General features: G+C 45.5%; 101 protein-coding genes, 1 tRNA gene and 1 pseudogene. 33 read left to right on the forward strand and 70 right to left on the reverse strand.

The annotated features are described in order from the left end of the window. Positions 1-24 precede the first annotated feature (24 nt). Complete coding sequence (locus DFR44_RS04910) at positions 25-330, reverse strand: transposase (protein WP_133619639.1); 306 nt, start codon at positions 328-330, stop codon at positions 25-27. A gap of 173 nt (positions 331-503) precedes the next feature. Beyond that, positions 504-1514, reverse strand: a complete 1011-nt coding sequence (locus DFR44_RS04915; protein ID WP_133619641.1) for a P63C domain-containing protein — start codon at positions 1512-1514, stop codon at positions 504-506. Positions 1515-1640: 126 nt separating this feature from the next. On the opposite strand from DFR44_RS04915, the pseudogene DFR44_RS04920 reads away from it, so the two are divergent. Next, a pseudogene (locus DFR44_RS04920) lies at positions 1641-2508 on the forward strand (IS1 family transposase). Between the two features lie 367 nt (positions 2509-2875). Then, the gene (locus tag DFR44_RS04925; RefSeq protein ID WP_133619643.1) at positions 2876-3292 is read left to right on the forward strand and encodes a DUF4345 domain-containing protein; all 417 of its coding nucleotides are present in this window, start codon (positions 2876-2878) and stop codon (positions 3290-3292) included. 132 nt (positions 3293-3424) lie between these two features. Here the strand turns inward: DFR44_RS04925 and DFR44_RS04930 are convergent, their stop codons facing one another. Then, positions 3425-4258: a lysozyme inhibitor LprI family protein gene (locus tag DFR44_RS04930; protein ID WP_133619645.1), complete on the reverse strand. Its 834-nt coding sequence runs from the start codon at positions 4256-4258 to the stop codon at positions 3425-3427. A gap of 151 nt (positions 4259-4409) precedes the next feature. Beyond that, the gene (gene miaB / locus DFR44_RS04935; RefSeq protein ID WP_133619647.1) at positions 4410-5837 is read right to left on the reverse strand and encodes a tRNA (N6-isopentenyl adenosine(37)-C2)-methylthiotransferase MiaB; all 1428 of its coding nucleotides are present in this window, start codon (positions 5835-5837) and stop codon (positions 4410-4412) included. Positions 5838-6040: 203 nt separating this feature from the next. On the opposite strand from miaB, the gene DFR44_RS04940 reads away from it, so the two are divergent. The 3 genes from DFR44_RS04940 to DFR44_RS04950 all read left to right on the forward strand — a co-directional run bounded on the left by DFR44_RS04940 (position 6041) and on the right by DFR44_RS04950 (position 7968). Next, positions 6041-6634: a TetR/AcrR family transcriptional regulator gene (locus DFR44_RS04940; RefSeq protein WP_162845167.1), complete on the forward strand. Its 594-nt coding sequence runs from the start codon at positions 6041-6043 to the stop codon at positions 6632-6634. 236 nt (positions 6635-6870) lie between these two features. After that, positions 6871-7491: an NADPH-dependent F420 reductase gene (locus DFR44_RS04945; RefSeq protein WP_133619651.1), complete on the forward strand. Its 621-nt coding sequence runs from the start codon at positions 6871-6873 to the stop codon at positions 7489-7491. Between the two features lie 57 nt (positions 7492-7548). Next, positions 7549-7968 (forward strand): cupin domain-containing protein, encoded by a 420-nt coding sequence (locus tag DFR44_RS04950; protein WP_133619653.1) that lies wholly within the window; start codon positions 7549-7551, stop codon positions 7966-7968. A gap of 111 nt (positions 7969-8079) precedes the next feature. On the opposite strand, the gene arsC is transcribed toward DFR44_RS04950, so the two are convergent. Next, a complete protein-coding gene (arsC, locus tag DFR44_RS04955; protein ID WP_133619656.1) occupies positions 8080-8508 on the reverse strand; it encodes an arsenate reductase (glutaredoxin) in 429 nt (142 codons plus the stop codon). 80 nt (positions 8509-8588) lie between these two features. Continuing rightward, entirely contained in the window at positions 8589-8951 is a 363-nt protein-coding gene (gene apaG, locus DFR44_RS04960) for a Co2+/Mg2+ efflux protein ApaG (protein WP_133619658.1), read from the reverse strand. Between the two features lie 212 nt (positions 8952-9163). Between apaG and rpe the strand changes: the two genes are divergently transcribed. Beyond that, positions 9164-9841 (forward strand): ribulose-phosphate 3-epimerase, encoded by a 678-nt coding sequence (gene rpe, locus DFR44_RS04965; RefSeq protein WP_133619660.1) that lies wholly within the window; start codon positions 9164-9166, stop codon positions 9839-9841. 118 nt (positions 9842-9959) lie between these two features. On the opposite strand, the gene putA is transcribed toward rpe, so the two are convergent. Then, the gene (gene putA, locus DFR44_RS04970; RefSeq protein ID WP_133619662.1) at positions 9960-13646 is read right to left on the reverse strand and encodes a trifunctional transcriptional regulator/proline dehydrogenase/L-glutamate gamma-semialdehyde dehydrogenase; all 3687 of its coding nucleotides are present in this window, start codon (positions 13644-13646) and stop codon (positions 9960-9962) included. Positions 13647-13864: 218 nt separating this feature from the next. Here putA and DFR44_RS04975 point away from each other — a divergent pair, with 218 nt between their 5' ends. The 3 genes from DFR44_RS04975 (at position 13865) to clpX (ending at position 16645) form a co-directional block, all read left to right on the forward strand. Next, entirely contained in the window at positions 13865-14326 is a 462-nt protein-coding gene (locus tag DFR44_RS04975) for an Lrp/AsnC ligand binding domain-containing protein (RefSeq protein WP_133619664.1), read from the forward strand. Positions 14327-14686: 360 nt separating this feature from the next. After that, on the forward strand, positions 14687-15304 hold the full coding sequence (gene clpP / locus DFR44_RS04980; RefSeq protein ID WP_133619666.1) for an ATP-dependent Clp endopeptidase proteolytic subunit ClpP: 618 nt from the start codon (positions 14687-14689) through the stop codon (positions 15302-15304). A gap of 27 nt (positions 15305-15331) precedes the next feature. Continuing rightward, complete coding sequence (gene clpX / locus DFR44_RS04985; protein WP_133619668.1) at positions 15332-16645, forward strand: ATP-dependent Clp protease ATP-binding subunit ClpX; 1314 nt, start codon at positions 15332-15334, stop codon at positions 16643-16645. A 113-nt stretch (positions 16646-16758) separates the two neighbouring features. Here clpX and efp read toward each other — a convergent pair whose 3' ends face one another. After that, positions 16759-17319 carry an elongation factor P gene (gene efp, locus DFR44_RS04990; protein ID WP_133619670.1) on the reverse strand — a complete coding sequence of 187 codons (561 nt, stop codon included), beginning with the start codon at positions 17317-17319 and terminating at the stop codon, positions 16759-16761. Positions 17320-17508: 189 nt separating this feature from the next. Then, the gene (gene earP / locus DFR44_RS04995) at positions 17509-18669 is read right to left on the reverse strand and encodes an elongation factor P maturation arginine rhamnosyltransferase EarP (RefSeq protein WP_133619672.1); all 1161 of its coding nucleotides are present in this window, start codon (positions 18667-18669) and stop codon (positions 17509-17511) included. 55 nt (positions 18670-18724) lie between these two features. Between earP and hslO the strand changes: the two genes are divergently transcribed. After that, positions 18725-19666, forward strand: a complete 942-nt coding sequence (gene hslO / locus DFR44_RS05000) for an Hsp33 family molecular chaperone HslO (RefSeq protein ID WP_133619674.1) — start codon at positions 18725-18727, stop codon at positions 19664-19666. Positions 19667-19768: 102 nt separating this feature from the next. Here hslO and dcd read toward each other — a convergent pair whose 3' ends face one another. Next, complete coding sequence (gene dcd / locus DFR44_RS05005; RefSeq protein WP_133619676.1) at positions 19769-20335, reverse strand: dCTP deaminase; 567 nt, start codon at positions 20333-20335, stop codon at positions 19769-19771. A 148-nt stretch (positions 20336-20483) separates the two neighbouring features. On the opposite strand from dcd, the gene DFR44_RS05010 reads away from it, so the two are divergent. Then, a complete protein-coding gene (locus DFR44_RS05010) occupies positions 20484-21485 on the forward strand; it encodes a quinone-dependent dihydroorotate dehydrogenase (RefSeq protein ID WP_133619678.1) in 1002 nt (333 codons plus the stop codon). 115 nt (positions 21486-21600) lie between these two features. Here the strand turns inward: DFR44_RS05010 and DFR44_RS05015 are convergent, their stop codons facing one another. The 9 genes from DFR44_RS05015 to uvrC all read right to left on the reverse strand — a co-directional run bounded on the left by DFR44_RS05015 (position 21601) and on the right by uvrC (position 31036). Further along, positions 21601-22287, reverse strand: coding sequence for a response regulator (locus DFR44_RS05015; protein WP_133619831.1), 687 nt, complete (start codon positions 22285-22287; stop codon positions 21601-21603). A gap of 123 nt (positions 22288-22410) precedes the next feature. After that, positions 22411-23091 (reverse strand): phosphate signaling complex protein PhoU, encoded by a 681-nt coding sequence (gene phoU / locus DFR44_RS05020; RefSeq protein ID WP_133619680.1) that lies wholly within the window; start codon positions 23089-23091, stop codon positions 22411-22413. Positions 23092-23171: 80 nt separating this feature from the next. Next, positions 23172-23954 (reverse strand): phosphate ABC transporter ATP-binding protein PstB, encoded by a 783-nt coding sequence (gene pstB, locus DFR44_RS05025; protein ID WP_133619683.1) that lies wholly within the window; start codon positions 23952-23954, stop codon positions 23172-23174. Between the two features lie 20 nt (positions 23955-23974). Then, positions 23975-24847, reverse strand: coding sequence for a phosphate ABC transporter permease PstA (gene pstA / locus DFR44_RS05030; protein WP_246012051.1), 873 nt, complete (start codon positions 24845-24847; stop codon positions 23975-23977). Positions 24848-24898: 51 nt separating this feature from the next. After that, positions 24899-25837: a phosphate ABC transporter permease subunit PstC gene (pstC, locus tag DFR44_RS05035; protein WP_133619685.1), complete on the reverse strand. Its 939-nt coding sequence runs from the start codon at positions 25835-25837 to the stop codon at positions 24899-24901. A gap of 133 nt (positions 25838-25970) precedes the next feature. Further along, positions 25971-27038, reverse strand: coding sequence for a phosphate ABC transporter substrate-binding protein PstS (gene pstS / locus DFR44_RS05040; protein ID WP_133619687.1), 1068 nt, complete (start codon positions 27036-27038; stop codon positions 25971-25973). Positions 27039-27200: 162 nt separating this feature from the next. Then, the gene (hemW, locus tag DFR44_RS05045; RefSeq protein WP_133619689.1) at positions 27201-28418 is read right to left on the reverse strand and encodes a radical SAM family heme chaperone HemW; all 1218 of its coding nucleotides are present in this window, start codon (positions 28416-28418) and stop codon (positions 27201-27203) included. A 59-nt stretch (positions 28419-28477) separates the two neighbouring features. Then, on the reverse strand, positions 28478-29047 hold the full coding sequence (pgsA, locus tag DFR44_RS05050; RefSeq protein ID WP_133619691.1) for a CDP-diacylglycerol--glycerol-3-phosphate 3-phosphatidyltransferase: 570 nt from the start codon (positions 29045-29047) through the stop codon (positions 28478-28480). A gap of 114 nt (positions 29048-29161) precedes the next feature. Beyond that, positions 29162-31036: an excinuclease ABC subunit UvrC gene (uvrC, locus tag DFR44_RS05055; protein WP_133619693.1), complete on the reverse strand. Its 1875-nt coding sequence runs from the start codon at positions 31034-31036 to the stop codon at positions 29162-29164. A 187-nt stretch (positions 31037-31223) separates the two neighbouring features. Here uvrC and DFR44_RS05060 point away from each other — a divergent pair. Further along, a tRNA-Pro gene (locus tag DFR44_RS05060) sits at positions 31224-31300 on the forward strand. Positions 31301-32008: 708 nt separating this feature from the next. On the opposite strand, the gene DFR44_RS05065 is transcribed toward DFR44_RS05060, so the two are convergent. Continuing rightward, positions 32009-33496 (reverse strand): hypothetical protein, encoded by a 1488-nt coding sequence (locus tag DFR44_RS05065; RefSeq protein ID WP_133619695.1) that lies wholly within the window; start codon positions 33494-33496, stop codon positions 32009-32011. A 287-nt stretch (positions 33497-33783) separates the two neighbouring features. On the opposite strand from DFR44_RS05065, the gene DFR44_RS05070 reads away from it, so the two are divergent. Then, positions 33784-34359 (forward strand): hypothetical protein, encoded by a 576-nt coding sequence (locus tag DFR44_RS05070; protein ID WP_133619697.1) that lies wholly within the window; start codon positions 33784-33786, stop codon positions 34357-34359. A gap of 59 nt (positions 34360-34418) precedes the next feature. Here DFR44_RS05070 and DFR44_RS05075 read toward each other — a convergent pair whose 3' ends face one another. Beyond that, positions 34419-35924: a D-alanyl-D-alanine carboxypeptidase/D-alanyl-D-alanine-endopeptidase gene (locus DFR44_RS05075; RefSeq protein ID WP_133619699.1), complete on the reverse strand. Its 1506-nt coding sequence runs from the start codon at positions 35922-35924 to the stop codon at positions 34419-34421. A 206-nt stretch (positions 35925-36130) separates the two neighbouring features. Between DFR44_RS05075 and folD the strand changes: the two genes are divergently transcribed. From folD to ushA, 5 genes are all read left to right on the forward strand, one after another. Next, positions 36131-36976 (forward strand): bifunctional methylenetetrahydrofolate dehydrogenase/methenyltetrahydrofolate cyclohydrolase FolD, encoded by an 846-nt coding sequence (folD, locus tag DFR44_RS05080; RefSeq protein ID WP_133619701.1) that lies wholly within the window; start codon positions 36131-36133, stop codon positions 36974-36976. A 328-nt stretch (positions 36977-37304) separates the two neighbouring features. After that, a complete protein-coding gene (locus tag DFR44_RS05085) occupies positions 37305-37637 on the forward strand; it encodes a DUF3579 domain-containing protein (protein ID WP_133619703.1) in 333 nt (110 codons plus the stop codon). A 123-nt stretch (positions 37638-37760) separates the two neighbouring features. Further along, positions 37761-38789, forward strand: coding sequence for a CDP-6-deoxy-delta-3,4-glucoseen reductase (locus DFR44_RS05090; RefSeq protein WP_133619705.1), 1029 nt, complete (start codon positions 37761-37763; stop codon positions 38787-38789). A 2-nt stretch (positions 38790-38791) separates the two neighbouring features. Continuing rightward, positions 38792-39385, forward strand: a complete 594-nt coding sequence (locus DFR44_RS05095; protein ID WP_342774561.1) for a LysE/ArgO family amino acid transporter — start codon at positions 38792-38794, stop codon at positions 39383-39385. A gap of 192 nt (positions 39386-39577) precedes the next feature. Continuing rightward, positions 39578-41299: a bifunctional UDP-sugar hydrolase/5'-nucleotidase UshA gene (ushA, locus tag DFR44_RS05100; protein WP_133619707.1), complete on the forward strand. Its 1722-nt coding sequence runs from the start codon at positions 39578-39580 to the stop codon at positions 41297-41299. 68 nt (positions 41300-41367) lie between these two features. On the opposite strand, the gene aceA is transcribed toward ushA, so the two are convergent. Next, positions 41368-42678, reverse strand: coding sequence for an isocitrate lyase (aceA, locus tag DFR44_RS05105; protein WP_133619709.1), 1311 nt, complete (start codon positions 42676-42678; stop codon positions 41368-41370). Between the two features lie 327 nt (positions 42679-43005). Continuing rightward, entirely contained in the window at positions 43006-44343 is a 1338-nt protein-coding gene (locus DFR44_RS05110; protein ID WP_133619711.1) for a solute carrier family 23 protein, read from the reverse strand. A gap of 184 nt (positions 44344-44527) precedes the next feature. Between DFR44_RS05110 and DFR44_RS05115 the strand changes: the two genes are divergently transcribed. The 6 genes from DFR44_RS05115 to msrA all read left to right on the forward strand — a co-directional run bounded on the left by DFR44_RS05115 (position 44528) and on the right by msrA (position 48394). Then, on the forward strand, positions 44528-45199 hold the full coding sequence (locus DFR44_RS05115; protein WP_133619713.1) for an energy-coupling factor ABC transporter permease: 672 nt from the start codon (positions 44528-44530) through the stop codon (positions 45197-45199). Positions 45200-45294: 95 nt separating this feature from the next. Further along, complete coding sequence (gene xth, locus DFR44_RS05120; RefSeq protein ID WP_133619715.1) at positions 45295-46071, forward strand: exodeoxyribonuclease III; 777 nt, start codon at positions 45295-45297, stop codon at positions 46069-46071. Between the two features lie 12 nt (positions 46072-46083). Then, a complete protein-coding gene (locus tag DFR44_RS05125) occupies positions 46084-46602 on the forward strand; it encodes a C40 family peptidase (protein WP_133619717.1) in 519 nt (172 codons plus the stop codon). 22 nt (positions 46603-46624) lie between these two features. Beyond that, positions 46625-47074 carry a hypothetical protein gene (locus DFR44_RS05130; RefSeq protein ID WP_133619719.1) on the forward strand — a complete coding sequence of 150 codons (450 nt, stop codon included), beginning with the start codon at positions 46625-46627 and terminating at the stop codon, positions 47072-47074. Between the two features lie 80 nt (positions 47075-47154). Beyond that, the gene (gene msrB, locus DFR44_RS05135; RefSeq protein ID WP_342774562.1) at positions 47155-47703 is read left to right on the forward strand and encodes a peptide-methionine (R)-S-oxide reductase MsrB; all 549 of its coding nucleotides are present in this window, start codon (positions 47155-47157) and stop codon (positions 47701-47703) included. 106 nt (positions 47704-47809) lie between these two features. Beyond that, entirely contained in the window at positions 47810-48394 is a 585-nt protein-coding gene (gene msrA, locus DFR44_RS05140) for a peptide-methionine (S)-S-oxide reductase MsrA (RefSeq protein WP_133619721.1), read from the forward strand. A gap of 5 nt (positions 48395-48399) precedes the next feature. Here the strand turns inward: msrA and DFR44_RS05145 are convergent, their stop codons facing one another. The 28 genes from DFR44_RS05145 to lepA all read right to left on the reverse strand — a co-directional run bounded on the left by DFR44_RS05145 (position 48400) and on the right by lepA (position 81440). Next, complete coding sequence (locus DFR44_RS05145; protein ID WP_133619723.1) at positions 48400-49836, reverse strand: efflux transporter outer membrane subunit; 1437 nt, start codon at positions 49834-49836, stop codon at positions 48400-48402. Further along, on the reverse strand, positions 49829-52975 hold the full coding sequence (locus DFR44_RS05150; protein WP_133619725.1) for an efflux RND transporter permease subunit: 3147 nt from the start codon (positions 52973-52975) through the stop codon (positions 49829-49831). The genes DFR44_RS05145 and DFR44_RS05150 overlap by 8 nt, the downstream gene beginning before the upstream one ends. A gap of 3 nt (positions 52976-52978) precedes the next feature. After that, positions 52979-54232, reverse strand: coding sequence for an efflux RND transporter periplasmic adaptor subunit (locus tag DFR44_RS05155; RefSeq protein ID WP_162845168.1), 1254 nt, complete (start codon positions 54230-54232; stop codon positions 52979-52981). Between the two features lie 371 nt (positions 54233-54603). Then, a complete protein-coding gene (locus tag DFR44_RS05160; protein WP_133619730.1) occupies positions 54604-55929 on the reverse strand; it encodes a DUF445 domain-containing protein in 1326 nt (441 codons plus the stop codon). 57 nt (positions 55930-55986) lie between these two features. Then, complete coding sequence (gene lnt / locus DFR44_RS05165; protein ID WP_133619733.1) at positions 55987-57528, reverse strand: apolipoprotein N-acyltransferase; 1542 nt, start codon at positions 57526-57528, stop codon at positions 55987-55989. Positions 57529-57674: 146 nt separating this feature from the next. Then, positions 57675-59060 (reverse strand): flavin monoamine oxidase family protein, encoded by a 1386-nt coding sequence (locus DFR44_RS05170; protein ID WP_133619736.1) that lies wholly within the window; start codon positions 59058-59060, stop codon positions 57675-57677. Positions 59061-59133: 73 nt separating this feature from the next. Further along, complete coding sequence (locus DFR44_RS05175) at positions 59134-60312, reverse strand: trypsin-like peptidase domain-containing protein (protein ID WP_162845169.1); 1179 nt, start codon at positions 60310-60312, stop codon at positions 59134-59136. 146 nt (positions 60313-60458) lie between these two features. Beyond that, positions 60459-61238 (reverse strand): TrmH family RNA methyltransferase, encoded by a 780-nt coding sequence (locus DFR44_RS05180; protein WP_133619742.1) that lies wholly within the window; start codon positions 61236-61238, stop codon positions 60459-60461. Beyond that, positions 61232-61849 (reverse strand): ribonuclease HII, encoded by a 618-nt coding sequence (gene rnhB / locus DFR44_RS05185; RefSeq protein ID WP_133619837.1) that lies wholly within the window; start codon positions 61847-61849, stop codon positions 61232-61234. The genes DFR44_RS05180 and rnhB overlap by 7 nt, the downstream gene beginning before the upstream one ends. Next, a complete protein-coding gene (gene lpxB / locus DFR44_RS05190) occupies positions 61849-63015 on the reverse strand; it encodes a lipid-A-disaccharide synthase (protein WP_133619745.1) in 1167 nt (388 codons plus the stop codon). Before lpxB ends, rnhB begins: the two co-directional genes overlap by 1 nt. Before the next feature lie 5 nt (positions 63016-63020). Then, positions 63021-63806 carry an acyl-ACP--UDP-N-acetylglucosamine O-acyltransferase gene (lpxA, locus tag DFR44_RS05195; protein WP_133619748.1) on the reverse strand — a complete coding sequence of 262 codons (786 nt, stop codon included), beginning with the start codon at positions 63804-63806 and terminating at the stop codon, positions 63021-63023. 62 nt (positions 63807-63868) lie between these two features. Further along, complete coding sequence (gene fabZ / locus DFR44_RS05200; RefSeq protein ID WP_211336901.1) at positions 63869-64306, reverse strand: 3-hydroxyacyl-ACP dehydratase FabZ; 438 nt, start codon at positions 64304-64306, stop codon at positions 63869-63871. 68 nt (positions 64307-64374) lie between these two features. After that, the gene (lpxD, locus tag DFR44_RS05205) at positions 64375-65457 is read right to left on the reverse strand and encodes a UDP-3-O-(3-hydroxymyristoyl)glucosamine N-acyltransferase (protein WP_133619753.1); all 1083 of its coding nucleotides are present in this window, start codon (positions 65455-65457) and stop codon (positions 64375-64377) included. Positions 65458-65551: 94 nt separating this feature from the next. Further along, positions 65552-66049, reverse strand: a complete 498-nt coding sequence (locus DFR44_RS05210) for an OmpH/Skp family outer membrane protein (RefSeq protein ID WP_133619755.1) — start codon at positions 66047-66049, stop codon at positions 65552-65554. Positions 66050-66074: 25 nt separating this feature from the next. Continuing rightward, positions 66075-68516, reverse strand: a complete 2442-nt coding sequence (gene bamA, locus DFR44_RS05215; protein WP_133619757.1) for an outer membrane protein assembly factor BamA — start codon at positions 68514-68516, stop codon at positions 66075-66077. Positions 68517-68655: 139 nt separating this feature from the next. Then, positions 68656-70008, reverse strand: coding sequence for an RIP metalloprotease RseP (gene rseP / locus DFR44_RS05220; protein ID WP_133619759.1), 1353 nt, complete (start codon positions 70006-70008; stop codon positions 68656-68658). Between the two features lie 18 nt (positions 70009-70026). Next, complete coding sequence (gene ispC / locus DFR44_RS05225; protein ID WP_133619839.1) at positions 70027-71211, reverse strand: 1-deoxy-D-xylulose-5-phosphate reductoisomerase; 1185 nt, start codon at positions 71209-71211, stop codon at positions 70027-70029. A gap of 11 nt (positions 71212-71222) precedes the next feature. Beyond that, entirely contained in the window at positions 71223-72035 is an 813-nt protein-coding gene (locus DFR44_RS05230; RefSeq protein WP_133619761.1) for a phosphatidate cytidylyltransferase, read from the reverse strand. Between the two features lie 70 nt (positions 72036-72105). Next, a complete protein-coding gene (uppS, locus tag DFR44_RS05235) occupies positions 72106-72873 on the reverse strand; it encodes a polyprenyl diphosphate synthase (protein WP_133619762.1) in 768 nt (255 codons plus the stop codon). Between the two features lie 85 nt (positions 72874-72958). Further along, positions 72959-73519: a ribosome recycling factor gene (frr, locus tag DFR44_RS05240; protein ID WP_133619764.1), complete on the reverse strand. Its 561-nt coding sequence runs from the start codon at positions 73517-73519 to the stop codon at positions 72959-72961. A 130-nt stretch (positions 73520-73649) separates the two neighbouring features. Next, the gene (nagZ, locus tag DFR44_RS05245; protein ID WP_133619766.1) at positions 73650-74753 is read right to left on the reverse strand and encodes a beta-N-acetylhexosaminidase; all 1104 of its coding nucleotides are present in this window, start codon (positions 74751-74753) and stop codon (positions 73650-73652) included. A 38-nt stretch (positions 74754-74791) separates the two neighbouring features. Next, entirely contained in the window at positions 74792-75202 is a 411-nt protein-coding gene (gene acpS, locus DFR44_RS05250) for a holo-ACP synthase (RefSeq protein ID WP_133619768.1), read from the reverse strand. Continuing rightward, positions 75199-75963: a pyridoxine 5'-phosphate synthase gene (gene pdxJ / locus DFR44_RS05255; protein WP_133619770.1), complete on the reverse strand. Its 765-nt coding sequence runs from the start codon at positions 75961-75963 to the stop codon at positions 75199-75201. The genes acpS and pdxJ overlap by 4 nt, the downstream gene beginning before the upstream one ends. Continuing rightward, complete coding sequence (gene recO, locus DFR44_RS05260; protein WP_133619772.1) at positions 75960-76778, reverse strand: DNA repair protein RecO; 819 nt, start codon at positions 76776-76778, stop codon at positions 75960-75962. The genes pdxJ and recO overlap by 4 nt, the downstream gene beginning before the upstream one ends. Before the next feature lie 45 nt (positions 76779-76823). Then, the gene (gene era / locus DFR44_RS05265; protein WP_133619774.1) at positions 76824-77741 is read right to left on the reverse strand and encodes a GTPase Era; all 918 of its coding nucleotides are present in this window, start codon (positions 77739-77741) and stop codon (positions 76824-76826) included. A gap of 210 nt (positions 77742-77951) precedes the next feature. Then, the gene (rnc, locus tag DFR44_RS05270) at positions 77952-78662 is read right to left on the reverse strand and encodes a ribonuclease III (RefSeq protein ID WP_133619776.1); all 711 of its coding nucleotides are present in this window, start codon (positions 78660-78662) and stop codon (positions 77952-77954) included. Positions 78663-78665: 3 nt separating this feature from the next. Continuing rightward, complete coding sequence (gene lepB / locus DFR44_RS05275; RefSeq protein WP_133619778.1) at positions 78666-79541, reverse strand: signal peptidase I; 876 nt, start codon at positions 79539-79541, stop codon at positions 78666-78668. 96 nt (positions 79542-79637) lie between these two features. Further along, on the reverse strand, positions 79638-81440 hold the full coding sequence (gene lepA / locus DFR44_RS05280) for a translation elongation factor 4 (RefSeq protein ID WP_133619841.1): 1803 nt from the start codon (positions 81438-81440) through the stop codon (positions 79638-79640). A 354-nt stretch (positions 81441-81794) separates the two neighbouring features. Here lepA and DFR44_RS05285 point away from each other — a divergent pair, with 354 nt between their 5' ends. The 5 genes from DFR44_RS05285 (at position 81795) to aspS (ending at position 86213) form a co-directional block, all read left to right on the forward strand. Further along, positions 81795-82667, forward strand: coding sequence for a M23 family metallopeptidase (locus DFR44_RS05285; RefSeq protein WP_162845170.1), 873 nt, complete (start codon positions 81795-81797; stop codon positions 82665-82667). Positions 82668-82742: 75 nt separating this feature from the next. Further along, positions 82743-83132: a bactofilin family protein gene (locus DFR44_RS05290; RefSeq protein ID WP_133619782.1), complete on the forward strand. Its 390-nt coding sequence runs from the start codon at positions 82743-82745 to the stop codon at positions 83130-83132. A 175-nt stretch (positions 83133-83307) separates the two neighbouring features. Beyond that, positions 83308-83631, forward strand: coding sequence for an FmdB family zinc ribbon protein (locus DFR44_RS05295; RefSeq protein ID WP_133619784.1), 324 nt, complete (start codon positions 83308-83310; stop codon positions 83629-83631). Positions 83632-83656: 25 nt separating this feature from the next. Continuing rightward, positions 83657-84352: a DUF502 domain-containing protein gene (locus DFR44_RS05300; protein WP_211336899.1), complete on the forward strand. Its 696-nt coding sequence runs from the start codon at positions 83657-83659 to the stop codon at positions 84350-84352. A 52-nt stretch (positions 84353-84404) separates the two neighbouring features. Next, positions 84405-86213 (forward strand): aspartate--tRNA ligase, encoded by a 1809-nt coding sequence (aspS, locus tag DFR44_RS05305; RefSeq protein WP_133619786.1) that lies wholly within the window; start codon positions 84405-84407, stop codon positions 86211-86213. A gap of 54 nt (positions 86214-86267) precedes the next feature. Here aspS and DFR44_RS05310 read toward each other — a convergent pair whose 3' ends face one another. The 7 genes from DFR44_RS05310 to lptF form a co-directional block, all read right to left on the reverse strand. Then, positions 86268-86894, reverse strand: coding sequence for a Maf family protein (locus DFR44_RS05310; protein ID WP_133619788.1), 627 nt, complete (start codon positions 86892-86894; stop codon positions 86268-86270). Between the two features lie 4 nt (positions 86895-86898). Beyond that, positions 86899-87369: a 23S rRNA (pseudouridine(1915)-N(3))-methyltransferase RlmH gene (gene rlmH / locus DFR44_RS05315; protein WP_133619846.1), complete on the reverse strand. Its 471-nt coding sequence runs from the start codon at positions 87367-87369 to the stop codon at positions 86899-86901. A 101-nt stretch (positions 87370-87470) separates the two neighbouring features. Beyond that, the gene (locus DFR44_RS05320) at positions 87471-87791 is read right to left on the reverse strand and encodes a hypothetical protein (protein WP_133619790.1); all 321 of its coding nucleotides are present in this window, start codon (positions 87789-87791) and stop codon (positions 87471-87473) included. Positions 87792-87973: 182 nt separating this feature from the next. Continuing rightward, positions 87974-89185, reverse strand: a complete 1212-nt coding sequence (locus DFR44_RS05325; RefSeq protein ID WP_133619792.1) for a ribosomal protein uL16 3-hydroxylase — start codon at positions 89183-89185, stop codon at positions 87974-87976. Then, the gene (locus tag DFR44_RS05330; RefSeq protein ID WP_133619794.1) at positions 89182-90096 is read right to left on the reverse strand and encodes a LysR substrate-binding domain-containing protein; all 915 of its coding nucleotides are present in this window, start codon (positions 90094-90096) and stop codon (positions 89182-89184) included. The genes DFR44_RS05325 and DFR44_RS05330 overlap by 4 nt, the downstream gene beginning before the upstream one ends. A 9-nt stretch (positions 90097-90105) precedes the next feature. Beyond that, a complete protein-coding gene (gene lptG / locus DFR44_RS05335; protein WP_133619796.1) occupies positions 90106-91221 on the reverse strand; it encodes an LPS export ABC transporter permease LptG in 1116 nt (371 codons plus the stop codon). A 44-nt stretch (positions 91222-91265) separates the two neighbouring features. Continuing rightward, the gene (gene lptF / locus DFR44_RS05340) at positions 91266-92378 is read right to left on the reverse strand and encodes an LPS export ABC transporter permease LptF (RefSeq protein ID WP_133619797.1); all 1113 of its coding nucleotides are present in this window, start codon (positions 92376-92378) and stop codon (positions 91266-91268) included. Between the two features lie 154 nt (positions 92379-92532). Between lptF and DFR44_RS05345 the strand changes: the two genes are divergently transcribed. Both DFR44_RS05345 and DFR44_RS05350 read left to right on the forward strand, forming a co-directional pair. Further along, positions 92533-94041: a leucyl aminopeptidase gene (locus DFR44_RS05345; protein ID WP_133619800.1), complete on the forward strand. Its 1509-nt coding sequence runs from the start codon at positions 92533-92535 to the stop codon at positions 94039-94041. Positions 94042-94182: 141 nt separating this feature from the next. Further along, positions 94183-94608 (forward strand): DNA polymerase III subunit chi, encoded by a 426-nt coding sequence (locus DFR44_RS05350; protein WP_133619802.1) that lies wholly within the window; start codon positions 94183-94185, stop codon positions 94606-94608. Positions 94609-94666: 58 nt separating this feature from the next. Here DFR44_RS05350 and DFR44_RS05355 read toward each other — a convergent pair whose 3' ends face one another. The 10 genes from DFR44_RS05355 to DFR44_RS05400 form a co-directional block, all read right to left on the reverse strand. Continuing rightward, positions 94667-95431 (reverse strand): ABC transporter ATP-binding protein, encoded by a 765-nt coding sequence (locus tag DFR44_RS05355; protein ID WP_133619804.1) that lies wholly within the window; start codon positions 95429-95431, stop codon positions 94667-94669. Between the two features lie 169 nt (positions 95432-95600). Further along, positions 95601-96737, reverse strand: a complete 1137-nt coding sequence (locus DFR44_RS05360; protein ID WP_133619806.1) for a M14 family metallopeptidase — start codon at positions 96735-96737, stop codon at positions 95601-95603. A 15-nt stretch (positions 96738-96752) separates the two neighbouring features. Then, complete coding sequence (locus DFR44_RS05365; RefSeq protein ID WP_133619808.1) at positions 96753-97466, reverse strand: ABC transporter permease; 714 nt, start codon at positions 97464-97466, stop codon at positions 96753-96755. Next, positions 97456-98163 carry an ABC transporter permease gene (locus DFR44_RS05370; protein WP_133619810.1) on the reverse strand — a complete coding sequence of 236 codons (708 nt, stop codon included), beginning with the start codon at positions 98161-98163 and terminating at the stop codon, positions 97456-97458. The genes DFR44_RS05365 and DFR44_RS05370 overlap by 11 nt, the downstream gene beginning before the upstream one ends. A gap of 124 nt (positions 98164-98287) precedes the next feature. Next, positions 98288-99085, reverse strand: a complete 798-nt coding sequence (locus DFR44_RS05375; RefSeq protein ID WP_342774563.1) for a lysine/arginine/ornithine ABC transporter substrate-binding protein — start codon at positions 99083-99085, stop codon at positions 98288-98290. 248 nt (positions 99086-99333) lie between these two features. Beyond that, the gene (gene sbcB, locus DFR44_RS05380; protein ID WP_133619815.1) at positions 99334-100770 is read right to left on the reverse strand and encodes an exodeoxyribonuclease I; all 1437 of its coding nucleotides are present in this window, start codon (positions 100768-100770) and stop codon (positions 99334-99336) included. Between the two features lie 43 nt (positions 100771-100813). After that, a complete protein-coding gene (locus DFR44_RS05385) occupies positions 100814-102457 on the reverse strand; it encodes an NAD+ synthase (protein WP_133619816.1) in 1644 nt (547 codons plus the stop codon). Between the two features lie 138 nt (positions 102458-102595). Then, positions 102596-103588 carry a beta-ketoacyl-ACP synthase III gene (locus DFR44_RS05390; RefSeq protein WP_133619818.1) on the reverse strand — a complete coding sequence of 331 codons (993 nt, stop codon included), beginning with the start codon at positions 103586-103588 and terminating at the stop codon, positions 102596-102598. Between the two features lie 88 nt (positions 103589-103676). Further along, entirely contained in the window at positions 103677-103988 is a 312-nt protein-coding gene (locus DFR44_RS05395; RefSeq protein ID WP_162845171.1) for an RnfH family protein, read from the reverse strand. A gap of 16 nt (positions 103989-104004) precedes the next feature. Further along, complete coding sequence (locus tag DFR44_RS05400) at positions 104005-104442, reverse strand: type II toxin-antitoxin system RatA family toxin (protein ID WP_133619822.1); 438 nt, start codon at positions 104440-104442, stop codon at positions 104005-104007. 264 nt (positions 104443-104706) lie between these two features. Here DFR44_RS05400 and smpB point away from each other — a divergent pair, with 264 nt between their 5' ends. Together smpB and DFR44_RS05410 are read left to right on the forward strand one after the other, a co-directional pair. Next, positions 104707-105162 carry an SsrA-binding protein SmpB gene (gene smpB / locus DFR44_RS05405; RefSeq protein WP_133619824.1) on the forward strand — a complete coding sequence of 152 codons (456 nt, stop codon included), beginning with the start codon at positions 104707-104709 and terminating at the stop codon, positions 105160-105162. Positions 105163-105182: 20 nt separating this feature from the next. Continuing rightward, complete coding sequence (locus tag DFR44_RS05410) at positions 105183-106802, forward strand: methyltransferase regulatory domain-containing protein (protein WP_133619825.1); 1620 nt, start codon at positions 105183-105185, stop codon at positions 106800-106802. A 94-nt stretch (positions 106803-106896) separates the two neighbouring features. Here the strand turns inward: DFR44_RS05410 and DFR44_RS05415 are convergent, their stop codons facing one another. Together DFR44_RS05415 and DFR44_RS05420 are read right to left on the reverse strand one after the other, a co-directional pair. After that, a complete protein-coding gene (locus tag DFR44_RS05415) occupies positions 106897-108669 on the reverse strand; it encodes an amidohydrolase (protein WP_162845172.1) in 1773 nt (590 codons plus the stop codon). Positions 108670-108975: 306 nt separating this feature from the next. Then, positions 108976-109281 (reverse strand): OmpA family protein (locus DFR44_RS05420; RefSeq protein ID WP_133619829.1); only part of this gene is annotated, 306 nt, incomplete at its 5' end.

A 109281-nucleotide genomic window follows, 5' to 3' on the forward strand; every position in this document is an offset into this window, starting at 1 on the left:
CGTCCTGACCAATCATTGCGTACTTTACGGTTTCAGGCTCGCAAAGTACGCGCTTGCCTTTTTTAGGAATTCAATCTCCCGCTTGCGCAAATCAAGCTCTTTATGAGCGGCTTTGAGTTGACGCTCTAATGTTTGATAGTCTTGGCGACTTGGGCTTTGGCCTTTGGTTGAGGCAGCTTTAGGATTCTTCATGGTTTCATAAATCCAGTTCGTTAATGTACCGTAGTTTATACCCAAATCTCGAGCCAATTCCGCGTAACTCAGCTCTCCTGATAATGCTAAACTCACTGCCTCAGCTTTGAATGAGTCATCGTAACGATTGCGTTGCATTTGACACCTCTCTTTTTACGTTAAAAGGTGTCCGTCAATTCGAGGGCAGATCAACTTGACCTAAACCAACTCGCTAAGTCTATCGTTGAACAGGCAACGGGTGATGTTACGCCTAAAAAAGATGATGAGAAAAAGAAAACCGCTCAAAAAGAGCGGTTGGATAAATCAAAAAATCAATCTTCCTCTAAGTCCAATGTATAGTTTTCATTAAATTTTGGATGAGCAACATCAACGTGATTATAAAATTCTTCTTTTGTTTTACTAATTTTAAGAAGCGATACAATAGAAGCAAGATGCTCTCTTAGTTTTGGATGTCCAATATCACTTGAAAGCCACTGATGTAACTTCCCTTTTTTCTCTGCTTTTGATGCGGCTTTTTTTAGCTCAGGTAAAATCTCTGGTGCAAGACGAGAATAAATTACATTGTTTGTAATCCTCCCAAAATAAGCTGGTCTCCACTGTGGGCGCTTATCTTTTGGAGGATATTCATATCCATATAGCCTAAACAATCCCTTGTAATACTCAGGAGGGAATGTTTTTAAATATGGCTGTAGTTCTGAAGCTACAAACATTTCCAATATCTTTGCTAAAGCGTCTTTTTCTCTTTCATCTTGATATCCTGTTGCTTCATCAACTAAAGCAGTAATACCTATGATGGCAAAGCCTTTGAATAGGATATAAGCCTTTTCAGCAGTTTCTTTTTGAGTATCTTTAAGAGCACCATCTTTAAGCGCCGTTATCCAAACATCACAAACCTCGGGCAATACATTTGCATTGATACCTTTATAGACCTCTCCATCAAGCCCAATATAAGAAATCGGCGCTAACAATTTTTCCTCTAATTCCCTTGATATATAAGGCTTTAAGTAATTTGCAGATACAAATTCAGGCAAAATCGGCGCCAATTCTTCCTTTTTCTTTTTCCAGTAAGCTCCACCGCCTTTCCTACCTAAAACCAATGCTACGCTACGTTCTACAAGTACCCTATCTCCATTGCTTAATACTGCACATGAAATAGAAGTATCACCTATTTTTAACTCCCCCTTATGTGTCGCTCTAGGCATTTCTCTTTTTGTACGTTTCGCTTCAACCATTTTCATAGCTTTTTCATGTTTTTGTTCATCTGTCATTTTTTCAGCAAGTGCTTTGCCGCCCTTGGCTTTACCTGTAATTTCATGATTCATATAAATTCCCCTAAAGTTAATTGCAATTATAATAATACACGCATTTAAAATAAATGCAAGTACTAACTTGAAAAATATGAAATTGCATGTATAATTCAAACTTAATCATTAATAAAGACATCTAACATGAATATCTTACCAATCGAAAAGCGCGTACAAATTATTCAATTGTTGGTTGAGGGTAACTCAATGCGTTCTGTTGAGCGCATTGTTGGTTGTTCAATTAATACAGTCACAAAGTTACTCGTTGAGGTTGGGCAGGCGTGTGCAGAATATCAAGACAAAGTAATGCGTAACTTAAACTGCAAGCGCGTTCAGTGCGATGAGATTTGGAGCTTCGTTTATGCTAAAGAGCGCAATGTGCCTGTTGAATTAAAGGGCGTGTTTGGCTATGGTGGCGTTTACACACGGACTGCGATAGATGCAGATACAAAACTAATCCTTAGCTGGTTTGTCGGTACTCGTGGCTCAGAAAGCGCACATGCTTTTATCAGTGATTTAGCAGACCGCATGGCTCTAACCGTGTGCAATTAACTACAGACGGGCACAAGGCATATTTAGAAGCAGTAGAACAAGCATTTCATGGCGATATTGACTATGCAATGCTTGTTAAGCTGTACGGCAACAACCAAAAAGAAGACCAACGTAAATACAGCCTTTCAAAATTTAAAGGCGCAGTTCAAGGCGTGGTATCGGGCAATCCTGAAAAAGAGCACGTAAGCACCAGCTTTGTTGAGCGTCAAAATTGACTATGCGTATGCACATGCGCCGATTCACTCGCTTAACAAATGGCTTTAGCAAGAAAGTTGATAATCACATGAACGCAGTAAGTCTGCACTTCATGTATTATAACTTCGCAAAAATACATAAAACCTTGCGTGTTACGCCTGCAATGGAGGCTGGTATTAGTGACCACGTTTGGAGTATTGAGGAAATTGTGCGGTTAGTTCCTGAGCCTGTCGCTAAAAAACGCGGTTCGTATAAGAAAAAATAAAATAGCTGATGGGCTTACCTACTCTTAACCTTGCTTATGAGCACAGAAAGGTGGTGAGGCTTATGGCATCAACAAAAGATGGTCGTAAATTTGTGCGCATTCCACCGCACACAAAAGAAGTCAACGGCAAAAAAGTAAAAGTCCGAGGACATGCGCGTTCAACACGCTCGAAGTGTAAATAACCCGTAACTAACCAATGATAAGCCCATCAGCTATTTTATTTCTTAATAAATTTCAAACTGAGACACTACCGACAAAACACAAAGATTGACTTGTATTTTTCTTCGTGGCACTATCGAGCGGTTTATTCACACAAACACTTTTAAACAAAATTAAAGTAAAAAAGCTATCAAAAAAGGAATTTAAAATGCTTAAAAAAGACAGACCTATTAATCATCTTGATAAATTAGAGCAATCATTTTTAATCAGCACACCCATTGTTTTGGCCCTTATTGGATGCGGGTATCTGATTAATCCTCTTTTTTACCCGCATATTTTTGAATTTAGCTTTAACAACATCAACGCAAACAACATATACAGAGCAGTTGGCGCGTTGTATTTGAGTTTTTGTGTATTTTGGTTGATGTCAACCAAAATACCATCTTGGCGCATGACTGCAATTTTGAGCATTGGCACCCTCATGTCAGGTTTAGCGGTCGGCCGACTGATTAGCTTGACCATAGATGGCGTCCCACACTGGTTGATTTTAATTTTTTTAGTGGGGGAAGTTTTGACTGCCGCGGTTGCATTTGTGATTTACAAATTAAAGTATTCAAGCATGTAATCTTATATGAGTTTTACTCGAACCACGGGTTGAAAAAGGTAGAAAAAATTAACGCCATCTTGCAAATACGAGATGGCGTTAATTTATTGGTGTAAAGGGGCTTATCCTGTACAACGATGAGTTAGATACAAATTAAGGTTCAATTTGTGAGTTCAAAGTTGAAATGGTACTTTTGTATGCATTCGCAATACAGTCAAGGTCTGTGCCGCAATTGTTTCTATTTTTCAACCATGATTTCATCATGGCGTTAAATCGGCTTGGGTCACTCGTAAAAAAGCGAGCCGAACGTGCTGCATTATCAAGCTTCATATCCAATTGAGCCAATTCTTTATTGTCTTTGGCATCACAAATCGCAGCCTCAGTCGGAATCACTGCCTTTGCGCAATCAAAAGAAGGCTTACCTGTATTGAGAGCCTCTGCCTCTTGACGGCAACTATTAATGCTGGCTTGAGCAGCTAAAGTGACATTTTGTTGCGAATGCGCTTTGGTTGGCATGTCTTCTTGCCACTCAACCCAAACATTATACCGCTTCAAATACAGCCCCATTTTGTCAGCGGCACAATCACGATATGTAGCCGAACTGCCCGCTGAAATAGCATCCAGGGCTTTTTTAACATCATCGTCAGACAAACGAGCAGCTGCAAGGCGCTTTTTGTACTCTTCCTCATCTTCTGCCTGCATTTTTGCCATTTGTTTTTCTTCTTCTTTATGGGCACGGTCATCTGTTTTTTTCAACCAAAACAAAAATCCAAAAACCGAAATCAACACCAAAACAATACTTAAGAAAATATAGAAGCCTGTTTTACTTTTGGTTGGCATTTGAATGATTTGCACAGGCTGAGTCGTTGTCGCATGTTGGGGTTTCTCTTGCACATCTGCCACCATTGCGACCAATGCACTGCCATCATCCGCGCAAAAGTTTTGATCATTGTTATATTGTTTATGGCACACTGGGCACTGCTTCATTTTTCCTCCGATATTTAAAAACAAAATTTAAAAAAATTATAAACATTGCGGCTAATTTATATGCTCAATTGAAGCCAAAATCAACCCAAGTTGGTCAAATGTATTTCAAACCAAAAATTCAGCAAAGCGAGCAATTCTCACGCATTTTGATTTATTTCACAAGCTCGCCGCCAGCCGTTTTGATGGGAATGGTAATAAAGCCACTGTATGGCATCGGTTTTAGCATCGCAATTTGTGCCTCAGTCATGGCAATGTCACCGCGTAATGTAATGCCCATCACGTCAGTAATCTTCACATCAATCATTTGACCAATCAAGCGTGAGCGCGCACCTGTTGGCACTTTAAAATTAACAATTCGATTATTTTCAACGCGACCAAACAACTCAGATGGGTCTCGTGTCGATAACCCCTCAACCAATACTTTCTCTGTTGTACCCACCATTTGATGACTGACTTGTTTGGCATAATCATTAATTTCAGCTTGTAATCGCTGCAAACGTGCATGCTTAACGTCATAGGGCGTATCATCAGCCAAGTCAGCAGCAGGCGTGCCAGGACGCGCACTGTAAATAAACGAAAAACTCATGTCAAACTTGACTGAATCAATTAAGCGCATGGTGTCTTCAAAATCCTCATCGGTCTCTCCAGGAAAGCCGATGATAAAGTCAGACGACATCGCCAAATTTGGACGAATGGCACGCACGCGCTTGATGATATCGAGGTATTTTTCAGCCGTGTAATTGCGTTTCATCGCCGTTAAGATGCGGTTTGAACCCGACTGCACGGGCAAATGCAAGTGGTTAACCAATTGCGGTACTTTTTCATACACCGAGATAAGACGGTCGCTAAAATCATTGGGATGACTGGTGGTGAATCGAATGCGTTCTATGCCTGGAATATGTGCCATGGTTTCAAGTAGCATGGCGAAATCAGCCACCTCGGATGTATTGCCCATTGTGCCCATATAGCCATTGACATTTTGTCCGAGTAAATTAATTTCTTTTACGCCTTGGTCGGCAAGGTCGGCAACTTCGGTCAAAACATCGTCAAATGGGCGAGAAACCTCCTCTCCGCGAGTGTATGGCACGATGCAAAAACTACAATACTTTGAGCATCCTTCCATAATCGACACGTAAGCAGTCGATTTTTCGACTCGCGGCGGCGGCAGATGGTCAAATTTTTCAATTTCAACGAAATCAATATCAACCTGCGACTTACCCGTGCTGGCACGTTTAGCCAGCAAAGTGGGCAAGCGATGTAATGTTTGAGGCCCAAAAACCAGGTCGACATAAGGCGCTCGAGCGACAATATTTTGCCCTTCTTGGCTCGCCACACATCCACCGACACCAATGATGAGGTCTGGTTTTTTATTTTTGAGTTTACGGATACGACCCAAGTCTGAAAATACTTTTTCTTGAGCTTTTTCACGGATGGAGCATGTGTTGAGTAAAACCACGTCAGCTTCGTCAATATTTTCGGTTTTAATATAGCCGTTTTTATCACGCAAAACATCATGCATTTTATCGGTGTCATACTCGTTCATTTGACAGCCGAAGGTTTTAATGTAAACTTTTTTCATATTTTCTCGTCGAGGCAGGTTTATAACTGGGGACGAAAGGCGGTATGCCTTTTGTAGAGCCCATGATTATAACCTGAATCGAGCCCACCCCAATCATTTGAAGACAAACCGAATCGCAAAATTGCGGCACTTTCGCAACGTCCGCATAAAAAATAAAATGCAACTCTTGACTTACCTATCTTCAAGTAGATAGAATGTTCGCCATGACTAAGATGACCTCATCCACTTCAAAAGCCATTGATCATCGCAGCAAGATTTTGCAAGTCGCGATGCGCTTGGCACGAACACGCGGTTTTAATGCATTCAGCTACCGCGACATTCAAGCTGAGGTGGGTATCAAAACCGCCAGTATTCATTACCACTTTCCCACAAAAAAAGATTTGGGGTTGGCATTGATGACGCAGTACATTCAAGAAAATGAGCAATTGTTAGCCGACATTGCACAATCCAATCAAAGTTATTTAGCGCAATTTCGCGCGTATACCCAGTTGTTTGGTAAGGACGATGATAGCGTGCAAGAGTTGTGCTTGGCAGGCATGTTAGCGAGCGATGTTGACACATTAACCACAGAGCTAGAAACCCTCATTCAAAAATTTTTTGTTCAATCCGAAGCTTGGCTCACCGCCCTGTTCACCGCAGGTCAACAATCTGGCGAATTCAAATCAACTTTTGAACCGTCTTCAATAGCTCGGCTGGCCGTGGATGCACTTGAAGGCGCGCTCAGTACTGCACGCGTTTTTCACAAGCCACAACGTCCGATGCAAGTGGCTCAAGCATTGGAAGCCTTACTCATTTAAATTTCTATTTTTTGAAAGCTGCTTTAATTTAACCTTAAAAACTACCTATGCATAGATATACAAAATACATTAGGACATTTAACACCACCATGCGTTTCAATCAGTTTTTTATGTCTAACAAGATCAAAAAACAATCAAAAAATATTCAATCACGCACAACTTAAATTTTAAGACGTGCATTTCAAACCCAAGCCTATCAAGCACTTGCAGCATAGGTCTTATATAAAGGAAGTCACATGAAAATTGGTATCTTAGGATTCGGCTCAGTCGGTCAAAAATTAGCGAAGCTGTTTGCTGATGCAGGGCACGAAGTAAGTATTGGCCTACGCAATAATGCCGATGCACAAAACAACTCTGCGTATCGCTTTGGTAGCTTTGCCGAAGTAGCCGCCAACGTTGATGCTTTAGCATTGGCGATTCCATACAAAGCCAGCCTTGACGCACTTAATAACTTGGCTTCTGCTTTAGAAGATAAAATCATTATAGACAACACGAATCCTTTAAATGACGACTGGTCGCCACTGCTCTTAGGGCAAGAAAACTCAGCGGGCGAGACCATTCAAGCTGCCTTACCTAAGTCTCACGTCGTCAAAGCTTTTAACACCATTTTTGCCGATGTGATGCAAAAAGAAGCACACAGCCGCAATGGTCAAAACATCACGGCTTTCATCGCGGGAAACAATGATGAAGCAAAAAATACAGTCATGGAGTTGGCTCAAGCAGTAGGCTTCTCTCCTTTAGATACGGGTGATATAAGCAGCAGTCGCTATTTAGAAGCGATGGCGCATTTGAACATCCGTATCGCTGTGCCTTTGGGTGGCGGGACCAATGCTGCCTTTTTGTATCATCAAGCGTAATTTGGACTGATTACTCAAAGTCCGATTTAAATTTAATTTTTATCACAAGGAAATATCATGTTTAAGAAAATACTCGCCACAATGTTATTGGTTGTTGCCACTTCTTTTGCGCATGCAGAAGAAATCCATAAATTTGACCAAGTGGATTGGAAACCCGCAGGAATAAAAGGGGTTGACATGGTCATTTTATGGGGCAAAGAATCGGATAACTCAGCCGTTTATGCTTTTAAAATTCAGCCAGGTGTCTCCATCCCTGCACACATCCACTCAAATGACTATTGGGGTGTCGCTGTACAAGGAAAATGGATTCATATCGACGCCAATGGCAAAAAAGTCATTTCAGACCAAAATTCATTTGTGCGCGTGCATGGCAACGATGTACATGCCGATAGCTGCGTTGGCCCTAAGGCGTGCATCAATATCGTAGATTTTGACGGCGCACGCGATTTAACATTCGCAAACGCATCAAAGAAGTAACATCTGATATAAGAATCCATCGTGCAATAGATTCAAGAAAAATAAAAAACCGCAAAACATTTTTTGCGGTTTTTTTTCAACTGAGACAACTCAAGTGAGACAACGGTGATTTTATTTTGACACAATGTCGCCGTGCTCGTTAATCAGTAACGTACCATCCTCTTTACTAAAAGGTGCTTTCTGAGGCAAAGGTAAAACATCGAGTACAGCTTCAGATGGACGACATAATTTTGTGCCCCACGGCGTGACGACTATCGGCCGTTCAATGAGAATCGGATGCACCCGCATCAATCCAATCAACTCTTCATCCGTCCATTTATCATCAGCCAAGTTAAGCTCATCGTACAATTTTTCTTTTCGCCGCATAATCTCCCGAGCATTTAGGTTCATATTTGACAAAAGCCCTTTAAGCGTTGATTCGCTGGGTGGCGTGTCTAAATAATGAACAATGGTCGGCTCAACCCCTGCGTTACGAATCAATGCGAGAGTATTTCGAGAAGTGCCACATTTGGGATTGTGATAAATGGTAATCGAAGTCATAAAAAAGCCATATCAGTAAATTAATCAAAAAAATCAAAGCCTCAACAGCTGAAATTTTCAAGAGTTTTCATCATAAGTCACTAATGCACAATATGTGGAGCAAGCAGACGAAATACGGGGATATCAACGATGAAAGGCACACCTGCTTCATCGACCCCATAATATTCACCATGCATAGTGCCAAACGGCGTTGATAAGGGGCAAGTGCTGCTGTACTCAAAAGTTTCATTCACCGCAATAAGAGGCTGAAGTCCGACCACACCATCGCCTCGCACCTCGCGTGTCACGCCAAAACCATCGGTAATAATCCAGTGACGAGACAAGAGCTGTACGGGTCTGTCGCCTTTATTCGTGATTTGAATGGTGTACACAAACACATAAACATCATTAGACACATCTGACTGCTTTGACCAAAAAGCAGTGTCAACTTTGATTTTAAGCATGATTTGCCTCGTTGAAACTTCACATCTCCCCATCAGCCATGCGCTTTAGTGCTTGGATTGTAACATGATTTTTTGAAATGAAACATGAGTTAAGTCTTTGATAAAAATGATTTTTTCATCAAATATTTCACAACACATCAGAATTTCTCCCAAGAAAACCCAATCGAAGCATAGTAAAATGCGGCATCTAAACACAACCTTCAAGGACAACCATGACCTTCCGTATATCTCCCTCTCTGCTTTCAGCCGATTTTGCTAAGTTAGGCGAAGAAGTGAGCAATGTTTTAGCCGCAGGCGCGGACTGGATTCACTTCGACGTGATGGACAATCACTATGTGCCCAATCTAACTTTTGGTCCGATGATTTTAGAGGCCATCAAGCCATACGCAGGCAATGCCGTAATGGATGTGCATTTAATGGTTGAGCCTGTGGACGCCCTGATTAGCAGTTTTGCTAAAGCAGGGGCGAATATGATTACATTTCATCCTGAAGCTTCTCGTCACGTTGACCGCAGTTTGTCATTGATTAAGGATTTGGGATGTCAAGCGGGTTTAGTGCTCAACCCAGCCACACCGCTCAACGTGCTTGAACACGTCATGGACAAACTGGACATGATTTTGTTGATGTCCGTCAACCCAGGCTTTGGCGGTCAATCCTTCATCCCTGAAACCTTAAATAAAACCAGCGCAGCAAGAGCACGCATTGATGCGCACGTTGCAGCAGGCGGTCAAAATATTTTGCTAGAAATCGATGGTGGGGTTAAAGTGGATAATATCCGTGAAATCGCTCAAGCAGGTGCGGACACTTTCGTCGCAGGTTCTGCCATTTTTAATGCGCCCGACTACGCAGCGGTTATTGCGCACATGCGTGCCGAACTCGCACGGGTGTAGCCCCACAACCGATGCGTCGATGAAAAGAATACGCTTGTTTCTTTAGCCTTGACCGCTCCCGCCAAAAAAAACGTCGCACTTAATGTGCGACGTTTTTCTAGCATAAATCATGCAACCATCACCCAGCCATTGTCATTAAACTGGCGTTCCCACCCGCAGCGGTTGTATTCACACAAAGTGCACGCTCTGCCACCAAGCGCCATAATGGAATAAGTTTGTTTTCATCAGTCGTCATGATTTGCACCAAGCCGCCCGTGTCACTCGAACGCGATGCCAACCGCTGACGCAACTCCCGTGCTGTGGATACGTCCAACAACGCCATGTCAATCGGTGCCGTCTCAAGTTGCTCAACTTTTAACGCTATCATCGCTTTTTTCAAACTTGCGGGTAAGCCTTTCGGCAACAACGCCATCGTCTCTTCAAGCATTAACACCTGATTACCCGTCGCCCATACCGCGGCCAACTGATGCAATAGCACGTCAACCGAGATTGCACCACACAGAACTTGACCGCGTGCAGTAAATGACAAGGTGTTGCGCTCACCTGTTGGGCCTGGCAACTCAATTTTAACGCCATGCAGCGTATGGCTCACATAACTCTGAACCGTCTGCAACAAGTTTTCATGCCCATGCGTAGACGCCCAATCCAATAAAACATGAACCAATGGCGAATCCAGTTTTTTTGCATCATCGCCACGTAAGGTCGCAGCCTGCACATCCGTCACACCTTGCAAGCGACGAATATACAAAGGTCCGCCCGCTTTAGGTCCTGTCCCAGATTTGCCCTCACCACCAAATGGCTGTACGCCGACGACTGCACCAACGATATTACGATTCACATAAATATTACCCACATGGGCATTCGCACTGACATAATCTTGCGTTTCATCAATCCGCGTGTGCACGCCCAAAGTTAAACCATAACCCGTGGCATTCAAATCCTGAATCAGTTGCGGCAACTCATCGCGCTCATAACTTAAAACATGCAATACAGGTCCAAACACCTCACGGCTTAAATCACTCAAGCGGCTGATTTCAATCACCGTTGGTGGTACAAACGTGCCATTGTCACATGAAGCGGGCAAAGGCAGTTTTTTGACTTGATGCCCCTTCTCGCGCATTTGCTCAATGTACCGTAATAAATGACTTTGCGCCTCAGCATCAATCACAGGCCCCACATCCGTCGCTAAACAATCAGGAGAACCAACCCGCAGTTCGTTCAAAGCACCATGCAGCATCTCAAGGGTTTTTTCGGCAATATCTTTTTGTAAACACAATACGCGTAACGCCGAACAACGCTGCCCCGCTGAATCAAAAGCAGACACCAGTACGTCTGTCACCACTTGTTCGGGCAGTGCTGAACTGTCCATGATGAGTGCGTTTTGTCCACCCGTCTCCGCAATTAAAGCAATGTCCGTGCCTTCATTGTCAGTCCGTGTACTCAAATTGCGATGAATAATATTAGCCACCTCCGTTGAACCTGTAAAAATAACCCCTTTCACACGCGAGTCGTTCACCAAAGTTGAACCAACGGTCTCACCACGACCTGGTAAAAATTGTAAAACGTCATGTGGCACGCCCGCTTCGTGCAACAACTGCACCGCACGATAAGCAATGAGAGGGGTTTGTTCGGCAGGTTTAGCCAAAACGGTATTTCCTGCCGCCAATGATGCGGCAACTTCACCGATAAAAATGGCCAAAGGGAAGTTCCACGGCGAAATGCACACCACCGCGCCCAAGCCCTGATGATGTTGTGCATCATCTTTAACCTGTACACCATAGTAGCGCAAGAAATCAACCGCTTCACGAATCTCAGCAACCGCGTTGGGTAAAGACTTACCCGCCTCGCGCACGGCCAGCATGATGAATTCAATCGCATTCTTTTCTAAAGCATCCGCAGCATGTTGCAAAATCACAGCACGCTGTTCAGGAATAGTTTTGCGCCATTTACTGGCGGCCGCATCGGCAATATTTAAAGCGCGCGCCACATCATCCATTGTCGCTTCAACCACTTGTCCCACAATATCATTGTGCCGTGCTGGGTTGACCACTTGGATGGCTGCACCCGTACTGCGCGTATCATCGCCCAAAATCGGCTCGGCCTGCCATTGCCGATGTGCATTCGCCGCAAAGTGTGCACTTAACTCACGCAATGTGTTTTCATTGGAAAAATCCATCCCCATCGAATTGAGCCGCTCGTTGCCAAACATATGGCGCGGCAAAACAATAGCAGGATTCGGCGTAGCACCCAAAGCACGTGCTGTATCGACTGGATCGGCAATCAACTTGTCAATCGAAATACTTTCATCAACAATTTGATTGACAAATGATGAGTTCGCACCATTCTCCAGCAATCGACGAACAAGATAAGCCAGTAAAGTCACATGAGAACCAACAGGCGCGTAAATACGGCAAATTTTATTTAAATTATCCGCACCGACCACTTGGTCATATAACGTTTCGCCCATCCCATGTAAACATTGAAACTCATAATCGCTCACCTGACTCGCTTGAGCCCACGTGTAAATAGTAGCGACGCTGTGCGCGTTGTGGGTGGCAAATTGAGGATAAATATAATCTGCGGCTGCCAACAATTTTTGAGCACACGCCAAATACGACACGTCTGTATATACCTTGCGCGTGTACACTGGATAACCTGCCATGCCATCCATTTGCGCACGTTTAATTTCCGCATCCCAATATGCGCCTTTGACCAAGCGCACCATAAAACGCATACCCGAACGCTTCGATAAATCAACTAAAAAATCAATGACAAACGGACAACGCTTTTGATACGCTTGCACGACAAAACCAAGCCCCTCAAAGCCTGATAAATCCTTATCAAACGCCAAGGCTTCCATCAAATCCAGTGATAACTCAAGACGGTCCGTTTCTTCCGCATCAATATTCAAGCCAATGTTATAGCTTTTGGCCATCAACAATAAGGCTTTGAGACGGGGCAATAACTCTGTCATCACCCGCTCGCGTTGGGCACGAGAATAGCGCGGATGCAAAGCCGACAGCTTGACCGAAATGCCAGGGCCGTTTTTGATGCCTCGTCCATTTGATGCTTTACCAATCGCATGAATGGCCGCTTCATAAGCCTGATAGTATTTATCAGCGTCATCCATTGTTAAAGCGGCTTCTCCGAGCATGTCATACGAGTATTGATAGCCTCGTTTTTCGTTTTCAATGCTATTGTCAATCGCTTCTTTAATGGTTTGCCCCGTGACAAATTGCTTACCCAGCATGCGCATCGCCACATCAACCCCTTTACGAATAAGCGGCTCACCGCCCTTGGCGATTAACTTGCTTAAAGCCGCACTTAGCCCTTTTTCGCTTGAGGTATGCACCAACTTGCCAGTGATAACCAGTCCCCACGTTGCGGCATTAACAAACATAGACGGCGATTCACCGAGATGTTTACGCCAATCACCTTTACTGATTTTATCGGCAATCAAGCGATCTGCGGTGGCCGAGTCTGGAATGCGTAACAAAGCCTCGGCCAAACACATCAAAGCCACGCCTTCGTCAGAGGATAAAGAAAATTCATGCATCAACGCATCAACGCCCGATGCACGGGTGCGTTGCGAGCGAACATTGCTCACCAGTTGTTTGGCCAACTGTTCAGCCTGTGATTGTTGCGTGGCATCGCGTTGAATCTGACCGAGCAACCAATTCACCGCTTCTTGCTCATCACGACGATACGCAGCAGTAATCGCGGCACGCAAAGGTATGGGTGCGGGTAAAACATCTTTGACAAAATTTGAAAAAGGTACAGCTTCAACAGGATTTGAGAAGGTCATGGTTATCTCCTAAACGCTCAGGCATTTGTTATCTATATCTTTCGCTGTTTTTCTCATCTTCACAGCGAAACTTAATAAATTCAATAAAAAATCAAAATAAATTGGGTTCGATTGTATTGAGTTTTCACCAACATTTAATATGATTATTCACTTCAGTATCAATATTTTATTTTTAGATTTAGAATATAGGCAAATTTAATTTTAAAAGGATTTTAACCGTGTTAGACAAAATTAATAAAAAAATCCTCGCTGCATTACAAGAAGATGGACGCATCAGCAATGTTGAGTTGGCTAATAAAGTTAATCTTTCACCAGCGGCGTGCCTTGAACGTGTACGCCGTTTAAATGAAGCGGGCTATATTATTGGCTACACCGCTCTACTCGACCCTGAGCGATTAAACGTGTCTTTGATGATTTTTATTGAAGTCTTGCTTGATCGCACCACCCCCGAAGTATTTGAGGAGTTTAAACGCAGTGTGCAAAAAATTCCTGAAATCATGGAATGCCATATGGTCGCAGGCGGATTTGATTACCTTCTAAAAATTCGAGTCAAAGACATGAACGCTTATCGAGAGTTTCATGGCAAAACATTAACACAGCTCAAAGGTCTACGCGAAACACGCACGTATGCGGTGATGGATGAAGTCAAGAGTGGCACGCGATTACCTATTATTTGGTAAAAATTGGCAAAAGCGTGGCACTATAAATCACAACTGCGAAACATCACTTAAATCACCTAACTAAAAGCAACCGCCTTTTAAGAGCAAGCTGTTTTTTCTGCCCCATTAAAGCAAGCCAACGAACTCAAACACATCAACATGTAAAACCAGAAAAAAAGACCTACTTTTATGTATATTCACACCCATTCAATCTTATAAATTTCACAGCCCGACGCAACGCAAACCTGCAAATTACGTTATGATGTCGCCAATGTGTGAAAGCCTCTAAACAATTTAGATGCATAAACCAACTCTTGTTTTCATCGCTTTAAACCCCAATTCAATTACCCATATTCTCATCATAAGACTTAAGGAATTTACATGCCTTTTCATCAAGACCCACAAAGTTTAGGCCTTATCCCAATGGTGGTTGAACAAACCAGCCGTGGTGAACGTTCATTTGACATCTACTCGCGTTTGTTAAAAGAACGCGTGATTTTCTTAGTCGGTGGCGTAAACGACGAAAGTGCCAATCTCGTCATTGCACAAATGTTGTACTTAGAAAGTGAAAACCCTGAAAAAGACATTCATCTGTACATCAACTCACCAGGTGGCTCGGTCTCGGCAGGTTTAGGTATTTATGACACAATGAACTTCATTAAACCCGACGTTTCGACCATGTGTATTGGCATGGCCGCCAGCATGGGGGCGTTTTTGTTGTCATCGGGTGCAAAAGGTAAACGCTACGCCCTCCCCAACTCGCGGGTTATGATTCATCAACCTTCGGGTGGCGCACAAGGCATGGCCTCTGACATCGAAATCCGTGCTCGCGAAATTTTATTATTGCGTGCACAACTGAATCAAATCATGTCGGCCAACACAGGACAACCGCTTGAGCGTATCGAACGCGACACAGACCGCGACACCTTCTTCTCAGCAGAACAATCACTTGAATACGGGCTCGTTGACCGAATTTTGACCAGCCGTGACGCACTGTAATCGTATAAAAGTAATAAAGGACATGGCATGACAGACAAATCCACCCCAACCAAAGTGACTGAATGTTCGTTCTGCGGCAAAAGCCAAGAAGAGGCGAATAAGCTCATTGAAGGTTTGAACGGTCACATTTGTGACGAGTGCATCGCATTGTGTGGTCAAATTTTAGATGCAGAAGCGTTCAAAGATGACGACGAACTGAAAGCAGAATCGAGCAGTTTGCCAACACCCGAAGAAATTTTAAACAAACTCAACGACTACGTGATTGGACAAAACGATGCCAAACGCGTGCTCGCTGTTGCCGTTTACAATCATTACAAACGCCTTCGCCATTTGAAAAAACGCAAAAAAACCGATGTCGAACTCTCGAAAAGTAATATTTTGCTCATCGGTCCAACGGGTTCTGGTAAAACACTGCTCGCACAAACTTTAGCACGCCTACTCAATGTCCCATTCGTCATGGCGGATGCGACCACGTTGACCGAAGCGGGCTATGTGGGCGAAGACGTCGAAAACATTGTGCAAAAATTGTTACAAAACTGTAATTACGATGTCGAAAAAGCTCAACAGGGGATTATTTATATCGACGAAATCGATAAAATCTCTCGTAAATCAGACAATCCGTCCATCACCCGTGATGTCTCAGGCGAAGGTGTACAACAAGCATTGCTCAAATTGATTGAAGGCACAGTTGCTTCTATTCCCCCGCAAGGCGGTCGAAAGCACCCAAACCAAGACTTCATTCAAGTAAACACAACAAACATCTTGTTTATTTGTGGCGGCGCGTTTGATGGACTTGATAAAGTCATTGCTCATCGCTCACAAAAAGGCGGCATGGGCTTTAACGCATCTGTCCACAAAAAAGAAGAGAAAAACGCAGGTGAACTGCTCGCCGAGGTAGAAACTGAAGACTTAATTAAGTTTGGCCTCATTCCCGAGTTGATTGGACGTTTGCCTGTGATTGCCAAATTGGGAAATCTTGACGAAGCCGCCTTAGTAAACATTTTGACTCAACCTAAAAATGCTTTAGTCAAACAATATTCCGCCCTCTTGGACATGGAAGATGTTGAATTGGAGTTCACTGAAAAAGCCTTAGTTGCCATCGCCAAAAAAGCTTTGCAACGCAAAACGGGCGCGCGTGGTTTACGCGCAATCGTTGAAGAGGCGTTACTTGACACAATGTTTAAACTACCGTCACAACAAAACATTGCTAAAGTCATTGTTGATGAAACAACGGTCACTGAAAACAAAGAACCCAAACTGGTTCCTTTGACAAAAGAAGCTAAAGCCAAAAAAGCAGCGTCTGCCGCAGCAGCCTCTCCTTTGCATTCGCTCGCTTCTTAAAAAGCCAGTAGTCATCACGTAGTCAATAAAAAACGACGCTTTAAGCGTCGTTTTTTTATGTGAGATTGATTTATTTAAAACTCAAATTAATAAACCAACCAAACGCCAAACTCTTATTTCACACGTGAACGGTATTCATTCGTGCGCGTATCAATTTCAATTTTATCGCCGGTATCAACAAACAAAGGCACTTGAATTTCATAACCTGTTGCCAACTTAGCTGACTTCAATACACGTCCAGATGACGTATCACCTTTCACCGCTGGTTCTGTGTAAGTCACTTCACGCACAATGGTTGTTTCCAACTCAACTGAAATTGGACGCTCTTGGTAAAAGACCACATCACACGCCATACCATCTTCAAGGTAATTCAACGCATCACCCATGCTCTCGGCTTCAATATCGTATTGGTTGTAGTCTTCGTCCATGAAAACATACATTGGGTCTGCAAAATACGAATAGTTAACACGTTTTTTGTCAAGCACCACGACATCAAACTTGTCATCCGCGCTGTAAACTGCTTCTGCGCCCGCGCCCGTTAAAAGGTCTTTCATTTTCATTTTAATAACAGCACCTGAACGACCTGAACGGCTGTATTCCGTTTTTAAAACCACTTTGGCGGCACCATCCAACATAAATACATTACCAACGCGTAATTCTTGAGCAATTTTCATCTAAACACCTTAAATAAATACGGTAAACATAAAAATTTACTTTTATTTTTTACTATTACCGTGGTTCGAATTTGAGTTTTTTATCAGAACAAATCTGACAATTAGAGCACAATCAATAATATGGTCAAACGTTTCGATGTTCGACATACCACAAAAATGCTAAAAATAAACGCGCCATTATAGCCAATTTTAAGTATTCACGCCAGTATCTGAATGACTTTGCCGCACTTGTCTCGTGAGCTGTTGTGCCAAATCATCAAAACGAGCCAAGTCTTGAGTATATCGTTGAGCATGCTGTTTTAAAAGTGGCAACTGCGTACATAACCGCGTCCAAGCCTCGCCCAAGTTGAACGTTGAGTCCCCGTTCCAAGCCAATTGAACATCCTGCCACGCTTCGGTCGCTTCCGAACTTTGACCATCACACAAACGATAACGCTCAACAAAAGCCTTGAGTTTTGTAAAATGCACACCGTCATCTTGAGGGTAAATCTGCCAAACAAATGGTTTGGCAGCCCAAATCGCACGGATAAAAGAATCCTCACCACGTACAAAATTCACATCGGCCGCCCACAGCAACCTATCAAACATATTTTGTCGCACCATCGGCAACTCTCGAATACTCAAGTTGCCCCAACCTGCAACAGGCTGCCCAAGTTGCGCACATGCTGCTCGCATCGCACGCGCCGCTTTACCACTGGTAACCGCAAGTTGCACGGACTTGTCGCCTTGAGCAACCAAGGGTAACCATTGTGTCAAAGGCATATGGTCATAACCAAATAACACGACCTTTAACGCCCCTTCGATTTGTACAAACCCTGTCAAATGCGCCCAGTCATCGTTCAGAGCTTGATTGCGAAGCGTAAACAAATCACGCTCACGCAACAGCCCTCCTGTTTTTTCACTAAAACCTGGGAAAAAGAATGTTTTTTTCAGTCCATTGCTTTGTGGTGATTGCATCGCATGGCAATCATCTACCCATTGTTCCGCACTTAAGTATTCTAAATTGAACCAATGAGGCGCAATACCCGTTCGATTTTTAACCTTCAGCATTTGGGCAATATAGCCTTCTGGTAGCGCGCACGCGAATGCTTGAATCAAGACCTGAGCTGGAGTAATTTTCGTCCAATCTTGACTTGGTAGCCATGCACACACCTGAATATTGTCTACAAGTTGCAAATCAAGTTTTTCATCCACCCCCGTCCAGATACTCGCCAATGCCGCCACATCATCAAGCCACACGCGTACTTGAACGCCGTACTCTTCAGTCAACTGCCGTGCCAAACGCCAAGTGACACCAATGTCGCCATAATTATCAATGACGCTACAAAAAATATCCCATTGTTGTTTCATAACAGCCCAAAGCTAAATTAATCAAACTCACGTAAAATAACGGTTTATTTTTTTGATGACCACAGATTGGCCACACATGAACCACGATACTTTACACCGCATTCTATTTCAAAACGCACCCGTCAAAGGTGAGCTGGTGCAACTACCAAGCACTTGGCAATGTTTACTCAGCACCAATCGAAAACGCCATTATCCAGTAGTTGTAGAGCGGCTGCTCGGCGAAATGTTGGCCGCCAGTGTGTTGTTATCGGCCAATTTAAAATTTGATGGCAGCTTAATCATGCAAATACACGGTGATGGCCCCATTCAACTTTTGGTCACAGAATGCCGAGCAGACTTAACCGTCCGCGCAATGGCGAAGTTACGCGACGATGCTGTATGCAATGACGATTTGACGTTAAAACAACTGATTAACGTCAACAACCAAGCACGCTTTGCCATCACGCTTGACCCAAATGACAAACAACCAGGGCAACAACCTTACCAAGGCATTGTGCCACTGGAAGGCGACACTATCGCTGAAGTGCTGATGCACTACATGCGCACCTCCGAGCAACTCGATACCCACATCCAACTGGCCTCCAGCCACGAATCTTGCGCGGGCTTGCTGCTACAAAAGCTGCCCCTGCATGGTGGCAACAACACCGATGAAAACGCGCACACATGGGATGAGCTCAACCACATCGCCCTAACACTATCAAACGAAGAATTACTAAACACACCAAGCGAAACCATACTTCATCAACTGTTTTGGCAATATCCCATTGAGCAACACACCACCCAAGATTGTCAATTTGGCTGCACCTGCTCGCCTGCTAAGGTCAGCAATATGCTGACCATGCTGGGCGAAGAAGAGGCTTTGAGTATGGTCGAGCAAGCTCAGGTTGAAGTGGCATGCGATTTTTGTGGGCAAGAATACATTTTGAGCGAAGCCCAAGTCCGTCAGCTATTCACAACACCCAATGCTGCACACAATGCCTCTCAGCAACTTCATTGAATGAAAAAGCATGGGATGAAAAAACAGGTTAAACCGTTTATTTAAACAAAAAAACGCCCTGCAAAAAGCAGGGCATTTTTACATTCAATCCGATACTCCGCCTCACATCCGCGGTACAACGACACCCGTCTGACCTTGGTATTTACCACCACGGTCTTTATAAGACGTTTCGCACACTTCATCCGACTCAAAAAACAAAACCTGTGCGCAGCCTTCGTTGGCATAAATAATCGCGGGCAATGGTGTTGTATTTGAAAATTCCAGCGTCACATAGCCTTCCCACTCGGGTTCAAACGGTGTGACATTGACAATGATGCCGCAACGCGCATAAGTCGATTTGCCCAAGCACACCGTCAAGACACTGCGTGGAATACGAAAGTACTCAACCGTGCGGGCCAGTACAAAAGAATTAGGAGGGATGATGCACGTATCGCCAACATGTTCAACAAAGCATTTTGGGTCAAAGTTTTTTGGGTCAACGATGCTGTTATTAACATTGGTGAAAATTTTAAACTCGTTGGCGCAACGAATATCATAGCCATAACTCGAAGTGCCGTAACTGATGATGCGCTGACCATCCACTTGGCGGATTTGGCCGGGTTCAAAAGGTTCTATCATGCCATGCTGTTCGCACTGTTGGCGTATCCACTTATCTGCTTTGATGCTCACGGTTTCACCCCATCATTAGTTAATCGTTGAAAAATCAAGCACGCATTGTAGCAGTTTCAACCGCACAAAGCACCCCAAAGCATTCAAAGGACTCACGCAAAGGGCTTTAAAGCCCTTATAATGTCGCTTTGTTTACGAAGTCATCACCATGTACGCACTCCTCCGCCCTATTTTGTTCCAGCTCGATGCTGAAAAAGCCCATCATCTGACCTTTAACTTGGCACAGCGTGCCCTTTCGCTGGGTTTGTTGCCTCAAGTACAAACGCCCAGTTCACCGAAAACCGTCATGGGCATCACGTTCCCGAATCGGGTTGGGCTGGCCGCAGGTTTGGATAAAAACGGGCAATACATTGATATTTTGGCTCGATTTGGCTTTGGCTTTATCGAAATTGGAACCATCACGCCTCGCGCGCAAGCGGGCAATCCAACGCCGCGATTATTTCGCCTGCCCAAAGCGAACGGCATCATCAACCGCATGGGATTTAACAACGACGGTGTGGATGCGCTTTTAAGTAACGTGTCGCGCAGCTCGTTTGTCCAAAATGGTGGCATCTTGGGCATCAACATCGGTAAAAATGCAGACACACCCATCGAAAATGCGGTCGATGATTATTTAATTGGTTTGTCAAAAGTATACGCGCACGCCCATTACATCACCGTCAATATTTCTTCGCCCAACACCAAAAACTTGCGTGACCTGCAACAACAAGATGCCTTGAACAGTTTATTGGCACAATTGCGTCAAAGCCAACTTCAATTGGCGGACGCGCACCAAAAATACGTACCAATGGTCTTAAAAATCGCGCCAGACATGGATGATGAACAAATCGCCACCACGGCGGAATTGCTCAAACTTCATCAAATTGATGGCGTTATCGCCACCAATACGACTTTGGACAAAAGCAGCGTGGCTCATTTGCCTCACGGCGATGAAATGGGCGGCTTAAGCGGCGAACCTGTGCGCGCAAAATCAACCGAAATGATTAAAAAACTGCATGCGCATCTGGACAACCAAGTCCCCATCATTGGCGTTGGCGGCATCTTTAGCGCGAAAGATGCGGATGAAAAAATCGCCGCAGGTGCGCAACTGATTCAAGTGTACAGCGGCTTAATTTATAAAGGCCCTGCGCTGGTTCGTGAGTGCGTCTAAGTACTTACTGGGCACTTTCACTCTGGGTTAAATCAAAAAAAGCCGATGAATACACATCGGCTTTTTTACAAGAACAAGACCTTAATACCTTTTTAAGCAGCTTTAAACCACCGCTTTAAACCGCTCGCCAGCGATAACCAACACCACGAATGGTCTCTAAATAACTTTCGGCACCGAAACGCTGCAAAATTTTTCGCAAGCGCAACACATGCACATCAACCGTCCGCTCCTCGATGTACACATGGTCACCCCAAACTAAATCAAGCAATTGTGTCCGTGAAAAAGTTTTATTGTGATGCGTCAATAAAAACTTCAACAACTTAAATTCAGTCTTACCCAAGGTTTCAACGACAGAACCCTTTGTCAAGGTGTGGTCATCGTCGTTTAAAGTACACCCCGCAAATTCGAAGACTTGTGCAACATGTTGGGGGGCCGCGCGACGCAAGACATTATTAATGCGAGCGACCAATTCTTTGGGGCTAAAGGGTTTGGTGACATAATCGTCAGCACCTCCCTCTAAACCTTTGAGTTTATCGGCTTCTTGCGCACGAGCGGTCAGCATGATGATGGGCAAGTGGCGAGTTCTTTGATTGTCGCGCAATTGGCGCATCCACAGCACGCCTTCGCCATCTGGCAGCATCCAATCAAGCACCACCACATCGGGTAATATTTTGTTGACATGATGACGGGCATCGCTCAAATTTTTCATCCAAACTACTGAAAAGCCGACTCGCGTTAATGCGAAACGCAATAATTCCGCAATGTCTTCCTCGTCCTCAACAACCAGAACCACGGGCTGAATATTCACAATATCTCTCTCTTGTATTAAAGAAATGTCATTAACAAACCATGTTCACACAAATTCACACGAAGTTTAGGGGGGGGGGGCACGAAACGGGTTTCACAAAACGCCTACCCAAGCTTTTTAAGAATGATGGGCATAGCGCACATCTTCACCTTCGATAATATAAATCGCATTCTCCGCAATGTTTTCAGCGTGGTCTCCCGCGCGTTCAATTGCTTTAGCCACCCACAAATCATCCAATGCAGCACTAATTGTACGCGGGTCTTCCATCATGAATGTAATCAGTTGACGCACACTGGCGGAGTAATGCTGGTCGAGTTCCATATCAGTAGCAAAAATTTGACGCACTTCCGAAGTGTCTTCGCGTGCAAATGCGTCTAATGCTTGGCGTAACATTGTACCTGCTAAATCTGCTGATTGAAAAATCGTATGGACGCGGGGCAAAAAACCACGGCGGCTGGGGTCGCTTTTAAGTGCCATTTGCGCAATTTTTGAGGCTTCATCGCCAATCCGCTCCAAGTCAGAAACAGTACGAATCATGCCCAATAACATGCGCAAATCACTCGCTGCAGGTTGACGCAAGGCGATGATTTGAGAACACATGTGGTCAATATTGAGGTGCTCCTGATTCACTTCTTTTTCAACTGCGAGCACATGCTCGGCTAAAGCGTTGTCGCTTTCGCTAAAAGCCAAAACAGCCTGGCGAAGTTGGGATTCGACCTTGCCCCCCATTTTCATGACTGCACTGCGCAAGTCTTCTAACTCCGCTTGATAAATTGTTGAAGTATGTTGTTGGCTCATCGTCTTTCCTTCATTCGCTGTAATCTTTGATGTTAAAACCCGTGAAAAATCAGTGTGATTGTGTTCTAAATTTATCTGACTTAACCAAAACGTCCTGTGATGTAATCTTCTGTTTCTTGTCGCGCAGGCTTTATAAACATTTGCCGCGTTTCACCAAACTCAATTAATTCACCTAAATACATGTAAGCAGTGTAATCAGAACAACGTGCCGCTTGTTGCATATTGTGCGTCACAATCACCACGGTATAGTCTTCTTTCAACTCAGTAATCAACTCTTCCACTTTTGTGGTTGAAATCGGATCCAAAGCGGAGCACGGCTCGTCCATCAACAACACTTCAGGCTTAACCGCAATGGCGCGGGCAATACACAAACGCTGTTGTTGCCCACCAGATAGACCGTTGCCACTTTGATGCAATTTGTCTTTGACCTCTGTCCACAAGGCCGCTTTAGTTAAAGCCCATTCAACGCGCTCGTTCATTTCGCCTTTTGATAATTTTTCAAACAAGCGCACACCAAAGGCAATGTTTTCATAAATACTCATTGGAAAAGGCGTGGGTTTCTGAAAAACCATGCCTATTTTTGCACGTAAAATCGACACATCTATTTTAGACGTCAGGATGTTTTCACCAGAAAACATAATCTCGCCTTCCGCGCGTTGCTCGGGATACAGCTCAAACATCCGATTAAGGGTACGCAGCAACGTCGACTTACCGCAGCCTGATGGCCCAATAAAAGCCGTCACTTTATTTTTAGGAATGGTTAAATTGATGTCTTTAAGGGCTTTAAAGTTGCCGTAAAAAAAGTTCAGGTGATTCACCGCCAACTGAGGCGTGTCTAATTGTAAATTCGAAGTCGAAGCCATTATAAATTCCTTAAAAACAATCAGTTACTGCGCGCAGCAATTGAACGGGTAACAATATTGATACACAAAACAAACAAGGTAATTAACATCGCGCCACCCCATGCCAAGGTGCGCCAATTATCATCAGGACTCATGGCAAAATCCAAAATCACTTTAGGCAAACTCGCCATGCGTTGACTCATGTCGGTACTAAAGAAGTTGTTACCCACCGCCGTCATAATAAGCGGTGCAGTTTCACCAAAAATACGAGCGATGCCCAGCAACAAACCCGTCAACATCCCCGTTTTTGCGGAGCGGTAGCAAATCATAAAAATCATTTTCCAATACGGGCAACCAAGCGCGACTGCGGCTTCACGTAAACCATTGGGCACAAGTTTGAGCATGTCATCGGTCGTGCGCACAACCACAGGCAACATCACAATCGCCAAAGCAATCGCGCCTGACCAGCCTGAGTTGGCGTGCGCCCCTAAACCAAGGCCAAAATAAAACAAGATGAACGCAAACATACCAATCGTAATAGACGGCGCAGACAATAAAATATCGTTCACAAATCGAACCACGCGTGTCAACAAATTGTTACGACCGTATTCAGCCAAATAAGTTCCCGCCAAAATACCCGCAGGGGTCGTCATCAGCGTTGCAGCACCCACCATCATTAAGCTGCCAACGATTGCATTTTTTAAGCCGCCGCTGTCCTCACCCATGGTCGGTTGGTTTTGCGTAAACAAATTGACGCTCAACGCAGGTAAACCTTTCGAAAGCAAACTCCACAAAATCCACACCAACCAAACCAAACCGATGAGCACAGCAAAAGCCGTTAAAGTCAGCATAATCATATTGGTGATACGCCGACGTTGGTACAGCGGGCTGTTCATAAAATTTTGAATCTGCATATTATTCTTTCAAAAACTCACTTATCTATTCACCTATTATTGACTTATTTATTATTTCGCCTCAAGGCGCAATAACAGCAATTTGGCTAAACTTAAAACAACCGTCGTAATCAAGAACAGCACCAACGCCAATGAAAGTAAAGCTGACAAATGTGCATCGGACGCCTCGGCGAACTCGTTGGCAATCGTCGAGGCAATGCTATTGCCTGGTGCAAACAACGACTGATTTAAATCATGGGCATTACCAATAACAAATGTCACCGCCATCGTTTCTCCAAGCGCACGTCCCAAACCAAGAATAGTTCCACCGACGGCGCCAATGCGTGTGTAAGGAATGACCACATAACGCACCACTTCCCACGTTGTACTGCCTAGGCCATAAGCGGATTCTTTCAACATCGGCGGCACCAACTCAAACACATCGCGCAACACCGATGAAATAAAAGGCACAATCATGATGGACAACACCACGCCTGCGGTAAAGACACCCACCCCCAACACGGGTGCAGCAAAGAAAGGGCCGATTAAAGGCAACTGTCCTAGGGTTGCGATTAAAAAAGGCTGGACGTATTGCGCAAACAAAGGAGCGAGTACAAACAAGCCCCACATGCCATAGATAATCGATGGAATCGCGGCTAACAACTCAATGGCGGTTGCCAAAGGGCGACGTAACCAAGCGGGTGACAGTTCGGTCAAAAAAATCGCAATGCCAAAGCTCACGGGCAATGCCAAAACAATGGCGATGCCAGCGGTTAATAAAGTACCCACTATTGGGCCAAGCGCACCATATTCATTTGCGCCAACATCCCAAACATTGCGCCATAAAAATTGGACGCCTTGCTTTGTGAATGTGTCGCTCGCGCTGTATACCAGCGAACCAATGATGGCGATTACAATCAATAAAACCAACCAAGCATTGAGCAAAGTTAGGTTCTTAAAGACCGCATCAAACCCATTTTTTTTGACGGTTTGAGTTGAGTTAAAGCTCATAAAACTCTCGATGTTGTTAAATGGAACAATTAAGCAATTTGCTAAGTAGTTTTTGAGTGATTTTGAATGAGAAATAGGATGTATCTCTCCAAATCAATAATGGCGTGCCACAGCACGCCATTATTCAATTCACTTACATCAAAGGTTTACCCGAAGCATCGGTGATTTTTTTCCATTCGGCTTTAACCAAAGTCACCACTTCTGCTGGCAAAGGAATGTATTCCAACTCACTTGCTTGTGCTTGACCCGATGTGTAGCCCCAGTCCAAGAACTTCAAAACTTGAGTCGAATTGGCAATATTTTCAGGTTTTGCATACATCAAAACAAAGGCAGTACCTGCAATCGGCCATGATTTTTCGCCCGCAGCATTCGTCAAAGAGGCCGCCATACCCGGCACATTCCAATCGGCTTTAGCCGCAGCAGAAGCAAACGTCTCGGCAGAAGGTGCAACAATCTTGCCATCCTTATTCATCAAAGAGGCGGCCGCCATGCCGTTTTTCTTGGCATACGCGTACTCGACGTAACCAATCGCGCCATCAAACTGCTTAACATTGGCCGCAACGCCATCATTGCCCTTACCACCGATAGAACCTTCCATCCACTTAGGCTCTTTACTAGCGCCTAATTTCGCCCAATCGGTATTGGTTTTAGATAAATACTCTGTGAATAAATACGATGTGCCCGAACCATCGGCACGACGCACCACTTTAATGTCCATGTCTGGTAGTTGAGCGGTTTTATTCAATGCAACAATCGCAGGGTCATTCCATTTTTTAATTTTACCCGTGTAGATGTCACCCAAAACCTGACCGTTAAACACCAAAGGCTGATTACCCAAGTTTTTGATGTTATATACGGCAACCACACCGCCAATTGCCGATGGGAATTGCACCAAACCCGACGCCGCCAACTCATCCGCTTTCATCGGTGCGTCTGTTGCGCCAAAGTCCACTGTTTTTTTCTTAATTTGGTCAATGCCAGCACCTGAACCGACTGACTGGTAGTTAATTTGTACGCCACTGACTTTATTAAATTCGGACGCCCATTTACCAAACAACGGCGCGATAAACGATGAACCTGCACCATTGATACCCGCTTGAGCTTTTGCTGAGCCTGCTTCTGCTTTTTGGTCGGTTTTTCCACCACACGCCGTCAATAAAGTCGCCGCTACTAAGCTTGTCATCAAAAATTTTAAACGCATTGCTTTTCTCCAAAAGAGTCATCCAACTCACACATTAAATGTTCAGGGCTTACCCCTTTAAAACATCGTCACTATACGAAAGTTGTGTGACAAGTTTGTGACATGGATATAAAAGCAACCGTTTTGTAAACAATTTTGCAATAACTTTGCAACACAACGGATTTAAGGCGAATCGTTTAAAAACAAAGTTTGAACATCACTTAAAAACCGCCAACCCAAATCTGTGACTCGCAAAACATCAGCTTGCTTCTCCATCAGACCTTGGGCTTGTGCCTTTTCAAGGGCAGGCTGCAAATCCATCAAGCCCAATCCCGTTGAGGCATAAAAATCAGCCACTGTCACCCCATCTCTCAAACGCAATGCATTGAGCATAAACTCAAAAGGTAACGCCTGTGCGCTCAATTGCTCAAACGTTTCCACCGCATCACCCTGAGCAACCGCGTCTAAATAACGCTGCGGATGTTTGTAACGGGCTTGGCGAATAATCCCATCATGCGCGCTGATTTTGCTATGCGCACCAGCGCCAATACCCACGTAATCGCCGAACTGCCAGTAATTCGTATTGTGATGCGACTCATGCCCCGCTTTGGCATAAGCCGACACCTCATAATGACGCATGCCTGAATCTTCTAACGCTTGTTCAATGAACGCCTGCATATCCAATGCAAGTTCATCATCTGGTACTTTCGGTGGATAACGATGAAAATACGTGTTGGGCTCAATGGTCATGTGATAGTAGGACAAATGTGTTGGCGCATACGTGAGCGCCGTCCGCACATCACTTTGCAACTGCTCTAAAGTTTGCTCTGGCAAAGCAAACATGATGTCCAAATTAACCTTATCAAACAACTGATACGCGGTGTCTAAAGCTGCTCGCGCTTGCGCACCGCTATGAATCCGTCCAATGCGCTTTAATAAGCCATCATCAAAACTCTGCACCCCCAGTGAAATACGGTTCACGCCCGCATCTCGAAAACCCTTTAACTTGGCATTGTCTAAAGTGCCTGGATTTGCCTCCATCGTAATTTCAATATCCGAGACAAAAGGCAGGCGTGCCCTTACGCCCGAAAGCAAACGTTCAATGGCATGCACCGACAACACGCTTGGCGTTCCGCCGCCAATAAAAATACTGACCAATCGCCGCCCCCACACGAGCGGCAAAGCATGCTCCAAATCAACTAAAAGTGCATTGACATAATCTGCTTCAATATCGCTCACATCATTTTTCAACTCGTGTGAATTGAAATCACAATACGGGCATTTTTTCACACACCACGGCACATGAATGTACAACGCCAAAGGCGGCAAAGCGGTCAAATTGACCGCTTTGCTATGGGTAAGAACTGTTTTTTTAGGATAAAACTGAATGGTTTGACTCATTAATTAACCCATTAACTCATTTAAATTCATGTTCATGAATCATCTTTATCTGCATCTGGTTACGCATGCTCTTTTATCGTCGGCCAAGCCGCTCTCAAATACACCACCATCGACACCACCGTCAAAATCGCTGCGACATACAACAAAATCGTCCCCCAAAAACGCGTGTCAATACCAAAAAGAACACCATTGAACAACAGCATTGGCAACGCCACCATTTGCGCCGCCGTTTTATATTTACCCAAATTATTCACCGCCACCGCCGCCCGCGCACCAATCGCCGACATCCACTCACGCAACGCAGAAATAGTAATTTCACGTCCAATAATAATTAAGGCAATTAAACCGTGGGCGCGCGCATTGTGCACCAATACAATTAAACAGGCGGCCACCAACAATTTATCGGCCACTGGGTCAAGAAACGCGCCAAACGCGCTGGTTTGATTCCAACGACGCGCCAAATAACCATCGAGCCAATCGGTCACGGCGGCTAAAATAAATAATCCAGTCGCCAAAACATCTCGCGCACCATCAGTAAAACCACCAAAAGGCGCATAATAAATCGCCACCAACAAGGGAATGGCAATCACGCGCGCCCATGTGAGTAAAATAGGGATATTGGTTGGCATAAGGTCTCGTTTTACTTTCTTTAATTTTCAAATCAATGAGCGAGGTTATATTTAAATTAACCTTTTTAATCTCGACAATTCCAATTTATCAATCTAATTTATCAGTCTAATTTATCAGTCTAATACGGCATCTTCATGCAACTGCTTATAAATCTCCTGCGCCAAACGCTCAGAGATGCCCGACACTTGCATTAAATCCTCGATGCTTGCGTTTTTTACGCCAGCCAAGCCGCCAAAACGTTGCAACAATGCAGCTCTTCGCTTTGCACCGATGCCTTCCATTTCTTCCAAACGCGAGACATTTCGAGTTTTTGCCCGAGCCGCTCTCATGCCCGTAATCGCAAACCGATGCGCTTCATCACGCACCTGCGCAATCAACATCAATGCAGGTGATAGTTTACCTAACTTTATGGGTGCGCGTCCATCGGCAAAGATTAATGTCTCCAAACCCGTTTTACGCCCCTCACCTTTCGCCACACCGACCAACAACCGCGTGTCCAATCCAAGTTCGTCAAAGACTTCCTTCGCCATCGAAATTTGACCCTTACCGCCATCGACCAAAACCACATCAGGCAGAACACCCTCACCCACCGCAATTTTTTCGTAACGACGCATCAACACCTGTTTCATAGCGGCATAATCATCACCCGCCGTCACGTCCACAATCTTATAACGGCGATACTCACCATTTTGCATGGCATGATGGTGATAGACCACACACGATGCTTGCGTAGCCTCACCTGAGTGATGACTGATGTCAAAGCACTCAATGCGCAACCGTTCAAGTGTATCCTCCCCCTCAACCACTTCGATACCCAACGTTTTCGCCAAATCCAATGTGCGCAATTTTGCGCTAGACGACTCTTGCATGCGGCGCGACAAAGCCTGCTGTGCATTTTGTTGCGCCATCGTCAACCAAATTTTTCGTTGCCCCTGCGGCTGCTTCACCCAGATAATTTTTCGGCTTAACGCTTCTTGTAAAGCATCTTGAGCTTCATCGCTCGGTAAAACATCGCTAATGACAATGCGCGGCGCGTCATCATCCAAGTAATGTTGCAATACAAAAGCGTCCACCACATCTTGCGGCGAACAATCTTGCGTATGTTGAGGAAAAAAAGCCTTGTCACCCAAATGCCGTCCACCTCGAACCATCGCCAAGTTCACACAATAACGCGCATCCGACGAAGCAACTGCAATCACATCGGCATCCGTATTGTCACCACGACTTTCGACCGCTTGCTGAGTCATCATATTAGACAGTGCCGCAATTTTGTCGCGGAATAACGCCGCCTGCTCAAAATTCAACGCGGCCGATGCCACCATCATCTTGCCCTGCAACTCTTGCAACACAGCATCCGACTCGCCACGCAAAAACTTAACACTCGCCGCAACGTCCGCCGCATAATCCGCCTCGCTCACCAGCTTGACGCAAGGCGCACTGCAACGACCAATTTGGTGCAACATACACGGCCGCGAACGATTACGAAACACCGACTCATCACAAGTGCGTAAACGAAAGATTTTTTGCAGTAGTTTAATACTTTCCTTCACCGCATAACCATTTGGAAAAGGACCAAAATATTGATGCTTCTTATCCACCGCCCCACGATAATAAACAATTCGCGGAAACGCATGCGCCGTCATTTTTAGATATGGATAAGACTTATCATCCCTAAACAAAATGTTATAACGAGGCGCAAGCGTTTTAATAAGATTATTCTCAAGCAACAACGCCTCTGTTTCTGTACGTGTCACCGTCACATCTACCCGCACAATCTTACTCACCATCAACGCGATACGCGGACTCATCGACATCGTCTTTTGAAAATAACTGGTCACTCGCTTTTTCAAGTCACGCGCCTTGCCAACATACAACACCACATCATTCTCACCAATGTGTCGATACACCCCCGGCAGATGCGGCAGTGTCGCGACAAAGGCAGCAGAGTCAAATTGAGAATGATCGGAAGACGGAGTTTGGTCAGACATGTTAAATATAGGTATTGAACGGATTAAAATGATTGAGTATGTTTGAGCGACAAAACATCAAACAGCACAATGATACTGTGCTTCAATCAAAAAATTAAACAAAAATAGGATGCTGTAAAAAAATAGCTCCCAATAGAGTCACCAGACATCTTGCTTTAAAATAAAAAAACGCTATAATATGCGTTCTCGGGGCGTAGCGCAGCCTGGTAGCGCACTTGCATGGGGTGCAAGGGGTCGTGAGTTCGAATCCCACCGTTCCGACCAATAAAATCAAGGCCTTACAGTTTATTAGCTGTAAGGCCTTTTTTATTTTTCCTCGTTTTCTTTCCACCCACTGAATCCCCCCCCCTGCACAGTTCAACGGGATGGTGCAACTGTCACTTCTGTAGCTCATGCATTTTTTGCACTACTTGGCAAGGTTTATTGCACTACAAAAACATAACAACACACTCACCAATTCACCAAGCCAACGCCAAGACCCTTTGTGCGTTTTACTAATTTCAGTTGTCGCTTCAATTTAAGACCATTCGAACTCTTCAAACCATGATGGTGATTTTCATAAACAAACCGCTGACTAATTCAATCTCGTCATGCCGTGCTCGACACGGCATCTCCAATAAACGGAGATTGCGGGTCAAGCCCGCAATGACTCTTTTCAGTTGTCGCCCCGATTTAAGAGCGTTCAAGCTCTTCAAACCGTGATGGTGATTTTCATAAACAATCCGCTGACCGATTCAATCTCGTCATGCTGTGCTCGACACGGCTTCTCCTATAAATGGAGATTGCGGGACAAGCCCGCAATGACTCTTTTCAGTTGCCGCCCCGATTTAAGAGCGTTCGAATTCTTCAAACCGTGATGGTGATTTTCATAAACAAACCGCTGACTGATTCAATCTCGTCATGCTGTGCTCGACACGGCTGCTCCAATAAATGGAGATTGCGGGGCAAGCCCGCAATGACTCTTTTCAGTTACTACCATCGTCCCTTTTTGGTCTTATGAGGTTGTTTTTTTGCGCGTTGCCGACGAAGGGTTTCTTTTTTTTGTGCTTTCATTGCGACGGCTCGGCAGGTCGGGCACCATTCTTTGAGTTTCTGAACGTTAAACCAGCCTGCGGACCATCTGTGACCTTCTATGCATTCCCATTCGTATTTGTGATCACCATTAGTGTATCTTTGGCTATGGCATTTGCCACCTTTCTTTTGCGCGAAGTGATGTAAATTGACGATGCTATTTTTGCGTAAGCTTGCGTGGTAGCATTTAGGACACCACATCCCAACTTCTAAATTTGTGGATGTGGTGCTGAAATGATGCCCGTTACTGCATCGCACCCACAATTCTGAACGGCTATCTTTGAATGATTCTATGCTATCAACACATGTTCCATTTTTGTCGTTGACAATATCATTGACTCTTTCCCATGATTTAATGCGTTGATTTTGATGAAAGCATTCTGAACACCATTGTTCTTGAACATACGCCCAATTGCGTTTGAACACATGCCCAAACTCGCACTTCCAATCATACTCGTGGTTGGTGCTGATGAACGTTTGAGACAAACATTGTCCTCGCTGTTTGGCGGCGTATTGCTGTAAATCGGTGATGGTGTATTTACGCATGTCTTCAATTGCGCATTGTTGACACCATTTGCCAGCAGATAAACCTTGGACACCACGTAAAAATTCATGCCCTCGGGCGCACCTTACTTTGAGCTTGGAATGGCTGTTGCGGTACTCGCTGGCGGGGCTTAAACACACTCCGCCTTTGGCATGTATTCGCTCCAATATGGTTTCAAAACTGTTGATTTGTGTGAGGCGATGACATTCTGGGCAGCCTTTTAATTGTTTGATATTGCCCCATTTTGCTGACCAGCGGTGACCGTGCTGACATTCAAAATCGTAGTGGGTGGATGCGTTGATGTATTGGGTGCTGTGGCAACGCCAACCAAACTGAGCGACAAACTGGTGAATCTCTTCAAGATTGCCTCGTAAGTTGTCTGCAAAACATGTGCGACACCATCCGCCTCTTTTAATGGCGTTCCATGTGGCTGTCCACTGATGTCCTTTGCTGCATTCAAATGTGTATTTGGTTTCTGATGTAATGTATCGTGTGGCAAGGCAACGCCCTCCTCGCTTGGCGACAAAAGCGTTTATTACATCTAGGCTGTCTTTGCGGTTTTCAACAAAGCAGGCGTGACACCATATGCCCGCACTTAAGCTGGGAACATTTAGTTCAAATTCATGATGATTTTGGCAGATGAATTGATGTTTTTGCCTAACATTTTGTATGCTGCCAACCGTTAAACAACGCGCATTGCGCACTGAGGCGTATCGGTGCAACCATTCGCCAACGTACTGGCGGAATTGCTGTAAGGCCTCTCCTTTTAAGTATAGACCATTGCTTGACCTTAACTCTTCTAATAATGCGGCGACTTCTGGCGTAAACTTGTCCAACGGGTGCATGGGATAGAGAATCCTTGAGTTAGTTTTTTTTTGAAGGTTACGTTGATGACGGGCTTAAATGTATGGCTTTACATTATTTTCAACATATTATCATTGCCATTTACTTGTCGCACATCGTTTTATCTCATATTTTTTGCTTCGGCAAGTTGTCCCATGACCACGCCTATACAAGCAGACAAGTGAGTTGACTAAGATTTGGGGACTGTACATATTTAAAAAGCCACTCGCATTAAACGTGGCTACCCGACTTGATTTAGAATGTTTCGCTTGACTTAGGAGGCTTAATCATGAATACACTTTCTCGCGCCACGTGCCTAGCTACCAGCCTGTTACTCAGTGCTTGTGCGGGTTTACATTACACGCCCCCCGTTATTCCTTCTGGTGTGGCTACCGCGACCATCAGTTATTACGGTGTTCGCGACGAAGACATGCAGCTCATCACCAACAGCACTTGCCAACCGCGCTCTTATTATGGCCGAAAAGATGTGTATAGCATGGGTTATGCTTCACATGCCGTTGCCGATTCTCCAAACGAATATCGCGTTCCGATTGAAGCCGATAAACCTTTTGTCGCTTCTGGGGTTAAAGATGTATTGATAGGCTACACGACGCGTTGGTACTCACGCGGCAATGGGTTTTTAGCACCTGAGCAAGAGCCTGTATATGCCCGTGCTGACATCATGCCTATGGTGTTCACGCCTAAAGCGGGGCATCATTACGTGGTGGGTGTGGCGCAAGAAGGACGTAACTTAATGGCGAACATTACAATGCGAGACCTTGGCACGGCTGATGCGCCCTATTCAACACCTGTTGATGTTACACCGCAACTTATACCTGCGTTTCAGTGTATTTCAAAACCTTAATTAAAGAAAAGATGGGCGATTGGGCTTTATCTGAGCGGGTTGCGCCTTGAGTCGATTTTTTACTGTGCGCCCACCCATTGCAAAAACACATCATGTACACGTTTACCTGCTGGCGTTTGGGCGTTGATGTCTTGGATGATACTGACCACGACATAGCGCGTACCACTTTTACCATCAACATAGCCTGCGATTGCTCGGACATCATTTAACGTACCTGTTTTCAAGCGGGCTCGCCCAACCATGTCTGTGTCTTTAAGGCGGTTTTTGACCGTGCCTTCAATGCCCAAACGCGCCAAGCTATTGACAAAAGCCTCATCACTACTGGATTTGATGAGCATTTTGCCTAAGTCTGATGCGCTGACCTGATTGATGCGTGACAAACCTGAACCATTGCCCATGTGCAATGATTTGAGCGTCAAACCTTGCGCAGCCAATTGACGATGAACAAAGGCTTCGCTCTCGGGCAAATTACCCTGCTGTTTCTCTTTGACCGAGAAGCTCAAGTAAATTTGTCTCGCCATCACATTGTTTGAAAAATGGTTCATGTCACGTAACTCTTCTGCAAGGGGAGCGGATTGCACGCTGGCAAGAACTTGTGCATTGTGCGGCGTTTTGCCATCCAAGACTTGAGGTTGTGTCCAAACAGGGCGAGCAGGTGTAGGCGAGGTTGCGCTGTCTAAAATATTTCCGCGCGAAGGTATTGAAGCAGATAAACCGTCCGCAGACGACATCAATCCAGCGAGCACGCCACGTGCATAATCATTTGCACTCATGCGGTGGGCGTGAAAATGCCAGCTTTGCACACCGCAACCGCTGTAATATCGGCCGCCAATGTTCGCCCCCGTATCATTGACATTTAAACTGAGGGTGCTTTTCCAACCCCCGTTTGGGCACGGCCCGTCAACCCATTGCACGTTATTATGCAATGCGTAACCAAGCAGCCAAGGGACTAGCGTCACTTGCTTTGTGCTCGGTTCAAATTGAAAATTCAACGCCCTGTAGTTCATCAATGCAGCGTCAGGTTGTGCGTTATAGGGCATATCAGGCTCACCATCAAAGCTCGCCGCATCTTGTTTTTCATCTTTAAAAATACTGCGGTCAATCAGAATCGGCGCATCAATTTGCTTAACCCCCGCTTTCGTTAAATTTTGCGTCAGCTCATCGATTTTTTCGATGACCAATTGCGGGTCGCCGCTGCCTTTGAGGTACAACGGTTCATGCAATACGCCGTTGGCATCAGGCCGACCTTCACTCAAAAATGAAGTCGTCCAGCGATAATCCGCCCCATAGGTTTTCAGCGCAATAAAACTGGTAATCATTTTAATGACTGAACCAGGATTTTGCGGACGTTTGACATTGATGGCGACTAAAGGACTGGGCTGATTAACCGCTTGCACAAAAAAGCTAGCGGCATTTTTCGGAATCGCAGATTGTGCCAAAGCTGCCATGTAGTCAAACGAAGTATCTTTCGAAGTATCACTCATCATCGCACAGCATGGCGATGGGGAAGCCCCCTCCTCGGCTAAACTTTGAGCCAAAGCTAAAGAGCCAAAGGATGTAAACATCGAAGCGGAAGCAAGCAGAAACAAAGATACAACTGATTTTTTTAGTGTAAACGACACAATGCGCAACCTATTTTAGTCAACCGTTAAAAAAGCGCACATTTTTACACTATTTACGCGCTGTGACCTAAAAACCTGCCGTTTTTTAAATGTTTTTTGTACAATGGCGTTTTCCATCACCGTAGCACTCCACTTAAATAAGACCCCTCATGAGCGCAACCATTATTGACGGCAAATCAATTGCTGCTGCCACACAACTTGAAATTAAATCGCGCGTCACCGCACTGACAAAACGCGGCATTCATCCAGGCTTAGCCGTTATTTTGGTAGGCGACAACCCAGCCTCTCATGTTTACGTGAGCAACAAAGTAAAGGCATGCGGCACAGTGGGCATGCACTCAGTTTTGGAGCAATACCCCGCCGACTTAACAGAATCGGCCTTACTTGCTCGGATTGAATCATTAAATCACGATGCGGACATTCATGGCATTTTAGTGCAGCTGCCGTTACCGCCGCACATTAACGAACATGCCGTACTTGAAGCGATTTCACCCGACAAGGATGTTGATGGTTTTCACCTCATCAACGCAGGCGCGTTAATGACAGGTCAGCCGCGCTTACGCGCGTGCACACCATACGGCGTGATGAAAATGCTTGAATACAATCAAACGCCCATCCGCGGCGCACACGCCGTCATTGTGGGTGCGTCAAATATCGTTGGCAAACCTATGGCCATGATGCTGTTACAAGCAGGCGCAACCGTCACATTATGCAACTCCAAAACACGCGACCTTGCTCATCATACGCGCCAAGCAGACATCGTAATTGCTGCAGTGGGTCGAGCGAAAATGATTACGGGCGATATGATTCAAGCAGGTGCAACCGTGATTGACGTTGGCATCAACCGTGATGACAATGGGAAACTTTGTGGTGATGTGGATTTTGACAGCGTCGCGCAAGTTGCAGGGGCAATCAGCCCAGTCCCTGGTGGCGTTGGCCCCATGACCATCACCATGTTGTTAATGAATACTTTAGAAGCAGCAGAAAAACTGTAACGACAAGCGCAAGGTTAATCACCTTGCGTTTTTTACAAATCTATCGATATTCAATCGGCATTTCTTGCGCCAAAATAGTGACAGATAAACTGCCCACCTCTAAATGGAATGCAATTTTCACATCGATGCCGAAAAATAGTGACAGATAGAGCGGTATTTTCAGGTTTTAACATTAAAAATTTTATTCAAAATCAATCGAAAATACGTATTTTTTTAATCAATTGGCATTTAATTTGTATTTAAAAAGTTTATGTAACGCGCTTGTCACTTTCAAATAAATGACTTTTCCGTTACACTAGCGCCTTACGAAGACGATGGAAGCAATCCCATGAGCACCACCTCTACAAATAATGAACTGATTATTCGCGGCATGACGCAGGACGGCAAGCAATTCCGCCCCAGTGATTGGGCAGAACGCCTATGCGGGGTCATGAAATGCTTTGAAGATGACAACAGTCACTATGGACATTTAACGTATTCGCATTATGTGCGCCCTATCAGCATCCAAGGGATTAAATGCGTAGTGGTTAATACTGACTTGGAATCCGAGTTACCCGTTGCATATAAGTTCTTCCTCGATTTTGCCGAAAGCAATCATTTACAAACCATTGACGCTCGCGCCGACCAGACATCATCGGATGGCGTTTCCTTTGGTGCATAAATTGCATAGACTTACAAAAAACTGCACATGGTGCAGTTTTTTTACAGCCTAAAGCTCGCTAAACCTGTGTTTTATGTCTGTCAATGGTACAATTGAACCTATTTTTAGCCTTGACTTGACATCATGACCCATACCATCACCGTTTTACCTTCTAACAGTACTTTCCCTATCGAACCGAACGAAACCATCCTTGATGCAGCTTTGCGCGCCAATGTGATTTTGCCCTATGGCTGTAAAGATGGCGCATGCGGCTCTTGCAAAAGCAAAATCGTATCAGGCGACATCAATCATTTTGAAGCCAGTAATGCCCTCTCAGAGGAGGAAAAAGCCCATCAACTCGCACTACTGTGCCATACAACCGTTAATTCAGATGTTTCGGTTGAAGCGCGCGTCATCGCAGCAGGGCAATATCCCATCAAAAAACTCCCCACTCGCATCATTTCGATGAAACGTGCGACTGAAGCAGGCGATATCATGCTGGTTGAGTTGCAGTTACCTGCTAATGATGTGTTTGAGTATCGTGGCGGTCAATACATTGACTTCATTTTACGTGATGGCACACGCCGCAGCTATTCGATGGCATGCGCACCTCGTTTAACCGATAAAGTTCTTGAGTTACATATTCGACACATGCCAGGCGGCGTATTCACGGATCAGTTGTTTTCATCCATGAAAGAGCGCGACATTCTGCGCATAGAAGGCCCTTTGGGTACATTTGTATTCAACGAAAAAACAGGCTCGCCTTGTATTTTTATCGCATCAGGCACTGGCTTCGCTCCGTTGAAGGCGATTATTGAAGAAATGCAAGCGAAGTACCTTGTGCGCCCTATCCACTTATACTGGGGCGTTCGTCGTCCGCATGACTTGTATTTAAATGAGCTGGCACAGGAATGGACTCGCACCATTCCAAACTTCAAGTACACTCCCGTCGTTTCAGACGCTTTACCCGAAGATGCTTGGCAAGGCCGAACAGGGTTTGTCCATGAGGCCGTTGTCGCGGATTATCCCGACCTATCACAACATGATGTGTACGCCTGCGGTGTGCCCGTGATGGTGCGCTCGGCTCATGAGGCCTTTACCAACACATGCGGCCTGCCTGAAACTTCTTTTTATTCAGATGCATTCTTAAGCGCGGCTGATAAGGTCAAATAGTCGTGTCTTTTAATATCATGCTGGCGGGTTTTTTGATGGGGCTGGGTTTGATTGTCCCCATCGGCGCACAAAATGCATTTGTTTTAAAGCTTGGTTTATTGCGCCAGCATGTTTTGCCCGTCGTTTTATTATGCGCCAGTATGGATGCGGTGCTGATATTTCTTGGGGTTAGTTTTGCTGGTGCAACCTTTGCCCAATATACTTGGGCACTCACCGCCATTCGTTATGTTGGCGTGAGTTTTCTTTTGTTTTATGGTGCTCGCGCCTTTTTAAACGCTTTCCGCCACGCGCAACCGTCAACACAATCACCACTGCTACAGCACGTTTCTTTTAGAACCGCCGTTCTGACCTGTTTAGGCTTCACGCTGCTCAATCCGCATGTTTATTTAGACACCTTTGTCTTGATTGGCGGTTTAAGCGTGCAATACCAACCCCATCAATTCTATTTTGCTCTAGGGGCTGCCAGTGCCTCATTTATTTGGTTTTTGACACTTGGCTTTGGCGCACGCTTTTCTGAGTCCTTTATTTGCCAAAAACCGCACATGGCTTGTTTTAGAAGTATTGATTGGCATCATCATGTGGAGCATCGCTTATAAAATATGGTTCTTACCCCTCTCGATTTAGTTTTTCGTTTAAAACAAACAAAAATCAACTACAAACAAAAAATAATACTTTTTCATAATTTCACCATAATTTTACTTGTGAAGCCTCTTAGGCTACGGCATAATCTCGCGCAGATGACGTATAGAAGCATTTATTTTATTTTTAACAATATCAGGAGCTACTCTATGAAGCACACACGTTTAACTCTTTTAGCTGCGAGCATTTTAGCCATAGCAGCCACAAGCCCATCCCATGCGGCCCCATTAAAAGACAAAGCCTACCATTTCACTATCGTACACACCAACGACCATCATGGCCGTTTTTGGAAAAACAATGATGGCGAATATGGCTTATCTGCTCAAAAAACCGTGATTGATGGCATCCGTGCTGATGTAAAAGCCCATGGTGGTGAAGTTTTGGTTTTGAGCGGCGGCGATATTAATACAGGTGTGCCTGAATCTGATTTGCAAGATGCTGAACCAGATTTTAAGGGCATGAGCAAAATTGGGTTTGATGCCATGACTTTGGGCAACCACGAGTTTGACAATCCCCTTCCCGTTCTTGCCAAGCAACAAAAATGGGCGAACTTCCCAATGCTTTCAGCTAACGTATATCGTGGCGGTCGCCCCATGTTTGAGCCATACAAAATTTTTAACAAAGATGGGTTAAAAATTGCGGTCATGGGACTGACTACGGACGACACTAAAAAAATGGTCAGTCCAGAAAACTTGGCCTACTCAGACACTTGGACCAGCGGTCGCGTGGTCAACCCTAAAAGCAAAGCAGGCTTAGAGTTCCGTAGCCCTATTGAGGTGGCAGGTAAACTGGTACCGACCTTACGCAAACAAGCGGATGTCGTCATCGCAGCCACCCACATGGGACACTACACCAATGGTAACCACGGCTCGAATGCACCTGGTGATGTTGAAATGGCGCGTGCAGTCAGCGGCATCGACCTGATTGTTGGCGGTCACAGCCAAAATCCAGTCTGCATGAAAGCAGAAAATGACCGCAATGATGCATACGTGCCTGGCGGTGAATGTAAGCCAGACCGTCAAAATGGCACTTGGATTGTGCAAGCGCACGAATGGGGTAAATACGTTGGTCGTGCGGACTTCACTTACAAAAACGGCGTGTTGACCTTAGACAAATACGCTTTAATCCCCGTTAACTTGAAAAAAACAGTCAAAGATGCCGAAGGCAAATCAAGCAAGGTGCTCTACACGGCTGAAATCCCTGAAAATCCAGAAATGCTCGCGCTGCTCAAGCCATTCCAAGACAAAGGACAGCAAACTTTAGGCGTAGAAATTGGCAGCACTTTGGGTTTATTGGACGGTGATCGCACTCATGTGCGCGCACAACCGACTAATCTGGGCGTGATGGTGGCCGCAAGCATGATGCAAAAAGTCAAAGCAGATTTTGCGGTCATGAACTCAGGTGGTGTGCGAGATTCAATTCAAGCGGGAAAAATCACGTATAAAGATGTTTTAAAAGTACAACCTTTCGGCAATACGCTTGGCTACGCGCAGTTATCAGGTAAAGAAGTACAAGATTACTTGAATGCCATGGCAAAAATGACCCCAGGCTCTGGCGCGTTTCCACAATTCGCAGGTGTTCGCGCTACATTTGAGAACGGCGAAGCTCGTGATATTAAAATCGGTAATGCACCATTGGATATGAATAAAACCTACCGTATGGCTGTAAACGACTTTTCTGCCGCTGGTGGAGATGGCTATCCTAAACTCAAAGGCGTGAACCCAACCTACGTTAATACAGGTTTTATTGATGCCGAATCATTAAAAGCCTTTATCCAACGCAACAGCCCTATTGATGCGTCAAAATACGATCCAAAAGATTCAATTGTACGCATTGGCTCTGTACCCACACCCACGCCAGCAGCTAAATAAGAGAAGAGTTGTGAACTAAAAAACGAGGTGCTAACACCTCGTTTTTTTATGCTTTATGTTTTCAAAAATTAATGGAACTGTTCTTCTTCAGTTGAACCTGTCAGCGCTTTAACACTTGAAGAACCACCTTGAATCACTGTAGTGACATCATCAAAGTACCCTGCCCCCACTTCTTGTTGGTGAGATACAAAAGTATAACCTTTGTCACGCGCTGCAAACTCAGGCTCTTGCACCATTTCAGTATAATGTTTCATGCCTTCGCCACTGGCATACGCATGAGCAAATTGGAATGTGTTGTACCAGTTGATGTGGATACCCGCCAATGTGATGAACTGGTATTTGTAGCCCAATGCGGATAACTCATCTTGAAAAGAGGCGATTTGAGAGTCATTCAGGTTTTTCTTCCAGTTGAAAGAAGGAGAGCAATTGTATGACAATAACTTTCCTGGGTTTTCTTTCAGCACCGCTTGTGCAAATTCACGCGCAAAACCAATGTCAGGCACGCCCGTTTCACACCAGACCAAATCAGCATAAGGCGCATACGCAACCCCTCGGCTAATCGACTGTTCTAAACCATTTTTAACTCGGTAAAAACCTTCTTGTGTGCGCTCGCCCGTCAAGAAAGGTTTGTCGTTGTCATCATAATCTGAAGTCAACAAGTTAGCGGCTTCAGCGTCAGTACGCGCCAAAATCAGCGTCGGTACACCCATGACATCGGCAGCAAAGCGAGCCGCAATCAGCTTTTCAATTGCTTCACGTGTTGGAACCAATACTTTACCGCCCATGTGACCGCATTTTTTAACCGCAGCCAACTGGTCTTCAAAATGCACGCCCGCCGCGCCTGCGGTAATCATGTTTTTCATGAGTTCAAAAGCATTCAAAACACCGCCGAAACCTGCTTCAGCATCCGCAACGATGGGCAAAAAATAATCAATAAAACCCTCGTCCCCTGGATTAATCCCTCGACTCCACTGAATTTCATCGGCTCGCTTAAACGTATTGTTGATGCGTCGCACCATTGTCGGCACAGAATCGTAAGCATACAAAGATTGGTCTGGATACATGGTTTCTGAGGTGTTGCCATCTGCCGCCACCTGCCAACCTGACAAATACACCGCTTCTAAGCCCGCTTTAGCTTGTTGCATCGCTTGACCTGCTGAAATGGCACCAAAAGCATTGACATAGCCTTTCTTCGCACCGCCGTTGACTTTGGCCCAGAGTTTTTCTGCGCCATTTTTAGCCAAAGTGTATTCAGGCTGCAAGCTACCGCGCAAACGCACCACATCTTCTGCACTGTAGCCGCGTTTAACCAAAGCCCAACGTGGATTTTCCGCCCAGTCTTTTTCGAGTGCTGCAATTTGTTCTGCACGAGTTGCCATGAAATTCTCCTTGAGTGACAATTAAAATAAAATCGAGGCCTGAGTCAATGCGTTGAATTAAATTCAAGACATCTATTAGCGCATCGCAACAAATATTTTATGTCTTATATAAGACATAAGTTAATCAAATAATAACTGCTCTTTTTCTACCTTGCAAGTGGTTTTTAAAAAAAATGATAATGGGCATTAAAACAAAGCCATTTTTTTCACATTAAAAAACAACAATTTCACAATGCAAAAAAACGTCTCTTCGGCGGCATAAAAAAGTCACTCATACAAACCGTACAGTGACTTTGAAATGATGAAAAGGAACTTAAATACTTACAATTAAATAACAGGTGTCGGTGGTTTAGTTAAATCAGCACGCTTAAATGCAAACAAAGCATTCAGCGCAATCGCCCCGAGTGTTGCCACCCCAAAACCGCCTAACTCTAAACCAGCGATAGACAACTGAAAATCACCCGCACCAATAATTAAAGTGACCCCTGCCACAATTAAATTGCTATTTTGAGAAAAATCAACGTTGTGGTCAATCCAAATTTTGACGCCTGTCACAGCAATCAAACCAAACACCACAACCGACACGCCCCCCATAACGGGTAAAGGAATCAATTGAATCAATGCGCCCATTTTAGGCGAAAATCCGAGCACAATCGCAAACAACCCCGCAAACAAAAACGCCAGTGTGGAATAAATTTTAGTCACACCCATGACGCCAATATTTTCCGCATATGTGGTCACCCCTGTACTGCCAACAGCACCCGCTATCACATTGGCCAAACCATTGCCCATAAAAACAGAACCCATGTGCGGATTCATGTCACGCCCCGTCATGGCTTCAACGGCTCGCAGATGCCCCAAATTCTCCGCCACTAAAATGACTGCCACAGGTGCTAGAACTAAAATTGCTGACGAGTTAAATACAGGTGTAACAAACTCGGGCCAACCAAACCAAGGCGCATTATGCACGCCAGTAAAATCAACGGGCTTAGAACCAGTTGAACGACCAACTCCCCATCTCAATACATTCACACACAAGACATATAAAGCACTTGATAGCAGCAACCCCGATAAAATCAATAATCGGCGCAACATCCCGCCAGCAAAAACCGTCACAAAGGCGACACACACGATGGTCATGAGCATGTACCAACCGTCCGCATTAGAGCTTTTTGCACTGTGTACTGCGGCACCCGCCAAATTCAAACCGATAACGGCCACAATAGAACCCGTTACCACAGGCGGCATTATTCTTTCAACCCATGAAGTGCCAACAATCTTAACCAAGTAGCCAATCAGGGCGTACAAAAGCCCAGAACACATAATGCCTCCCAAAGCAACTCCAATATTGGGATTAGGCATTAAAGAAGCCACGCTATAACCAGTCGCTACGCCCACAGGTGCAATAAATGCAAAACTTGAGCCTAAATAGCTGGGAACACGTCCTCGCGTCAATACAAAAAAAAGCAACGTGCTTACACCCGACATTAAGATAGCCAAGTTCGGATTAAATCCCATAAGCATTGGCCCGAGCACTGTTGCTCCAAACATAGCAATAACATGCTGCAAACCCATCAAGGCCGTTTGGCCAATCGGTAAACGTTCATCAGGCGCAATGACACCGTTATATTTCTTTGTCCATGCGGGAAAAAATGCTTTAGACAAAATAAACCTCCTATGTTCGTTTTTATTATAAATACATATATAAGTATTATAGCTTATCCAGTAGTGTCGTCAATCAAATATCCCGAACCTTGTTTTGAATCACACCCGTATTTTGCCCATATTAAACATATTTCTTACACTATAGAATATAGTTACGATAAAAAATGTCTTTAAAGCGAATCCCATGTTTAACTTTTACACTCCAAATCTCTTTTACCCACCATCATTTTGGTGGTCGATGAATATCGGCGCACTCATTACGCTGTTGTTTTTCATTTATCGTTGTAAAAGAGTATTTTTGAAACATGTCGATCCGATTCGGCTGAATATTGTTTTAACCTTTACCTTCACGCTGAGCATCATTTGGCTAATGAAAGCTCAACTGCTTGATTATTTGTATTTGCATTTTATTGGTGCGAGCCTTGCTTACTTATTATTGGGATTTCCTATGGCGGGCTTGGCTTTGGCAACCGTTTTAGTCTTCACAAATCTCACCCAGCAAACGCCCATTGACATTTGGGGCGCTCAATATTTATTGGCGGTATTACTCCCATTGAGTTTGTCTTGGCTTTTACATTATTGTGTAAAGGCCTTGTTACCCAAGCGAGTATTTGCTTTTATTTTTGTACATGGTTTTTTTGTCACCGCGACGGTCATGGTACTCACCGTGTCAATTAACCTTTTGGTTTTAAATAAAATAAATATCATCACACTCGATATTGGCAATCAAGTATTTTGGGTCAGTGCCCTATTGCTTGGCTGGGGCGAAGCCTTTTTGACGGGCATGATGACCGCACTAATTACAGTTTATCGCCCACAATGGTGGTATCGCCAAACATTATTTAAAGACATATAACAATCCAATCAAACTACTCTTTCAAAGAGCATTTCGGACTGAGGTCATGAATTTGAGCGATAATGACGTTTTAATTCTAGCGTGTCCTGTCCATTATGTCCGACTTTACTATCGCCACTTGGAACGTCAATTCACTTAAGGTTCGCTTACCACAAGTGCTGGATTATATGGCAAATAATCCCGTTGACGTTTTATGCTTACAAGAAACCAAACTCGATGACGAGGCTTTTCCACGGCAAGCCTTTTCTGATGCGGGCTTACATGTTTGTTTTACAGGTCAAAAAACGTATAACGGCGTGGCTATCATTAGCCGTACAGAACAAACAAACGTGCAAAAAAACATACCGCACTTTGAAGATGCTCAACAGCGTCTTATCAGTGCCACCATTCAAGGCATTCGCATCATTTGCGCATACATGGTGAACGGTCAAGACTTGGATTCAGATAAATTCGTTTACAAAATGAATTGGTTAACCGCATTACACGAATACCTAGGCTCAGAACTCAAGCAACACAACCAACTTGCCCTGCTGGGTGACTTTAACATTGCCCCTGACGACCGTGACGTTCACGATCCCGCAAAGTGGCTTGGCGGCAATTTAGTCTCCCCGCAAGAGCGTGGTTTCTTTCAAGGATTTCTTGACTTGGGTTTGAGTGATGCATTTCGCTTATTTGAACAAACTGAAAAAAGTTACTCGTGGTGGGATTATCGTCAAGGCGGTTTTCGCCGCAATGCGGGACTTCGCATTGACCATATTTTATTATCGAAAGCATTGGCTGAACGTTGCACAAGTTGTGTGATTGACAAAATACCGCGCCAACACGAGCAACCGTCCGACCACACCCCCGTGTTAGCGACCATTCATGTTTAGAAAGAAGATACTATGGTTCGAATGCAATCGTATATTTCAAAATTTTTTTTATTATTGCTCACGATGGCATTGGTCGCTTGCGGCAGTACCAGTGGTGGCCGTAAAGGTGGGCACGGTGGTTACACAAAACCACCTTTAGTTGTGAAGGTAGGGGCTGGGCCGAATCGTGCCCTCGCTGTACAAGCCATGAAATATCTTGGTACACCTTACCATTTTGGCGGTTCATCTCCCGCTGAGGGGTTTGATTGCTCTGGTCTTGTCCAATGGAGTGGCAAACAAAGTTTAGGCATCAATCTGCCTCGCACGACAACTCAACAAAGCGTATTTGGCGAAGAGTTACGTTACGAACAACTACAAGCAGGTGATTTGGTGTTTTTTAATACCAGTGGTCAACCAAACTCGCATGTAGGCATTTACTTGGGGAACACTTTCTTTGTACACGCCCCTTCGTCTGGTGGCGTCGTGCGCGTAGAAAGTTTAAACAACCCCTATTGGCAACCCCGTATCAATCTCGCACGCCGCATTAGATAAAAACTTTTTGGAGTCTTCACCCATGAAAAAACTCACTTTGCTCATCATGCCGATATTTTTAGCGGCTTGTGCCAGCACGACAGGCATTTCACCCCAAGCCACCATGCGTTTAGGCAAAATCACAGAAAAACAAACCTCAACTCAACCTGTCTATCAAGGCAACCGCCTTCCTATTGACGTGGGTTTTGGTTTTGGTGGCGGTGGCGACCATATCGGCTGGGGCATCAATATGGGGCTCAACCAAATATTTGCCCTCAGTGATAGCTATCGGAATGAAACCATCTACCAGTACAAAGTTGAAGTAGCCAAGAACGATTTTTTACTCATTCGAAGTAATCAAAACCTCAGTCCTGACCAATGTGTCACGGTGTATGAGCTACCTAATAATGGCGACTATCCAAAAATCGCTGGCAACTTGGACTGCAAACTGCCCGCTGCACCCATTGCGGCGGCACCCGCTACAATAAAGTAATGACATAGAAAGCAACAAACGCATCAATTTTGATGCGTTTTTTATATCTAAACAGCATCAGCCCAACACGAGGTTTATGTATGTCCACTGCCATATCACGCCGTCAATTCGTCTCAATGATGGGTTTGGGTACGCTATCTTTATTGCTCTCAAACACAAAAGCCTTGGCAAGGTCAATAGAAACTCGCATTGTCGAGGTTTCAAACAATGGACAATTAAGACCGCCACAACTTGTCAATAAAATCATTAAAACCGCAGCCGAATGGCGAGCACAACTTTCGCCCACGGTTTATCACATTACCCGCGAAGCAGGCACAGAAACGGCCTACACAGGACGCTATTGGAATGAACACACATCTGGCATATATCGCTGCGTATGTTGCAATACCGCGCTATTTAACTCAAAGACCAAATTTGATTCACGCACGGGTTGGCCCAGTTTTTACGCGCCGATTGCTCCTGAAAATGTGCAAGAAAAATCAGACCGCAGTCTTGGCATGAGCCGTATCGAAGTGAATTGCAGCCGTTGTGACGCCCATCTTGGGCATGTGTTTGATGATGGCCCAGAGCCAACGGGATTGCGTTACTGCATCAACTCGGCAGCGTTGTTGCTCAAACCCTTCGTTTAATCCACTATTCAACCAACTCAAGGCCAACCCGCATAAATCTGAAAACAACATCAAGCGGCTTATTCATTAGCATCCTTTTGCTTGCCCAGCCCAGCCACGCCACGCCATGGTCATTCCCAACCCACAACTGGACGAATCATTGAGCAAAACACCGCACATCCAAAAAGCTGTATTTGCGGGCGGTTGCTTTTGGGGGGTACAAGCTGTTTTTCAGCATGTCAAAGGCGTGACTCTTGTCGTGTCAGGCTATTCTGGCGGAAAAGCCAATCAAGCGGATTACTCAAGTGTCAGCTCGGGCACATCTGGGCATGCCGAGTCTGTGGAAATCACATACGACACCAGCATCATCACATATGGTCAATTATTGAAAGTATTTTTTTCAGTCGCGCATAACCCAACGGAGTTGAACCGCCAAGGCCCTGATACAGGCACACAATACCGTTCTGGTGTTTTTTATATCACGCCTGAGCAACAACGCATCACTCAAGCCTATATTCAACAATTACAAAAAAGCCGCATATTCAAACAAGACATTGTGACGCAAAGCGTACCCTTGACTCATTTTTATGCGGCCGAAAACTACCATCAAAATTATTTTAAAAACCATCCAGATTCGGCATACATCATCAAATTTGATGCGCCGAAACTGGTGGATTTAAAACAGTCGTATCCAGAGCTGTATTTACCTTAAATAACTCAATTGGCCTGCCAACCACCGCCAAGGGCTTTGTACAAATCCACTTGGGCATTTAATTGTGACAGTTGGATATTAATCAAAGCCAACTGAGCGGCGTAAGCGTTACGCTCTGCATCCAACACTTCAAAATAGCCCGAATAACCTTCTGAATAGCGCAAGTTGACCAATTTCAAGGCTTCTTGCGCCGCATCGCGTTGTTGACGGGCGGATTGCGCTTGTTGTTTCATGCTCGTTTGCGAATTTAAGCCGTCGTACACGTCTTTAAACGCCTCTTGAATCGACTTTTGATACGACGCAAGGGCTTGCTGTTGACGGGCATTGGCGATTTTGACCTGCGCTTGGGTAGAACCAAAATTAAAAATGGGCGCGGCCACATTGCCCACAAAAGACCAAGCGGCGGCGGGGCCTGAAAACAGGCGGCTCAACTCTAAACTCTGACTGCCTAAATTCCCACTCAACGAAATGCTGGGAAAATAAGCCGCACGTGCCACCCCAATATTTGCATTCGCCGCAATCAACTGCTGTTCTGCGCTTGCCACATCGGCACGGCGCAATAATAAATTGGAAGGTAAATCAATTGGCTCATCCAATTTAACAAGGCTAAGTTGCTCAATCGTGGCTCCACGCGGTTTACTGTCCAACAAAACGCGCGGCGAGCGGCCGAGTAAAATCCCCAGTGCCGTTTCGGTTTTTTGAATCGCTAAAGCCTGCTGTTGAGCAGAAAGCTGTGCGCTGGCTAATTCTGATTCAGCCTGTGCGACCTCTAATTTCGACAGATAGCCTTCTTCAAAACGTCGACGTTGTAACTGTAAACTTTGTTCACGTGTTTTCACTGTTTCATTGCTCACAAGCAACGAGGCGTCATACGCACGCAATTGAAAATAAGTTTGCGCCACCAATGCGGTTAAACTCAGTTGAGCGGCATCTCGCGCGTAGCGGCTGGCTAAGAAACCCGCTCGCCCTGCTTCATTGGCACGACGCAATTTTCCCCAAATATCCAGCTCCCATGACAAAGTCGCTCCAACCGAATAAGCATTGGCGGTTGAAGTTGAACCATACACTTCATCAGAAGTATTGCCTCGTTGAGCCGTGTTGCTGGTCGAGAGCGAGGGCAACAATCCGTTACGAGCAATGCGGGCTTGCGCCGCCGCCTCATCAACGGCCGCACTGGCTTTGATGAGGTCTTGGTTTTCTGCCAAAGCCTCCTCTTCCATTTGATTCAACACATCATCGTTGAAAGACGTCCACCACTTGGATGAAACGGCTTTGACCTGCTCGGGCAAGGCGGTGTCAATGTGCGCAGCATTTGGATATATTTCAGGCAAATCAGTCGGTGGGCGTTGGTAATCAGGACCAATCGCACAGCCTGACAAAGTCAAGCTCACCCAAAACGCCGCATGGCTGACTTTGCATACATGTCGTGAAAGTTTAGGCATGATGCACCTCGTTGTCCATTTTATTTTTATTAAAACGTGCTTTCACATTGTCGGTCATTTGCATCACGACAATGTAAAACATTGGAATCACAAAAGTTGCCAAAAACGTTGCGGCCAACATCCCGCCAATCACGCCCGTACCAATCGAGTGACGACTGGCCGCGCCCGCTCCTGTTGAAATCGCCAAAGGTACACAACCGAGCATAAATGCCAAAGAGGTCATCACAATCGGACGGAAACGCAGTTTCGCAGCTTGCACCGCAGCTTCGGTATAGCTTAAGCCCTCTTCACGTTTCATCAAGGCAAATTCGACAATCAAAATGGCATTTTTTGCCGCCAAGCCAATCAGCGTAATTAAAGCCACTTGAAAGTAAACGTCGTTTGCTAAACCGCGTAACCAGTTTGCCAAAATCGCGCCAAAAATAGCAAAAGGTACAGCTAATAACACCACCACGGGCAAAGTCCATTTATTGTACAAAGCGGCCAAAATCAAAAAGACAATGATGAGTGCAAAACCATATACCTGCACCGACGAACCCGATGCGCTTTGTTCTTGGAATGCAGAGCCCGACCATGCCAACGTGTAATCGCCACCGAGCACTTGTTTCGAGGCTTCTTCCATGGCTTTAATTGCCTGCCCCGAGCTATAACCTGGGGCTGGGCTACCCGACACTTTAGCGGCACTTAATGCGTTAAATCGAGTTTGAATCTCAGGCCCTGTGGTTTGCTTGACATGCAATAAAGCCGACAATGGAATCATATCGCCCGCATTGGAGCGAACAAAGACAGAGTTTAACTTTGACACATCGTCTCGGAAATTGGCTTCCGATTGTAATTGCACACGGAAAGAACGACCCAAATAGTTAAAGTCATTGACATACAAAGCACCAAAAGTGGCTTGCATGGCCGCAAATACACTGTTGACAGGCACACCCAATGTACGTGCTTTTTCACGATCCAACTGCACATCAATCTGCGGCACACTTGTGCTGTAATCACTGCGCACTTGCATCAACTCGGGGCGTTGACGAGCCGCCGCGACCAATTCATTGGCCTTAGCAGCCAGTTCAGCCGATGTAGAGCCATTGCGCGTTTGCACATAGCCCTCAAAACCACCCGTGTTGGACATCCCAGAAATCGGTGGAGGATTGGCCGCAATCACAAAACCGTCTGTGACCATGCCCATCGCCATGCCTGTGAACGTTCCTACAATTGACTGAGCGGCATCTTCTTGTGAGGTGCGCTCCGACCAATCTTTCATCGGCATGAAAAAAGTTGTTGAGTTGGTTTTATTAGAACCACTGAACAAGTCAAAACCATTAATGACAAACACATCTTGTTTGGCTGTAAAAGTATTGGCAATGCTTTCAATCTGTTTACCAACCACTTGCGTGCGTTGCAATGACGCACCATCTGGCAAAATACCAACACCCAAGATATAACCTTGGTCTTCGTCAGGCGCAAGACTCGATGGCACAATACGGAACAAGCCCAAAGTGACGACAATCAGTCCAAGAAATACCAAACCACCCACCAATGCTCGCTTAATGAAAAACGCCACGCCATTGCTGTATCGCTTGGTCAGACGATCAAAAAATTGATTAAACCATTTGAAAAAACGGTTCGGTTCATGATGTGTAGGCTTGAGCATCATAATGCACAAAGCAGGCGTTAAGGTCAGTGCAACTAAACCCGAAATCGTCACTGAGACAGCAATCGTAATCGCAAATTGCTTATACATTTCGCCCGCAATTCCGCCCAAAAATGCAACTGGAACGAATACCGCGCACAGCACCAAGACAATCGCAACCACTGGCCCGCTCACCTCTTGCATCGCCAAGCGTGTGGAATCAACCACGGACATTTTGGTTTCTTGCATGATGCGCTCAACGTTCTCGAGCACCACAATCGCATCATCGACCACAATACCAATCGCCAACACCATGCCAAATAAGGTCAAAGTGTTAATAGAGAACCCTAATAAATACATGCCCGCAAAAGTACCAATAATCGACACAGGTACAGCCAAGCAAGGAATTAAAGTCGCGCGCCAGTTTTGCAAGAACAAAAATACCACGGCGAACACCAAAATCATCGCTTCAACAAAAGTGTGAACCACTTCATCAATCGACTGGCTGACAAAACGCGTGGTGTCATATGGAATGGTTTGTTTCAAGCCAGCTGGAAATTTGGCTTCCAAACGTTTCATGGTCGCTTCAACCGCTTTACCCGTATCCAACTGATTGGCACCTGGAGCCAAGAAAATCCCAATTGGAACAGTTGCTTGCCCGTTCAAAGTCGCCGTCACATCGTAATTTTGTGAACCCAACTCAACACGCGCCACATCTTTTAAACGCAAAACCGAACCATCAGAGTCACTGCGCAAAATAATGTTTTCAAACTGCTCAACCGTTTCTAAACGACCTTGGGTACTGATGGTATACGTGAACTCCGTTGCTTTATCCATCGGTTCAGCACCCACTTTACCCGCTGAAAACTGAGCATTCTGTTCACTGATGGCATTTTCCACATCCGTCGGCGTCAATTTCAATTGCGCCAGTTTGTCAGGATTCAGCCAAACTCGCATTGAGTAGTCTTTAGCCACAAAATTTAGGACACTGCCCACGCCTGGAATACGGCGCAATTCGTCAATCACATTGACCAACGCATAGTTACTGATGGCCACTTGATCCATTGAATTGTCAGGAGACGACAGGGCAATCACTTGCAAAAAGGCAGACGATTGTTTGTCGACCGACACGCCATATTGACGAACTTCCGCAGGCAACTTGGCCAACGCGGCTTGCACTCGATTGTTGACGTTAATGGTCGCTTGGTCGGCATCCGTGCCAATTTTAAAGGTCACAGTGATACTCGCAGCACCCGAGCCTGAGCTGGTCGAGCTCATATAAATCATATCGTCAACGCCGTTAATCGACTGCTCCAGCGGCGAAGCGACGGTATCGGCAATCACTTCTGCCGAAGCGCCCGGATAAGTCGCGGTCACTTGAACCTGCGGTGGTACGATTTGTGGGTATTGTTCAATCGGTAAAGCGCGCATTGCCACCAAACCCGATAAAGTAATCAGCAATGATAAAACAATGGCAAAAACAGGACGTTTAATGAAAAAATCAGCCATATTTTATTTCTCCTTGGCTGCAGGTGCGGCACTGTCAGCTGTCGGTGCGCCTTCAGCGCCTTCCTTGGCTGGCGCTGCTGCGGGTGACGCCGCTTGTGCCAACGACTGGTAAAATTCTTCTAAAGTCACCATCATGGGCTTGACTTTAGATTTTGGTGGCAATTGCGGTAACTTGATGAGATTATCCAAAATCACACGGTCACCCGCTTGCAAGCCCTTGGTCACAATGACATTCGTTCCAATGTTATCGCCCGTGGTCACAGGGCGTGGTTCAAATGTGTTCTCTGCAGTCAAAACCCAAACGGATTTACCTTGAATGCCTGAAGAAATGGCGCGTTGTGGCACGATAATCGCATCATTGCGCATCGCGCCTCGTAATGAAACTCGTACAAATGAACCAGGCAATAAATCCATGGTCGGATTGTCAAACACCGCACGCGCACGCACCGTACCTGTTGTTGCACTGATAATCTTATCTGTAAAGTTGATGCGTCCCAATGTCGGATACTCTGTTCCGTCAGGCAGCGTTAACGCCACTTGTAAGCCAGCGGGCGTAGGCGAAGTGACCTCACCACTTCGTGTGGCGTTGCGCAGTTTGGCTAAGTCGCCATCAGAAAATGAAAAATTCACGTAAATCGGATTGATGACTGAAATTTTGGTCAAAATTTCTTGCGGGCTCACCAAACTACCGACTGAACGCGTTTCGCTGCTGGTATAACCCGAAATCGGCGCACGAATCACACCGTAATCAACGTTTAATTTGCTGTTTTCGGATTGTGCGACGGCTGCATCATAAGCGGCTTTTGCGGTATTAAGAGTGGCTTTTGCATCGTCGCCATCACGACGGCTCAACGCATTTTGCTTCACTAAAGCCGAGACCCGTTTTTCATTGGTTTGCGCTTGCTCAAGCAAGGCTTTTTGGCTGGCGACATTTGCCATTGCTGACTTGTAGGCTTGTTGGGCTGAATCTGTTTCTAATGTGAATAAAACCGTGCCTTTTTTGACGTAGGCCCCTTCTGTGTAGTTTTTCTTTTCAAGGATACCACTGACACGCGATCGCACTTCAACTTCTGATGAACCTGCGGTCTGGCCTGGGGTTTCCAGCAAGACTGGGACACTTTGTGGTTGAATTTCGAGCACTTGAACAGGCATCTCCATATTGGGCATCTCGGCCTCTTTCTTTTGACCGCAAGCGGTCAGGCTGCTAACCAAGCAGACCGCACTGAACCACAAAATTGGGTTGCGCAACTTTTTCATTCTCATTTTTCCTTTAAAACATGGGTATAGGGCTTACATGCACAAAAAAGACCATTATTCAATTTTTGAATTGTCAATCATTTTATATAATTGCTCACAAACACTCAAGGGAATTTAACAGCGTTAGGGATTTGCCAGAAGTATAGCCGCCTATTGTGTAAACATTTTTAGTAAGACAGGCTTTTATCAGGCTCATTATTATGAGTTACTAAGCGGCAAAGACTCCCATTTACAAAGCGCAATAGTAACATAGACAGGCCCTATCAATATTTAGTGCGTCCTAACGACTTTGCAAACTTTCGTGATGTCAATTGAACATTGCCATTCAAACCCTCATTGCAGCGTTTTTTTAGCTTAACTCATCCAAATATTTAACCCAGCCATTGGCTGATTGCAAATAATATCACGCCAATCAATCCGCCAATCAATGTGCCATTGATGCGAATGTATTGCAAGTCATGCCCAATCGCATTGTCCAGCGCACTGTTTAATCGCTCTTTGCTCCACATGTTCATTTGGGTAGTGAGCCACTCGCGGATGTCGTCTTGATATTCAGTTAAACCCTTGGCGACCTGTTGCGCAAGTTGTTCTGTTAAACGGCTTTGTTGCTCACTGTCTGCGATGTAAGTTAAAACAACTTGCCGTATTTTCTCTGCGACGGGTTCTATATAGGCTGAATCAACAGCCACCGCTTCATCGAGCCACGAACGACTTTTACTCCAAACCGCCTTCACCATGGCTTCAGCCGTGGTTGTGTGGAGCCAGTCATGCACATGAGCGGCGAGCCAATCATGCCAAACCTCATCGTTATACAATTTTTCACGCCAACCCTGCACATGCTCGCCCACCCAAAGATGAACAGGATGTTGTTCATCTTGTTGTACATTCACGGTCAAATCAGCAAGCCAAGCCAAAGACTTATCAATAATGAGGTCATCCGCCCATTCAATCGCTTGCCCCGTCAATTGACTTTTCATTTTGTCCCACCATGATGCGTCCGACGTGTCTAGTTTTTGTGCCGCCACCGCCAACTCACTCAACCACGGACGCATGCGCTCCTTCGCATCTTCAGCGGTGACAAACTCATGTAAAGATTGCGCCATGGCGTTGACAAGCCTACGGTCTAAACCTTGCTCGCGCGCGACATCAATCAAACGCGCTGTTGAACGTCCTAAACGAGCGCCGCTCAAATACGCCGTCATGGCACTTCGACTCCAAACAACAAGTTGAGTCGGCGCTTCGATGGGCACACGACGCATGAGTGTTTGCAAAATATTCGGCACATATTGCACAACGACCGCCTGCGTCAAATGTTGCTGCGCGTAGACATTGAGGTGCCGCCCGACGTCCAAGCGCAGAAGCTGCTCACTGATGACCGACGGCTCAAGAAAATGAGTCGTGATGAACTTTGCCACCCCTTGCGCGAGTTGCGCTTGCTTTGCAGGAAGAATCGCGGTGTGGGGCAAGGGGATACCCAGCGGATGACGGAACAATGCGACCACAGCAAACCAATCCGCCAGCCCACCAATACATGCGGCTTCAGCGAAGGCCTTGATATAAGCCAATGCAGGATGATGGTAGCCATTGCTCTGCGCCAGCAACACACTGATAAACACAGTCAAATTAACCAGCAACAATATCAACGCCCAACGGCGAGCGGTGTGAGCTTTGTGTATCGCACGGATTGAACGACTCATGTGACCCTCATTTTTTTATGCTTCTTAAATTAAATATATTTCTTTAATACATTCGATTTAAATATCCATGCCTTGACGGTGCCGTAAAAACACCGATAAGCCAAACAAGAAGCTAATAAAGCCCAATACAGGCGCATTGCCCCAGCCCACATAAGGCGTTAAACCTGTCATGCCTTGGACTTGCACAGTGCTTTGACTCGCCTCATCGGCTGGCAATTGATTCAACACCGTTCCTGCCGCATCAATATACGCTGACAAACCCGTATTGGTCGCAACAATTACGGGACGCGCCATTTCTAACGCGCGGGCGCGCGACATGTACAAATGCTGCTGTTGTGCCGTACTCTGGTTGACTGAACCGAACCAGCCCAGATTGGTCATATTGACCCAAATATTCGGGGCTTGCGCATCACCCTGCGCCCAAGCCTTGATAAGCTCCTCACCAAATTCATTTTCATAACAAATATTCACGCCCACCCGCGTCGTTTGCCCATTGGTTTTAAGTTCAAAAGGCTGGCGAGACACACCATACCCATAACCACCAAGAGGAATATTCATCATTTTGATGAACCAATTAAACCCCCACGGCACCATTTCGCCAAACGGCAATAAGTGAATTTTATCGTAACGCGGAGGATTAAAAATATCACCCTGCCCCGATAACCACATGCCACTGTTGTAAAACTCACCTTTTGCTGCATCCACACCAACACCACCCATTAGCACAACACGGTCTTTTAAAGCCGCTTGTAAAGGTTCAAGCATTGGCTCAGGCACCATCGTCCACGGATACGGCAAAGCCGTTTCAGGAAAAACTGTCAATTGCGCATTTGATTTGATTGATTGGTCAATAAAGCGATGTGTGTTTTTAATGATTTCAGCCTCATCGAACTTAATTGTTTGCGACACATTGGGTTGCACGATGCTCACACTAATCGGCGCTCCTGATTTCTCTCCCCAACTCAACCCCCGAGCAGCCCATCCCAACCCAAGCATCACTAACATACTGACCGCCGTCAACATCAACGCTTTTGTATCACGCTGCTTCTTAAACAATTGACGGGCAACGAACGCCATTCCGCCCGCAAAAACGACAGCCAAAAACCCCACGCCATACACGCCAAAAATCGCAAACCAACCCCTCAATATCGGATTATCAATGTGTGCATAACCCGAAGCCAACCAAGGAAAACCACCAAATAAATAGCCGCGAGCCAATTCAGCCGCCGTCCACAACGCAGGAAATGCCAACAGGTCACTCGACAACTGTCTCTGCACAAAAAAACGCCGCCACATGTACACAGCCAACACATAAAACGACGACAAATACAACGACAGCAAAACAATTGCAAAAACAGACATCCATATCGGTAAGCCACCCACATCATGCATGGAAAAATGCAGCCAATACAAGCCCGCACAAAACCACATCACAGTAAACGCCCAGACCGCTCGCACGGGTTTATCGACAACTGACAAAAGGAGGAGCAAGCCTGTCAAACAGGATACCTGTAACATTCCTGATGGCACTGGGGCAAAACTCAAGGCGTACAAACCGCCCAATAAACCCGCAAGAATATAAAGTGCGACATTCTTCATTCATTTTTTCCAAACTTGGTTAAGATGCCGCATTTTACCTAAGAAGCAACTTGTTTGAGCATTAGAATATGCTTCAAATGAACGCGTCTTCATTAAAACCAAGCGCTCATAAAAAAGCACCTCGACTAAGGTGCTTTTTTTATTGTTTAAACTTTAACTTTTAAAATTTCTCTCGCAGCACGAACACCGCTTAAATAGGCACCATGCACCGTGCCAGGATAATCGGCATGAGTCGCTTCACCCGCCCAAAACAATTGACTTTGAGTCGGCTCTGCAAGGGCTTTGCGATGTTCGTTGTTGCTATTGACCGCATTAAACGAGTACGAACCATAGGCATAAGGGTCTGACGCCCAACGTGTGCGTTGATAGGCTTTGGGATTGGGTATTTGACTGCCAAACATATCACGCAACGCAACCATCGCATCTTCAACGATGCGTTCATCAGACCACTGTTCCATCTCACGGGCGCGTTGCGCCGCACTAAAACCAAGTAAAACGGGCGTATCATCCACTTTCGCAAAGCTGACCCATTCAGACCAACGGCCTTTGTCATACGACAAGTACTCATGCCAATCAAACTTTTTAGGCCAAAACACAGAATCAAAACGTAAAAAGAGTTTATTTAACAAACCCATGCCGAGACTTTCGATGGCCTCTTGCTTGTCTTCTGGTAAAGCGGGCATGAAATCAATTTTTTGTTTTTTCAACACACCCAAAGGCAAAGTAATCAAAACCGCATCGGCTTGATGAGTGATAGTTTGTCCATTATGCTCAGTGGTGACTTTAACGCCTTTATCGCTATATTCGACCGCAGTAACAACGTGCTCACGCGCGATGTCGAGGCCTTTTGCCAAGTGGTCACTGATTTGATTGTATCCTTGAGGAAACAACACATCATCGTCCCCTAAGGCTTTATTGTCATCAATCGTCCATGCGGACATTTCATTCGCATCCCCTGCATACTCCTGCTCGTATTTACCGCTGATGTAAAAATTTAATTGAGCCAAGGCTTCGCGGCTGATGCGTTTACTCGCCAATTCTGCATTCACAGCCTCCTGCAAGCTGCTGTCTTGAGCACGCTGCTCTGCAAATTTAAACGCCCGTTGGACAATGCGTTCAGAAGCGTCTTCATTGGCATCGGTCACACCTGCTGTTTTTAACTCACGTGCGATGTATAACGCCGCACTGTCATAAGATGTGGAGATGCGTTGTGCTTTAATTTGATTGGCTATGTCGGTGATTGGGTTGCCTTTTTCACCATGAATCCAAGATGCCCCTAAATCAATCGGCATGTCTTGCCAAGCATGACTGGTATGCAAGCGTCCACCAACCCGCGATCGCGCTTCAAGTATCTTAACTTGACAGCCCGCTTGCGTTAAAACTTGAGCCGCCGATAGACCCGACACGCCTGCCCCTAAAATTAAAACTGAAGGGACGGATTTATCGGTGCGAGCATAGGCTGCAATTGGTGCAATTGATAAACCACCCAACAAAGCCATGGTTTTTAAATAATCACGTCGTTTTTGATCCATCACGCCCTCACTGGTGAACAAAGGTAAATAAACATGTATTTTATCTTTATTTCAAAGCGTGTTAATCAAAATTTTACTTTCTTGTGTCTTTACCAGCCGTCACTTCTAGCATAATGGTTCGCCCTGCGCGCCACACATCAAATGTAAACGGCGTTCCTGGCGTGCTGTTGCCGATGATGCGAGCAAAATCCGTGCTATTTTCAATCACTTGTTGATTAACCTTTAAAACCACGTCATTGGCTCGCAAACCTGCTTGGTCAGCAGCAGAATTGGGTTCGACTTCTTTAATCCATGCACCTGTTGCCTTAGGCAAGCCCAATGACTTGATTGAATCTGCTTCAACAGAAGCAATTGCAACCCCAATGCGACCACGATTCACTTTGCCTGTTGTGCGAATTTGCTCCGCGACATTTAAGGCTTCATTGATTGGAATCGCCAATGCAATGCCTGCAAATGAACCGCTGTTGGATAAAATTTGGCTATTGATGCCCACCACTTCGCCTGACATATTGACCAGCGGGCCGCCTGAGTTGCCTGGATTAACAGCGGCATCGGTTTGAATAAAAGGCACCAACTCACCTGTGTCGCGTTTAATCGCGCTGATGATGCCCGCAGTTACTGTATTTTTTAATCCAAATGGAGAGCCTGCGGCCATCACCCATTGCCCAACTTTAATGTTGTCTGAATCAGCGGGATATAAAAAAGGAAAACTTTCCCCTTCAATTTTAATCACAGCCACGTCGGTTCTGGCGTCGCTACCAACCAATTTAGCCTTAAATTCACGCTGGTCATTGAGAGAAACGGTGATGGTGCTCGCCCCATTAACGACATGATGGTTGGTCAAAATATAGCCATCTGCCGAAATCAAGAAGCCTGAACCAACGCCCGTTTGACGTTCATTCGAGCCACTGTCACCATCGGGTACATTCTTTTGTTCTGGGCGCATGCGACATGCTGGAAAGTCAGGCCACATTTGACAAATCATATTCAGTTGAGAGTTGGCTTGTCCGATTTGCACCTTCTCCGCGACTCGAATATTCACCACAGCAGGTGCGACTTTATCGACCAGTGGCGTAAAATCAGGCAGTCCTGTGACCAAAGGTGCTGCGGGTGTTTTTGCGGGTGTCGCTATGCTTGTGCTTGGTTCACTCTGGCTTTTGCCCTCATCTTTTTTATCAGAGCAACCCAGTAGCATCCCCATCAATACAGACAATATCAAAAAGTGACTGAATTTTTTAAATACAGTAACCATGCGCTTCTCCTTAGGCATTTTTTGTTTGTAGATTGAGATTGTTATATGGGCGTTAATCTGAAAAAAACAACTGGACCTTTATTTGACCGAGCTGCATTTAGCCATACAACGGGCATGTGGCTTTTATCTGTTAACAAATGGATGCGTTAATGACGCTGCTGTCGCTGCATTTCAAACAAGCACACCGCCGCTGCGGCTGCAACATTCAACGATTCTCCATGGCGCATCGGAATATAAGCGCGCATGTCTGCCGCCTCGATAAGAGCCTGCGCAACGCCTGCGCCTTCATTGCCCATCAACCACGCCACGGCTTGATTTAAGTTCAAATCATACAGATTTGAAGCGGCATAAGAGCTGGTGGCAATGGTTTGAGTCCCATGCTGGCGTAAATACCCCATCAACTCTATTAAATTGACATGCTCAACAATATGCAGTGAAAAATGTGCGCCAACCGCTGCTCGCAACACTTTAGGAGAAAATGGATTGACGCACGTTGAGTTTAGATACACATGACGTACACCCGCCGCCGCGGCACTGCGTAAGATTGAACCCATATTGCCTGGGTCTTGCACACCATCAAGCAAAATGGCATTGCCCTCAGTCAACCAAGCCGTTTCGGTCGGGCGCACCACCTCAAAAATAATCGAAGCGCCCTGCTCCAAAATACTGAGCTCACGAAAAATAGCATCTGGCAGTCGATTAACCGCAACCCGCTCGGTTTGCAAAGTCATGAGCAGCTCCGCAATTTCAAGGTTCATTTGTGAACTTTCAGCGACCCAAACTTTAAAAGGACGACCACCTTGAGCTAAAAAAGCTTGGCACACATGAATGCCTTCAAGCACAATGCGCTCATCACTGCGTTTTGGCGTAGACAACAATTTTTTCAGGGCTTTTACAGCCGCATTATCTTTTGAAGTAATCAGCATGTGCGTTCCAAAATCGCCCGTACAGGGGCATAGCTACGACGGTGCTCGGGACACACCCCATGCGCCTTTAATGCCGCAAGATGCACCGCTGTCGGATAGCCTTTGTGTTGAGCAAAGCCATACTGAGGATACAGTGCGTCTAAACGTAAACAATCTAAATCACGCGCAACTTTAGCTAAAATCGAAGCCGCTGAAATACTCGACTGTAGAGCGTCACCACCAACCAAGGCTTGCCCTGCATAACCTTTTTGCAGCAATTGTTTAGGGAAGTGTTTGCCGTCAACCCACACCCAATCGGCTTTGACAGACAACCCCTCAACCGCTCGCGTCATGGCCAACAGGCTGGCCTGTAAAATATTCAACTCGTCAATTTCCGCCACGCTGGCACTGGCGATGCACCATGCCCGCGCTTGAGACTTAATTTCTTCACTCAAACGCTCGCGTGTCTTAGCCGATAACTTTTTAGAATCATTTAAGCCGATGATGGGCGTATCCAAAATCACAGCCGCAGCATAAACAGCACCTGCCAGTGGGCCGCGCCCTGCTTCATCTGTGCCACAAATCAACTGAGCCTCTCCTGCAGAGACCGCAAATAAATCATCGACAACCATCATTGACTATACTCAAGCACTTGTGCAATCGCTTGTGCACATAAACTCGGCGTATCCGCAATTAAGCTGTGATGTAAAGCCATTAAACGCTCACTTACACTCGTGTCACTTGCGTAACGATTCATTTGTGCAAGCAAGGCATCAGCCAGACCTTTAGGCGTGGCATCATCTTGCAAAACCTCTGGAATAAAAGACTCGTTCAGTAAAATATTGGGTAAACCAATCCAAGGCAACAATGCTACTTTTGGATAAATAGCTGCCGATAAGCGTGACGTTTTGTATGAAATCACCATGGGTTTTTTATACAAAGCCACCTCTAAACTTGCGGTACCACTGGCAACCAATGTCGCATCTGCTGCCTCCATCACGTTGCGAGCCTGTCCATCGAATAAGCGTAAGGCAATATTTGGCGCGTATTGCGCACGCATGGTTTGAACTTTATCGCGTAATGCCGCATGTGCTATTGGCAAGATAAATTGAACATCACCCAAAACCCTTGTCAACTGTTGCGCAGCCTGAAAAAAACCAGGTAGATTGTAATCAATTTCAGAGTGCCTTGATCCAGGCAATAAGGCAATGACCAAACCTTCCGCTGAGATTTGTAACGCTGTTCGCGCTGCAAGGGTGTCGGCGGTTAGTGGAATGTGCGACGCAAACGGATGCCCAACGTAAGTGGCTGGGATGCCTGCATCTTGATAAATTTTTTGTTCAAATGGAAAAATCAACAACACATGATTGGCTGCACGACGGATTTTTTCAATACGCTTCGGTCGCCAAGCCCAAATTGACGGGCTGACGTAGTGCATGGTCTTGACACCCGCAGCACGCAACTTGGTTTCAACACCTAAGTTAAAGTCTGGCGCATCTATGCCAACAAAAACATCGGGTTGTATGATGGTCAGTCGTTTAATCAGGTCGTTGCGCATGCCAATAATGCGCGGCAAATGTCGAATCGGCTCAAAATAGCCGCGCACGGCTAAAGATTGCGATGGCCACCATGCTTGCACACCCTCACGAACCATTGCATCACCTGCAATGCCAACGGCACTTGTTTCTAAAAAAGTCGCGCGCGCGCCCTTAACCAACTCAGCCCCAAGCTGGTCACCAGATGACTCTCCAGCCACCAGCGCAAGACTCAAACTCTGAAATTGTGCATCAACATTCATGCGGATTAACGAACAATGCCACGTGTGGCTTGTGTCAAAAAAGTAGTCATCAAGTTAAGAACTGAGGCGGTATCGGGTTGCGCCGATGCCGTGATGGCTTCAATCGCTTGTTCAATCGTCAAGTCTTGACGATAAATGGCTTTGTAAGCCCGCTTAACCGCCATGATTTGCTCTTGCGTAAAGCCACGACGTCTCATCCCCTCAGAATTAACGCCAAATGGCGTCGCAGGGTTACCACTTATCATGACAAACGGCGGCACATCTTTGTGCAACACAGAGCCGCCGCCCACCATGGCGTGCGCTCCAACCTTAACAAACTGGTGCGAACCCGTCAAACCGCCCATAATTGCCCAATCGCCGACATGGATGTGTCCTGCCAATTGTGCATTACTCGCCAAAATCGTATGATTCCCAATCACGCAGTCATGCGCCAAATGAACATACCCCATAATCCAATTGTCATTGCCAACAATGGTTACACCTTTGTCTTGCACCGTGCCTCGATGCACACTGGTAAACTCACGAATCGAATTGCGGTCACCGATACTCAGGCGTGTGGGTTCTCCTGCATATTTCTTATCTTGAGGTGGTCCTCCCAGCAAAACATGATGACCAATTTGATTGTCAACGCCAATGTCAGTGATGCCCTCAATAATGCTATGAGAGCCTACATGCGTGCGGTCACCAATACTCACTTGAGCACCAATGATGCTGTATGCACCAATCACGACGTCTTCGCCTAATTGGGCACCTTGTTCCACAATCGCAGTGGGGTGAATTTGTACAGCCATTTGCGAACCTTCAAAAGAATTATTTTAGTTGCCTAATTAATGATTAAGCCACCGATTTAAATTTATTTTTGTGTACGATAAGCACACAACAACTCGCCCTCAGCCACAACCTCACCATCCACAGACGCTTTGGCTGCAAACTTAGCAAAACCACGAATCACGCGCGTCAAGCGCGTTTCTAAAATCATTCGGTCTCCTGGCACAACAGGACGCTTAAAACGTACATTCTCCATCCCTGCGAAATAAAACACATCGTTCGGATTTCGTTCCTGCACCCACAACAAAGCCGATGCTTGAGCCAGAGCCTCCATAATCAGCACGCCTGGAAAAACAGGGTTACCAGGGAAATGTCCATTAAAAAATGGCTCATTCATAGTGACATTTTTAACAGCAATGAGATGGTCATTCAAACGCCATTCCAACACTCGGTCAACTAACAAAAATGGATAGCGGTGTGGAATACGCTCCATAATTGATTTAATGTCGTATCCCTCTTGCATTGGGTTGTCATTAGTTGCTTCACTCATAATTTACCTTTAGTTTTTTAAAAATTAAAAATTTTGAATACTCACGATGAGGCTTTTTCTAAAGCACGCAGCCGTTTACGCAAATCAGACAAATGCCGAATCAACGAAGCATTTTTTTCCCAATCGCGATGACGCATGGGCGGGAAAATACCAGAATAGTGCCCAGCTTCTGCTAAAGAGCTGGGCACAGCGGTCGCACCTGAAATAACGGTATTGTCAGGTATAGATAAATGTCCGCCAATCATTGCCGCACCACCAATCATACAGCGTGAACCAATCGTTGAACTGCCAGCAATCCCCACGCATGAGGCAATGGCAGTATGCGCACCAATGACACAATTATGCGCAATTTGAATCTGATTGTCGAGCTTAACGCCATCATGAATCACTGTATCGGCCAGTGCCCCACGGTCAATGGTCGTATTTGCACCTATCTCAACATCAGGACCAATCACAACACGTCCAACCTGTGGGATTTTATGCCAACCCATCGGACTCGGCGCAAAGCCAAAACCATCCGAACCAATGACCACTCCCGCATGAATGATGGCTCGTTGACCAATTTCACAACCGTGATAAATGGTGACATTCGGATAAACCGTTGTATCATCACCAATCACAACATCATCGCCAATCACAACACCCGCGTGCAGATGAACCCGATCACCAATTTTCACCCTCGCACCCACCACAACACGGGCATCGATTTGTGCACTCCCAGCAATTTGAGTCGTCTCATCACATACTGCAGAAGAATGTACACCAGCCTTTAAACGTCTTTGCAAATACAATCGCTGTGCCACAAACGCGTAAGCTGCGTAGGGCTGGCTGCACAAGACATAAACGGTTGAGCCGTCCGTGCTTCTTTGAGACTTTAACCAATCATAATCATCTTTGGTTAAAACCACAGCACTGGCTGCCGTGCTCTTTAATTGCTCGCGTAATGCAGGATTGCTCAAAAAAGCGAAAGCCCCCTGACTCGCTAAATCCAAAGGGGCGATATGCGAAACCTCAACATTATCAACCTCATTGGCCACCTCATAGGATAAGGGAAAACCTGAAAATAAATCAGCCAGTGATTGTGCGGGCACATACACTGGCTTAAAAGAATTAAGTTTCGTCATTGTCTAAAAATTTCAAATAAATGGAGGCGAGGCTTTCGAAATACCATTCAAAACGCCTCTTTGGACATACGACTAATAAAACACAGTTTAAAAATTAACGCAGTTGCTCAATCACTCGACGTGTCAAGTCATATTCAGGTTTGATATATACCGCATCTTGCACAATTAAATCATAACCTTCTTTTTCAGCCAAAGATTTAATCACCGCGTTGGCTTTATTCAACAAGTCTTGCAACATTTTGTTTTGAGCAACAGACAAATCCTCTTCAAACTTGGCTCTTTCCGCTTCAAATGCATCCATGCTTTGACCCAAATCTTTCTCTCGCTCGGCACGTTGCGCATCGGTTAATTTAGGAAAATCCTTTTCATACGCTTGTTGCTTTGAACGAATGGCAGCAGCTTTTGTATCCAAACTGGCCTCACGCGGCTTAAATTGACTATCTAAAGTACTGCGCGCCGTCTTCGCTGGCGCAGACTCGGCCATCAAGCGATCTAAACTGACATAGCCCATTTTGAACTGCTGTGCCATGACAGTGCCTGTCATCAACATACTGGTAGCAAAAGTCGCCCACAATATTGTCATTTTTTTCATATTTTGCCCTTATATACCTTAATAATCAGAACGAAGTACCAATTTGGAATTGGAAGCGTTGTTCCTTGTCATGAGGTTTTTTGTTGATTGGTATGCCATAGCTAAATTTCAAAGGACCAATAGGCGATGCCCAAGACAACCCTACGCCGTAAGAGTATCGTAAACCATTACAACCAGAAAAACTGATTTTACTCACATTGCAGTTATCACTATCAAGAATTGGGTTGCCATCAGCGCCATTGTCTGACCACAAGCCGCCCAAGTCCGCAAAGGTGAACAAACGCACCCCTCTATTTTTAGTCATACCGGGGAAAGGGAACTGCAACTCAAGGTTAGCAATGACACGTTTAGAACCGCCAATATAGGCCAACTCACCCGTTTGAGTGGTTTGAGTGGGTCCCATTGAACTGGAGTCAAAGCCCCGAATAGAGCCAATCCCGCCCGCAAATAAGTTTTTGAAAAAAGGGAATGACTGACCGCCATAACCTTTGCCATAATCAAACTGTGAGTTAAATGCCAAAGTAAGGTATTTTGATATTGGCACAAATTTTTGTAATTGATATGATGCTTTGTAATAATGAACATCACCAAATGGGGACACCTCGGCATTTAAGCGCTGCAACATACCGCGTGATGGCGCAAAACCTGAGTCGCGCGTATCATAGCTCCACCCCGCAGTCAAAGCGTAGGTTGTGAAAGTATCGCCACCTTGCGTATATTGCTCATAACTTGGTGGAACACTTCCGGTACTGGCTAATACAACCTTATTGCGCTCTGGATTGATACCCAAGAAAATTTTATGTCTTTCAGAGATAGGTACACCAAAACTTAAATTTACCCCCATCGTGGTGTACTTCACATCAGAAATATTCAGTTTAGATGCGTCATATTTGCGATAGTAAATCGAAAAATCACGGCTCACACCAAATTTAGTCATGTATGGGTTACGGGTTGTAATCGTGGCATTGCGACTTGAGCTACTGGTATCAACCTCCAAGCCCAATGAGTTGCCTGAACCCATGAAGTTGTTTTCATTAATTGAACCCGACAAGCTCACTTTGTCTGAAGTGCTATACCCCAAACCTAGCTTTAAATCACCAGTGGGTACTTCTTTTACCGAGTAGTTCACATCCACTTGGTTATTGGCCCCCTGAACAGGGACTGTTTCAACAGTTGCTTCGCTAAAATAACCCAAACGGTCAATACGGTCACGCGACAGCTGGACTCGTTCAGCACTGTATAAAGAGCTTTCCATTTGGCGGGCTTCACGACGAATCACTTCATCCTTGGTACGACTATTACCAAGCACGTTGATGTGTCGCACGTAAACACGTTCACCAGGTTCTACTTTAACAACCACATCAACCAAGTGTGTACTCTTATTGATTGATGGCACAATATCAACTTTTGCCAAAGCATAGCCGTCATCGCCTAGACGACGAGATACGTTGGCCACAATATCTGACATTTTTGAGCGCGAATAGACTGCACTTTGTTTGTACTTAACAAACTTTTCAACTTCCTCCACGGGTACGCCGCGCGTATCGCCACGCAAAGCAATTGAATTGACGTAGTATGGCTCGCCTTCAGAAACGGCCATTTTGATTTCAATGCCTTTTTTATCTGCTGTTTCTGGAGTTTCTACGTTGGTAAACTCAAAATCGAGATAACCTTTGTCATAATAATAAGAACGAATGGCATCCAAGTCGGCTTTGAATCGCTCTGGTGCAAAACGACTGTCTTTTGAGTACCAAGAAAACAGACCATTTTTATTCAGCTCCATGATGGAGCGAATTTTACCAGTTGAAATAGCTTTATTGCCTTCAACTGTGATTTTTTTAATTTTAAGGTATTGACCTTCATCTACATTAATCGTAATCGCGACTTGCTTGCGGTCTTGCTCTTTGACTTCAGAGGTTACTTTAGCATTAACGAGACCCGCATCTGCGTACATGGCTTGTAATTCTGTTTTTACTTTTTCGAGCAGTGCAGGATCATAAGGATAGCCTTGAGCGAACCCATAATTTTTTAAATTTTGAGATACTTCTTTTTTATCAAAATTTTTCATGCCCTTAATGGTAAAGTCTGCCACAACGGGGCGTTCAGCCAATTTCACAACCAACACACTACCATTTAAACCAACGCTAACGTCTTCGTACAAGCCTGATGCGTAAAGGGCTTTAATGACATCTTGAGACTGACTTGGATTAAACGTATCACCAACTTTAACAGGTAAAAAGCCAAATACAGCGGATGGGTCAGAACGTTGCAGACCTTGCACCAAAATATCAGTTAGCTTAACACCTTGAGGCACAGCAACAGCGACATTAGTCGCTGACGTTGTGGCGGGTGTTTTTTTCACTTTAGCGGTTTTGGCCATAGCTGGCGTAGAGACAAACAAACCAGCTACAGCCAGGGCAACAAGTGCTTTAGCAGGTTTATATGAAGCAATTTGACTGACCGACATAATTTTCCTAATCCATGATGAACGGCTCGAGTTTAAGCAATTAGCGTTTTTATGGCGCAGAATTGTTTAAAAAAGAACATCCATATTTTTTCAAACCCAAAATCGAGTGAAACGTTATAAAACCAGCAACTGATGCATTTTAACCGAACAGCTTTAACGCGTCATTATAAAATGCAATGCCCATTAAGCACAGTAAAAATGTTAGGCCTACACGCTGACCGACCGCTAGAATCTTTTCTGATACGGGCTTACCCGTAAAAACTTCGATGACATAGTATACCAAATGCCCGCCATCAAGCATCGGAATTGGTAATAAATTTAATGCGCCCAAGCTGACTGAAAGCATGGCCAAAAAGCCAACGAAAGTCACCCAACCAGCGGTACTACTCTCGCCCGCCATTTGGGCAATAGAAACAGGGCCGCCAATGTTTTTAAGGCTAAGTTGCCCTGTCAACATTTTGAACATGCCTTGAAACGTCATCACAGTCGAATCCCAAGTGGCTTTCACCCCTTTTTCTAAAGCCGTCAACATACCTTGGTGAATCTGAATGCTGTTGAAACCTGAGATAGCAACACCAATTCGTCCAATTGTTTTTACCTCTTCTGTACCATTGGCTTTGACCTTAGTTTCTACCGCTGCAGGCTTCACATCAATATTTAGGCTTTTTCCATTGCGATTAACCGTGAGCGCAATGTATTTATTGGGATTTTGGGTAATAGCCTCTCGCAAGGCTGTTGCACCATAAATGGCGACACCATCGATATGAGTCACCTCATCACCATCTTGTAAACCAGCCGCTTCAGCAACGCTATGAGGCATGACGCGCCCTAAACGAGGCTGAGTTTCTTCTGGATAAAGTCCAATAGCATCAAGCCAAGCGGGGTCTTCTATTGAGATGCCAGCGGTGTTTAATGTGCCTTGATGAACAACGCCATCAACACCTCGCCATGTTAAATCAATCGCTGTTTGATTAAACACCGAGCGCGACACAGCCACATTAACATCATTCCAACTGACAACAGGCTTTTGGTTGATTTCCGTAATAACATCACCCGTTTGAATGCCCAAAGGGGCTGCTAGGGTTTGGGTTACGGGCGCTTGTGCAACAGGGGCTATGACGTGTTGTGTGCCATACGAGAAAACAGTGAAAATTAAAAAAGCAAATAATAAATTCACCAACGGCCCTGCCACTACAATCGCCATTCGTTGCCATACATTACACGCCGCAAAACTGCCTTTGGGTTGAGCTGCCTGTTCTTCTGCCGTTGTAATTGCATACTCGCCGCGCATTTTGACATAGCCACCGAGAGGAATCATCGCGAGACAAAACTCTGTGCCCTCTTTATTTTTCCATGTGAACAAAGGCTTACCAAAGCCTATTGAAAATTTCTCAATATCGACGCCGCATTTTTTTGCCACCCAGTAGTGCCCCCACTCGTGAATGGTGACCAAAACTAAAATTGCAACTATAAAACTCCACAGACTGTTCATGTTTTACCTTTTAAGCTGTCACACCAGTACATGGCTCTTGACCCATTCGCGAGTCTCTTTATCAATGGCCACAACGTCATCCAAGCTGGTCGGCGCACTCAGGCTTAATGCCGTCAAAGCCTGTTCATTGGTTTTAGCAATATCTAAATACGCCATCTGCCCATCTAAAAACGCAGCCACGGCACATTCATTTGCAGCATTCAACACAATCGGCGCTGCACCGCCCACACGCAAGGCGGCAAATGCCAAATCCAAACATTTAAATTTATCAAAATCAGGCGGATAAAAATTCAACTCGCCTTGAGTGGCTAAATTCAAAGTAGCCACACCAGACGACACGCGCTCAGGCCACGCTAAGGCATGAGCAATGGGTACGCGCATATCCGCATGCCCAAGTTGAGCCAAGCTCGAACCATCCACATAATTCACCAACGAATGAACAATGCTCTGCGGATGAATCACGACATTAATTTGCTCTGCGGGCACGCCAAACAGCCAATGCGCTTCAATGACCTCCAAGCCCTTATTCATCATCGTGGCTGAATCAACCGATATTTTACGACCCATTTGCCATCTCGGATGCGCACAAGCTTGCTCTGGTGTGATAGCACCCAAATCTTTTAAAGCCATGTGAAGAAAAGGCCCGCCCGATGCAGTGAGCGTAATGGACGCCACCGCTCTATTATCCACCTCACCTTGACCATTAATAGGTAAGCATTGATAAATCGCATTGTGCTCACTGTCAATAGGCACCAGCTGTGCGTGATGTTCACGCACGGCTTGAGTCATCAAAGCCCCAGCCATCACCAAGGCCTCTTTGTTGGCCAATAATATTCGCTTACCCGCGCGTGCGGCAGCCATGACAGGTAACAAGCCAGCCGCCCCAACAATAGCAGCCATGACGGTATCAACCTCAACCGCACTCGACACGTCACACAAGGCCTGAACACCCACCAGCACCTCTGTCCGCGGTGACAAGGTTGACAAACGAGCACGCAAATCGACAGCAGTGGAATCATCAAGCACCACCACAAAACGTGGCAAAAACTGCGCACACTGAGCTGCCAAACGTTCCACTTGCGATACACCCGTAAGCGCAAACACTTCAAACAACTCTGGATGACGTGCAATAACATCCAAGGTGCTACAACCAATCGAACCTGTAGCGCCCAGCACCGTCACCACTTGTTTATGCCCACTCATTTTCACTGTACTCACGGCACAATCCAATTAAGTAACAACACCTGCAAAGGCAAGGTCGACAAAATCGAGTCAATACGATCCAAAATTCCACCATGCCCAGGTAAGGCATGTCCACTGTCTTTAACACCTGCACAACGTTTGAGCCATGACTCAAACAAGTCGCCAATAATACTTTGATACGTGAGTAAAAAGCCCAACAATAACAACTTAACAAAACCCAAATCAATCGGTAACCAATGCATGCCTACCGTTACCACAGCCAAATATACCGTCACACCAACCCAAGCACCTAACGCGCCTTCGATGGTTTTACCTGGGCTGATACTGGGAGCCAATTTACGCCGACCAAAAGCACGGCCTGCGAAAAAAGCCGCCGTATCTGCGACCCACACGACGACCAATAAACCGAGCAGCATCCAAGCATAACGTGCATCATGCCTCACCAATAAAAAGCACCAACCCGTCACCAACAAAACCAAAGCGCCCACCAAAGCCAAAGCAGGCTTAAATGTCACATGCCAGCTAAAATAAAGCCATAAAGGCACAATCAGCATCCAAAATGCAACAGACAAAGTAATGCCAACGCCCATCAAGCTCGGGATGTCGTAACTGAATGCGTAACCAGCTCCCAATAAAGCAGGTAGCGCAAAGACATAAAGTACTTTTTGTAATTTATTAAATTTTGCTAAATTAGCCCACTCGGCTGCAGCCCAAGCCACCATTAAACTCACCGCAGCCAACCAAACATTCGGGGACGCAAAAAACATCAGACCACCAACAACACACAACATCGCCAATGCCGTCAATACTCTGGTCTTAACCATACATTGTCCAATTCAAAAATTCATTGAAAAAAATAAAAGATAAAAACCAATGTGCCATTTCATTGGTATCTTATTTCGCTTCTTTTAACTGCGCACTGGTGCGCCCAAAACGCCGCTCTCGCTGCTGATACGAACCCACCGCAGCCAAAAACGTTTCGCGGTTAAAATCAGGCCAAAACGTCGGTGTGAAATATAATTCAGTATATGCAAGCTGCCACAACAAAAAGTTCGACACCCGAGCTTCGCCGCCCGTTCGAATAAACAAATCAGGCTCAGGCAAATCTGCCAATTGTAAAAACGGTTGAAAATCCTCTTCCGAAACAGGTGCATCAAGCGGCAAGCCATTGGCTTTGCGGTGTGCCAATAACGCATTCATGGCATTTAAAATATCCCAACGTCCACCATAATTGGCAGAGACGGTCAATGTTAAATTTTTCCCACCACGGGTTTTTTCATGCGCCTCTTTAATCAACCCTTGGATGGTCTCATCAAAGGCAGACAACTCGCCAATAATTCGTAGCTGAATGCCGTTATCTGCCAATGCTTTGATTTCACGGCGCAAACTGCGCATGAACAACTTCATCAAAAAAGACACCTCAGCAGGTGGTCGGCGCCAGTTTTCAGAACTAAACGCAAATAGAGTCAAGTTTTTGACCCCAATTTCAACGCAAATGCGGACCACTTCTCGCACGGTTTGTGCGCCGCGCTTATGTCCCCAAACTCGTGGCAATCCACGGCTGGTGGCCCAACGACCATTGCCATCCATGATAATAGCAACATGCTCTGGCACATTATGAACGGTTGGAATGGTAAGGGTACTGCTCACGTGTTCACTCATGTGTTTCTCTTTATGCCCTTTCGTGGGGCTTTTTATAGTTATTAAAACAATGCGCCGACAAGGTCGGCGCTTGTTGTGTCTGACTTTAAACTGTCAACACTTCCGCTTCTTTGGTTGCCACCATCTTATCGATTTCAGCAATAAATTTATCCGTCAACTTTTGTACAAAATCTTGAGTGCGACGGTCATCATCTTCAGTGATTTCTTTGTCTTTCAATAAACGTTTTAACTGCTCGTTCGCATCACGACGGTGGTTGCGCACAGCAATTTTTGCATTTTCAGCATCAGTTTTAACCAGCTTCACCATTTCTTTACGACGCTCTTCTGTCAAAGCAGGCATTGGTACGCGAATCATCTCGCCTTGGGTTGAAGGATTCAAACCCAAATCGGCCTCACGAATGGCTTTTTCAATCGCATTGAGCATGCTTTTTTCCCAAGGTTGAACGCCTATTGTGCGCGCATCAAGCAGGGTCAAGTTGGCGACAGCGGATAATTGCGTGGCCGAACCATAATAATCAACGTGAACGTTGTCTAAAAAACTGGGATGCGCACGACCTGTGCGAATTTTTGTGAAATCGTTTTTCAAGGCTTCAATGCTCTTGTTCATTTTTTGTTCTACGTTTGATTTAATTTCTGCAAGCGGCATGGGAACTCCAAAAAGTCTGTTTAATTAATGTCTTTTGATGCTCAATGGTTAAAAAAACCATTGTCGAATGGGCATCATTTTACTGTTTTTTTAGCTCTGACGCAGGTTTTTATGTGTTTTCCACTCAAACCTATTTTTTATTTTTGAGCGATTTTTTGAGCATCACCGCTGTGGGGTCAACCACGGGCTTATTGTGCACATAGGGCTCAATGGCTTTTTTCGCCGCCAAATATCGGCTGTCTTTTTGTAAGTCATTCCAAGCCAACGGCTCACCAACCGCCCTTAACCCCGCCAAATGTTTTTGTTGAACCGCTTTTAAGTATGATTTAGGCAAGCCATTCAAAGCCGCGTCCAAGTCTTGAGGGCGATTACAAATTAAAACTTGGTCACAGCCTGCATCCAGCGCAGCTTTGACTCGCTCAACCACATCAGGGTAACGCAAAGCGGCTCCTGCCATGCTCAAGTCATCCGTCAACACCGCACCAGAAAAACCCAATTCTTCACGCAAAATCCGCAACCAAACTTTCGAAAAACCAGCGGGTTGGGCATCCACCTTTGGATAGACCACGTGAGCAGGCATCACAGCGGCCAAATCGGTCTGTAACATGCGATAGGGTAAAACATCATCCGTCATGATTTTTTTCAGGGGACGCTTGTCCACGGGCATGGCGGTGTGAGAATCCGCTGCGATGTAGCCATGTCCAGGAAAATGTTTACCACAATTTTTCATACCCGCTAATAACAAACCATGCTGTAAAGCTTTCGCCAACATGGTCACCACCCGTGGGTCATGCGAAAAAGCACGGTCGCCGATAACGGTGCTTTCACCATAATCAAGATCCAAAACGGGGGTGTAGCTGTAATCAACCCCCACCGCCCGCAACTCAGCCGCCAAGACAAAGCCCGCAGCCGTGGTTATGCGAACAGCTTCCATAGGTTGCTTGTCCCACAACTGCCCCAGCACACGCATTGAGGGCAAGTGTGTAAAACCATCGGTTTTAAAACGTTGCACGCGCCCACCTTCATGATCAACGCTAATCAGAAGCTCTGGGCGTAAAGCACGGATGCTTTGTACCAGCTGTGTGATTTGTCGACGTGATTTGAAATTACGTCCAAACATAATGACCCCGCCCGTAAGCGGATGAAGAATGCGTTTTTTATCTGCATCGGTCAGGGTATGACCGAGTAAGTCAACAACGATGGGGCCCAGTTTATTTGTGTTTATCGTCATCATTCACACCTTTCGTAATCGCACGCCTCAGATGGACATGCTCATTTTTGTGTCTCATTTGCTTGTATTTCAGCCACCACAAACGCGCACACCATATCGCTTTCATCGGTCATCGAAACATGAAAGGATAGTCTTCTTTCAGCGCACCATGAGAGTAACGGCTCGGACAACTTGACCATCGGTTTACCCGATGGCGCATTCACAAACTGCACTATCCCCCAACTCATTGGACTGCGTAAACCCAATCCAATCGCCTTAGAAAAAGCTTCTTTAGCCGCGAATCGAGTCGCTAGAAATAGCAAGCCTCGATTTTCGTTGCGCTGGTAGCGCGATTGAAAAATTTTGAATTCATCTTCGCCCAAAATCCGTCGTGCGAACCGCTCACCACGCGCCAAAAATGCAGCATGAATGCGCTCAACCTTTAGTAAATCAGTGCCAACGCCGTAAATCACGACTGGCCTCGCAAAGCCGTTAATCGAGCTTGATGCATGATGGCTTTCATATCGCGTACCGCTTTTTCGAAACCATCAAACACGGCTCGCGCAACAATCGCATGACCTATGTTCAATTCGTCAATCACCGTAATCGCAGCAACCGCCTGCACGTTCTCATAATGCAATCCATGCCCTGCGTGAATGCGTAAACCTAAGCGCTTGCCTTCATAAGCCGCAATGCGAATGCGCTCCAACTCCTGCGACAGAGCCTCAGGGGTTGGCGCATCGGCATAACAGCCTGTGTGCAATTCAACCACGGGCGCACCAACATCGGCTGCTGCACGCATGGCTTCAATGGTCGGGTCGACAAACAAAGAAACCTGCTGTACGCCCGCTGCGGTGAGGCGTTGTATCGCTGCTTGTACGGCATCGAAATGTGTCGCCACATCTAAACCGCCCTCAGTCGTCACCTCTTCACGCTTTTCAGGGACAAGGCAGACATCACGCGGCGCAATGCGGCAAGCGTGAGCAATCATTTCCTCTGTAATGGCTGACTCAAGGTTCATGTAAGTGTGCAACTCGCGAGCTTTAAAGGCTTGAGCCAACACTGCCACATCATCATCTTGAATATGACGACGATCCTCCCGCAAATGTACGGTAATCAAATCAGCCCCCGCCGCTTCAGCAAGTTGAGCGGCGTGCAGCGGTGATGGGTAAATCGTGCGACGGGCTTGACGCACCGTGGCCACATGGTCAATATTTATGCCTAGACGTATCATAATAAAGTGAGTTTGTTTAAATTAATCAGAAGTTGGCGTGTATTCAACGGTTGTGCGCCGATATGCCTGTGCAGAAAAAAACGCAGCACCCGTTTCGATTCCAAAGCTGTTTGAGTAGCATGATATTGATTGTGCTGCATGTCAATTAAAGTTTGTCCATGTACCCAAACGCGGTCTTGCGGCATTGAAGTTTCGCGCCACAACAACCACTCATGCCCATCATCATTCAAAACATAGCATGCATCGGCTTGAATATCGCCAGATGCCATGTGCAAGGGCACGCCGTAGCCCAACTCGCGCAGCAAAGCCGATTCAAATCCACGCAACGCCGCGGCATGCTCATTTGCTGGACTTAGACTCAAATCCGCCAAGCTGTGTTGATAGGCATCAAATAAACTCGAATGCGGATCATCTAAGGCTAAAGCGCGTCGCATCCACTCATTCATATAAAACCCAGCCATTAACGCCGCGCCTTGCAACATGGGAATACCACCGACCCACTCCAAATCGAGTAAAGTTTTGACTTGCGCCTTGCCCGTATAGGCCAAGGACAAGGTTTGGAACGTTTGAAATAAGCTCGCACGCCATTGAGTATATGGCCGTTTCGCACCTTTTGCCAACACACTGATGCGACCGTGATGTCGGGTGAACACATCAAGCAGCAAGCTGGTCTCAGAATAGGGTTGGCTGTGCAAAATATACGCTGGCTCGTGCAGCACCTTTGAAGCAGCGCGCATGCTGCTCTCGCGCTTAAGCACGGGCATCTCAACACCTTTACGGCGCTCAAGTTTAGCAATAGGAATTTTGACGGCCATTTTTAATATTGATGTGAACAAGCAAATCAATGCACTTATTCGGGGCTACTCGTAACCCAGTTTTCTCAAGCTGGATTCAGAATCAGCCCAGCCTTGACGTACTTTAATCCACACTTCTAAAAACACTTTACAACCAAATAAGCGTTCCATGTCGGCACGCGACTCAGAAGCAATGCGTTTTAAACGTTCGCCATCCTTGCCAATTAACATGCCCTTATGTGCTTCGCGCTCAACCAAAATCGCGGCGGCGATGCGATACAATTTGCCCTCTTCTTGAAACAGCTCTATCTCAACCGTACAGCCATAAGGCACTTCATCACCAGACAAGCGAAACACTTTTTCTCTAATGATTTCTGTAGCTAAAAATCGAGTCGGGCGATCCGTGATGTCATCTTCATCAAAAAACGGTGGATTTTCAGGTAAATATGGCTTAATTTGATTGAGCAAAACATCGGTCTGAATGCCATTTTTTGCACTCACAGGAATGATTTGTGCAAAATCAAAGCGAGTGCTGAGTTTTTGCACAAATGGCAACAAATCATTTTTACGCTCCAAGGCATCTACCTTATTAACCACCAAAATCACGGGCGTTTCACGAGGTAAAATATTCAAAACAGCCTCATCTTGCGATGTGAATTTCATGGCTTCAATCACCCAAACGACCACATCAACTTCGCCCAAAGCCTGCGAAACATTGCGGTTTAATACACGATTAAGCGCACCACCATGTTTGGTTTGGAACCCAGGCGTATCAACAAAAATATACTGAGTATCCCCTTCAGTGAGCACGCCATTGATACGATGGCGCGTGGTTTGTGCTTTTTTGGAGGTGATGGACACTTTTTGGCCAATCAGTTTGTTCATTAACGTCGATTTACCAACGTTTGGGCGACCAATAATGGCCACAAAACCCGTGTGAAAACTGTGTGGTGTGTCAGGTGAATCAATAAGTTGTTCGGTCATTTTTATAGATAAGGAAAGTAAACCCAATATGCGGATTTTGAGTTTAAAAATTTTATTAAGGTGCTTACTAGACAAGTCTTAACAAAAAACAAAATAAAATCAATTGATTAGAATACGTCATGATGTGACAATTTTACATCATGAATAATATTTTTGTTTAATTCAAAACGCTCAAATCATTGATGCAAAAAACATGATTGAATGACAGAATCAGTTGCGTTTTTTAATACTCGACTGCTGCGAATGCTCCAAAACATCCATCGCCAAGCGAGCGGCTTGTTGCTCAGCCAAGCGGCGCGTACTGCCCTCTCCTTGCGTGCGCACCTGCAAGGCTTCAATAAAACAAGACACAGTAAAAACCTGCTCATGAGCCGCACCTTGAATCTCGATGATGTCGTATTTAGGCACAGGTAATTTTTGCCCTTGCAATCGCTCTTGCAACTGGGTTTTGGCATCTTTTCCTGCACTGCTTGGGTCGATGTTTTTTAGCAAAGGCGCATATAAACGAGCGACGACAGATTGCGCCACATCAAAACCCGCTTCAAGAAAAATAGCACCAATCATCGCTTCGACAGCATCCGCCAAAATGGATGGGCGATTCAGCCCACCACTTTTCATTTCGCCTTCGCCGAGCAATAAGTACTTAGACACGGACAAATCTTGGGCGATTAAAACCAAAGTATCTTGCTTCACCAAGTGGGCGCGAATGCGAGACAGCTCGCCCTCTTTGATGTCTTTAAACTGGTCATATAAACAACGGGCAATTGAACAGTTGAGCACACCGTCCCCAAGAAACTCAAGCCGTTCATAGTGATTTTGAGCATAACTACGGTGCGTCAAAGCTTGACGCAACAATTTAACATCGGTAAATAAATAACCGAGCTGATGCTGTAAAGAAAGAAGAGGATTCTGTTGGGTCATATTTTATTTAACAGATGTTCCAATACGCGAAAAATCATTAAAGTTCATCCACACAAAATACGCGCGTCCGACCAAATTCTCATCGGGCACAAATCCCCAATAACGCGAGTCGTCACTGTAATCACGGTTATCACCCATCATAAAATAATGTCCTTTGGGCACTGTACACGTAAAGCCTGTTTCATTATATTTGCAAGCTTGTTTGGCTTCTAAACGCACGCCTTGAGGAATGTAGGTCGGATGCCGCTCTTCGGTCCAAATGGCATGAGATTGACCATTGTCTGCCAACATCTCATCGCTCTGATAAACCGTATTCAATGGAATATCTTTGGCATAAGTCCCAGGTTTTAAATTTGAAATATTCGTCGATTTTTGTTCAATGACTTTACCGTTAATGGTCAATTGCTTATTCTCGTACACCACGGTGTCACCAGGCAAGCCCACAACACGTTTGATAAAATCGGTTTTGGGGTCAAGTGGGTAATGGAAGACCACCACATCGCCACGATTGGGATGCCCCACAGGCACAACCACTTGATTGGTGATGGGCATGCGCAAGCCGTATGCGAATTTATTAACCAATAAAAAGTCGCCTTCAAGCAAGGTCGGCACCATCGAGCTGGATGGAATGCGAAATGGCTCAGTGACAAATGAACGTAAAACGAATACCAACGCAACCACACCAAACAGACCTGCGGTGTATTCCAACCACACAGGACGTGCTAGAGCTTCTTGCACTGCGTCATCGTAGCCACCTTGCATTTGCGCTTTGATGGCTTGCGCCTTTTTTACACGTTTGGGTTTAAAAACAGCCATATCCAACACCCAAAAAAAGCCCGTAACAAGAAACAACATGACCAACAGAATACTAAACCACATACCTTGCCTTCCTTTTATAGAGTTGCCTCAAGAATTTCCCTCAGCACTCATGATTCATTTTGAACAAACGTTTTGTTTTTATTTGCTCAATTAATATTAGTCATCCACTCGCAAAATCGCCAAAAAGGCCTCTTGCGGCACTTCAACGGAGCCCACTTGTTTCATGCGTTTTTTACCCGCCTTTTGTTTTTCAAGCAATTTTTTCTTACGGGTAATGTCACCACCATAACATTTAGCCAAGACGTTTTTGCGCAAGGCTTTCACGTTTTCTCGAGCAATGATGTTTGAACCAATAGATGCTTGAATCGCCACATCGTACATCTGCCGCGGAATCAGCTCGCGCATTTTCGCCGCCACCATACGGCCTCGCGGTGCAGCATTGCTGCGGTGGACGATAATCGCTAAGGCATCGACTTTTTCACCGTTAATAAGCATATCAACTTTAACCACGTCTGCGGCACGGTATTCTTTAAACTCATAGTCCATCGACGCATAACCGCGCGAGGTCGATTTGAGTTTATCAAAGAAATCCATCACCACTTCTGCCATTGGAATTTCGTAAGTCAAGCGCACTTGGCGGCTATGATAAGTCATATTGGTTTGTACACCGCGTTTTTGTGTACACAATGTAATCACGGAGCCAACGTACTCTTGGGGCATAAATAAATTCACGGTCACAATGGGTTCGCGAATTTCTTCAATGCGCGACGGGTCAGGCATTTTGGATGGATTTTCCATTTGCACAATGCTGCCATCGCGCATGAGAATTTCGTATACGACTGAAGGTGCAGTCGTGATTAAATCCATATTAAATTCGCGCTCTAAGCGTTCCTGCACAATCTCCATGTGCAACAAGCCCAAAAAGCCGCAACGAAACCCAAAACCCAAGGCTTGTGACACTTCAGGTTCATAATGCAACGATGCATCATTCAGCTTAAGTTTTTCCAATGACTCCCGTAAAGCATCGTATTCACTGGACTCAACAGGATATAGCCCCGCAAAGACCTGCGGTTTGATTTCTTTAAAACCTGGTAAGGGCGCAGCCGCAGCGGTTTTATTGGTGGTCTGGACGTGGGTTATGGTGTCCCCCACTTTAGCCGCATGCAATTCTTTTAAGCCTGTGATGATGAAGCCCACCTGCCCAGCCGATAACTGCGGCAAGTTTTTCGATTTCGGCGTGAACACACCGAGATGCTCAACCCCGTGCTGCGCGCCCGTTGCCATCATCTGAATTTTGTCACGGGTTTTCAAAGTGCCATTCATCACGCGTACAAGCATGACCACACCCACGTAATTATCAAACCATGAGTCAATAATCAAGGCTTGCAAAGGTGCTTCTGGGTCACCTTCTGGCGGGGGAATACGAGCAATCATGCGCTCAATAACCTCTCGCACGCCTAAACCAGTTTTCGCAGAACACAGCACAGCATCCGAGGCCTCGATACCAATCACGTCTTCAATTTCAGCAATCGCATTGGCGGGTTCAGCGGCGGGCAAATCAATTTTATTTAGAACGGGTACAACTTCAACGCCCAAATCTAAGGCAGTGTAGCAATTCGCCACCGTTTGTGCTTCAACACCTTGAGAGGCATCAACCACCAACAACGCCCCCTCACAAGCCGACAACGAACGAGAAACCTCATACGAAAAATCGACGTGACCTGGCGTGTCAATCAAATTCAAATTATAAATTTCACCATTATCCGCTTTATACTCCAAAGCAGCCGTCTGTGCCTTAATGGTAATCCCTCGCTCACGTTCAATATCCATAGAATCAAGGACTTGCGACTCCATCTCGCGGTCTGACAACCCCCCGCACATATGAATAATGCGGTCAGCTAAAGTCGATTTGCCATGGTCAATGTGAGCGATGATAGAAAAATTACGGATGTTCTTCATGTAAGCCATTTCTGTATTTCTAAACTAAGCGCGCTTTTCAGCAAAACGAGCATTTTACTTGATGTGCCGCAAAAAAAGTAAAAACCTAGTCGCTTTAACCATAAGTTCTCAAATAAACCAGCGCATCCCAAACATATACGTAAAACCCACAAAAACATTCCGCACACACCCCTAAAGTTCGTCTATAATCATAAACTGGTTTTTATTTGCTTTCCTTAATCTTAGCCAAGCATACTGGGTTGCAACAGCACCGATAAAAAACCTCATCTGTGAACAAACACAAGTAGACATTAATATTGCCTAGATTTTTTTAATTGGATGATTGAAACCCAGAGCTTGCCATTGAAAACTCAAATGAAAAAAACAAAATACGCCACCATCATGGTCGTCAGCGACGAACAGCGGACAGAGACTTTTCGAGTCAACACATGGCTGTTGCGTCACTCCAAACAAGCACTGCTGACTTTAGCTGCTATTTGTATAGGCCTGTTGGTTGGTTTGGTCGCTCTAACAACCTTGCATCTAAAAACAGCATCAAACAATCAAGAATTACAAGGCAAGGTTAAGGCTTTAGAAGATCACAATTCGGTTGAAGCGGCTGCGAAAATCAACGAACTGAAAAAGACGGAAAAAACCATTCTGCAGTTGCAAGAGTATTTGAATGAGCGTGGAGCAAACAACCCTACCCCCAAAACACAAGAAAACTCAGCCACTGACCCTCAACCGCTTGGTGGCGCATACCACCCCATTGCAGGTGAAATACCATTTACCAGCCGTTACAACCAAAATGCAATAAGCCTATTAGAAAAAATTCGTAACACGCCCATCGGTGTTCCTCATGATGGCTACCTGACTTCTCGTTTTGGCAGTCGAGCCAATCCTTTTTCAAACCAAGGGGAAGAGTTTCATCCTGGTTTGGATTTTAAAGCCCCATACGGCGACCCCATTCATGCAACCGCCGACGGCAAAGTGGTTTTTGCTGGCGTCATGAACGGCTATGGCAACGTGGTGCGAATTGCCCACTCTTCTGGCTACGAAACGCTATTCGCACATATGTCAGTGATTCGCGTCACGCTTGGACAAAGCATCAAGGCTGGTGATACTGTCGGCGAAGTGGGCAGCACAGGTCGCTCAACTGGGCCTCATTTGCACTATGAGGTGCGCTTAAACAACCAACCTTTAGACCCCGAACAATTTTTAACCATCAACACTGCTCAGAACAATTGATAAACTGCTCAATCCAGCTTATTTCAATGTAGAATTCTTTTTTTATTACAACTTATAACAACATCGAGGCCACACATGTTCAGTAAAAAAGATGTTCAAGAAAACACAAGCCGCACGTACACGACTGTCATTGGCGAGGACTGCACCATCAACGGGCATGTCGACACCAAGGCGTACATTAAAATCGATGGTCAAATTTTAGGCAATCTATCCGCGAACGGCGGCGTGGTTTTAGGAGAGAAAGGCTATATAAAAGGCGACATCAACAGCAATGAAGTCACCGTATATGGCCGAGTAGATGGACATGTTCACGCCAACAGCCTACAGTTGAAAAACAGCAGCACCATTGTTGGCAACATCGAAACAAAAACATTGCAAATCGACCCTGGTGCTGTATATCAAGGCAATGTCACCATGCACGTAAAAACAGACAACCCAACTGAACCCGTTAATTCTAATTCTTAAAATAGTTAATCATTTAATTACGAATGATTGACTTTCTCCCAGACAACCAAGCTTTGCTTGGTTGTCTTGTTCTCAAGCCGACTGATACCCGCGTTGTCAGCCAACCGCTTCTAACGTATAATGGTCGTTTAATTTTGTCACCATCTAAATTAAATCAAAATTTAACGAGGTCGTCATGCCGATTTATGCTTATCATTGCTCACACTGTGGGCACGCCAAAGACGTATTGCAAAAAATGAGCGATGCGCCATTGACCACATGCCCTAACTGTGGTCAAGACTCTTTTAGCAAACAAATCACCGCAGCGGGATTTCAACTTAAAGGCTCTGGTTGGTATGTCACCGATTTTCGCGGCGGCTCGTCAACTGCAGGAAACTCAACCAGCAGCAGCGTGGGCGGCGAAACAGCCGTAAGCAATTCAAGCGGTACAACCTCGGTTTCGGATAGTACCGCAAGCCCTACTCCAGCCGCTTGCGCAACGGGATGCGGCTGTCACTAATTTGTTTCAATTTTTAAAGTTAACCATGCGCGAACATTTTACCAGTGCCAAAATTCGTAACTACCTCGTGACAGGGGTGTTTATTTGGGTGCCCATCCTCATCACTTTTGGAGTGATTAACTGGGGGATGCGTTTCTTAACCGACATCTTCGAAAGTGTAGTTGATATCGTTGCACGCGTTTTACCCGAGCTTTGGCAAGCACCTGTTTTGGCAATTAAAGATATTCCATTTCTTGGCGTCATCTTGGTGGTCTCTTTACTGTTCTTTACAGGTTTGATGGCGGCTAATTTTTTTGGCCAATGGTTTTTACGCGTGATGAACTCATTTTTTTCACGCATTCCTATCGTTAAAAACATTTATGGTAGCGTCAAGCAGGTTTCAGACACTTTGTTTTCAAGCAACGGACAGGCCTTTCGCCAAGCCTTATTGGTGCAGTATCCACGTGAAGGCTCTTGGACTGTTGCATTCCAAACAGGTACGCCAAGTGGTGACGTCGCCTCAAAGCTCCCCAACGACTGCATTAGCGTGTATGTTCCCACCACTCCAAACCCAACTTCAGGCTTTTTTCTTATCATGAAAAAAGAGGATGTCATGTCATTGGATATGAGTGTCGATGAGGCGTTGAAGTATATTATTTCAATGGGTGTGGTTTCACCCGAAGAGCAAAAAAATCTGGCATCGACCAGCAACACGCTCGAACAAAAAGAACCATCGGTTTAATACATTACTATTTTTATCATATAGATTAACTTGATTTTAGAAAGAAACAATCATGGGTATGCGCAGTCATTTTTGCGGTCAACTGACCAAAGCCAACGCTGAACAAACGGTCACCGTCTGTGGTTGGGTAAACACCCGCCGAGACCACGGTGGTGTTATTTTTATCGACTTACGAGACAAAGAAGGTTTGGTACAAGTGGTCTTTAACCCTGACGCTGCCAAAATGTTTGAATTGGCTGGCTCTCTACGAAATGAGTTTTGCGTTAAGGTAATCGGTCGAGTTAGCTTACGCGATGCAGGCTTGGTTAATCCAAAGCTGGCTACTGGCGAAATTGAAATCGTGGCTCAAGAGCTCGAGATTCTGAACGCTTCTGTCACCCCTCCTTTCCAACTAAACGAAGAAAACTTATCAGAGACCACTCGATTAACCCATCGCGTTTTGGATTTGCGTCGCCCACAAATGCAATACAACATGAAATTGCGTTACAAAACGGCGATGGCGATTCGCAAATTTCTTGATGCCAATGATTTTATTGACATCGAAACACCGATGCTCACCAAATCGACGCCCGAAGGTGCTCGCGATTATCTCGTACCTTCACGTGTACATGACGGTCAATTTTTTGCATTACCGCAGTCGCCACAATTGTTCAAACAGATGTTGATGGTCGCAGGCTTTGACCGATATTATCAAATCGTCAAATGCTTCCGTGACGAAGACTTGCGTGCCGATCGTCAACCTGAATTCACTCAAGTGGATATTGAAACCTCATTCATGAGCGAATCAGATATTCGCAGTTTATTTGAAGGCATGATTCGTGGCGTGTTTAAAGAGGTTTTAGACATAGAATTAGCCAACCCATTCCCTGTGATGTCTTATGCGGATGCCATGGCTTTGTACGGCTCCGACAAACCCGATTTACGCGTACCGTTGCAATTTACTGAATTGACTGATGTCATGAAAACAGTTGATTTCAAAGTCTTCAACTCAGCCGCCAACTTAGAAGATGGTCGTGTGGTTGCCTTGCGCGTACCTAACGGTGCCGAGTTATCTCGTTCAGAAATTGACGCATATACCCAATTCGTGGGCATCTATGGCGCAAAAGGTTTGGCTTATATCAAAGTTAATGCAATTGAAAATGGTCGCGATGGTCTTCAATCGCCCATCGTCAAGAACATTGATGATGCCGCCTTGCAAACCATTTTAGAACGCGTCAAAGCACAAAATGGCGACATCATCTTCTTTGGCGCAGACCGCGCTAAAGTGGTTAATGATGCCATAGGTGCATTGCGCATCAAAATTGGGCACGAAAAAGGTCATGCCAGCAATGATTGGCAGCCTCTTTGGGTTGTTGACTTCCCAATGTTTGAATACGACGACGAGGGTAAACGCTGGGTCGCCTGCCACCACCCATTCACAGCCCCCAAAGACGGACACGAAGACCACCTCAGCACCAACCCTGGCCTGTGTATCGCTAAAGCTTACGACATGGTGCTCAACGGTTGGGAAATCGGCGGTGGCTCTGTTCGTATCCATCGTGAAGAAGTTCAAAGCAAAGTCTTCCGCGCGCTTAATATCAATGCTGAAGAAGCTCAAGAAAAATTCGGCTTCCTCCTTGACGCCTTACAATACGGTGCGCCTCCGCACGGCGGCATTGCTTTTGGTCTTGACCGCATTGTCACCATGATGGCTGGCGCAGAGTCGATTCGCGATGTCATCGCATTCCCTAAAACGCAGCGCGCGCAGTGCTTGTTGACTCAAGCCCCCTCGCCTGTTGATGAGAAACAACTGCGTGAACTGCACATTCGTTTACGCAACAACCCTGCGCAACTGGCAGAAGTCAAACGCGACGAGTCATAAACATAAAAAAGCAACCAATTGGTTGCTTTTTTTATACTAAATAATCGACATGCCTTATTTTTGAGCCTCTCGCAACAACTGAGCCACTTCAAATACAGGCAAACCCATCACCGCCGAATAACTACCCGACAGGTGCGAAATAAATGCAGCAGCAAAACCTTGTACCGCGTACGAACCTGCCCGACCGAAAGGCTCTCCCGAGTCAATATATGCCTGAATCTCCTGTTCTTTTATTTCTTTGAAACTGACCTCGCTCGTGACGCAAGCGGTGTGGATCTGCCCCTCGCTTAAAATAGCAACCGCTGTATGAACTTGATGGGTTTGAGCCGACAACAGTCTTAACATGCGTTTGGCATCTGCGGCATCAAGCGGTTTACCTAAAATCTCTTCACCAAAAGCAACGGTCGTGTCTGCGCATAAAATTGGGCGAGCTGGCAATTTCAATTGCATGACCTGCGTTTGCATACTATGCAATTTCATCAAAGTCACTCGTTGCACATACTGCAAAGGCTTTTCGCCAAGCTGAACCGTTTCCAAAAGCTCTGCAGCATGACTATCTTCTGGCAACACAACCTCAAAAGGAATACCGATTTGCTCAAGAAGTTGAGCACGCCTCGGACTTTGCGAGGCCAAATAAATAGGCGTAAATTCAAAGGGATTGTAATGAGTGGAAATGTTCATAGGCTCAAACTCGGTGATAAGGATGATTGTTGTTAATAGATACAGCCCTATAAATTTGTTCTGCAAGTAGAACACGCACCATACCATGAGGCATGGTCAGGCTAGATAAACGAACCAAACCATGGCAACTGGCTTTAAAAGAAGGATCAAGCCCATCAGCTCCCCCCACAATCAGCGCGAGATTGCTAAATTCGTGTTGCCAGTGCAAAAGTTGCTTGGCCAAACCGACACTCGTCAAATCCTGACCTCGCTCGTCAAGCGCAATGACATGAGCGCCACGCGGAATAACCGCATTTATGCGCACCGCTTCTTGAGCCATCGCATGCTCAACTGTTTTGCCTTCGCGTGGTTCGGGCTTAATCTCTTTAAACTCCAATTTTAGTTCGCGGCTGGGTAAACGCTTGGCGTACTCGCTATACGCATCGTTGACCCAAGCAGGCTGTTTGTGACTCACGGAAATAAGGGTTATGTTCAGCATGTATATCTTTTTAAACATTGACAAAAAAGCCCACCGAAGTGGGCTTTTTTAAAGAGCAATTAAGCATTCTTCAAAGCGTGTACAAGACACGCGCTGAATTATTTCTTAACTTCTTCTTTAACAGCAGCGGCACCAGCTTTAGCTGCGTCCATTGTTTTAGCTGCTGCGTCTTTAGCTGCACCAGCTGTTGCTTTAGCTGCGTCAGCAGTTGCAGTACCAGCTGCTTTAGCTGCGTCAACAGCTTTAGCTGCATCAGCTGCAGGGGCAGTTGCAGGAGCTGCAGGAGCAGTCGCTGCAGGGGCAGTTGCTGCAGGCGCAGTTGTCGCAGCAGGAGTTGCCGCTTCAGGTTTCTTTTCGCCACCGCAAGCTGCCAAAACGCCAGCTGCAACCAACAATGCTACCAATGATAATTTTTTCATGTTGTTACCTATATAGAGTAATTAAACACGCAGTGCACATCTGGCAACCACGCTAGATGTCAACACTACTCTCGCATTATAGCTCGAAAATTGTGCACTGTGTCAAGTATCATGTTTTTCAATCACAATTGTGCGTTTTCGAATAAATTTGCATATTCATTCGCGCTTAAAATGCCCATAATTTAAGCCACCAACTCCAACCAGCCTTGTGCATACCAGTCGTGTAAAACCTGCCAAATCGCACTATCTTCTTCAAAAGAAGCCACAACATCGGCGCCAACACCTCGATCATTTGCAAGCTTATGCAATACAAGTGCATCTTGCCCATCGGCGACCAAGTGCTCTCCATTAATAAACACCCACGGCTCGTGGTACAACATTTTGCTGCCTTTTGATAACACCACCCCTTGTTTTTTTATTTTTTTCTTAAAATTATTTATACTAATGGGTGAGGGTGTATCAAACCACACATTATTTTTGGGTTCACTTAAGTAACAACCTAAGCATTCGGCAACCCAGCCTTTATCCCATTTCAACTGTTCTAGTGTGTTGAACACATTATCAATCATGTCGATTGGCAATTGAGCGGGCGTGGTTTGAAACTTCAATTCAGGGTCAGCGTAGCGTCCTTCAAGCTCAATATTGTCTTCAACAAAATTAAGCAAAGCCACGCCCAATTCTCGATACGATGGTGCGCGAAAGCCAATTGAATACGTCATGCAATCACCCATAGCAACGCCATCATGAGCACAATGTGGGGGCAGATAAAGCATGTCTCCAGGCTCTAAAATGAACTCTTCACTCGGTATAAAATTTTGTAATATTTTCAATGGCATATTAGGTACAAGCGTTAAATCTTGATCCTCACCAATGCGCCAATGTCGCTGTCCATGCGCTTGCAATAAAAACACATCATAGGAATCATAATGAGGACCAACGCCGCCGCCGTGAGTGGCGAAACTAATCATCAAGTCATCCAAGCGCGCATCAGGGATAAAGCGGAACAGTTGAATCAATGCATGTCCAGCCGCATCGTTCAAATCGACACCTTGAATCAAAGCGGTCCAGTTATTTTTTTTGCGGCTCGGAATTTGGCGTAATTTCAAAGGTCCACTTTTGAGCTGCCAACCTTTTGCTTCATCTTGCGTAACGAGTCTAGACTCAAAGTTTTCGTCATGCAACGCGTTAAGTGCGTCCTCTGGGGTGAAAAATGCTTGAAACTCAGGTATGGCCTGACGAATCAACAACGGTTTTTTGTGCCAGTAATGTTGTAAAAAATGTTCAACAGTCATGCCGCCAAGCGGGACAGGTTGCCCATTAAAACGAGGCCAAGCATCTGCACTTGGAAACTGACTAAATTGGGCCCATAACGGCGATTTTTTTTGTGTATTCATGATAAAAGTTTAGGGGTTTTGTGAATCAACAAATCAATAAAAACATGCTCAAATTCGCGCAAAAATCGATCCTCGCGCACTGCAACAAAAGTGGTGTTTAAACCGAATAAATCTCCTGCATTTATAGTCGTCAGATTGGACGTGTTCAAATTATCTTTCATGCTCTCCAAAGCCAAACCTGACAAAATGCCGATGCCCATGCCGACCTCAACATATGTGCGAATGACATCAGCATCTATCGCCTCTAACACGATATCGGGGGTAACTTGCGCATTGACAAAAGCGCGGTCAATTTTCGTTCGTCCTGCAAAAGCAGGGTCATACGTCACCAAAGGATAGCGAGCTAACTGCTCAATACTCATCTTGGGCAATTGAGTCAAAGGATGATTTTTAGGTAACAAAATTTGATGTTGCCATGTATAGCAGGGTGTGGCTTGTAGACCTTGTGTATCCGAAATGGACTCGGTGGCAACAGCAATGTCTGCCTGTCCAGATAAAACCATTTGCGCGATTTGTGAAGGTGCCCCCTGCAACAAAGACAATCTCACTTCTGGATATCGCGTGCGAAAAGCCATCATCACCGCAGGCAAAACATATCGCGCTTGAGTGTGGGTGGTGGCGATGGTTAAGCGACCAATATGCGGATTACGGCATTCAGCCGCTTTTTCTTTTAAATCCGCCATATTTTGTAAGACCTTTTCAATAAAAGGGTAAATTTGCTCCCCCTCTTTGGTCAAACCTTTAATCCTTTTTCCATGGCGCAAAAAAACATTAAAGCCGAGCTGGTTCTCCAAATCCAGTACCATCTTTGACACGCCAGGTTGCGAGGTGAACAGAGCATGTGCGGCTTGGGTCAAGTTAAAATTTTGCTGAACAATTTCACGCACGCAACGCAGTTGCTGAAAATTCATAGGGCACCTTTAAACTCGAGTGACGTATCGCGTCCACAGAAAAGCCACCGCCAAAAAGAATACGCTGGGTACAACAGCCAATGCAATCGGTGACCATGTCACCAAGGGGCCAATGTACTGACTTGCGGCAGTCATAATAAAAAATAAAAGTCCCAACATAATCCCCGTCACCACACGTACCCCAACCCCACCTTTTCGGGTTTGCATAAACGCAAAAGGCAAGGCAAGTAAAATCATCACAATCACACTTAACGGGTAAAACACCTTTTGCCAATATGCGACCTCAAAAGGTCGAACGCTTTGCCCCGTTGCTTTTAAAGTATTAATCCGCTCATTAAGCTGTGGAATGCTCATATTAATTGTATTTTGACCATAATTACGGATGACATCGATATTATTCTCCGCCAAATCGACTTTCAAACTATCCAAGAGCCGCTCATTGCGCAACATCACTTGCCCTTGAATATCGTTGCTCACATTAATCAACCGCACATCCATTAATTGCCACACCCCTGATTTTTCATCGGGCAATGCACGTTTCGCCTCAATGATACGCTGCAAGACGAATTGTGCATTTAAATCAAATAATCGGACATCTTGCAAGTGATTAACATTTTTAATACTTTGAATGTTAATCATGCGAAAACCACCATCCGACAGGTTTTGCTTACTCCAAAAGCCACCGTTGTCTTTAAAAAAACCTTTTTCATGTAAGGCCTCTTTTTTGATTTCATTCGCTGTACGACTGGCTAAGGCAATGCCCATGTCACCCACCACCCACAAGACCACGGCTAAAAACACGCCCACCCCAGTCACAATTCGAGTCAAACGCCTAAGGCTTAAACCCGAAGCTCGCCACACCACCAACTCTGAACGAGCCGCCATATTGGATAATGCCAACACCGTGCCAATTAAGGTACAAATCGGCAACAACTGATAAATATACGCAGGCTGATTCAAGGTGCATACGGTCAATAAAACCTGTATATCAAAATCCGCTTCGCCTAAATTGCGCACTTCATTAAGCGCGTCAATCGTAAAAAACAACAAGCAAAATCCGAGCAAAACACCCAAAATTGACAAGAGTAATTCTTTGTAAAAAGTGCGGTGGACTAAACTAAACATACCAAACCCTTAAAGGAATACATTAAATGTGTTTTTCCACATGCTTAAGATTTTGAGCGACGCGAAAACCAATGAAACGTATATCGCCAAGCATTTTGACGATACCACAACGCCAACAATGCCAATAATAAAAATACGCCGTGACTCACAAGCAAGGCATGGTCAAGAGACCACGCACCTGCATGTAGTTTAGCCTCACCGTACTTAATGAGATTGAGATAAATCATAAAGGTCACCAGTCCCGTCAACACACCTAGAGTACGCGAGGAAGCACGAGGGCGCGAAAAGCCCAAGACAACAGACAACAAAGCCATCGGAATAATCATAAAGGCATCACTAAAGCGACGGTACAACTCCGCAACCGCAGTCGTTTTTGGATTGTTCCATAATTCTCGAGTTCCCAATAGCTCAACATCAGGCTCTTTCAAATCACTTGTTTTGATGCCCGTAAACTCATCCATTGAAAAACCATAGCGACCATAACTCATGCTTTGTAAATAATCGTCAGCGAATCTATCCTGATACTGCCGCCCTTTTTCCAACACCAAAAAAGTTCGGTTATCAAAAGTGTCTTCCAAGTGGGCACGTTCAGCCGTCAACAAAAGCGTTTCTTTATCCGTTTTTTGCAAAGCGAATACATTCCTAAACTCAGGACTCTCGGATTTAACAACATCTTGGATAAAAAACACCCGCTTACCATTCTGTCCCGTTCGAAAAGAGCCTGGTTTAATGAGATTAAGTTCGTTCATGCCACTCTGAGTCCGATATTGCGCCAATTGCTGATTACCCCATGGCGTCAAAACGGCATTCAAAAAAAGTAAAAATAAGAACATCGGCATAACCAGCATCATCACAGGTCGGAGAAGACTCAAGCTGCCTAGGCCCGATGCTTGCCAAACGGCCATTTCGGAGTCTTGGTACAACCGCGTGATGGTCATAATCATGGCCACAATAACGGTCACCACAACAATCAAAGGAAAGTATCGCAAAGTTGCAATGAGCATGAGCCGCAGCACCCCATCAACCGCAATCGCACCATCGGCGGCATCTCGTAAACCTCGTACCAATAGCAAAACCAAAGTAATGGTCAACAGGGTGAATAAAATCACTGCAAACACCGCTATTTTTTCGCGCAAAATGGAGCGTTGAAAAATCATTGATATTCCAATTTAAGTATTTTTAACAGGCTAAATGCTGTACGTTTTTTATTGTTCAAACCACTACTGCACAAGCTGACGTTCGCTTATAATGTTTAGGTCAAAGTTTAAACCAAGCGCTTTTTAAGTCTCGACATTTTACAGGAAAAAGACCATGTTATTTCAGCTCAAATCCACTGCACTCCCTAAAGGTTCAAAAAAGCAACTCGCAACTATTTTTATTGCGACGCACCAAACTTCGGCTGAAAATGTTTTTATAGCACAATCAAGTTTAAGCCAACAGTCGACCTCTGCTCAGAATCAAATCAACTTGGCCATCAACAGTGAACGGTTTAAAGCGAATGCAGGTCAAACCATCGGCATTTTTGATGACACAACCCAACAACAGATTGTTGTCATGGGCATGGGCTTAATCAAAGACCCCGCTCTTTCCTCTCGCATCTTGGGACAAAACATCGCCAACTATTGCAAACAATATGGCATCGCTTCCGCCGCATTGTTAATCGACGATGCCATAGGCACAGACGACATGCTAATTAATCACATCGTATTAGGCGTAGCAGATGCCAACTACAATTTTGAAGCCCCTTACGATTCGAAATTAAAAGAAAACAGCAAAAAATGGGCAGCAGACCGCGCCCGCACATTGACTTTACATTTACCCAAAGCACCAACTGCGGCTCAAAAAACTATTTTTGCTCACGCATGTGGCATCGCTGAAGGTGTTGCTTTAACCAAGCACTTGGGCAATTTACCCGCCAACTTCGCCACCCCAAGTTACTTGGGTAAGGTCGCACAAGATTTAGGTAAACAATACGACTTTAAAGTCCAAGTCCTCGAACGTAAACAAATCGCGGCTTTAAAAATGAATTCCTTTCTTTCAGTCACCGCGGGTTCTGAACAACCACCACGCTTCATCATCATGGAATACAAAGGCGGTAAGGCGAAAGAAGCCCCTGTCGTTCTTGTGGGCAAAGGCATTACTTTCGACACAGGCGGCATTTCGCTCAAACCTGGCTTGGGCATGGACGAAATGAAATACGACATGTGCGGTGCAGCCTCTTTGCTCGGCACATTCAAAACACTGGGCGAAACCAAACCAAAAATCAATGTCGTTGGTCTCATCGCCACTTGTGAAAACATGCCTTCGGGCGGCGCAACCAAACCAGGCGATGTCGTGACCAGCATGGCGGGTTTAACCATCGAAATCCTCAATACGGATGCTGAAGGACGCTTGGTTCTGTGTGATGCACTGACCTACGCTGAGCGCTATAAACCTGCGGCCGTCGTCAATATGGCAACATTAACAGGTGCTTGCGTTGTCGCGCTTGGCCACCACAACAGCGGCTTATTTGCCAACAACGACGACTTAGCCGACGAGTTACAAAGCGCGGGCAAGGTCCAACGCGACACTGCATGGCGCATGCCTTTGGACGATGCTTACCAAGAGCAACTCAAATCGAACTTTGCCGATTTAGCCAATATTGGCGGGATGCCTGCGGGCAGTGTCACGGCCGCCTGCTTTTTGTCACGCTTTACAAAAAACTACAAGTGGGCTCATCTGGACATCGCGGGTACCGCATGGAAAAGCGGCGCGGCCAAAGGTGCGACAGGTCGTCCAGTGGCATTATTGAGTCAATTTATTTTTAATCGTGCTAAATAATTTGACTAAACAAGGTGTTTCCAAAAGAACCATCACCTGACATTCTGAATCTGATTTTTGATGTGGGGTGATGGTCTCTGACTGGTTTCACTGCTTGTAAAAATCGGCACTAAAACGAAATAAAAAACGCAGACAAGACACATGACTAAAATTGATTTTTTTAGCAACGCTCCCAACCGCATTGATTATGTTGCACGTTTACTTGCGAAGGTTCAAGCGGCTCAACAAACGGCCGTTGTATATGGTGACGCCCCCGTTTTATCTGCTCTGAGCGATGCTTTATGGCATCAATCTAGCTTTTTGGCACATGACATTCAACCCAAGCAACTGAGCCATTGTGCCAGTCTTGTGCTAATGATGAACGTGTCTGATGATTTGCCTCATCATGACGTTTTAATTAATTTATCAGACGAAACACCGCATTTTTTTGCACGATTTAATCGTTTGATTGAAGTCGTGCCGAATGAGGACACCCCCAAACAAGCGGCTCGCGAGCGCTGGGGATTTTATAAGTCTCGTGGCTATTTATTAACACACCATGACATTGCTGCGAAACGCAGTTCATAAAAAATGCGCTCAAATGAGCGCATTTTTTATGCATGTATTTCAGACTTTTATCGAAGTTTTATTTTAAATTTCCCGACAAAAACTGTTGTAGTCTTTCCGATTTTGGATGTGTCAACACCTCTCGCGGATTGCCTTGCTCTTCAATCAATCCTTTGTGTAAGAAAATCAAATGATTAGACACCTCACGAGCAAAAGACATTTCGTGCGTGACAATCACCATGGTTCGCCCCTCTTCGGCCAATGCCCGCATGACTCGCAACACCTCGCCAACCAGCTCAGGGTCAAGCGCAGAGGTCGGTTCATCAAACAAAATGACTTCAGGCTCCATCGTCAACGCACGCGCAATCGCCACACGCTGTTGTTGCCCACCCGACATGGCCGACGGATATTTGCCTTCCGCACCTTGCAAGCCCACTTTGTCCAAATATTTAGTAGCACGCGCAATCGCATCGGCCTTAGACATGCCAAACACGCGCATCGGTGCTTCTATCAAATTTTCCATGACCGTCATGTGTTGCCATAAATTAAAGTGCTGAAACACCATCGACAATCGGCTGCGAAAATGCTGCAACTGCTTCACATTGGTCGCATTCAGCTCACCCAATTTATTAGGCTTCAATTCAAGTGCTTCACCATTTAAAAGAATCTGCCCTTTATTGGGCTTCTCGAGCAAATTAATGCAACGTAAAAAAGTACTTTTACCCGAGCCACTTGAGCCAATGATGCTAATGACATCGCCTGCTTTTGCAGACAACGACACGCCTTTAAGCACCTCATGCTCGCCATAACTTTTATGTATGTCCAAAACTTGCAATTTGTCCATGTCATTCACTTTCGCTGATGTCTACTGTCGTTTTATCCAATAAGAGCCATTCAAAACAACAAAACAACCAATGCACTGCACTTATTGAACATATTCGATTTTTGTCAAAGTTTGCTTCTTAAACGAATGAATAAAAAACCAACCCAAAATTGATAAAGTTTTTTTGCTGCTACGCAGACAAGCCCGCGCCTTTACCCAAATCCACCGCACCCGAGATGCTGTATAAGTTGTCACCCTGCTGCGCAAACTGCACAGAACTATGCGCATAAACAATCCCAGCAATCGGGCTGTGCACCTGTATCAAGGTATCTGAAATGGGGTCGACTACATCCGCTAGCACTTGCCCCGCCGTGACCCATTCGCCAGCCTTGACATGAAACACCACCACACCCGATTGCGGCGCAAAGACGTACTCTTTGCCTGACAACGGATGCGCAGGAGTTAGCAACTCGGGGAGCGGCAACGTCTGCTCATGGCTTAAAGCAATATCGCCTTGATGCGCTAAGTATTGCACAATGCCCTCGGCATCTTGCTTTGACAAAACATGTGATAAGTCAGCGCGGCTGCGTAATTCCACTGTTGTACTTGCGCACGCGCACGGAATGTTGGCCTGCGGATAATCTGCTTGTAAGCGCGCCCAAACGGTTGACAGTGCTTCATCAAAAGGATTCGCTTGAGAATCTTCCGCCAGCAATTGACATTGACTGCCCAAAAATCGAGCCAAAGGTTCTAACGTTGGCCACAATTGAGGCAAGGTATACACGTGCAAAATCGCTGACTCGTCACAATGCAAATCGAGCACCACATCGGCATCATGAGCCATTTTCAATAAAATCAAATGCAAATGTTCCACTTGGGTCTTAGCTTGAACCTGTGACAACGCTTGGCTCATGGCTTGACGAATGATGCGAACATTAGATGAGGCATCGTCTCCCAACTGCGTTTGATTGAGTTTTAATTGTGTTGAGGTCAATCCATATAAGCTCAAATCGCCGAGGCGATTAAAATTTTGCCCTGAAAATAAATCAAATCGACCCGATGAGCTGTAATGCAGGTTCTGCCCCAAACCGATTGGATTCGACATGGGGACTAAAATAATATGAGAGCGAATCTGCCCCGCCGCTTCAAGTTCAAGTAATTTATGACGCAGGTGATAGGCCGTCAACGCACCTGGCAATTCATCGGCATGCAAACTGGCTTGAATATAAATTTTTCTCGCAGCTTGCTCATCACCAAAATGTAATGCTGTGACCGTTCGCTGCGTGCCCAGCGACGTACCCGCGAGTGGATGGTGTTCTACACGCATAAGTATCCTTATTTTTTAATGGGCTTGGGGTTTCAAATGATTCAAATAGCGTTTTTCCGCAATTTTGAATAGATAAACCAAACCAAAAGTAAGTAATAAATAGACCGCTGCTGCGGCAATAAACACAGGAAATGGGCGATAGGTTTCGGAGTTTAAAATGACCGCCTGCCCCATTACTTCATATAACGTAAACGACGATGCCAATGCCGTCGCTTGTAACATCATAATGACCTCATTGCTATAAGCGGGCAAGGCTCGACGTAAAGCCGAGGGCAAAATAATATGCCGTGTCACCTGCGCCCTTGTTAAGCCATAGGCACGGCCTGCCTCAACTTCGCCATTATCGGTATTGCGAATAGCCCCCGAAAAAATTTCAATTAAATACGCTGTGGTATTGAGCGTCAAAGCGAGCCACACCCAAAAAAAGCCCTCTTTTAAAAAGTCAAAAGCTGGTTTTTCCATCAAGGCTTGTACCCAGTCGAACTCTGGAAAACCTTTGTAAAACAAGTACATTTGTACCAACAAAGGTGTGCCTGTAAAAAAGTACACAAAAAACCGTACGCTTTTAGCAATTGGAGTTGAGCGGCGAGCGTGAACCACCGACAGCGGAATCGCCAAAACAAGCCCTGCCAATACCGAGGAGGCGGTCAATAATAAAGTCAGAGGCAAACCCTCTACAACGCATTGTACAAAGGTATGCCAAAAAATCGAAAAAGCATCAAACTTCATAACGCACCTCCCGCACACCGCGTGCATATTGACGCTCTAACTTACGAAAAACAACCAAAGAAACTGTGGTCAATAATAAGAACAAAAAGGCCGAGACCAAATTAAATAAAAAAGACATTTGCTCTTTACTGCCCGCCAGTTGCGACAATCGTGTCACGTCATTCAAACCGACAATGGACAACAAGGCGGTAGCTTTGGTCAGCACCAGCCAATTGTTTTTAACACCAGGCAAAGCAAAACGCATCAACAAAGGGAAAGTAATGCGTTTAAGTACCTGCCATGATGACAAGCCATAAGCATAGCCCGCCTCCATTTGCCCAACAGGAATCGCCAACATCGCGCCGCGAAATGTTTCCGTAAAATACGCGCCAAAAATAAACGAGATGGTAAACACACCCGCCATGAAAGGGCTGATTTCAACCGATTCATAATTGTAACGTTCAGTAAAATCATTCAAAAAATACTGAATGCCATAATAGACCAAAAACATCCATACCAAATCAGGTACGCCACGCACAACCGTCGAATACACGGCCGCGACTTTGCTAATGAGTTGATGCTGAGACAATCGCATATTGGCCCCCAAAAGACCCAATGCGAATGCAAAAGAAAAGGACAGTAAAGCCACTGCCAAGGTCAACCATGCACCGCCTAAAATATGGGGCATGTACTGCATGATAATATTTATTTTATCCATAACGCAGCCTTTGTCTCTGTGCTGTTTTATTATTTATTTTAAAAATGATAATGAGGGGCAGTTTTTTAATCGCCCTTCATTAAAGCTAAATGCCCCGAAGAGCGGGGCATTTAGGGGCACAAAATTACTTGCTGCCGTAAATATCAAAAGCAAAATACTTATCCGCAATCGCTTTGTATTTGCCATTGGCACGAATCGCATCAAATGCTTTATTCAACTTAGCCGCCAATTCGGTGTCTTCCTTACGTACTGCAAAACCAGTACCTTCACCCAAAATGGCAGGATCAGCCGCTGCGGGGACGTCCGCGCCCAATTGCGCATAACCTTTGCCAGCTGGTTTTTTCAAGAAGCCTTCAGTCAACACCACACCATCCGCAAACACCACTTCAATGCGTTTGGCCGCTAAATCTGCGTATGCATCTTCAATGGTTTTGTAACTCTTGATTTTGGCATCAGGATAATATTTTTTAGCGTAAGTTTCTTGAATCGTGCCTTGTTGCACGCCCAAACCTTTACCCTTTAAACCTTCTGGTGTCGTTTGCAACGTGCTGCCTTCTTTGGCAACAAAGCGGTTCGGTGCATCCCACACTTTTTGTGTGAACAGAACAGACTGTTTACGCTCTGAAGTGATGCTCATTGAAGAAGCGATGACATCGTATTTTTTCGTAGTCAAGCCAGGAATGATGCCTTCCCAAGCTTGGTTGGTAAACGTACATTTGGCTTTCATTTCTTCGCACATGGCATTCGCCAAGTCAATATCAAAACCAACGATGTTACCCGAAGCATCTGTTGACTCGAATGGCGCGTAAGTTGCGTCTGTACCAAATTTGATGGTCATTGCTTCCGCTGATGCAGCAGGTTTAGCAGCATCAGCCGCAGGTGCAGCAGGCTTCGCTTCTTGTTTAGGCGTACAAGCTGCCATCATCATGGCAAAAATGCTGCCTGCCAATAATGCGACTTTACGATTTGTCATAATTGTTCTCCAGTATCAATAAGTATAAAATCAGTTATGCCTCAAGCCCTGCAAGCACACCGCGCGTTCTTTGTGTGAGGAAGTCTAACATATTTTTTTCATATTGCAACGGCGTAAACCCATAAAAACGCCCACAATCTGAAATTTTATCGTATTTATACATAGATTCATTTTAAACATGACAAACAACGCGGCGTTCAACTCAGGTATGCCTGCAACTCACTGATGTATTCGTATAAATCACCCAACACCATTTGCCCCTCTTCATCCGCATGGATGGCCAAGTCATCTATTTGAGCCAAGGCCGCGTGCGCCGTTAAACCACCTGCTGCGCCATGAAGTACGCGTTGCGCACATTGTTGTCGCCAGAGGTTTTGCTCCTGTGCATTGAGTGTGTGTGGAAAGTTACGCGCACGATAGCGCCAAAACAACTCTTCTAAACGGGCATCGACAAAACTCGGTTTGGCGCGTGCGATACTTTGAGCATCCAAGCCTCGTAAGTCATTAAGCACACGGCGGTCACCATTACCGACAAAACCACCATACAAATCTTGCTCGACATCCAACGCTTCATCAAACTCACGCTGATACACACCATGCCACGTTTGACTCATATCGGGCAATTCTGCAGCCCTTTGCGCATGCGCTTGAATCTGCTCCATGTCGATAGACCATTTATCCGCCATTTCGGCCGATAAGGTTTTTAAATTACCAATGACAATCGGGGATTTATTGATGTGTATGGTTTTAATCGGTAGTCGTGTCACGCCTTCAGCCAAATCATCGGTACGTGTAAACATGCGAGCTTTGATGTCGTCAACAGACAAACTTAACAGCTCTCGCGGGTCGTGCGCCAAGTCCCAAACAATAATTTCGTTTTTATTGGTTGGATGTATCGCCAACGGCCAAACGACACTCAAGCACCCGCGCTCAACTGGGTACATCCCTGATATGTGCAAAAAAGGCTTGCCCATCGCGCCAACGCGACCAATTTCATCTAAAACACGGTCTTTTTTGTGTAAAGCGAAACAAAATTCAAACAACTTGGGCTGCTTATCACGAATCAAGCGCGCCAAAGCAATGGTGGCTCGCACATCCGATACGGCATCATGCGCCGCTTCGTGCGCAATGCCGTTGGCCTGAGTCAACAGCTCCAAGCGAAAGCTGACTTTGCCATCCGTTCCCATCGGCCATTGAATCCCTTTTGGACGCAACGCATACGCTGTGCGCACCACGTCCAAAATATCCCAACGCCCGCATTGGTTCTGCCATTCGCGTGCATAAGGGTCAATCAAATTACGCCAAAACAAGTGACGGGTAACCTCATCGTCAAAACGAATCGAGTTATACCCAACGCCGACGGTGCCTGTCGCACCAAGCTCCCGCTCGACCACTTGGGCAAATTCTTGTTCGGACACACCATCCTCTAAACACTGTTGCGGCGTGATATGCGTGATTAAGCAAGCTTGCGGCTCAGGCACGTAATCTGGACTGGGGCGACAAAAAACTTCAACAGGCGACCCTATTTCATTCAACTCCGAATCCGTGCGAATGCCTGCAAACTGTGCAGGACGGTCGCGCCGAGGCACTGCGCCGAAGGTTTCATAATCGTGCCAGAAAAAAGTATAGGACATATTTTTCCTTGTTGAATTGAACTGCATTGAGTTTCGTTTTATTTTATTCAGCAAATCCATTCATAATTGGCATGCGCCAATCTTTGCCAAATCCCAATGTGGTGACTCGAGGGCCGAGCGCACCTTGGCGACGTTTATACTCGTTGATGCGAATCAAACGGGCAATGCGCTGGACGGTTGCTTCATCATGTCCTGCGGCAACAATGGTTTTAATCGGTTGACGCTGTTCGATGTAGCGTTCCAAAATATCATCTAAAACCTCATACGGAGGCAAACTGTCTTGGTCTTTTTGGTTATCTCGCAATTCAGCGGAGGGTGCACGAGTGATGATATTAGTTGGAATTGGCGAACGAATCGCGTAGGCATCCGTTGAATTTCGCCAATCGCAAACGTTATAAACTTGGGTTTTATACACGTCTTTCAGCACCGCAAAAGCCCCCACCATATCGCCGTATAAAGTACAGTAGCCTGTTGCCAGCTCTGACTTATTGCCCGTATTCAAGACCAAAGCCCCATGTTTATTGGACACAGCCATCAGAATCACGCCTCGAATTCGAGCCTGTAAATTTTCTTCGGTCACATCTGCAGGTTTATCACCAAAAACAGGGGCTAAGGTTTGGACATATAGATTGAACATCTCTTCAATCGCGACCACATCGTATTTCACCCCCACGCGCTGCGCCATTTCCTGCGCGTCATCGAGCGACATTTGTGCGGTGTAACGAGTCGGCATCATAATCGCGTGCACATGCTCCGCGCCAAGCGCATCCACCGCAACCGCCAAGGTCAAGGCCGAATCCACACCACCCGACAGCCCCAATACAACTTTTTTAAAGCCCGTCGCGGCCACATAATCTTTTACACCATGCACCAAAGCTCGATACACTTGCTCTTCGGCAGCGGGCATGTTCATTTGCATGTCTTTGTGAAACGATTTTTGTTCAATATCAAACACCACTTCGTTCAAAACATCGGTAAACAAAGGCATTTGTGAGCGCAACTCGCCATCGCTGTTCATCGCGCATGAGCCGCCATCAAAAACCAGTTCATCTTGCCCCCCTGTACGATTGACATACAACAAAGGCAAGCCCGTTTCTTTCGCTCGGTTGCGCAAGACCGCGTAACGTTTGTCCATTTTATTCACATGAAACGGTGAAGCATTTGGAATCAACAGCAACTCCGCACCTTTGGCTTTCAAAGCCAATGCGGGCTGAGCGTGCCATGCGTCTTCACACACCAAAACCCCAACCTTAACCCCTTGTATCTCAATCACATCAGGCTCAGGCCCAACGCTGAAATAACGCAGCTCATCAAATACGGCTTGATTCGGCAATTTTTGTTTATGGACACGCTGCACTTCTACACCGCCCAATAAGACAACGACACTATTAAAAGAGCGCAGCTTAACCCCATCCTCAAACCATGTCGGCAAGCCTATCAACACATATAAATCGGGGTACTGTGTCAAAGCTTCGCACACGTCATTGAACACTTTTTCACACGCCGCGCGATAAGCAGGTCGCAACAACAGGTCCTCTGGAATATAACCCGTAAGCGACAGTTCAGGCGTCACTAAAACATGCGCGCCCTGCTGTTGAGCGTTGGCAGCAGCCCGTACAATGTGCTCAACGTTAAAAGAAAAATCACCAATACGCGCTGGAATTTGAGCGGTTGAAATTTTTAGCATGAAGCATCCTAGGTCAAATCATTTTTAAATCATTTATTAATGAGGCTGTATCTTAACATGTGCCTTAACAACTCAATAAAACACGCAGTAAAAAGCGAGCTTCAAGCTCGCTTTTTAAAACCATTCCGCCAACTCACGTTAAAACCGAACCAAATTAGCACCCCAAGTGAAACCGCCACCCACGCCTTGCAACAGAATCACTTGCCCTTTTTTGATTCGACCATCACGCACCGCAGCATCTAATGCCAACGGCACGGACGCGGCCGACGTGTTGCCGTGCAAATGCACCGTGGTAATAACCTTGTCCATCGACACGCCCAAACGCTTGGCTGTCGACTGTAAAATACGAACATTGGCTTGATGAGGAATCAGCCAGTCTATCTGCTCCGCCGTCATGCCCGCATCATCCAACACTTCTTGCGCCACATCACCCAACGCAGTGACAGCTTGTTTAAACACAGCTTGACCATCCATTTTCAGGAATGGGTCGTCCCAAGCATGCTCAGGTTGAGATGCACCCTTGGCATATAAAATATGTGACAGCGAGCCTTTGGCATGCAAACGGTTCGCCAACACACCAGGCTCAGTTGAGGCCTGTAACACCACCGCACCTGCACCATCTCCGAACAACACACAGGTTTTGCGGTCGGACCAATCAAGTAATCGTGAAAACACTTCGGCACCGACCACCAACGCTGTTCGCGCTTGCCCTGCCTTAACCATCGCATCCGCAGTCGCCAAAGCATAGACAAACCCACTGCACACCGCCATCACGTCAAAAGCGGCGGCATTATCCGCTCCAATCTTGGCTTGCAAAAAACAGGCCGTGCTCGGGAACGTCATGTCTGGGGTTGAGGTCGCGACAATAATCAAGTCGAGTGCTTCAGCACTCACGCCCGCCATATCCAATGCGGCACGTGCCGCATGGGCCGCCAAATCGCTGGCGTTTTGTTCGGGCGAGGCCAAATGCCGCTGGGCAATACCCGTGCGCTCGCGAATCCATTCATCTGAAGTTTCAATATTGTTTTGTGCAAGACGTGCGGCCAGCTCGTCATTGCTCACGGCTGAATTGGGTAAAAAACTGCCTGTGCCGATAATTTTTGAAAAAATAGGGGGGGTAAATTGCGTCATGCTGAACATCCTAAAAGCCGTGGGCGGGTACGGTATTGTACGCGAAAAGCCTTAAAATTAAGCGAACGACCGTTCAAACCCATGTTTTCTAACGCTCACGCCGCCATTTTGCAGGGTCACGTTTTTCGTCAACGGCTTTACGACGGCGGTCTTTTGGATCAATCATGAGGGGGCGATAAATTTCGATGCGGTCTTTATCGTGCAAACCATCCTCTAAACGTTTACGCAAACTATACACGCCAACGCTTAGCGTCTCTAAACTCATGTGCGGGTGCGCTTTTAAAAAATCGCTCTGGCCGATGGCTTCGCCAATTTGGGTATCGGATGGCACTTGAATGGACTGACTAAATAATGCACCGTCGGCGGATGCGTACACCACGCTAACCGTGATGGTAGTCATGTCTTTTTTATCTTGCTCAAGCATACAGCTCTTTCGCGCGCGTGATGAATCCATCAATGAAAGTTTGGGCAATCATGCTAAAAACAGGGCCAATCGCCAAGGCGAATAGCTTATTAGAAAACTCATAGTCTAAATCAAACTCAACCTTAACCCCCTCTCCGTCAGAACCCACGGGGGTGAACTGCCATTTACCCGTCAAATGGCGAAAAGGCCCATCTTTAAAATGCATAATCATGCGTTCATTCGGTACATTTTCGTTACTTGTGCGAAAGGTTTGACTGAGACTTTTAAAGGCGATGACCACAGAGGCTTCAAGTGTTGTTTCTGTACGCGAGTGGACTTGAGCACCACCACACCAAGGCAAAAACTGCGGGTAATCCTCGACTTTTTCTACCAGTTGATACATTTGTTCTGCGGTATATGGCAATAAAATAGTTTTATGAACCTGAGGCATGAGTTATCCATTATTCAATTAAATGATTTTTAAAAAGTTAAAAGTTGCACAGCGCACGGGCGTATGGAAACACCAACACATTTAATTTCCTGATTTTGGCTTAACTTTTATAAAATCATGACAAAAAAACCATCGTTTACAACAGGACAGACAGGTTTTTATTTTTTGCTGAAAGCAAAAATCGTTTTTATACACGTCCTTTTGCTACAATGGCGAGATTGTATCAAAAATCCGTGCGCACGCACATCAGCCCTAGGTTCTCTCATGAGCATTGCCAATAACAAAAAAGCCTTTCACGACTACTTTATCGAAGAAAAATACGAAGCAGGAATTGTCCTTGAAGGTTGGGAAGTCAAAGCCATCCGAGCAGGTCGTGTCCAGTTGAAAGACACTTACGTCATCATTCGCAATGGCGAATTATTTTTGCTTGGTGGCCACATCAGTCCTTTGCTCCACGCTTCAACGCACATTCATCCCGACATGACTCGCACGCGCAAGTTATTGCTCAAAGAGGACGAAATTAAACGCTTGATTAGCAAAGTAGAGCAACGAGGTTTCACCATCGTACCGTTAGATTTGCATTACACGCGAGGGCGAATTAAATGTGAAATCGCACTGGCTCGCGGCAAGGCGCAACACGACAAACGCCACGCAGAAAAAGAGCGCGAGTGGCAACGTGAAAAACAAATGGTCATCAGCAAATTTAACCACGGCAAATAATTACTTAAGACACACTCATCATGACTCAGTTTGACACACCCGCCAGCGAGGCAACTCAATCACATAGTGGAATTAGTGAAATGCCTGAACAGTCTCACCCATTTCCTACGACGCACCCTGCGCACTTGGCCGCCATTGCAGAACTATCTAATATTCAAGCCCCCGATGTCTATACCGCGCGGGTGCTGGAACTGGGCTGCGCAGCAGGCGGCAACATCATCCCGCTGTCGTTTTATTATCCGAACATGACTTTAGTCGGTGTGGACAACTCTAAAACCCATATCGAAAAGGGGCAGCGCATTATCCGTGAAATGGGGCTGACCAACGTCCAGCTTCACTGCATGAACATCGCCGACATCACGCCAAGTTTGGGGCAATTTGATTACATCATTGTGCACGGGGTATATAGCTGGGTTCCGCCTGAAATCCAAGACCAAATTTTACGTGTTGTGCAAGAAAATTTAAGCGAACATGGTGTGGCATTCATCAGCTACAACGTCTACCCAGGTTGGAAAATCCATGAAATTTCACGAGACGCCATGCAGTTTCATGCCCGCTATGCCGAAACCATTGAAGAACAAGTACAACAAGGTCGAGACTTCATGCAGTTTTTGAACAGTCTCGCTCCCAAAGACAGCATGTATAAAAACATGTTTGAAAAAGAGGCTCAACGAGCCAAAGCCGCTGATTCTGATTATATTGCGCACGAATACTTTGAAGAAAACAACCTACCTTGTTATTTCATTGATTTCATCAATCACGCACACGCCAATAACCTAACGTATTTAGGCGACTCAAATTTTATCAGTATGTTCGCCCATGAGTTTAGCCTCGACACGCAAGAACTTTTGCACAAAGCCAGCAACGATCAGCAACTTGAGTTAGAACAATATTTAGACTTCATCAAAAACCGTTCATTTCGACAAACCTTACTATGTCACGCCCCTCAAGTAGAACGGATTCAACGGGACATCTCCGAGAGCAAACTCCAACGCATTTGTTATAACTGCGAAGTTGAGATTGAAGAACAAACCAATGAGTTTGGCGCGACGCATTACGCACTGCCGCAACAAAGCCGCAAAGTCATGCAAAAGCCCATTCAACAAGCCGTTCTCAAAGCACTTCGCGCAAACCGTTTAAATTTTTTAAGTTATGAGCAACTACAAACCTGCGTTAAAAACAACCTCGGCCTAAACGACGACACGGTTCACTTTGACAACAGCGAATTGAATGAATGTTTAATCCAGCTTATATTTACAGGCTACATTCCCCCGCTGACCCAAATGCCGCAACTGAACCATCAACAAACAGTGCCGAGTCACCCACAAGTCAACCCGCTTGCCATGCGTTATGCATTATTAACAGGGCAACTGGTTTCTTCCCAGCACACGTCAAAACAAACTCGACACGACCTCGTTCTCTCCACATTACTCCCCCTACTTGATGGGCAACACAGTGAAGAAGAACTGGCACAACACCTCACTCAAGCGGTGTTGGCAGGCCACATGACTTTTATTGCAAGCGACACCCAACAAGCCGTGTCAGATGAACACTTTATCGCCCATGAGGCACGCATGTACACGCGAACCGCTTTGGAGCAATTGTGCCGCGAAGGTCACTTAATCAGTGCTAAAAGTTAATTGACAAGTTCCAGCTGATGTTCTTGTTCAATCCACTCCAAAAACTGTACTCAAAGCACAGGTGATCCTCCGCGGAACGTCTTTTGCTATCAGATTATTTTTTTTGATACACCTGACGGCCTTCTTTTATTGTTTCTAACACCTGTATATCTTTAATATGGTCTTTTTCAACTTTAATAGGATTTTCAGACAAAATAACAAAATCGGCCAATTTCTCTTTCTCTAAAGTACCTTTGCTTTTTTCTTCTTTAATTTGATAAGCCGCCATAGAGGTAACCGCCTTTAAAGCGTCATAAGCCGAAATTCGCTGCTCTGGGCCAATCACCACGCCGTTGCTCATTTGTCTATTCACAGCAGCCCAGACCAAAGGCAACACAGCAGGTGAAGGCGTAACAGGTGCATCATGAGAAAGAGTAAACTTCATGCCTTTATCTAAAAAAGACTGAGTTGCCATCGCCTCTTCAGCACGCTCTTTACCCCACAAATGCTCAGCAGCCAAACCGCCGTCGACCAAACCAACTGATAAAAAACTTGGAATAGCACCGACTCGTTTCATATGGTCGATTTGATCTTTTCTTAAATAAGTCGCGTGAATAAAAACAGGACGATGGTCTTTGTAACCATACTTTTTAATGGCTTTATCAATCGCGGTTAAAGCCTGATCAGCGGCTGCATCGCCGTTCATATGCATATTAATCTGCATATCAGTTGCCCAATATTTATCAAAAAAATCATCTACCACCTTATTGGTAATTTGTTGATAAGATTTATAACCTGTATCCTGACCCGCAGGTGGATGGGCATATGACTCAGACATCCAAGCCGTATCCAAGCTGCCATCAAGCCATAGTTTGATACCCGCCAAACGAATATGATTAATATAACGCTTATCTAAATCTGGTCTCAGTAGTCTTGTTTTCTCGAGCGTGTGTTCTGGGTGCTCGTTATACTCAGATGCTATAGAATAAGCCGCGTTAATCGCTTGATCCGTATGAGACTCTTTCGCATAAAGAACCAAATCAATCGGCAACGCCTTACGCTCAATGCCCACTTTGACAATATCAATATCGTCATTTCCAAGACCTAAACCAGCCTCCATCGCAGTGGTTTGCCCATAAGAAGCCCAAACATCTGCGGCTTTTTTTAAAGCCTTTTCTGATAAGTCTTCTGTGAAAGCAGGTCGTTGTGCACGAACTAAATTTAAAGCGGTTTCTTCTAAGTGCCCCAAAAGCTCTTTACCATCTTCTTTACGTTCAAACTTACCGCCCTGAGGATCCTGAGTACTTGCATCCAAATGCAACAACTTCATCATGACCGTATTTATAGCCCCATGATGCCCAGACTTATCGACAATCATTATGGGACGAGATGGCGATATTGCATCCAACTCTGCAGCAGTAGGGTGTCTACCCTCTTCCATTTCACGAGCACTGTAACCAAAGCCAACCACCCAAGCATCATCAGGTACTTGCTCAAGGTGCTTTTTCATTTTCTCTTGTAATATCGCAACAGACTTAACACCAAACAAATCAGCATCCAAAAGATTCTTACCGAAATACACCATATGCCCATGCGCATCAATAAATCCCGGCATCAAAGTTTTGCCATCTAAACTGATTTTTTTTGTTTGCTCTCCAACCAAGTTTTGCGCTTCTTTTAATGAGCCAACAAATGCAATTTTTCCATCTTTAACAGCCAACGCCTCTGCATAACTAGGCTGCTCACCCACCATGGTTAAAATATCACCACCAAAATATACGGCATCCGCTTTCGACGAATTGAGTGCATTGAGCGCATCACTTGGTAACGCATACGCTTTACAACCAATCAAAGCCGACAACACCAATGTTAACTTTAACTTATTCAAAACAGACTTCATTATTCACAACCTTTCTTGCGCTAAAAATCAACGCTTCAGATATAAAACATAAGAACATCTGTACCCAAAATGGTGACAGCTGCCCTCCCCAAAAAACACAGCTAAAAAAATACTTTTTATATGTTTATCAAATTTCAGCAATAGTTGTATGCCCCAAATTACTTATCCGAAGCAAAGCACCTATTCTTCGTACTTTTAAAATAACCGCCTAAAAAACAAAGGGAACCTCCACTAGACACAGAGATTCCCCTCACAGGTTACGGAGCAATCAAGCTCCTCCCTGTTATGTGGTACTTAAGGCAACGACGCCTCAAACCGACGATTCGGAGCCAAGCACGCGATGGTTGCCGCTGACTTATCGCCTGGGCAATTCACCAACGGTTTAGCCGCCCCCAAGCCCTCAATCGTAATCAAGTTCTCTGCAATGCCTTGGCTCACTAAAAACGCTTTAATCGTTTCAGCACGTTTAAACGAGAGCTTCTGGTTATACGCATCCGAACCCAAACGGTCGGTATACGCCGAGACTTTCAAACCTTTCTGAGTGTTAGAGTCCTCTTGCAACTGTTTAGCCAAAGCCGCCAACTTAGTGCGTCCCGCCTC

This window comes from Hydromonas duriensis (genome assembly GCF_004363775.1).
Lineage (GTDB): Bacteria > Pseudomonadota > Gammaproteobacteria > Burkholderiales > Burkholderiaceae > Hydromonas > Hydromonas duriensis.

Bases quoted from the DNA above. Each gene is read 5' to 3' on its own strand.
- DFR44_RS04910 (WP_133619639.1), bottom strand. From the start codon at position 330: ATGCAACGCAATCGTTACGATGACTCATTCAAAGCTGAGGCAGTGAGT.
- DFR44_RS04915 (WP_133619641.1), bottom strand. From the start codon at position 1,514: ATGAATCATGAAATTACAGGTAAAGCCAAGGGCGGCAAAGCACTTGCT.
- DFR44_RS04925 (WP_133619643.1), top strand. From the start codon at position 2,876: ATGCTTAAAAAAGACAGACCTATTAATCATCTTGATAAATTAGAGCAA.
- DFR44_RS04930 (WP_133619645.1), bottom strand. From the start codon at position 4,258: ATGAAGCAGTGCCCAGTGTGCCATAAACAATATAACAATGATCAAAAC.
- miaB (WP_133619647.1), bottom strand. From the start codon at position 5,837: ATGAAAAAAGTTTACATTAAAACCTTCGGCTGTCAAATGAACGAGTAT.
- DFR44_RS04940 (WP_162845167.1), top strand. From the start codon at position 6,041: ATGACTAAGATGACCTCATCCACTTCAAAAGCCATTGATCATCGCAGC.
- DFR44_RS04945 (WP_133619651.1), top strand. From the start codon at position 6,871: ATGAAAATTGGTATCTTAGGATTCGGCTCAGTCGGTCAAAAATTAGCG.
- DFR44_RS04950 (WP_133619653.1), top strand. From the start codon at position 7,549: ATGTTTAAGAAAATACTCGCCACAATGTTATTGGTTGTTGCCACTTCT.
- arsC (WP_133619656.1), bottom strand. From the start codon at position 8,508: ATGACTTCGATTACCATTTATCACAATCCCAAATGTGGCACTTCTCGA.
- apaG (WP_133619658.1), bottom strand. From the start codon at position 8,951: ATGCTTAAAATCAAAGTTGACACTGCTTTTTGGTCAAAGCAGTCAGAT.
- rpe (WP_133619660.1), top strand. From the start codon at position 9,164: ATGACCTTCCGTATATCTCCCTCTCTGCTTTCAGCCGATTTTGCTAAG.
- putA (WP_133619662.1), bottom strand. From the start codon at position 13,646: ATGACCTTCTCAAATCCTGTTGAAGCTGTACCTTTTTCAAATTTTGTC.
- clpP (WP_133619666.1), top strand. From the start codon at position 14,687: ATGCCTTTTCATCAAGACCCACAAAGTTTAGGCCTTATCCCAATGGTG.
- clpX (WP_133619668.1), top strand. From the start codon at position 15,332: ATGACAGACAAATCCACCCCAACCAAAGTGACTGAATGTTCGTTCTGC.
- efp (WP_133619670.1), bottom strand. From the start codon at position 17,319: ATGAAAATTGCTCAAGAATTACGCGTTGGTAATGTATTTATGTTGGAT.
- earP (WP_133619672.1), bottom strand. From the start codon at position 18,669: ATGAAACAACAATGGGATATTTTTTGTAGCGTCATTGATAATTATGGC.
- hslO (WP_133619674.1), top strand. From the start codon at position 18,725: ATGACCACAGATTGGCCACACATGAACCACGATACTTTACACCGCATT.
- DFR44_RS05010 (WP_133619678.1), top strand. From the start codon at position 20,484: ATGTACGCACTCCTCCGCCCTATTTTGTTCCAGCTCGATGCTGAAAAA.
- phoU (WP_133619680.1), bottom strand. From the start codon at position 23,091: ATGAGCCAACAACATACTTCAACAATTTATCAAGCGGAGTTAGAAGAC.
- pstB (WP_133619683.1), bottom strand. From the start codon at position 23,954: ATGGCTTCGACTTCGAATTTACAATTAGACACGCCTCAGTTGGCGGTG.
- pstA (WP_246012051.1), bottom strand. From the start codon at position 24,847: ATGCAGATTCAAAATTTTATGAACAGCCCGCTGTACCAACGTCGGCGT.
- pstC (WP_133619685.1), bottom strand. From the start codon at position 25,837: ATGAGCTTTAACTCAACTCAAACCGTCAAAAAAAATGGGTTTGATGCG.
- pstS (WP_133619687.1), bottom strand. From the start codon at position 27,038: ATGCGTTTAAAATTTTTGATGACAAGCTTAGTAGCGGCGACTTTATTG.
- hemW (WP_133619689.1), bottom strand. From the start codon at position 28,418: ATGAGTCAAACCATTCAGTTTTATCCTAAAAAAACAGTTCTTACCCAT.
- pgsA (WP_133619691.1), bottom strand. From the start codon at position 29,047: ATGCCAACCAATATCCCTATTTTACTCACATGGGCGCGCGTGATTGCC.
- uvrC (WP_133619693.1), bottom strand. From the start codon at position 31,036: ATGTCTGACCAAACTCCGTCTTCCGATCATTCTCAATTTGACTCTGCT.
- DFR44_RS05065 (WP_133619695.1), bottom strand. From the start codon at position 33,496: ATGCACCCGTTGGACAAGTTTACGCCAGAAGTCGCCGCATTATTAGAA.
- DFR44_RS05070 (WP_133619697.1), top strand. From the start codon at position 33,784: ATGAATACACTTTCTCGCGCCACGTGCCTAGCTACCAGCCTGTTACTC.
- DFR44_RS05075 (WP_133619699.1), bottom strand. From the start codon at position 35,924: ATGTTTACATCCTTTGGCTCTTTAGCTTTGGCTCAAAGTTTAGCCGAG.
- folD (WP_133619701.1), top strand. From the start codon at position 36,131: ATGAGCGCAACCATTATTGACGGCAAATCAATTGCTGCTGCCACACAA.
- DFR44_RS05085 (WP_133619703.1), top strand. From the start codon at position 37,305: ATGAGCACCACCTCTACAAATAATGAACTGATTATTCGCGGCATGACG.
- DFR44_RS05090 (WP_133619705.1), top strand. From the start codon at position 37,761: ATGACCCATACCATCACCGTTTTACCTTCTAACAGTACTTTCCCTATC.
- ushA (WP_133619707.1), top strand. From the start codon at position 39,578: ATGAAGCACACACGTTTAACTCTTTTAGCTGCGAGCATTTTAGCCATA.
- aceA (WP_133619709.1), bottom strand. From the start codon at position 42,678: ATGGCAACTCGTGCAGAACAAATTGCAGCACTCGAAAAAGACTGGGCG.
- DFR44_RS05115 (WP_133619713.1), top strand. From the start codon at position 44,528: ATGTTTAACTTTTACACTCCAAATCTCTTTTACCCACCATCATTTTGG.
- xth (WP_133619715.1), top strand. From the start codon at position 45,295: ATGTCCGACTTTACTATCGCCACTTGGAACGTCAATTCACTTAAGGTT.
- DFR44_RS05125 (WP_133619717.1), top strand. From the start codon at position 46,084: ATGGTTCGAATGCAATCGTATATTTCAAAATTTTTTTTATTATTGCTC.
- DFR44_RS05130 (WP_133619719.1), top strand. From the start codon at position 46,625: ATGAAAAAACTCACTTTGCTCATCATGCCGATATTTTTAGCGGCTTGT.
- msrB (WP_342774562.1), top strand. From the start codon at position 47,155: ATGTCCACTGCCATATCACGCCGTCAATTCGTCTCAATGATGGGTTTG.
- msrA (WP_133619721.1), top strand. From the start codon at position 47,810: ATGGTCATTCCCAACCCACAACTGGACGAATCATTGAGCAAAACACCG.
- DFR44_RS05145 (WP_133619723.1), bottom strand. From the start codon at position 49,836: ATGCCTAAACTTTCACGACATGTATGCAAAGTCAGCCATGCGGCGTTT.
- DFR44_RS05150 (WP_133619725.1), bottom strand. From the start codon at position 52,975: ATGGCTGATTTTTTCATTAAACGTCCTGTTTTTGCCATTGTTTTATCA.
- DFR44_RS05155 (WP_162845168.1), bottom strand. From the start codon at position 54,232: ATGAAAAAGTTGCGCAACCCAATTTTGTGGTTCAGTGCGGTCTGCTTG.
- DFR44_RS05160 (WP_133619730.1), bottom strand. From the start codon at position 55,929: ATGAGTCGTTCAATCCGTGCGATACACAAAGCTCACACCGCTCGCCGT.
- lnt (WP_133619733.1), bottom strand. From the start codon at position 57,528: ATGAAGAATGTCGCACTTTATATTCTTGCGGGTTTATTGGGCGGTTTG.
- DFR44_RS05170 (WP_133619736.1), bottom strand. From the start codon at position 59,060: ATGGATCAAAAACGACGTGATTATTTAAAAACCATGGCTTTGTTGGGT.
- DFR44_RS05175 (WP_162845169.1), bottom strand. From the start codon at position 60,312: ATGGTTACTGTATTTAAAAAATTCAGTCACTTTTTGATATTGTCTGTA.
- DFR44_RS05180 (WP_133619742.1), bottom strand. From the start codon at position 61,238: ATGCTGATTACTTCAAAAGATAATGCGGCTGTAAAAGCCCTGAAAAAA.
- rnhB (WP_133619837.1), bottom strand. From the start codon at position 61,849: ATGGTTGTCGATGATTTATTTGCGGTCTCTGCAGGAGAGGCTCAGTTG.
- lpxB (WP_133619745.1), bottom strand. From the start codon at position 63,015: ATGAATGTTGATGCACAATTTCAGAGTTTGAGTCTTGCGCTGGTGGCT.
- lpxA (WP_133619748.1), bottom strand. From the start codon at position 63,806: ATGGCTGTACAAATTCACCCCACTGCGATTGTGGAACAAGGTGCCCAA.
- fabZ (WP_211336901.1), bottom strand. From the start codon at position 64,306: ATGCAAGAGGGATACGACATTAAATCAATTATGGAGCGTATTCCACAC.
- lpxD (WP_133619753.1), bottom strand. From the start codon at position 65,457: ATGACGAAACTTAATTCTTTTAAGCCAGTGTATGTGCCCGCACAATCA.
- DFR44_RS05210 (WP_133619755.1), bottom strand. From the start codon at position 66,049: ATGAAAAAAATGACAATATTGTGGGCGACTTTTGCTACCAGTATGTTG.
- bamA (WP_133619757.1), bottom strand. From the start codon at position 68,516: ATGTCGGTCAGTCAAATTGCTTCATATAAACCTGCTAAAGCACTTGTT.
- rseP (WP_133619759.1), bottom strand. From the start codon at position 70,008: ATGAACAGTCTGTGGAGTTTTATAGTTGCAATTTTAGTTTTGGTCACC.
- ispC (WP_133619839.1), bottom strand. From the start codon at position 71,211: ATGAGTGGGCATAAACAAGTGGTGACGGTGCTGGGCGCTACAGGTTCG.
- DFR44_RS05230 (WP_133619761.1), bottom strand. From the start codon at position 72,035: ATGGTTAAGACCAGAGTATTGACGGCATTGGCGATGTTGTGTGTTGTT.
- uppS (WP_133619762.1), bottom strand. From the start codon at position 72,873: ATGAGTGAACACGTGAGCAGTACCCTTACCATTCCAACCGTTCATAAT.
- frr (WP_133619764.1), bottom strand. From the start codon at position 73,519: ATGCCGCTTGCAGAAATTAAATCAAACGTAGAACAAAAAATGAACAAG.
- nagZ (WP_133619766.1), bottom strand. From the start codon at position 74,753: ATGATGACGATAAACACAAATAAACTGGGCCCCATCGTTGTTGACTTA.
- pdxJ (WP_133619770.1), bottom strand. From the start codon at position 75,963: ATGATACGTCTAGGCATAAATATTGACCATGTGGCCACGGTGCGTCAA.
- recO (WP_133619772.1), bottom strand. From the start codon at position 76,778: ATGGCCGTCAAAATTCCTATTGCTAAACTTGAGCGCCGTAAAGGTGTT.
- era (WP_133619774.1), bottom strand. From the start codon at position 77,741: ATGACCGAACAACTTATTGATTCACCTGACACACCACACAGTTTTCAC.
- rnc (WP_133619776.1), bottom strand. From the start codon at position 78,662: ATGACCCAACAGAATCCTCTTCTTTCTTTACAGCATCAGCTCGGTTAT.
- lepB (WP_133619778.1), bottom strand. From the start codon at position 79,541: ATGTGGTTTAGTATTCTGTTGGTCATGTTGTTTCTTGTTACGGGCTTT.
- lepA (WP_133619841.1), bottom strand. From the start codon at position 81,440: ATGAAGAACATCCGTAATTTTTCTATCATCGCTCACATTGACCATGGC.
- DFR44_RS05285 (WP_162845170.1), top strand. From the start codon at position 81,795: ATGAAAAAAACAAAATACGCCACCATCATGGTCGTCAGCGACGAACAG.
- DFR44_RS05290 (WP_133619782.1), top strand. From the start codon at position 82,743: ATGTTCAGTAAAAAAGATGTTCAAGAAAACACAAGCCGCACGTACACG.
- DFR44_RS05295 (WP_133619784.1), top strand. From the start codon at position 83,308: ATGCCGATTTATGCTTATCATTGCTCACACTGTGGGCACGCCAAAGAC.
- DFR44_RS05300 (WP_211336899.1), top strand. From the start codon at position 83,657: ATGCGCGAACATTTTACCAGTGCCAAAATTCGTAACTACCTCGTGACA.
- aspS (WP_133619786.1), top strand. From the start codon at position 84,405: ATGGGTATGCGCAGTCATTTTTGCGGTCAACTGACCAAAGCCAACGCT.
- DFR44_RS05310 (WP_133619788.1), bottom strand. From the start codon at position 86,894: ATGAACATTTCCACTCATTACAATCCCTTTGAATTTACGCCTATTTAT.
- DFR44_RS05320 (WP_133619790.1), bottom strand. From the start codon at position 87,791: ATGAAAAAATTATCATTGGTAGCATTGTTGGTTGCAGCTGGCGTTTTG.
- DFR44_RS05325 (WP_133619792.1), bottom strand. From the start codon at position 89,185: ATGAATACACAAAAAAAATCGCCGTTATGGGCCCAATTTAGTCAGTTT.
- DFR44_RS05330 (WP_133619794.1), bottom strand. From the start codon at position 90,096: ATGAATTTTCAGCAACTGCGTTGCGTGCGTGAAATTGTTCAGCAAAAT.
- lptG (WP_133619796.1), bottom strand. From the start codon at position 91,221: ATGTTTAGTTTAGTCCACCGCACTTTTTACAAAGAATTACTCTTGTCA.
- lptF (WP_133619797.1), bottom strand. From the start codon at position 92,378: ATGATTTTTCAACGCTCCATTTTGCGCGAAAAAATAGCGGTGTTTGCA.
- DFR44_RS05345 (WP_133619800.1), top strand. From the start codon at position 92,533: ATGTTATTTCAGCTCAAATCCACTGCACTCCCTAAAGGTTCAAAAAAG.
- DFR44_RS05350 (WP_133619802.1), top strand. From the start codon at position 94,183: ATGACTAAAATTGATTTTTTTAGCAACGCTCCCAACCGCATTGATTAT.
- DFR44_RS05355 (WP_133619804.1), bottom strand. From the start codon at position 95,431: ATGGACAAATTGCAAGTTTTGGACATACATAAAAGTTATGGCGAGCAT.
- DFR44_RS05360 (WP_133619806.1), bottom strand. From the start codon at position 96,737: ATGCGTGTAGAACACCATCCACTCGCGGGTACGTCGCTGGGCACGCAG.
- DFR44_RS05365 (WP_133619808.1), bottom strand. From the start codon at position 97,466: ATGAAGTTTGATGCTTTTTCGATTTTTTGGCATACCTTTGTACAATGC.
- DFR44_RS05370 (WP_133619810.1), bottom strand. From the start codon at position 98,163: ATGGATAAAATAAATATTATCATGCAGTACATGCCCCATATTTTAGGC.
- DFR44_RS05375 (WP_342774563.1), bottom strand. From the start codon at position 99,085: ATGGCAGCTTGTACGCCTAAACAAGAAGCGAAGCCTGCTGCACCTGCG.
- sbcB (WP_133619815.1), bottom strand. From the start codon at position 100,770: ATGTCCTATACTTTTTTCTGGCACGATTATGAAACCTTCGGCGCAGTG.
- DFR44_RS05385 (WP_133619816.1), bottom strand. From the start codon at position 102,457: ATGCTAAAAATTTCAACCGCTCAAATTCCAGCGCGTATTGGTGATTTT.
- DFR44_RS05390 (WP_133619818.1), bottom strand. From the start codon at position 103,588: ATGACGCAATTTACCCCCCCTATTTTTTCAAAAATTATCGGCACAGGC.
- DFR44_RS05395 (WP_162845171.1), bottom strand. From the start codon at position 103,988: ATGACTACCATCACGGTTAGCGTGGTGTACGCATCCGCCGACGGTGCA.
- DFR44_RS05400 (WP_133619822.1), bottom strand. From the start codon at position 104,442: ATGCCTCAGGTTCATAAAACTATTTTATTGCCATATACCGCAGAACAA.
- smpB (WP_133619824.1), top strand. From the start codon at position 104,707: ATGAGCATTGCCAATAACAAAAAAGCCTTTCACGACTACTTTATCGAA.
- DFR44_RS05410 (WP_133619825.1), top strand. From the start codon at position 105,183: ATGACTCAGTTTGACACACCCGCCAGCGAGGCAACTCAATCACATAGT.